Genomic DNA, 88,961 nt, shown 5'->3' with positions numbered 1-88,961 from the left:
CTCAATTTCTCCAATCGAATTTGCTCATCGAATAATCCTCTTGATTTTGACATCGAAAAAGTTTTAGTCCAGGACAATAATTCTTTGTAAAACATTGCATCGTACCTTAGGTTTTTAGAGATGCCCTACAAGGTAAAAAATCATAGTTTCAATTAATCTAACAATAGTAGATGACTGGGTTTATTCCCTTTTCTATTTGCTATATTTAGTTTTTAAAAATCTCGCCAGTCTCATGAAAACAAATTTGACTTTTCTTGCAATGGTAATAATAACCCTTAGTGGACTTGCTCAAAACACAGTCCCAATAGCTAAAGGAACGAAGTCGACAATTATTACCGGTGCTGAACAGACGGAGAAATATTTTGGCTATCTCAAAGGCAAGAGAGTGGCAATACTCGCCAATCCGACTACTATCATTGGTAAACGCCATCTCGTAGACAGTCTTATAGCAGCAGGAATAAAAGTGGTAAAAGTATTTGGCCCGGAACATGGCTTTAGAGGGAATGCCAGTAACGGCGATGAAGTGAGAGATGAAAAAGATGCTGCAACCGGATTAAAAATAATTTCTCTATACGGCGCTAAACGCAAGCCTTCCCGGGAAGACCTGGCCGACGTGGACATCATGCTATTTGACATCCAGGATGTCGGTTGCAGGTTTTATACCTATATCAATGTGCTGCGTGATGTAATGGAGTCCTGCGCTGAAAATAATAAAGACCTGCTCATTCTTGACAGACCAAATCCCAATGGCTATTTAGTAGATGGGCCCATTTTAAACATGGAACTAAAATCGGGCATCGGCCAGTTTCCCATTCCGATTGCACATGGAATGACGATCGCTGAGTTTGCACAAATGATCAATGGCGAGGGCTGGATTCCCGGTAGATTAAAATGCAAATTGAAAATTGTCAAAGTGGCCAATTACAACCACGACATGCCTTATACCCTTCCGGTCAAACCCTCTCCTAATCTTAACACACAACAAAGTATAATGCTGTACCCATCCACCTGCTTATTTGAAGGAACTATTTTGAATCATGGACGAGGCACTTATTTTCCTTTCACGATTTTTGGCAGCCCTAAACTGAAAGGAATCTATGATTTCTCTTTCACGCCTGTGAGCATATCAGGCATGAGTGAAACGCCGCTGCACATGAATGAAACCTGTTATGGCATCGACCTTCGAAATTATGATGTGGAACAATTAAGAAAAACAAAACGCATCAATATCCAATGGATGATTGATCTCTATAAGAGTTATCCTGAAAAAGAAAAATTTTTCGACCGGTCGTATAGTAACCAGATGGGGAGTATTGACAGACTGGCGGGCACCTATGATTTCAAAAAGCAAATCATGGAAGGAAAATCGGCAAAAGAAATCCGGGAATCGTGGGAACCGGGTTTAGTAAAATATAAAAACATGCGGAAAAAGTACCTGTTGTATCACTGATGATCATTAAAATAACCTTACTGAAAAAGCACCCTCTAAAATAATGTCTCCACCTCGCAAAGTCGTAATGACTTTGCCCCGCTCTTTGTTGAAGGGCGTGGCAATAGCTGAAGGGCATGGCAATAGTGGCAATAAATGAAAGGCTCCTGCTATTTTTTATATATTTCCACTACTTTCTTCCCTCCCTGTTTCAGATATCCCCTGTACATTCCTTCCGTACAAAAGGGCATGGCAATATTTCCATCTTTATCGACAGCGATCAAACCGCCATCGCCGCCGAGAGCCGGCAGGCGTTTCATGATCATTTCATCGGCCGCTGCTTTCAATTTTATTTTACCAAACTCCATCATATCACTAATGCTTTTGGCCATTACCAAGCGGATGAAATATTCACCCCAACCGGTACCACTTATCGCTACTGTCTTATTATTAGCATAGGTTCCGGCACCAATAATCGGCGCATCACCTACCCGGCCGAATTTTTTATTGGTCATTCCTCCGGTGCTGGTGGCTGCAGCCAAATTTCCATATTGATCCAATGCTACAGCCCCAACAGTGCCATATTTACCCACCAATCCGCCATATGGCGGAGAGTAGAAAAATTCACTAAAAGCATGAGTCTGTTTAATCGTATCCTTATTTGTTTTTTGTAATGAATCTTCCTGTTTAGCTTTTTGCAAGCTTTTCCACCGGCTTTCCGTATAGAAATAGGACGGGTCAACAATCTCCAATCCCTGCTGTTTCGCAAACTGCTCCGCACCTTTACCCACCATCATTACATGAGGGCTTTTTTCCATTACGGCCCTGGCAGCACTGATAGGGTTTTTTATCGTAGTTACCCCGGCTACAGAACCGGCTTCCAGTGTTTTCCCATTCATGATCGCAGCGTCCAACTCGTTCTTTCCTTCATTCGTAAAAACCGCACCCTTACCAGCATTGAATAGCGGATTATCCTCCAGCACCCGCACACTTGCCTCTACAGCATCCAGCGCAGAGCCGCCTTTGCTTAAAATAGCCGAACCTTTTTCCAGCGCCTCGTGTAAGGCATCTGTATAGGCTTTTTCTTTTTCGGGTGTCATCTGGCTTTTTAGAATCGTGCCGGCGCCGCCATGTATCACGAGAACAAATTTGCCTTTTGCCGGCGAAGTTGTTTGCGCAATTGCTTTTTCAAAAAAGAAAAGTGAAAAAAGTACGAACAGTTTCTTCATCTTGCGATTTTTAAGCAAATTACCGATTAAACCATTGGGTTATCCACGCATGGTGAAAGGATAATAACGAATATATAACTCATTGGCATTGAAGTTGCGTAAACAGTAATGCCTATTTTTACAAATTAAATCCCGGCACCTGAAGAGATTCAAGAAAATATTACTTTGGTTTATAGCTTCACTGCTGTTTCTTTTTATAGCACTTTGGTTATTTATTCAATCGCCCTGGGGTCAAAATTGGCTCATACATCAGGTGACCCAACGCCTCTCAAAAGACCTTCATACCCGCATCGAAATAAAGCATGTCGACTTTTCCCTCTTCAACAAAATGCATTTGCAGGGAGTGCTGATCGAGGATCAGAAAAAAGACACCATTCTGTCTGCAGGTGAAGTAAAAGTAAGAATCACAGACTGGTTTTTTTTCAAAAAAAATATCGTACTGAAATATATCGGCCTGGAGAATGCAGTGATAAAGATGCAAAGGGATGATGCCACCTGGAACCACCAGTTTTTGGTCGATTATTTTTCTTCCCCTTCTTCCGGAAAAAAAACAGAGGGTGGCACACAACTTAGCCTGGAGAAGGTGGATCTTAAAAACATTTCTTTTCTCAAACGTGATGCCTGGCTCGGACAGGATATGACCATTGCCGTTTCTTCATTAAATATCGATACCCGCAATATCAATTTTAATAGAAAGACCATTGACCTTGGTTCGTTGAAGATGATTGATCCCTATGTAAGCCTTTTCAATTATCAGAAATTAAAACCTGCACCTAATAAAGAGATTATAGCTGTCACGCCGTCCCCGCTCGACTCAGCATTGAACTGGAACGAAGGTGGCTGGGTTGTAAAAATCGCCAAACTGGAAATTGAAAATGGTACATTTAAAAACAATGCTTACAGCTACACCCCAACCGTTTCAACTTTTGATGGCAGGCATATTGAATTTGCAAAAATAAATGGAAGCTTTGCTAATACGCTTTGGGAAAAAGATACGGTAACCACTCACCTGGTACTGCAAACAAAAGAGCGCAGCGGATTCGAAGTAAAAAACATGAATGCGGATGTAAAATTAACGCCGCAGGAAATGGCCTTCAGCAACCTGGAGATCAAAACGAATAACAGCATTATCCGGGACTACTTCCGGATGAGCTATACAGATATCAGCAGCATGAACGACTTCATTCATGAAGTAAAAATGCAGGCTAACTTCAATGACTCCGAGATCGACAGCGATGATATCGCCTTCTTCGCTCCTGAGATGAGTGTATGGAAAAAGAATATCCAGCTAAAAGGCGCTGTGCGGGGAACAGTGGATGACATCGTGGGAAAAAACCTTGTAATACAGGCTGGCAACAACACATTGCTGAATGGCGATATCAGCATGACTGGGCTTCCCGACATCGATCAAACCTTTATTGATTTTAAGGCCAACGATTTTCGCACCACCTATGAAGATGCGGCTTCATTTGTGCCGGAAATGCGGCGTGTAACAATTCCGAATCTTCGCCGGTTGCAGTTCCTTCGTTTTAATGGAAGCTTCACCGGTTTCATCCGCGATTTCGTTACCTATGGTACGCTACAAACCAACCTCGGGATTGTAAAAAGTGACCTCAACATGAAGTTACCTGTGGGTAAACAACCCATTTATTCCGGTACGATTTCTACCGACTATTTTAAATTGGGTGATTTTATTGGGGACCCCAATATTGGTGCTGTCGCTTTAAATGGATCGCTGAAGGGAAAAGGATTCAGTGAGAAAAACCGGATGGCGACCATTGATGGAAAAATTTTGTTTGCCGACTATAAAGGTTACCGTTACGATAATATAACGCTGAATGGTGAGTTGGATAAAAAACGATTTGAAGGTGATGCATCAATCGATGATGAAGAAGCAGAATTGACATTGAATGGGGAGATCGATTTTAACAGCCCGATACCCTTGTTTAACTTCTTTGCGGATGTACAAAAAGCGAATTTAAAAAAGCTCAACCTGACCAGGGATGATATAAGCTTTGGGGGAAAATTCAACTTAAACTTCTCGGGCTCTACAATCGATAATTTTCTCGGCTCAGCGGTTATTTCAGAAGCATCCCTTACCCGAAATGGCAATCCGCTGCCGTTCGATTCTTTGATATTTACTTCTGAGTACGCAAACAATGTAAAAACATTAAGAGCCAGCTCAAACGAATTTGAAGCATCCGTTACGGGTGATTTTACTATTCGTGATCTGCCGGATGCTTTCAAACTATTTCTGAATAAATATTACCCGGCTTACATTAAACCCCCGCGGACGCAACCAGAAAATCAATCACTGAAATTTGATATTACCACTTTAAATGTGGATAGCTATATTAAGCTGCTCGACAGCAGTCTTGCTGGGTTTAATAACAGTCATATTTTTGGTAGTCTGGATACAAGAAACAGCCGGCTAAACCTTACAGCCAATGTTCCGCAATTCCAATACGGAAAATATATTTTCAATAACGTAGATCTCGAAGCAATCGGGAATCGTGACAGCCTGGTATTGGATGGCAGCGCCTCCAATATCAATGTAAGTGATAGCTTAAATATTCCTGTTGCTTTATTTCATATCAATGCGCACAACGATATTTCCAAAGTGCAAATTCATACGGGCGCCAACCAGGCCATTAACCAGGCTGATCTGAACGCACAGGTCCTTACCTATAATAACGGGGTAAAAATAGAATTTGACCCCTCCTCTTTTATTGTCAACGGAAAGACATGGACGATTGAAGAAAATGGCGAATTGGAATTTCGAAGAAATATTCCGGCCAGTGGGCAACTGGTACTAAGAGAAAGTAACCAGGAAGTGAGGATGAGAACAAGACCATCTGAAATTGGCGACTGGAATGATCTTGTCATAGAGTTGAAGAAGGTAAACGCAGGGGATTTTGCTCCATTCTTGTTGCCACAGAACAGGCTGGAAGGACTTTTGTCCGGAGATATTTTAATTGAGGATCCAATCAACAATCCATTTATCACAGCAGACAATCTTACCGGCGAGGGCATCCGGCTCGACAATGATTCGCTCGGTAATGTAAAAGCTAACCTGGTATATGATAATAAAACAAAACAGTTAAAAGCAAAAGGTACTACGGTGGACAATCCAAACAGTCTTGCCTTTGATATTAATTTGTTTTTGGCAAATGCTGAAGCGCAAAAAAATAACCTGATTGCACTTAAGGCAAATAATTTTCAGCTAAACATTCTTGAGCGATTCTTAGGCAATTTGTTTTCCGATATCCAGGGTTATGTCACCGGCGACTTTGATTTACGCGGGCCATTCAATCATCTAGATGTGACGGGCAAGGGAAGATTAAAAGATGCCGGCCTCAAAGTAAACTTCACGCAATGTTTTTATAAAATAAACGATACAGATATCGAATTGAAAAAGGGTGAGATCAATTTGGATGGTATTGTTTTAACTGATCCGGCGACGGGCAACCCGATCTACCTCGTCGGAAATATTCAACATGATGCTTTTAAAAAAATGTTCTTTGAACTTACGGCCTCAACACTGAAGCCCAATACAAGAGGGCCGGCGTTCAACAAACCTGTTTTATTACTTAATACAGGCTACAATGATAACAAGCAATTTTATGGCCGGGTAAAAGGAACGGGGTCTTTTTCATTATCAGGTTACCAATCTGACCTGTACATGAAAATTGATGGGATAGCTTCAGCTACTGACAGCAGCACGGTTACTATTCCTTCTTCAAAGAGCCGGGAATCAGGGATCGCTGATTTTTTGGTAGAAAGAAAGTATGGACGTGAAATGACAGACATGAGCCTGGCTAGCGGAGGTTCAAATATCACCTATGATGTTGACGTAACAGCTAATCCCATGGTGACCGTGCGGGTAGTATTAGATGATTTGACCGGTGATGAGATAAAAGGAAGAGGTACCGGCTCATTAAATATTCATTCGGGCACTGCCGAAAAACTAACCATGCGTGGCCGCTTTGATATCGAAGAAGGTAACTACCTGTTTACATTCCAGTCATTTTTCAAAAAACCTTTTGAAATAAGAAAAGGAACAGAGAACTATATATCCTGGACGGGTGACCCCTACGCCGCCAAGATAAAATTTGAAGCAGTATATACCGCCGAAAATGTAAGCTTCTCTCCTCTTGTTAATGCGCTGAACTTTGACCCGGCCTATAGCCGGTTGAGAGATAATGTGTATGTGGTCGCTTACTTATCCGGCGATCTGTTTAAGCCGGATTTTAAATTTAGTCTCGACTTCCCATCGAATAGCAAAGTGAAAAATGATTTTACAGTAGCCAAGAGTATTGAGTTAATGCAAAATAATACCAATGATCTTAATCGCCAGGTTACTTACCTGATCGTATTTAATAGTTTTGCACCACCTGAATCGGGGCCCACCAATGTCGGCTTTGGTTCTACTATTAATGAGCTTACTTATAACACCATTTCAAGTATCTCTGGTTTGTTTTTTAACGAGATCAATAAAAAGCTCAACAGCGAGTTATCAAAAATTTTGAAAACGGATAATATCAGCATCAATTTCAGCGGCTCTGTTTATAACCGAAACCTGCTTGACCAGCAAAGCAGCAACAACTTCAATATCAACCAGAGTAATTTTAATGTGAATGTACCAATCTCCATGTTTAAAGACCGCTTTGTGGTAACACTGGGAAGTACATTGGACGTGCCGCTGCAATCAACCATACAGCAAAACGTGCAGTTTTTACCGGATGTAACGGCGGAATGGCTCATTAACCAGAGCGGAACCATTCGAGCCAGCTTTTTTTACCGTCAAAACCTGGATTACCTTACTACGAGCACCACTGGCGCCGCCAGAACCAAACGTTCCGGTGCAAGCATTTCTTACCGCAAGGAATTTGAGTCGCTTCGTGAATTTTTCAGGAGCAGAAGAAAGAGAGAAGAATTATTAAGACAGAAGCCAACCGTTGAAGCCGTTAAGCCGGAAGAAGAGAATACCGCGGATACGGCTAAGGACAAGCAACCAAAATAATTATTCAACTGCATAATCCTTTAAGGCAGACAATTCATCCTGGATTCTTTTCTCCCATTCCTTTTGTTTTTCGACATCCGCTCCACCCATTGTTTCATGATCATATTGCAACCGGCGGCCGGCAAAATCGGACATAGCTTTTGCATTCAGGTCATTTACAAAATCGTTCCCGGCTTTAATTTTTCTTTTATTTTCTTTTAGCGCTTTTCGAAATTGCCTGGTATATATTTCACAGATATCGAAAAGAGTTTGCTGGTAACGTATTGATGAATTCGTATCGTAAGTTGTATCTATCCAGGAGGCAGACCGAATGAAATAATTGTGAACCTTTTTATTCAGGTTCTTTTTCATCCAGTCAAATCCATTTAGCTCAAATTGCATGGAAAACTGGGCGTAAGAAACCGATGAGGGTATATTACTTTTTCGAATCATGAAATCATCAGCGATCAATCTTCTGGTTGCACTCCATCATCATCAATAATACAGCAAAGGAATTCCGCAATGCGGTAACACAAAATCTGAATCTACTGCTCTCCTTCATGCAACTCATGCCCCAATTTATCTTTTTTAGTCTGCAGGTATTTTTTGTTGTGCTGATTGTGTTTGATCACAATGGGGATATTTTCTACAATTTCCAATCCATAACCTATCAGCCCCACTCTTTTCCTTGGGTTATTACTGATCAAACGGAGTTTACTGATGCCTAATGATCTTAATATCTGTGCGCCGACACCGTAGTCCCGCTGGTCCATTTGAAAACCAAGGTGAAGATTGGCTTCCACGGTGTCCATACCATTTTCTTGTAAACGATAAGCTTTTAGCTTATTCATCAATCCTATACCCCGTCCCTCCTGGTTCATATATATAATAGCACCTTTGCCTTCTTTTTCCACCAATTGCATGGCTTTATGCAATTGTTCACCACAATCGCAACGAAGTGATCCCAGGATATCCCCCGTAAAGCACGAAGAGTGCATTCTGACCATAACGGGCTCGTCTTTTTCCCATTCGCCTTTCAATAATGCCATATGCTCATTCGATGAATTCTTTTCTTTAAAAGCCACCAACTTAAAGTCGCCATATTTGGTTGGCATATCCACTCTTACGACTTCCTCGATCAGCGAATCTCTTTTGATACGGTATTCTATCAGGTCTTTTATTGAGATGATCTTAAAATCAAACTTTTTGGCCACTTCCCGTAATTCCGGCAAACGGGCCATGCTGCCATCATCATTCATGATTTCCACCAGCACGCCGCCATAAGGAGCGGGAAAGCCGGCCAATCTCACCAGGTCGATCGTTGCTTCGGTATGTCCTGCTCTTCTCAACACCCCACCCTTTTTTGCCCTTAATGGGAAAATATGACCGGGCCTGCCTAATTCAGCCGGGTTTAAAAAAGGATCAATCAACGCTTTGATTGTCTTTGACCGGTCATGTGCAGAAATACCGGTTGTACAATCATGACCAAGCAAATCCACTGACACGGTAAATGCCGTCTCATGAAGTGCAGTATTATTGCTAACCATCAGTTCGAGGCCCAGTTCGTCGCAACGTTCTTCCGGCAGGGGCACACAAATCAACCCCCGTCCGTTCTTGGTCATAAAATTCACTATTTCAGGAGTTATGGTGGCTGCGGCGGCAATAAAATCGCCCTCGTTTTCACGATCCTCGTCATCCACCGCAATGACTATTTTTCCTTCCCTTATATCCTTAATCGCTTCCTCTATTGTGTGAAACATGCTTGAAAGTTTACGCAAAGGTAACAACAATACATCTCGCCAAAAGCAGCACCTTGGGCAAAATCAAACTCTTACTAGTCATGGGATTAAACAACAAGGGGGCAGCAATTTGTTAATATTTGCCTAACGACCGAATGTTATTATTCCCTTTCTTTGTAAACTAGAAAACAAACAAACAATCATGCTTAAGAGAATCTTATTCGTGGCTATTATTTCACTAATAGCCACCTCGGCCATCATGGCTCAGGTTACTACCAGTAATATCAGTGGTTTTGCTAAAGCTGACAACGGAGATGCGCTGACCGGGGCAACGGTGACAGCAACTCATGAACCGACAGGTACCGTTTACCGAACGGTAAGTCGTTCCGGCGGCCGATTTGACATTCAGAATGTTGCTCCTGGCGGCCCATATATTATCAAAGTAAGTTATGTTGGTTATGCCGAATTTAGCAGGTCGGATATTTATATTCCCCTGGGGGAAACGTATGATCTGCAGGCCGCTTTGGCCGGATCAGGTCAACAATTGAGTGAATTAGTGATCACCGCCAGAAAAGGAGGATCTGAAAAAACCGGAGCATCTACTAACTTTTCGAGAAGACAAATCCAAAATTCACCCAATATAGCCCGTAGCATTGACGGTTTGACCAGGAATACCCCACAAGCAAATGGGAATAGCTTTGCCGGTGCTAATTATCGATATAACAATATCACCATTGATGGCGCTTTATTCAATAATAACTTTGGCCGCTCAGGTGATGGACAAATTCCCGGCGGAGGTGCGTCAGCAATTTCGATTGATGCCCTTGATCAAATACAGGTAAATATTGCACCTTATGATGTAAGACAAGCCGGATTTGTCGGTGCGGGAATTAACGCCGTCACCAGAAGAGGTACCAACACATTAGCGGGAACCGTATATGGTTTTTACAGAAACCAGGACTTCAACGGTGACAAGGTAAGAGACGTGAAAGTAGCCAACGCCAAAAGATCAACAAAAGTTTTTGGTGCCAGTGTTGGCGGTCCCATTATAAAAAACAAGCTTTTCTTCTTTGGTAATATAGAAATGGAGAAAAGAACACTACCCGGTCAAACATCTGTTGCTAAAAAAAGCCCTACAGATACAGACCCTAACGCAACTTCAGCTCTGGCAAGTGATCTTGATAACCTGGCCGCCTATTTGAAAAGTACTTACAAATTTGATCCCGGTGCTTATGAAGGTTATGATTTCGCTACTGAAAATTTGAAATTCGTAGCCCGTCTTGACTGGAACATTAATGATCGTCATCGTCTTACTTTGCGATACAATCAATCAGAAACGGACGACGATGATAGAGTAAATACCAATAGCGGACCTAATCCACGTTTCAGCAATAGCAGAAGGGGCGGCAGCTCAACAGGTGGATTGAACTTTGCAAGTTCAAACTTTAAGAATAATACAAAAGTAAAGTCAGCAGTCGCTGAATTGAACTCAACTTTCACCTCTAAATTCTCCAATCAATTAATTGGTTCGTATACACGTACTCAGCCTATCCGGGTTCCGAATAGCGTGTTTCCTTTTGTGGATATTATGAATGGCACCAGTGTGTATACTTCTTTTGGCACTGACCTTTTCTCTTATGAAAACAAAATAGACGATCAGGCTTTTAACATCGCTAACAATGCCACATTTAACCTGGGTAAGCACACTGTTACTGCCGGCGCCAGCTATGATTATTTGAAATTCGAAAATTTCTTTTCAGATTTTGGCGGACCGAGTTACTATCGTTTTTCATCACTGCAAAGCTTTTTAAACAATGAAGCTCCCAGTTTTTTTGCCCTGACTTATAGTTATGATTCAAAAGATCCGGGTAATATTCCGCCAGCAGCCGCAAATTTTGCACAATTGGGATTTTATCTTCAGGACGCATGGGCTGCCAATAGCAAGTTTAAATTAACTTACGGATTAAGGGTCGATAAACCTTTGTATACTTATGATGCCCCAAGGAATCCAGCGTTGGAAAAAATTATTTTCAAAGATGAAAATGGAACAGATGAAAGTTTTGATGTAAGCAAATGGCCCAAGTCAAAATTACTATTCTCTCCCCGGGTTGGATTTACTTATGACGTGGAAGGCAACCGGAAACTAATTGTAAGAGGTGGTAGTGGTATTTTCACCGGTCGCATCCCCTTTATCTGGCTTGTTAACCAGGTAGCAGACAATGGAGTGCTGAGATCCATCTACCAGGTTTCTGATGCCGCTGCTTTGGCCGATTATAAATTCAATCCGGATAGGACGGCCTACCTAAGCAAAATAACAATTCCACAACCTGGCACAGCTATTCCTTCAGGAAGACCAGGCTATAGTGCTGCGGCTTCTGATTTCAAAATGCCACAGGTCTGGAGAACCAATATCGCTTTTGATAAAAAGATTGGAAACGATTACACTGCAACCCTTGAGGGTATTTTCACGAAGTCCATTAACAATGTATATTTTAGAAATGCAAATCTTGGTGCGGAGAATGGCGTATTGAACAACACTGGCAACAACAGGCCTTACTTTAACACCAGGTTGAATAGCGATATCAGTACCATGATCGTAATGGATAATGTCAGCAAAGGTTTTAGTGCATCATTGACAGCTCAACTTCAAAAAGCTTTTTCCAAAAACTGGGAAGGGTTTATTGCTTACACCTATACTTTTGCACAAGACCTTAACATTGGAACGAGCGACCGTGCAGCCAGTAGTTACTCAACCAATAATATCGCCGAAAACTCCAACAAACCCGAGCTAAGTTTTTCTAACTTCTCAGTTCCGCACAGGATTGTTGCTAATTTCTCATACAAATTTAATTACCTGAAGAACAAACTGGCAACAACAGTTGGATTGTATTACAGTGCTTCTTCACAGGAAAGATATCATTTCCGGTATGCCAGTGATGTTAATGGTGATGGCCAAACCAATGACCTGATGTACATTCCTGCTGATCCATCTCAAATTACTTTTGTAGAAGGCTTTAAGGTCGGCAGCAAAGTTTATACTGCTCAGGAACAGAAAGATGCGTTCTTTGCTTTTATTGAGAATGATCCTTACCTGAGAAAGCACAAAGGACAAGTAATGGAAAGAAATGGAGCTACTCTGCCATGGAGTCACGATCTAAACCTGCGTGTTTTACAAGATTTTTCCTTCAACGCGTTGGACAGGAAACATACATTCCAGTTTACTGTTGATGTTGTGAACTTCCTGAACCTGTTAGATAATAGTTGGGGGACACGATATTCTTATAATTTTGGTGGCTTTAGCGACCAGGGATTATTGGGTCTTCCAACCTCAGGAACATCAAGTAACAATACAGGAAACGAATCTTTCAACAGAGCAACCCCAAAATATACCTTTAACCCTGGCGGTCCGGCTAGTGTATACAGAACTGACTTTTCAACATTCAGTACCTGGGGCATTCAGTTAGGTTTGCGTTATATTTTTTAATAAAAGACTTACACATACTAAGCCGGGTCGATAACGACCCGGTTTTTTTATTTATCCAATATCCAATCTTTTTCTGCTTGGATTGACCATTTACCATTGACAAGTTTGAGAAGCGTTACAGTTTTTGTCGTAAGATTTTCACCCAATTTAAGCAGTTTAAAATGCTCCCAAGCCTTTTCAAAATGTGACGGCTTCATGTCCCGGTTGGCTATTGTAATGTGTGGATGAAACGGTCTTGTATCTTTTTTAATGGCTGGAAAAAATTTTGCAAAATGATCTTCTGCTTCCTTCTTTAATTGCTCCAGTTCGGGAGAAGCTTCCACATCTACAAACAAAACCCTTTTTTTAAAATGCGAGAAACTGTTTAGCCGGATAGTTAGTTCATCAATGGTGCTGGCAAAAGATTGGAGTACCTCCAACAACTTCTCCTCCTCTGAGTCTGCCAGCCAAAACGGCGGAACCAACGTAATGTGGGCGGGTGATTTCATTGCCACTACGCAACCAAACTGGTCCCTCATCCAGGTCTTATACCGGAAAATTTTTTCGTTCAGCGGTGGCGGACAAACCAAGGCCACAAAATACATATGATCTGCGGCTTTTTGCAACTTCTCATTTTTAAACTAAATGATAAAGTTACCGAAGCAAACAATTTTGTCCATAATGGCTAATTCATATTTTGAGATGCTGAAAAATACTGATCCGTGAGCCCTCCATTGTTGTGGCGATTTAAAAAAACGCAGTCAATTCACTATTGAGCAAACCTTAGTGGGAAAAACTACCTTCTGATTTAACTTTATTACCTTATTGGACGAAAGAGAAGGATGAATTTGCATAATCCAGAGAGTAGCTTAGATTAAAATAATGTAATAAGGTTGGCTGTTTATGAATCTTATTCTACTAAGGTTTGCTGGTTTTGCCTGCTCTCAAAATATGAATTAGACCTCATAACGGTTCTACAATAGAATAATTATATTTATTCTTTCTAATCCCGAACCTCATTCATCATGCGATATCTTTTCTTGTTTCCTCTTGTTTTTCTTTTTCACAATGCTGCAACAGCCCAGGCAAAAAATGATGCGCTGTTAAAAGAGATACTAGCCGGGCAATCCGACAGTTTACTGGAAGCAGTACTGAGCCGTCCTGAAATCTATCGCTACCAGATAATTTATACGCAAATAGACAGGGACAAAAACAATTCGCCGTCTTTTAAAAACTATTATTACAATGTAGACGATGGCCGGTATTTCAACCCTGCATCAGTAGTTAAAATGCCACTGGCTTTTCTTTCGTTGGAAAAACTGAATGATATCAAAATTCCCGGCGTGAACAAATTCACCGCCATGCAATTTGACAGCGGCTGGTCGGGACAAACAAAAGCATATACCGACAGCACTGCAGAAAACAACCTGCCGTCAATAGCTCACTATATCAAAAAGGCTTTCCTGATAAGCGATAATGATGCGTATAACCGGATGTACGAATTTATCGGGCAGCAAAGCATCAACAGGAGATTGCATAGCATGGGTTATCCTGGCATCCGTATCACCCGCCGTTTTATGCGAATGAATGCGGACGAAAACAGGCATACCAACCCTATCCGGTTTATTGACAAAAATGCAAAAGTCATTTACAGTCAGCCAATGGAAGTAAATAAAGACTCGTTTGACTTCAGCCAGGTTTATAAGATGGGAAATGCTCATTATAATTCCCAGGACAGTTTAATCCATGAACCGATCGATTTTACTACCGCTAATAATCTCCCGTTGGAAGATATGCAACAACTGCTGCAATCAGTCATATTTCCCAATTCGATCCCGGCATCAAAAAGATTCCGGCTCACAACCGATGACCTGAATTTTCTATACAGGTTTTTATCTCAATATCCGTCTGAAACAAATTTTCCCAAGTATGATACCAACCAGTATTATGACAGCTATGTAAAATTCTTTTTCCGCTCGCCACAACACAGCATGCCCGGGTATGTCCGGGTCTTTAATAAAGTTGGCTGGGCCTACGGCTGCTTGACCGATGTATCTTATGTAGCCGATTTCAAAAACAAAGTGGAATTTATGCTGGCTCTTACTATCTATGTCAATAGCGATGGCATTTTGAACGATGACAAATATGACTATGAAACTATCGGCTGGCCTTTTTTATACAAAGCAGGACAAACTATTTATCAATATGAGCTGAAACGACCAAGAACCTACAAACCGGACCTTTCCAGGTTTAAGATGAAATACAGCTTACGAAAAGAAGACGGCCGCCCTGCAATCAGGGATGCTGATAATTAACAACTGTCACTCTTGTTGTATTCCCTCTGCCACGCGGATATAATAACCGTTAATGTCTATAAAAGCAAATTCACGCAAATCGTAAGGATAGGTTTTAAGTTCACTGGCGATTGCAATCCCCCGCTCCCGGAATTCCGTATAGATTGAATCAATATCATCAACAAACCAAAGCAGACTCAACCGGTTTTTATCATTATTGATCGCTGCCGTATGCGCCGGGTCTTCTCCAAAAAGCAAACGCATATCATCCCGGCTGATTCCGCCATCTTTATCGCCCCATGTCCATTCATTGGAAAATCCGAGTGTATCGCGGTAATAAGTCAGCGTTTGCTGCAAGTTTGTAACAGGCAGGTGAGCACCAGCCCGGTGAAACTTTATTGCTTTCATGGCTTTATGTCGTTGAATAAAATTTTGCTTCAGGCTACAGATCGGAGTATTCAGCGGGCCGCAAAAATGTAATGTCGATATGGGATACATTATGCTGGTACTCGGGCATCGCAGAAATTTTTTTCCATTCAGCATCGTTTGAAAAACTTTTCCAGTGCGCATCCCTGTCCGCCCTATTTTCAAAGCTTGTCATATACATGAGGTTTGGCATTTTGCTTCCGGCTATTACTTCACTGTAAAAAATAGCGTTGAAGCCAAGCCTCTTGAACAAAGCAATCTCACCTCCTTCATTAAACATCTGCACTTTGTTTTTAAATATTTTCTCCGATGGGCTCTCATAGCTTCTCAATTCATAAACCCGGTCTTTTTTTGCGGCTTTCAATTGTGGCACCTGCAATTGCGGCGCCAATGGAAATGCTTTAGCAAGAATCGTTTCTATTCTTGTAAAAAAGGGATCAGCGTATACTGCATTGATGTACTCACTGCCTTTTGCCTGGTAATCTTTATCAGCCTGTAAGCCGGTTTCAATCTTACTGATCATATCAAGCGAGGGCAATGGCAATAAAACATACAACGACTTAGCAACTGATGTGTCATTACTGATCGCTTTAAAGACGCCGACATGTTTGATCTTCATCCGGTGTAAGGCGGGCACCAGGGCATTCTCAAGATAGGCATCTAGTTTCTTTTCCTGGTCGTCCCTTGTATAGTGATAAATAGTAAGCTGGTAAAACTCACGGCCATCCTTACGTGTCTGTGACCAGCACAATTGTTGCAATAGGAAAAAGCCAATCAAAAGAAGAGATATTTTTTTCATATGTTTATTTGTTATTGTTTTTTGGCCATATGGAATCTTGCCTGTCGGCAGACAGGTTCGCCAAATAATCATCCCGGTTGGTGATCCGCCGCGGCGGATCATGGCTCATTTCATAAAAATTGATTGAATAGAGTATTATTTATTTTTCTCCAGTTTTTTTAATTCTGCATTAATATATTCTTTGTTCATCCAAAGATTTCCCATCATCACCCCTTCAATATTTTTTGAATGGTCAATATTCTCCAGCGGATTATTATTTAGCAGCAACATCTCAGCCACGGCTCCTACTTTAATCACCCCAATATTATCACGGCCTAAAAATTTACCGACGTTTACCGTTCCTGTTTTCAGCGCTTCGTATGGAGTAAGACCTGCGTCAACCAGGTAACGCAACTCATGATGTACCGAAAATCCCGGCACATCAAAAACCTGTGGTGCATCAGAGCCAAGTAATAAGCCAACACCGTTTTTATTGCAGGCGGCTATCAATTTTCTTCTCACGTCGATCAGGCGGTTTGCAGTTGCAGTATTGTAATTAGGATTATTGAGTAAATTCTTTTTTGTCGTAATCCAGTTTTTTATCGTGCCGGCATCCATGTATTTCATTTCTTCTTCCTTAGCCAGTGCATCGGCATCGCGGATGGGATGAAACCAGCGTTCTGCCAATGCCTGTGTCGGCACCACCCAAATATGATGATTGCGTAAGGAGTCAGTAAGCTTTTGAATCCTGGCTTCATCAACTTTGTCAGCAATAAAAAGTCCAAACAAACCGGTTTCTTCTGCTTTCATGTTTTCTATTCCCGGTACAAGGCTTTCCACAAAGCCGTCAAGATGGTCGATGGTAGCATAACCTGCATCAATGGCACGCCATACGCCTACATCAAATGACACATGTCCAGCAAATGGAATATTCACTTCTTTAGCTGTGATAGCGATAGCAGCAAAGTTTTCTTTGGTAATACCGGGATGCAATTTTAAAAAATCGTACCCCGCTTGTTTTTGCTCTCTCACCATCGCTGAGGCCGCTTCCGGTGTTTTCACACTGTTGCCGTTAAAGGAAGGACCCGACGTAATAAATCGCGGCCCGATTATTTCGCCACTCTGAAGTTTGGCTCTTAATTCCAGGTGTCGCGGATGACCCAGCATCCCCCTGATAGTGGTCACTCCTTTCAGTGCAAACAGCATCACCACATCCTTCATGGGTGCCAGGTCATCAACCGGTGGCACATGCGCATGCATTTCTGCGAGGCCGGGTAATAAATATTTTCCTTTAGCGTCCACGACTACTGCATCCTTACTGTAGCTTGATTTGCCAGACGGGTTAATGGCAGTTATCACACCATCCTTTACAACAACATCACGATTTTTCAATACTTCGTTCTTATCCATCGGGATAACATTCACTTCTTTAAATACAACTTCTCTTTGCTTGTTATCAACCGGGGATTGAGCCACGCAGGAAACAAGGGAGAATATTGCAAAAAGCAGGATTAAACTTTTCATGGCAAAAATTTAAGATGCAAAAAATTGGCGTCGTTAAATGTACTTCATTTTATACTTTTGACTGCTGTGGTTATTTGATTACTGCAAAACAATATTGAATAAAACTTCTATTAGCATTGTGAAAAAAAGACAAGATTATATTTCGTGGGATGAGTATTTTATGGGTGTGGCCCTTCTCTCAGCCAAGCGAAGCAAAGATCCCAGCACCCAGGTAGGTGCCTGCATTGTCAATGATAAAAATAAGATTGTAGGAGCGGGATACAATGGCCTGCCCATTGGTTGTAGTGACGATGAATTCCCCTGGGACAAGCGGGGTGATTTTTTGGACACCAAATATCCGTATGTCTGTCATGCAGAACTAAATGCCATCCTTAACAATATCGGCATGGATTTAAAGGGCTGCAGAATTTATACGGCTCTTTTCCCCTGCAATGAATGTTCAAAGGCAATTATTCAATCAGGCATTAGTGAAGTGATTTATCTTTCCGATAAATATGCTGACACCGACACGGCAAAAGCTTCCAGGCTGATGTTGGAGAGATCGGGTATCCAGTATAGGAAGGTAAAGGCGAATATCCAGGATTTACTTTTATCATTCAAAGAGGAAGACGTCTAGGTTTCTGTATTTTGTCATGCCGTCTGCAATAAAAGCTGATGAAACTTTACTGCCTTCCTGATTTGGCTCAGCCCTCACCGATAGTAAAAACATAACTTTAACAATTAAAAAATCGGTTAACTATGTCATCCACATTTAAAGAAACATTTACCGTAAAAGGCGAACAGTTACTAAAGAAAATAAAAGAATTGATTGAGGAAGGCAATGTGAGAAAAATTACCATTCACGATAAGAACGATAAAGAGATCATGTCCTTCCCACTTACGATAGGGGTTGTTGGTGCGGTATTAGCTCCCGTGCTGGCGGCAGTGGGTGCACTGGCCGCCTTAATTGGCGAATGCACCATTGCGGTAGAAAGAGAAGAAAAAATCTAAAGCAACTATATGCTAACCGGGTGAAGCCCTTAGCGAATAAGGTTCGATTCACCATAGCAAGCCGGCGTCTATATTGGCGATTTGTCGTAACTTCTGTCCCGCCTTTAAACCAAACCAATGAACCGGTTGCTTCTTTCACTGACAGGAATGATCGTCATTTCCACTCAACCGTTTTGTCAATTAACACCATCTCAAACAGAAAAACTGGACAGCTTTATCACGAAAGCAATGAACGACTGGCATCTCATGGGTCTTGCCATCAGTATTGTAAAGAAAGATTCCGTGCTGTTGGCAAAAGGATATGGCTACCGGGATTATATGAATAAATTATCCGTGAATGAAAACACGGTTTTCCCGATAGCATCCTGTTCCAAAACTTTTACGGCGGCTCTTATGGGAATTGCTGAAAAGGATGGTAAAATTCAATTGAATAAACCGGTGCATCAATATTTCCCCGAATTTCAACTTTACACTGATCAATTGACCACGCAGGTAACAGCTGAAGATATGCTCAGTCACAGTACAGGATCAGCAGGACACGATTGGGCATGGACATTTAATACCAACTTCCCGAAAGAAGTGTACTTAAAAAGAATAAAATACCAGGAGCCATTTGCTCCTTTGCGGACGCAATTTCAGTACAGCAATTTTATGTTCTTCGCATTAAGTGTGTTAAGCGGTAAATTATATAACACAACATGGAATGATCTTGCCGGTAAAAAAATATTTCAGCCGCTGGAAATGAATAATACGTATACCGACTACGCCTCACGAAATAATAATTATACCAATGCAGCACTCACCTATGAATTCAACGATTCCTTCCAGTTAAAAAGCACGAACCAGATGGATGATCTGCTCGGAGCAGGCTCGGTTAATTCAACTGCCGCTGACCTGGCTCATTGGTTACAAATGTGGATCAACGGGGGAACGTATAAAAACAAACAGGTACTCACCCGGGATTTTGTAAAAAAATCGATGGAATCGCATTTTGTGGTTCATAGCGGAATAAATGATCAATTTCCCGATGAGCATTTTACCAATATGGGACTGTGCTGGTTTTTGTCTTCCTACCGGGGGCATTACAAGGCCCATCATAACGGAAATATAGACGGCTTTTCTTCCAGTATCAGTTTTTTCCCTTACGATAGTTTGGGAATAGTGGTGCTTACTAACCAGAATAATTCCCCGCTGATAAGTCTTGTTCCGGGTTTCGTTGCGGATTTGGTATTTAATCTTCCCGTTCGTGATAAAAATTCCGCTTTTATTGCGGCCCGAAAAAAGTATGAAGGCAACGCACCAAAACCTGGATTGGTAAATGTGGATACCATCAGCACCAGGCCGCTCTTTTCAATTGAAAAATATACCGGGCTATTTGGTAACGCCGGTTATGGAGAAATAAAGATCGAACAGTATAAAAAAGCGCTTTTGCTAACTTATTATAACCTGAAACTGTTATTGATCCCCAAAGGCGGACATCGCTTTTCCAGTCACTATTGGTGGGAAGAAGGCATTTTCCCGAATGGCGTTGGAGATGTCGTATTCAAATTTGATAAGAACGGTGCTCTCCAATCATTTCAAATTCCTTTTGAGCCAACCGTGAAGGATATTGTGTTCAGAAAATTTAACCTACCCAAATAGTCGCACTTATTTTATTAACCACGAAGCTCACAGAGATTTACACAGAGGCCAAGAAGTGTTTCTCTGTGTGCCCGTGCCTTCTTTGTTTATTCTCTGTGGTTATATTTTTCCTTGTTTATATGGCGACAATTTAGACTGCTCCCATCGCAGCAGACATAGCTTTCAAACTCTTATTTTTATGCTATGGAAAATGTCAGCCTTATTATCCTTCTTTTATTTGGTATTACTTTTTTGGGTCTTTTAAGCTTCCGGTACAATTTCCCTTTCCCCATTGTATTGGTATTATCCGGTATCGCCATTAGTCTCATTCCGGGTTTGCCGGTTATTTCCCTTAATCCTGAAATTGTCTTTGTTATTTTCCTGCCCCCTATTTTATATGCCGCCGCCTGGAATACGAGCTGGCATAATTTCAAAGCTGCGATAAGCCCGATCACAAGGGCTGCTGTTGGGCTCGTATTGTTTACTACGCTGCTGGTGGCTGTTGCCGCACACCTGCTTATTCCCGGGTTGAGCTGGCCGCTGGCTTTTTTGATCGGCGCCATCGTATCGCCGCCCGACGCCGTGGCCGCCACTGCCGTCACAAAAGGATTGGGACTTCATCCCAGGCTGATTACCGTATTGGAAGGCGAAAGCCTGGTAAACGATGCCAGTGGGTTGATCGCTTACAAATATGCGCTGGCGGCTGTTCTGGCGGGCAACTTTGTATTCTGGCAGGCAGGACTGAATTTTCTTTTAGTCGTAGCAGCTGGTGTTGCCATTGGTCTTGCCATCGGTTACCTGCTTTATTTTATTCACAAAAAATTTGTTTGTAATGCTGTTATTGAAGTCACCCTTACTTTTCTTACGCCATTCGCTTCTTACCTGCTGGCAGAGCACTTTCATTTTTCAGGTGTCATCGCTGTAGTCACTACAGGTTTGTACCTCTCCTACCACTCCGGCCATATACTCAGCCATGACAGCAGGATCATGGCCTATTCCGTTTGGGAGGTTGTCATCTTTATTTTAAACAGTCTCATTTTTATTTTGCTTGGCCTGCAATTGCGCAGCGTCATCCAGGGCATCAGTGATTATCCTGCCGGCGCATTAGCGCTGTATGGCGTAGTCATCAGTGCAGTGGTTATACTTGTCCGGTTTGTCTGGATATTGCCCCGTATTGCCGTACCGGCTTTGCATCGACAGTTGATAAAAGATAAAATTGATCCACGCAATATCGTAGTATTTAGCTGGGCCGGTATGCGTGGCGTGGTATCGATGGCCGCCGCCTTGGCGCTACCCCTGACTTTAAGCAACAACACCCCCTTTCCTTTCCGGCATTTGATCATCTACATCACGTTTTGCGTGATTGTATCCACCCTTGTATTATTGGGTTTTACGTTGCCATGGATCATCAAAAAATTAAAGCTGCCAAAATATTCAATAGAAGCCGAAGAATACGAGGTGCGTAATCATGTGGTCACTGAAACCATCACGCATATCGAAGAAAATCTTTCCCGGGTACAGGACACTTTGCTGAACAACATCAAAAGCAAATACGAAGTAAAATACAACCGGTTGCAGCGAACTGAACTTCCTGCCAATTATTTTGGCGATGGCAAAACATTAGGCGCAAATGTTTTTAATGAATACACGCAACTGCAGCTCGACATGATTGCTGTGGAAAGAAAAACGGTAGAACGATTGCACCGGGAAGGCAGATCAAGTGATGAAATTCTACGAAAGATCGAAAAGGAACTGGACCTGGAAGAAACAAGATTAAAGCTGGAGATGTACCAGTAATGACTTATGCCGGGTAACAGCCGGCCATGTTTGCCGATCAAGACCTCACCCCCACCCCCCTCTCCAAAGGAGATGGGGCTTAGAACCCTAAACCAGAAAGAGTTTCAAAGGATTCGATAAAATCCACCCAGACAATAATGAAAAAATATGAGTGATAAAGAGCAACTGATCAATGAATCGTTCGAAATATCCGAACACATCCGGTATATAGCTGTATACGACGATGATGGCCTTGTCATGAAACAGCGAAGTAATATCACGAATGTCAGCTCCAATGAGTCAGATAAATATGAAGAACTTTTAGTCAACCCGACATTAATCAAACTTGCTTCGCAACGGGGCAATATAGACTGCGGCGGGCTTGAATATTTTATTATCCGCTATGGTAATTTTTTTGTTTTGCTGATCCCTTGTAAAAAGGGACATGTAAATTTTGGGATAGAGCCTGACGCCAATCCTCTTTTGCTTGTTGAACCTGTTTATGCGTTATTGAGAAAGTACAATCTGAAATAGGAAAATCGCCTGTCATCACGCATCCTGCTACCCCACCGTCTTAAAATAGTTGTGAAGTTGCCGTTTATAAATATTAAACCCCTTGGGCGAAGAAATTAAACCATTCACAGCGATGCAAAGGTGTGACCAGTTTTTTAGAAGACTGTCACTTCATCCAATTTACATTCAAATAAAAGTTTCATATAAAACTTATCTGGCCTTTTTGTCTTTAAGGAATAGTCCAAGTTGAAATGATTTTAAACTGTCCATTTATTTTTTGAATGTCAAAAAAGTGTTGCCTTCCTGGATGTTGTGCATTTTCTTCTCTGGCGACATAACCGAAGCTATAAGAGCATTTTTTGTCAATTGTGTTATAATAAAGCCGAAAAATAAAAATATCCTGTGGCAGGTTATATTTATTCACTTCTTTCAAAAGCCTTTCTGTGAAGAATATCTTGTATTGTGATTTATCAAACTCTGTTTTTGTCACTTTAACATATAGCTTATCGCTTTGTTTAACAGAATCAAGAATACAATAGTCACAATTAAAAGGAAAATGGCAAAGGCTCGTAAGTTTATTCTTGTCCTTTTTATTTACGGCGTGTTTAAATTCCATCCAGAACTTCTGCAATAAATCCATATCAGTTTGCGAAATAGAAGTGCTGTCACACTTTTGCTGACTGAATACATTAAGACAAATTAAAAGTCCTACTATTGTCAGAGAGTAACGTACCATAATAAATAGCCTACAGCACGTAAATTTATGCCGTACGTTCTGGCAAATCAAGAAAAATAGTTATTGATTTGCAAAATTGCCGATTGTACTTCCGTCAAGCCCAACTTGCTCAGACTCCTTATTGTATGCTGTGCTATTGTCTTGTCGACATGTAAAAGCTATTATTTCTTTTCTCCAATCTTTCGAAAAAATAAACTTGTGTCGCTTCAGCTTTCAGCTTTCAACACTACCCACCAAAACACTCACCACTTCCCTTTCCTTAAAATACCCTATCGGGGCAAGATGTTTTTCCAGGTCATATTCCTTCAGCAATGATTCCACTTCATTGGCGGCTTTTGGATCAACAGCAATCAACAACCCACCACTGGTTTGCGGATCAGCTAAAATATTTTTTATGATTTCGATTTTTGCCGCTTCGGCATTGATAGCAATCTTATCTCCATAACTATCCCAATTGCGTTTGGTGCCACCGGGCACACATTGATGACTTATATAATACTCAAGATCGTTATTGATAAGTGGCACAATGCTGGTATCAGGAATGACGGCTGTCAGGTTACTTCCTTCAGCCATTTCGGTTAAGTGGCCCAACAAGCCAAAACCCGTTACATCGGTCATAGCCGATACACCTTTTATCTTCCCCAGCGCCTCTCCTGCTTTATTTAATTGCATCATTTGTTTGGCGGCAGTGCCGAAATGTTCTTGTTTTAGTAATCCCTTTTTTTCAGCCGTAGTTAAGATGCCAACGCCCAATGGTTTGGTGAGATAAAATGAATCACCTGCTTTTGCGGTATTGTTTTGTTTGATGTGGCTGGTAGCAACGATTCCATTTACGGCCAGTCCGAAAATCGGTTCCGGCGAATCAATACTATGCCCGCCGGCAAGGGGGATGCCCGCTTCGGCACAAATACTTTTTCCACCTTCAATCACATGTTTGGCAATATGGGGAGAAAGTTTATTGACGGGCCAGCCCAGGATAGCTATCGCCAGCAGCGGCGTGCCACCCATCGCATATACATCGCTAATGGCATTCGCCGCCGCTATCCGCCCGAATTCAAACGGATCATCCACCACCGGCATAAAAAAATCAGTAGTGGATATTAACGCTGTACCGTTACCCATATCATACACCGCGGCATCATCTTTACTATGATTGCCGACCAATAAATTTTTATTATCGGGTAAAGCCAAACTGCCTGACAATATTTCTTCCAGCACTTTTGGTGAGAGTTTGCATCCACAGCCGGCGCCATGTGAGTATTGGGTAAGCTTTACTATTTCTTCTGTTGTCATCATTTTACCAGCAATTCATGTGTTGTTATCTTATCCGCAATCAACGGAGCGTTGACGTTACGGCAATCCAGGTTGGTTAGCGGCGCCTTCGATTGATTGCGTTTGTCCAGCGCTTTATTATATAATTTATCGTAGTACTTCAGCAAAATGCGGAAGCAGGATTCAATATCTCCTGCGGCCAGGCTTTGCAGGGCGGTTTTCGTTTCCAGCCCGCCCAGCCTTTTTTTTATCCGCGTTATAGCATTGATCATTTTTTCCTGGTCCAGTTGTCCGTATTCCTCTACTATGTGCTTCAACCGCTCTTCAAAAGGAATGGTAATAAAAAGAAGCGGTGATTGCCACATGCTGTTCCATAAGGTATGGGGAATATTCAGGTCGCCTATCCGCTGGCTCTCATCTTCCAGCCAAATATGATCCTGCTGGTTCAGTGATAACGACGCAGTATGAAACCTGCCGTTACCATCCGATACCACATCCCTTTCTATACAAGCTCTTAATTCATGGCCCAACAGGTTTTCAAACATTTCCTGTGTAGGTTGTTTAGGCATCCCGATATTACCAAAGGCCGAACCTTTATGACAAGCCAGTTTTTCCAGATTAATAACAGCCTCTCCTTTTTTCTTCAACTCCTCCAATACATGTGTTTTACCGGATCCAGTATAACCACCGAGTATACGGAAAGAAAAAGGAAAAGAAAATGTTTCGATGATCCAGTGGCGATAACTCTTGTAACCGCCGGCCAGTGTATACACTTTAAACCCATACAGATCCAGCAACCAGGCAACACCGGCACTGCGCATGCCACCCCGCCAGCAATGCACCAATACGGGCTTTGCCCCAGGAGCCGCTGACAGCGAAGCAGTCAATGATTCAACATATTCCACTATTGGCCGCATTTTAGGGCCAAAGAAATCGAGGCCCAACTTGATAGCTACTTCCCTGCTTTGTTGCTTGTAGGCGGTACCTACTATTTTTCTTTCCTCATCACTAAACAGGGGGAGATTATAAGCACCGGGTATATGTGCATGATTATATTCTCCCGGCGAACGAACATCGAGGACAGGAAATGTTTTTGCGAGCTCCAGGAAACGGTCAATATGTAATTTTTCAATTGCCAGATTACGAAGTTAGGTATTAAAAAAGCCGGATAAAATGGATGCTGGTATTGTTTCAGCGAACACGGCTTTTATTTACGCCACTATGAGGCATCACTTGCTCTTTTGAATTTTTAAATCAGAAAAGAAACCTTCTGTCCCGACATCCACCCATAGCCCAATCGTTCCCGGAGACATTGCTCCATGTTTCAAATCATTTACGATAAGAGACGGCTGCTTACTATCGTTAATAAAAAGTTTTGCCTGGCTGTCCAGTACCACAATTTTCAATTTAATCCATTCATCTAATCCCATATCAGCATACGATTCATATTCGCCGGGAGCTTCCTTTCTAAGTCGGTCAAATTTATAATCCGGGTAAGAAAAATATTGAATGGAATGGTTTCTTCGTAGCTGATTGTTGGCTCTTCCATTCGTCGGGCGGATATAGATGCTTTCAAATTTTGAGTTACTGTCATTTACCCTAAAAGCAATTCCAATAAACCCTCTTGCCTGGGCCGGGGCATTGGGAAGAAGCCGGCTGAGTACCTTTACTTCAATAGTGCCACTGTTGAAGTCGATGTCTTTTAGTTTGGCGAAAGTGGGTTCATCAAAATCTGTCACCGTAGAATCTTTTACAACCTTTATTACCTCTTTGCCCTTTAGCTTTTCAATTGATAGAAATACATTAACTGCCTCCAATTTGTTTTTATCCAATTTGAACTGTGCATACAAGCTCATTGAGCCGGTCATTAATACACTGCATGCTACCAATAGCAATCTTTTCATATTGCAGATTTTTGCGTAAGATAAGAATGGAAACTAAAACTATCCAACCGGCCTTTTAAGATGACCTGTTTGTTCGAATATGAAAGAAACTACTCATTGCCAAATGTAACGTGGATTAAGCAAGAAGGATACAGCATTTGTATCCTCTGCCGTTTTTCACTTATTGCAGTCCTATTTGTTTTGCATAGGTCTGATTGTCCCAGAACAGGTGCTCTTCTTTCATAACGCCATTTTCCCAAATACCCACTGTTGCCATTGGCATTTTAAAAGTCTTGCCGGTGGGTTGAATAAATTTTCCATCTCCAATCGGCATGGGTTTAGTGAAAGTGCCTTCAAATACTCCTGTTACTAATGTATAATTGCCCGAACCAAATTTGATGGGATGTTCTTTGATCCTCGTATCTGGTGCATGTATAAAAAGTTTTTTCAGATCCTCAATGTGAACACTGATGCCTTCCGTTACATGTCCGTCGGGCCAATACACTTTTATATCCTGTGCATGACTTTCCTTTAACCTGTCCCACTTCTGATTGCTGAATACGTCAAAATCCAGTTCATCAAATATCTTTAAATGCCTTGCGATACTGTCGTTAGATGCGACCAGTTGCATTGCAACTTGTTTTAAGCTATCAATATTGTCTGTTGAAACATCTGAAGAAGTGGGCTGTTGACAGCTTTGGAGAATGCCTAAAGTGGCTATAAGTCCAAAAGCGGTTAGCAGTGATTTTAAGTTTTTCTGTTTCATTTAATTATTGTTTAATTGTGATGAGATGTGCTTTTAAGCTGTAGGGGCTGCACCAATCTGATAGAACAATCCAAGCATATCAGGCTGACCATATTCTTCAACAATTTGCCCATTGGAAAAGCGATAGAAATTTATGGCTTGAACTTTAATTGACTTTCCTGTTGGTGAAACGCCGAAAAAAGGACCTTTATGTGTCCCACGCATACTGAAACGTGCAGCAACTTTGTCGCCGTCGGCCACACTATCTTCAATTGTCCATTGAATATCAGGGAAACCGCTTCGCATCATTTCAATAATGGCGAGATAACCAGCCGGACCACGCATCGGCTCAGGTTGCCCGGGTACATGAAATACTGCATCCGGGCTGATAAGTTCACCGGCAAGTTGTTCACTAGCAGTATTGATAAACTCTACAAAACGGTTGATTAGTTGTTTGTTGTTTTCTGTTGCCATAATAATTTCGTGTTTAGGTATCAAATGTTGCTGCGTTATAACTTTTCCTTCGCTTCAGACAGCGTAACCGTTTTGCCAAGTGCACCAAATTCATGCAGGTCCCCAAAAACTTCGATGCGAATAGATTGATCAAGACCACCAATACGAACAGGCTCAAACCCATTATCACGGATCAATGCTTCAATTTCTTCATTAATACTGGTATCATCTGTCGCATAGAAGAGAACGGCGTGTTCAGGTTTTTGGAAAGCCGCACTTGCGAGGGAAGCAACACCTAGTGCTCCCAGCGCTTTAACAAGTTTTGCATCCTTAGGAACAAGAGCAGAAAGAACCTGACCGGCCGATTCCTTTTCACCAATTATTTTTTTGAATCCTCCATTTTCATCAGGTGCTATGGGGTTAGAAGGATCAACGATAATTTTTCCCTCAAGCCCGGAAGCATATTGTTTCAGCACTTCTTTGACGGCAGCGAACCAAATGGCCAGTATAATGATATCTGCTTCTTTGATGGCCGCAGGAATTTCCATTGGCAGAGCTAAGCTCCCCAATTTTTGTGAAAACTCTTTTGCTTTTTCCAGCTTACGATCAGCGATGATAACAGCACGATTGCCTTTTACCAGGTTGGCTGCAACAGTCTTGCCAATATTACCCAGTCCTATAACTGCAACTTTCGATTTGTTTGAATTTACCTGTGACATAACTATTTCTTTTAATTGTAATGATTGATTTGTGAGTACAAATCTCCGATAACAAGTAAGAGTGGTCCAATGACCTTGTTTAAGAAATAGTCTTGATGTAGTTTAAGATTTTGAAGGCTTTGACGCCTTAGTCCTCCTGTTTCTCAGGCGGCTCAAAAACTCCGGCGTAATGACCAGGAAAGAGGCAATTTGTACCTGTGAAAGACGATTCGCCAAATGAGGATAGAGATCAAGAAATGATTGGTACCGCTCCTCAGCAGTCGAGCTGATGTTTTGCAACAATCGTTCCTGTAAGCGGACAAAACTGTTTTCGAGCAGCACCCGAAAAATCCGGTCAAACTTTGGCGCTGCCAGGTAAAGGGAGATTAAGTCGTCACGGCTAATCTGTAATACAACGGTATCTTCCAATGCGTCAATATTCAGCGCTGAAGGTTTTAGGCTATGAAAACTTCCCAGATCATTGATCCAATAATTTTCAGCCGCAAATTGCAGGATATGTATGTTTCCCTGCTCATCTATCTTATACATTTTTAAACAGCCCCGAACCACGAAATAAAATTGAGTGCAGACGTCTCCCTCCTGTAATACGTACTGACGTTTACGATAAAGTCGTGGTTGAAATTTTGTAGCAACCAGTTCTTTTTCCTCTTTGTCCAGTGGTATCAAGTGGTCAAAGTAACTCAGCAACGATTCAACGGTAGCCTGTGAAAGAGTAGGTTTCATTTAATAAAAAATATCAAATAACAAATATCTCTAAAAACTCTCCATTGAACGGAAATAATTATCTCCGAAAAATGAAATAAAAGGTCATGGAAAAATATATCCTTCTATCCATAACCCGGGGTGCAGGTCAATTGTTTGAAAATCGTAGTGATCTCTTTGAACTTCGTTATAATGGGCCGGCCGGATACGGTTCCTTTGCATGTTGCAAGGATAACCAGCCAGGCCGCCAGAGAATACAGGTTGATTGCTTTTATCGGTTTATTGTTTACTTATTCTTTTTGCTGTCAGCGTCCTGGAATTCATTTACTCTGTTCATTCAAAAGAAAATATGTCATAATATACAAGTACTATGAAATCTGTAAGTTTGTGGGAGATGAGAAAAGTGGAAACAATAGAAGATTTCTATAAACAAAAATTCGACTGGATACCCGACAATCTGCGTCATGAGATCGGGCATTTCAACATTTTTAAGCTGGAACCTTTTGTGGAAGGCAAACCACTGTCTTTACCATACAAGCGACGTGATTTTTATAAGATCATGCTGGTGATGGGTAGCAGCCACGTACACTATGCCGATAAAGTTTTTGAGGTACAAAAACAGGCCCTATCATTTTCCAATCCACAGATACCGTATAAATGGGAACACCTGGATACTATCCGGAGCGGTGTGTATTGTATTTTCAACCACCACTTTTTTCATCAATTTGGAAACTTAAATCAATACGAAGTGTTTCAACCCAACGGCACACATGTATTTGAATTAATGGATGAACAGGTGGACCCCGTGAATAATATATTTCAGCGAATGTTTGAAGAGATCAATTCGGATTACATCCATAAATATGATGTATTACGATCCCTGGTATTTGAGCTCATTCATTTTGCTATGAAAATGCAGCCTACGGCAAAATTTGATAAGCAGCCCGTGAATGCTTCGCAAAGAATTTCCACTTTATTTCTTGAATTGCTTGAACGACAGTTCCCCATTGATGAGAACCACCAGCAGGTATATCTTCGTTCGCCATCTGATTATGCGCAGCAGTTGAATGTACATGTAAATCATTTGAACAGGGCCGTTAAGGAAACAACGGAGAAAACAACATCACAGATCGTTGCTGAACGTATATTACAGGAGGCAAAGATTCTCCTGAAGCATAGTCCATGGAATGTGACTGAAATTGCTTATGCATTAGGATTTGCAGAAGTCACCCATTTCAATAACTTCTTTAAAAAGCATGTACAGCTAAGTCCGCTAAAGTTCAGAGCTGTGTAATTTTCCTGATTAATTGAGTGCCCGGTATTCATTGGGAGATTGGCCGACCCGTTGTTTGAAGAGACGGGTGAAGTGCTGTGGATATTTAAACCCCAGCTCATACGCAACCTGGCTTACGGATTTATCCGGATCAGATATTTTCTCCTTAGCTACATCAATTAATTTAGTCTGAATATATTCCTGCGCTGTTTTGCCTGTTTCTTTTTTTATCAGGTCACCGAAATAGTTAGGCGATAAATTCAATTCACTGGCACACCAGGCCACAGAAGGCAAACCAATCGTCTGTGGCTTGTCTGTGTGAAAATACCCGTTCAATAAATACTCAAACCTTTCCAAAATGCCTTTATGTACATTATCACGGGTAATAAATTGTCGGTCGTAAAACCGAATACAGTAGTTCAAAAGCAGTTCAATATTATCTACAATAAGTTTTTTACTATGCTTATCAATTGCATGTTCCAATTCATATTCAATTTTTGAAAAACAATCCAAAACAATTTTTCTTTCACGTTCCGACAAATGAAGTGCTTCATTTGATTGATAGCCGAAGAAAGTATAATCCTGAATATGCCGTCCAAGGGCGGTGCCATGTATTAAATCAGGATGAAAGACAAGAGCATAACCTTTCGGTTGATAAGTCTCTCCACTGTTGTCAACGCTAACCACTTGTCCGGGTGCAATGAATACCAGCGTTCCTTCCTGGTAGTCATAAGTGTGACGACCGTACCGAAGATCACCGCACTTGACCTCTTTTAAAAAGACGGTGTAAAAACCAAAATACATATTGGAGGCTTGTCTTGGACTTGCCTTCGACAAGTCAACCACACTCACCAAAGGATGGAGTGTTTCATTATTGTTGAATGCGTTGTAATCGCTGATTGTTTCAAAGCGTCGCAGGTTATCCATATCACTGTCGTTTTAGCTGTTCAAAATTACCACTTTATTCATCCCTTCATTAGTAAGCATCCTCAAATCAGTAATCTTGGTAGATAAATCCGTAATCTGTATACCACTCAGGCAGGTTATTACCAGGACCTTTGCACAACAAAAGAGTTAAAAAATGCAAAATGTAAAACTGAATAACGGCGTTGAAATGCCCATCCTTGGATTTGGCGTTTTCCAGGTAACGGATTTAGAAAAATGTGAAAGAAGCGTATTAGATGCTATTAACACAGGCTATCGTTTGATTGATACTGCTGCTTCTTATGGAAACGAAGAGGCTGTAGGAAAAGCTATCAAACGAAGTGGCGTAGCAAGAGAAGAATTGTTTATCACAACAAAAGTTTGGATACAATCAAATGGATATGAAGGAACAAAAAAGGCTTTTGAAAATTCACTAAAACAATTGCAATTAGATTACCTCGATTTATATCTGATGCATCAACCGCTCGGTGATGTGTATGGTGAATGGAGAGCTATGCAAGACTTGTACAAAGAAGGAAGGGTTAGGGCAATTGGCGTAAGCAACTTTCAACCTGACAGGCTTATTGACTTAATTGTTCACAACGAAATTGTTCCGGCAGTCAACCAGATTGAAACCCATCCGTTCCATCAGCAAATTGAAGCGCAGAAATTCTTACAGGGAAACAATGTACAAATAGAATCGTGGGGGCCGTTTGCAGAAGGCAAAAACGGCATCTTCCAAAACGAATTACTGGCTTCAATTGGTAAAAAGCATAACAAATCAATTGCGCAGGTTATTCTACGCTGGCTTACACAAAGAGGAGTAGTTGCAATCCCAAAATCAGTCCGCCGAAGGCGGATGGAAGAGAACTTCAATAGCCTCGATTTTGAGTTAAGTGCTGAAGAGATGGAAGCTATCAAAACACTGGACACCAGGACAAGTAGCTTCTTTGACCACCGTGACCCTGCCATGGTAAAGTGGCTGGGTGAAAGAAAACTTGCTGTTTAACTCACTAATAAAAATATATGAAACGTCCATGATAAAATTTTCATTATAACACGCAGGGCAATGAAAATTTTATCATGGTAAGTTCCATCTGGCCAAATCAAATAAAAAATATACAGATGAAACAAGTATTGTACTTCACAATTTTATTATCTGCTGCGCTGTCTACCACGGCGGTGGCGCAAGATGCGTCCATTTTTCCAAAAGGTGAAAAAGCTGCCAATGTTCATCACACAGGAAATGTGTGGCTATATGAGTTGGTAAAAGCAGATAATATACTAGACTGCCATGTATCTGTTGCAACATTTGATGCCAATGCAAGATTAAATTGGCATACTCATCCCGGTGGTCAAATTCTGCTTATTACGGAAGGCACTGGCTATTACCAGGAAAAAGGCAAGCCGAAACAAATTGTTAGTAAAGGAAGTGTTATTAAATGTCTGCCAGGCGTGGAGCATTGGCACGGTGCATCGTCGGAAAGCGGCTTTACCTACATTGCTGTAAATACAAATAATGAGAAAGGAAAAACGATATGGGGGCAAAAAGTAAGCGATGAGCAATACTATGGCGCAAATTCTCCTGCTAAGAGCAGCACAAATATTGAACAGGAAATTATTAATCTCTCTAAAGAGAAATGGCGCTGGATGTCAGATCGCAAGGTAGATAGACTGGCCGCACTCTTCCATGAAAAGGCTGTCTTTGTTCATATGGGCGGAACGATAACCAAAGATCAGGAACTCAATGTTATCAAAAGCGGAGGGATTCACTACAAGCAAGCGGAAATCCAGGAAACATCAGTGCAGTTCATTGGCAATACTGCTATTCTTTTGAACAAAATTCGCCTGATAGCTGTGGTAGGCGGCAACGAAGTTATCAATCCCTTCGTGGTTACAGAGGTGTACGTGCAGGAAAGCGGTAAATGGACGTTAGGCTCAATGTCATTCACCAGGCTATTAGTTCAGTAGCGATAAAAAAAAGAAGTTAACGTTACATAATAAGAGTAATGAAAATATCCACTTTCATGGCGCATACACTTTTAGCATTTTGTCTTTTGATTTCAGCTTGTTCTACCTCTCAAACGAAAGATGTCAATGCAAGAATGAAATCTGGTTTAAACTCCGGCAAAATATTGATTGTGTATTTGTCACGGACAAACAACACCAAGGCAATAGCGGAAATCATTCACAAAAATGTAGGTGGAACATTGGTGGCGCTTGAATTAGAGAAGCCATATCCCGGGAATTACCAGGCTACAGTACAACAGATAGTAAAGGAAAATGAAACAGGCTATTTGCCACCGTTAAAAACAAAAATTGATAGCATTGAAAAATACGATGTCGTATTTCTTGGATTTCCCACCTGGGACATGAAGATGCCGCCACCGATGAAGAGCTTTTTACACCAGTATAGCCTTAGCGGAAAAACAGTAATTCCTTTCAATACAAATGCGAGCTACGGCGTAGGAAGTGGTTTCCGGACGGTAAAGGAACTATGCCCGGATAGTAAAGTACTGGAAGGTTTTGAAATGAAAGGCGGAGTGGAAAGAGATGGTCAATATCTTGTTATCAAAGATGAAAAGGCAAAAGAGGCAGAAACTAAAGTGAAGAAATGGTTACAAAAAATTAAGATGATTAAATAATCACATCAAATAAAAGACAATGAATTTACCTCAAGATAAAAGGATCAGGCAAAACAAAAGTTTTAAAACCAAAGCTCCTAAAGCACTTATTTCTTTTTTAATCTTAGTATTTATGATGGTTAGTTACCATAAGGCTTCGGCGCAGCAAAAAGAATTGATGGTGCGTATTTCAGAAATTGAAATAGAGCTGGCTTATCTGGAAGAATATAAAGCCATACTGGAAGAAGAAGCGGCTGCATCTGTAAAACTGGAGCCGGGTGTAATTGCCATCTTTCCGATGTATCAAAAAGAAAATCCTGCACAGGTAAGAATTCTGGAAATGTATGCCAGCAAAGCAGCTTACGAGCAACACTTAAAAACGCCACACTTCCAAAAGTACAAAACCACTACGCTTAAAATGGTAAAGTCATTAATGTTGGTAGATATGCAAGCGATAGATGTTGCAACAATGCCCCTGGTATTTAGAAAATTAAAAGGGTTAGAATGATTTGATTTAAAAAATAAAAGCTATTCGTATGATGCTAGTAAAGTGTTTTTTGATACTGGGACTTTTTGTTTCCTGCTTAACCAAAGACTTAAATGCACAACAAACGATGAATACAAATCAGCCTTTGGATAGGAAACATCAAAGTATCATTACCATCTCAGCTTTCACTGCAAAGGGGGATTTAACACAGTTACAAAATGCATTGAGCGATGGCCTGGATGCTGGATTAACAGTTAATGAAATCAAAGAAGTGTTGGTTCACCTGTATGCCTATTGCGGCTTTCCACGGAGTCTTCAGGGAATAAACACATTCATGGCAGTGTTAGAAGCAAGAAAAACCAAAGGCATAATAGATCGGGACGGGAAGCAAGCTACTCCTGTAAAAAATAGTCTCAGTAAATACGAGCGGGGAAAGAATGCATTGGAAACACTCACTGATCAAACTGAAAGAGAGCCGAAAACAGGTTATGCAGCTTTTAGCCCAGTGATAGATACATTTTTAAAGGAACACTTATTTGCAGACATTTTTGGCCGTGATATTCTTTCTTATTCAGAGAGGGAAATTGCTACTATATCTGCGCTTGTCAGTCTCGGCGGAGTAGAACCTATGATGCAGGGACATATGCGGATTGCCTTAAATCTTGGCATAACTGAATCTGAGCTTCAGGAAATGCTTTCCCTAATTGAGGCAAAGGTTGGAAAAGAGGAAGCCGATGCCGGCCGGCGGGTTCTATCCACAGTAACAAATTCAAAGGCTGGGCACAACGGTACAGACAGCAGTAGTAACATTTTTACAAGAGGAGTAAGAGCTCCTGCTAATCATTTCACCGGAATTGTTTGGGTTAATATGGTAGTGCAAGCACAAGACCAACTCGATTGTTTGATAGGAGTTGTAACATTTGAACCAGGGGCGAGAACAAATTGGCATAGCCATCCGGGTGGCCAGGTTTTACTTGTTACCAAAGGTAAAGGCTATTACCAGGAAAGAGGCCAACCAATAAAGGTCATCAAAAAAGACGATGCATTGAAATGCCCTCCGGGAATAGAGCATTGGCATGGGGCTTCGCCTGATATGCAACTTGCCCATATTGCCATTGCCACTAATGCAGAGAAAGGAAATGCCGTTTGGTTACAAAGAGTAACAGAAGAAGAATACAATAGTTTGAAATAGGTTTCCCGCAACAAGACTCGGTTCAATGCGCTTTGAGTTAAGCAATGTTTAAAATTAGGGCCTGTTTTTTGTGGCTTTAATAGAAGTATTTCAGAGGAACTTTTATTTTTCAACGATGATTTTTCGAATATCGGTTTGAAATTCGTAATAATCTGTTTGAAATTCATAATAACAGGGAGTATGGCTAAAATACCTTTGAAAGAAGCACTGAGAGTTAGACCTAAACATACAAGCTCACCTGGTTTAAACAAGGACGGAAAAAATATTTATCATTTCTTAATGTTTCGTTAGCGTATGATCTCATTAAATGTCAATCAGAAAACATACCAGGTGGATGTAAGCCCTGATATGCCGTTATTGTGGGTGTTAAGAGATTTCGTTGGTCTTACCGGAACGAAATATGGATGTGGGGTAGCACAATGTGGTGCCTGCGTAGTACACCTGAACGGTGAAGCTGTTCGCTCCTGCATTACCAAAGTCAGCCGCGCCGAAGGGCAAAAAGTTATGACGATTGAAGGCTTGTCAGAAAAGAATGATCATCCGTTGCAAAAGGCCTGGCAGGAAATTGATGTACCACAATGTGGCTATTGTCATTCAGGTCAGCTGATGTCAGCGGCAGTTCTTCTCAGGGAGAATCCGAATCCAACTGACCAGGATATTGACGATGCAATGGCAGGTAATATTTGCCGTTGCGGCACTTACCCACGTATTCGCAAAGCCATTCATTTAGCAGCGGAGATGCAGAAAAAAGGATTCTAGTGTGGTTAACTATTTTATCTAATAAAGTTTTTGTTTCCAGTTACCGGTTTCATGTTACCGGGTAACTGGAAACCGGTAACCAGCAACAGTTGACAATTTATTCCTTAAACTCATTTCACTTTATGAAACAGCATTCAGAAATTAAGGTAAGTCATTTTTTTCCGGTGAAGACGATTACCGTCATGGCGATTATTGTTTCAGTAATCATAGTGACAACTTCGGCTTTTAAGAACAAGAACGATTTCGCAGGTCGTGATGCAAAACATGATAACATTAATAAGGATAGTGTTGAATCAGTTAAAGCCTTTATGAAGGTGTATAAAGTTTTGATGAGTCCCCGTTGTATGAACTGTCATCCTTCGGGAGATATCCCACTACAGGGAGACGATAACCATTTGCACACCATGTTTCCCAAAAGAGGCAAAGAAGGTAAAGGTGTGTATGCGATGAAATGTTCTAACTGTCATCAGCCCGCCAACACGGCAGGTCTTAATACACCTCCTGGAAATCCAAACTGGCATTTACCACCGGCTGACATGAAAATGGTTTTCCAGGGCAGGACGGCTCATCAATTAGCCAAACAAATAATGGATCCGAAACAAAACGGTCATAAGAATAAAGAACAGTTAATTAAACATGCAGATGATGGTTTGGTTTTAGCAGCCTGGAATCCCGGCGAGGGCCGTACGCTTCCACCAATCAGTCACGCAGAATTTAAAAAAGCATGGATCACCTGGATCGAAAAAGGGGCGTATGCTCCAAAAGCTAAATAACTTTTCATAGATGAGAAAGAAAGACAGTCGTAATGAAGAAAATCTGTAAAAACATTTATCAAGTTAGAAATTGTTTGATTGAATAAGATTTATTATGACTTTAAAAGATGCCATGAAAACCGGACGTACAAGAGTGTGACACAACAGGTGATGCCATGAAAATATATCGCTGGTATCAAAAAATAAATAACTCAAACAGCTTCTTTAATTAAGCAATAATAACAACATTCAGCTATGTCACAAACTATAAATACTAAGACGATATCCAGGAGAAATTTTCTGAAAGCATCCGGTTTAACAGGAACAGGACTCTTCTTGGGTTTCTATTTTCCGGCTATCGCCAGGGAAGTAAAGATTTTAAATGGCGTAGACGAAGCAACCAATATTGAGCTTAATGCGTGGATACATATTGATACTTCCGGGAAAGTCACCATTTTTAGTCACCGCGCCGAAATGGGACAAGGGGTTTACCAGGCCATACCGCAGATCGTTGCCGAAGAACTGGAAGTGAATTTAAACGAAGTGAATATTGTTTTTGCGCAAGGCGACAATAAGAAATATGGTAACCAGATAACGGGAGGCAGTTCCACAGTACGAGGTTCCTATAAAAATTTATTGAACCTCGGCGCAACAGCCCGTGAAATGTTGATAACAGCGGCAGCTACAAAATGGAATGTTCCAAATGCAGAATGCTATGCTGAAGCTGGTCATGTATTTCATAAGCCTTCAGGAAAAAAGTTTCATTACGGAGAGCTTGTAGTTGATGCATCAAAACTGGAAGCTCCAAAGAATGTGAAACTTAAAAGCCGTTCAGAGTATAAAATAATTGGTAAGCCACTGCATCGCCAGGATACTGCTTTGAAAATAAATGGTACTGCTATATTCGGGCTGGATAAAAAAATTCCAGGTATGCTTTATGCCGCGGTGGAGCGTAATCCCCGGTTGCGTGGTATAGTAAAAAGCTTCGACGATTCCGCTGCAAGAAAAATACCTGGTGTCACAAATGTTTTCAAAGTGAGAATGGGAGTTTTTAGTACTTATCGTGAAGGTGTTGCTGTCGTGGCCGATTCAACATGGGCCGCTATAGAAGGAAAAAAAGCATTGAAAGTTGAATGGGACGATAGCGGGTTTGAGCATTTAAATACAGCAGATATCTTTAAGCGACAGGAAGAAGACCTGAAAACAAAAGAAGGACTTTCTTTCCGCAAGGTGGGAGATCCGGACAGCATTATACAAAAGGCCGGAAAGAAGATTGATGTGGTTTATCAAACACCCTATCAATCGCACAGTTGTATGGAACCTGTGAATTGTGTTGCACATTACCAGGGCGACAAACTGGAGATCTGGGGTCCGATACAGGCACCCGAGTGGGTCCAGGATTATATCAGCAAAGAGATGGGTTTGGCGAGAGAAAATGTAATTGTGAACTTAACTTTTTTGGGTGGAGGTTTCGGAAGAAAAGCATTTATGGATTATCCGCATGAGGCCTCGGTTATTTCAAAGGAAATAGGCGCCCCGGTGCAAGTGGTATGGACCAGGGAAGATGATATGACGCAAGGGCCTTACCGACCTGGCGTCTCTTACAGGTGCGAAGGAGTGATTGCGAATGGTGAGATCAGTGCTTTTAAAGTAAAACTTGCCGGCCAAAACAATAATCATTGGCGCGGAGGAAAAAAGGATGAACCCAATCGAAGTGCTTCGGAAGGACTTCTTAAGCCTTATTTCGAAACCATAAAAAATATCAGCATCCAGGATATTCCTTTTGAAACTCCGATACCGACGATGTGGTGGCGCTCTGTTTATGCTTCAACCAACGGGTTTGCGTATGAAAGTTTCATGGATGAGTTGGCCATTGCAGCAGGTAAAGATCCTTTTGAATTCAGAAGACAACATCTGAAGGATGAACGCTTACATCGCCAACTTGACAAAATGGAGGAAGTATCGGGTTGGAAAAGCAGGAAAAAAAATGAAGGCTTTGGCGTAGCGATCACGGAGTGTTTTGAAACTCCTGTGGGCCAGGTAGTAAAAGTATCAAGACATGCCAATGGTAAAATAAAGATCGATCATGTGTGGGCCGTGGTAGATTGCGGCTGGTATGTCAATCCTGATACTATCAAAGCCCAGGTGGAAGGATCTATTGTGATGGCTCTCGGTGCAGCCACAACACATGAAATAACATTTAAAGACGGAATGACGCAACAACGGAATTTTTATGCCTACAATATGCCACGCATAAACGATATCCCCCCCATAGAAGTGCATATCATGGACAATGATGCGGATGCAGGTGGTGTTGGAGAACCAGGTTTACCTGCATTCACTCCGGCGCTCACCAATGCCATTTATGATTTAACGGGTAAACGAATAAGAAAACTGCCTTTTAGTTTGGACACAGTTTGATCAATTATTAGCAAGTAAATATCCTGCTCTGCATGTAAAATTGCTTGTGCACAGATCATGCTATCGTATCAATCTATCGTTGGAAGTCAAACGGTATCGAAGGGATTTAAGTAACTGGTCAGCTAAAAGAATTAATAGCTTTACAATGCGGGAAGAAACCGCAACTCCGGCTACAATTAATATTTAAAGCTATGCCAGGGCCCAAACCAAAAACAGTTGATGAATACATCAATGCTGCTCAGGATGAAGCACAAGAAAAGTTAATGGAAATCCGGTCAATCCTGAAACAAGTTGCCCCAAAAGCAATAAAAGCGGTAAAATGGGACTCCCCTGTATTTGAATTTAGAAAATTGTACATCGGTGCAATACGACTATTAAATTGCCGCCGGGGACAGGTTTTAATTGTTATCGCATTCATGCTGACGTTATTTTCTTACAGAAGCGCTTCTGCTCAACAGAAAACCCAAATGGTGCGGTTGGCAAAACTTGTGATCGATTCAACCCAGCTGGAAAGTTATAAAGCCTTACTCAAAGAGGAAATAGAAACTTCTGTACGGGTCGAACCCGGAGTGCTGACATTATATGCAGTTGCTGAAAAGAATAATCCCACTCATATCACAATCCTGGAAATATATGCTGATACAGCTGCATACAAATCACATTTGCAAACGCCACATTTTATAAAATACAAAACCGGTACGCAGCATATGGTCAAGTCACTGGAACTTGTCGAGACTGTTCCTCTTGTGCCAGGCATGAAGATAAAGTGACGAGGAAAAACTGTTACTCATAAATTATTCGGATAGTTAGCAACTAAGCATTGTTTGATTTTCGTAGCACATTGTTTCATTTTCGTTGTTTTAGCATTCATAGAGGAAGGAGCTTTGCTTCCTATTCAGAGCCTATCAATACGAAGAATGTATCTGCATAGAAATCCAGGCGGAGTTTAATTTACTCGCCCAACCTGTTCGATGGTGGCTTAGTGTTTGTACATCTAAAAAAATATTCATGATGAAAAAAAGAAAACTTGGAAAGTCTGGTTTGGAAGTCTCAGCAATCGGACTTGGTTGTATGGGAATGAGCTTTGGCTACGGACCGGCTGCGGATAAAAAAGAAATGATTGCCCTCATACATAAAGCGGTAGAGCAGGGTGTTATTTTTTTTGATACAGCAGAAGTATATGGTCCCTTCATCAACGAAGAACTGGTAGGTGAAGCGTTAGCCCCTTTTCGGAAAGAGGTGGTAATTGCTACAAAGTTTGGTTTCCGGATACAGGAAGGAAAACAAGCAGGCGTTGACAGTCGTCCGGAACATATCAAAGAAGTGGCTGAAGCGTCATTGAAGAGATTGAAGATAGAAGTCATCGATCTTTTCTACCAGCATCGTGTTGATCCGAATGTTCCCATTGAAGAAGTGGCTGGTGCTGTTAAGAATTTAATTAAAGAAGGTAAGGTGAAACATTTCGGTCTTTCTGAAGCGGGTGCAGGAACCATTCGCCGGGCACATGCCGTACAACCTGTTACTGCATTGCAAAGTGAATATTCTTTATGGACAAGAAAACCTGAAGAAGAAATAGTACCCACCCTCGAAGAACTAGGGATTGGCTTTGTTCCATTCAGTCCGCTGGGCAAAGGATTTCTTACTGGCAAAATGAATGAGAATACCACTTTCGATAGCGGAGACTTTCGCAACATTCTTCCACGGTTTACACCTGAAGCACTTAAAGCAAACCAGGCATTAATTGATCTGCTTGCAAAAATTGCAGCTAAGAAGAATGCGACAACTGCTCAAATTGCTCTTGCCTGGTTGCTGGCACAAAAACCATGGATCGTTCCTATACCCGGTACTACCAAACTTCACCGGCTCACAGAGAATAATGGAGCTGCATTGATTGAATTGACAACTGATGATCTTCATGAAATCGAAATCGCTTCATCAGCAATCAAAGTGCAGGGAGCCCGTTATCCTGAGCATATTGAGAAGATGACAGGTCTGTAGATGCATTAAAGAATTTAAACAAAAATCATTGAATCACCAGACAAATACGTTTGTGAAAACCTGGGTATACAAACCGAATTCTTAGTTAGTATGCTGGCCAAATACTTTTGTAGCTTTATCAGATATGAGTAACAAGAGCACCAATAAAAAAATTTACCTCATTCTAATACTTGGTATGCTCTCAGCAATAGGGCCATTTTCCATTGATATGTACCTGCCGGCATTTCCGGATATTGCAAAAAGCCTGAATACCACCGTCGCGCAGGTTACGCTATCGCTATCCAGCTTTTTCATCGGCATTTCTGCCGGGCAATTATTGTATGGTCCGCTGCTGGAACGTTTTGGCAGGAAGAAGCCTTTATATGTCGGGCTTTGCATATACCTGTTGGCTTCACTGGGTTGTTCTATGGCTGCGTCGGTCAATGCATTAATAGTTCTCCGGCTTTTGCAGGCATTAGGTGGTTGTGTAGGCATGGTAGCCGCACGGGCCATGGTACGTGACTTATTTGAAGTAAAAGAAAATGCCAAAATATTTTCCCTGCTGATGCTGGTAGTGGCTGTATCACCTATCATAGCACCGACATTAGGTGGCTATGTCACTTCGGTGCTGGGTTGGCGCTTTGTATTCGTAATGCTTATCGTTGTTGGCATCATCATTCTTACCGGTATCTATTTTTTACTACCGGAAAGCAAGAAGCCAGATCCAAATTTTTCATTGAAGCCGTTGCCTATCATCAATAATTTTGTGGCTGTCATCCGGCATCCCCAATTTTATACCTATGCCTTAACAGCCGCTATCTCTGCAGCAGGGCTCTATGCTTATATCGGTGGTTCACCCTATGTGTTTATGGAAATCTATAAAGTGTCTGAGAAACAATACGGATGGATATTTGCCCTGATAGCGATGGGGCTTATCGGCTCCAGCCAGATCAACAGTGTGTTACTGAAAAACTATACCAGCGAACAGATCATCAGGATCGCCTTATGTTGTCAAACGGTTATTGGTGCTACGTTGGTTCTAATCACATTTTTGGGCTGGAACGACCTGTTCGTCACCATCTTTCTCCTATTTATTTTTTTGTGTTGCCAGGGTTTTGTTTTTCCGAATGCATCAGCACTTTCGTTGGCCTCATTTGGGCACAATGCAGGCAGTGCTTCGGCGCTAATGGGTGCTATTCAAATGGGTATTGGAGCATGCACCTCGGCATTGGTTAGTGTTTTGCAAAACCACACTGCTTTGCCGATGACCGGTGTAATGGCCTGTTGTGCCATCACTGCATTTCTTGTTTTCTCTTTGGGAAGAAAGATCATTATACAGCGGGCAAGCATCGATGCGGTGGAGGAAGAAGATGTGGAGATGATAAGTACACTATAACCGGTAGCTGTGAAAGTAACTGAATGAAAGCTCCAACCTGGGCTTTCGTTATTTTTATACTCAATAGTCACTTCATGCAAAGCCATTTTATCGAATACGTATACCTGATTTTAATTATCCTGGCGTTGGTCATGATTGCCAATAGGCTTCGGCTGGCATATCCGATTGTGCTTGTTTTAGGTGGATTGCTACTCAGTTTTACCCGGTTGTTCTCCAACATTACCATCGACCCGGAACTGATCTTTTTTATTTTTCTTCCTCCTTTACTTTATGAAGCTGCCTGGCAAACATCATGGAAAGAATTCTGGAAGTGGAGAAGGGCGATAATGAGTTTTGCTTTTCCGATTGTAATCCTTACTTCCTGTGTGATTGCATTCGTATCCAATGCACTTATTCCGGGATTTACTTTAGCATTGGGTTTTTTGTTGGGTGGAATCATCTCGCCGCCCGATGCAATTTCAGCAACTACTATTATGCGCAGCATAGATGTTCCAAAATCGCTGGTGAGTCTTATTGAAGGTGAAAGTTTGCTTAACGACGCTTCATCTCTGATTGTATTCCGTTTTGCATTAGCAGCGGTGATTACCGGGCAATTTCATTTTCAGGAGGCAGCCACCAGCTTTTTTGTCGTTATCACAATGGGGATACTTATTGGTCTTTTGGTGGGAGTTATTTTTTATGCCATTCATCGCTGGCTGCCTACCACGCCAAGCATTGATATCGTTTTAACATTCGTCACTCCTTACTGTATGTATTATTTCGCAGAGCATTTTCATTTTTCGGGTGTGCTTGCGGTAGTAAGTGGCGGCCTTTTTTTATCAAGCCAGCGCAATAACATGCTGAGCTACGAAAGCCGGCTACAAGGAGTAAATGTGTGGACCAATATTGTCTTTGTACTGAATGGCCTGATCTTTTTATTAATCGGGCTTCAATTGCCTTTCATTACACAACAACTCGGTGATATCAGTTTGACCACGGCCATCTGGTATGGATTGGCAATTTCTGCTGTGCTCATTCTTACACGATTGCTTTGCACATTTGGCGCTTCTCTTTTTACAAAGGCAGTGAGTGGTTTTATTACAGTCGCAGATGCCGATCCGGGATGGAAAGGACCGCTGATCTTTGGCTGGGCCGGAATGCGTGGTGTAGTTTCTTTAGCAGCAGCGCTTTCGATACCGTTGCTAATAGAGGGCAAGCCTTTCCCCTATCGCAACCTGATCCTGTTTATTACGTTTATTGTCATCATCGTTACGCTTGTTTTACAGGGATTGACATTGCCATGGCTGATCAGGAGAATAAAGCCGGAAGATAAACACACTCCAATATCCGGAGATAAACAGGAATTAATTATTCAAATGAAATTAGCACAGACTTCCCTGCAAACACTCGAAAAAAAATATAGTGAAGATTGTCGCTTAAATATGCATGTAAATAATTTGCATGCAAGGCTGAAACTTAATTCGAATTTTTTTGAGCAGGTAGCTGACAAATTAAATCATACAGCCGATAATTCTTTAAAAAGCTATCAAACCATTTATATTGACTTGCTGGAACAACAGCGACTTTTACTCAATAAATTGAACCGTTCCGAGGAGTTCGATGAAGAACTGATCAGAAAATATCTTTCACTGATCGATCTTGAAGAATTTAAGATCCGGGAAAAAACATTACGGGAACCGTACTCTGACTAAAAGTCTCGAACCAAGCTTAACTTATCGGAAGTGACACCTCGACTCCGCTCAGTGTGACAACCCCCTTCCCTATCTTTGCCGCATAACGGTTTCGTATGAATATTGAATTCAACAGGCAGGAGGACGCAATGAAATGTTCGCTGAGCTCGATGCGTCAAAAGCTGGAAAAGATCTATGAAGGCGGTGGCAAAAAAGCCATGGCCAAACAAAAAGAAAAAAATAAACTCACTCCCCGTGAACGAATCAGTTATTTAACGGATAGCGATAAACCTTTTATCGAGATCGGCGCCTTCGCCGGTTTTGATATGTATGAGGAGCAAGGTGGCTGTCCGGCCGGTGGCACAGTAGCCGGCATTGGCTATGTAAGCGGCCGGCAATGTGTCATTGTTGCCAATGATCAAACCGTGAAAGCTGGAGCCTGGTTTCCTATCACCGGTAAAAAGAACCTGCGATTACAGGAAATCGCTATGGAAAATCATTTGCCCGTTATTTACCTGGTTGATAGTGCCGGGGTCTTTTTACCCATGCAGGATGAAATCTTTCCTGATAAAGAACATTTCGGCCGCATCTTTCGCAATAATGCCCGCATGAGTGGGATGGGTATTACGCAAATAGCTGCTGTGATGGGAGCCTGCGTGGCTGGCGGTGCTTATTTACCTATCATGAGTGATGAAACATTGATGGTGGAAGGAAATGGTTCTATATTTCTTGCAGGACCTTATTTGGTAAAAGCAGCCATTGGTGAAGACATCGATACTGAAACATTGGGCGGAGCTATAACACATACTGAAATATCTGGCATTGCAGATTATAAATTCAAAACAGAACAGGAATGCATGGATCATATCAAAAAAATGATCTCTATGCTGGGCTCAAAAGAAAAAGCAGGATTTGACCGGATTGCTTCCATTAATCCCGCAAAAAATCCACAAGAGTTGTATGGCATTTTCCCAAGTGATGGAAAGCCTTATGATATACTTGAAGTGATCGACCGGATAGTGGATGCTTTGCCGGACGACACTAATAGCTCTTCTTTTGAGCAGTTCAAAGAAGATTATGGCAAGACCATTGTTTGTGGTTATGGCCGCATCGATGGCTGGGCGGTAGGCATTGTGGCCAATCAACGAAAAATTGTAAAAAGCAAAAAAGGAGAAATGCAGATGGGCGGTGTCATCTATAACGACAGTGCCGATAAGGCTGCCCGTTTTATGCTAAACTGTAACCAGAAAAAGATACCGTTGGTCTTCTTACAGGACGTTACGGGTTTTATGGTGGGCAGCCGAAGCGAACATGCGGGTATCATCAAGGATGGAGCAAAGATGGTTAACGCCGTGGCTAATTCTGTTGTGCCCAAGATTACCATTGTTATCGGCAACTCGTATGGCGCAGGCAACTATGCCATGTGCGGCAAAGCTTACGATCCCCGTTTTATTTATGCGTGGCCCACAGCCAAAATTGCCGTGATGGGCGGCGACCAGGCGGCAAAAACCCTGTTACAAATTGAAGTGGCATCCAAAAAAGCCAAAGGAGAAACCCTGAATGCAGAAGATGAGCAAAAATTGCTCGATAAAATAAAAGGCCGGTATGATAAACAGACATCACCCTATTATGCAGCGGCACGGCTTTGGGTGGATGACATTATTGATCCTCTTAAAACCAGAATGCTGATATCAGAGGGAATCCATGCGGCTAATCACAACAAAGAAATCAATGAGCTGCAAACAGGTGTCTTCCAGGTATAAAAAAATTTGAAAACCCGGACAAATGGCCGTACATTGTGGACAAGTTTCAATAGAGGGTATGGCAAGCAAACAACAACGCATCAAATCGTACAAAAAGCAGGGCACTGCCAACTACGAGTCAATAGTGGAAGAAGCAGCGGCTGCTTATAATGTACTGCCGTTAATCCCGGTACATAGCACAAGGCAGGCCAGCAACTACGTAAAACGATCGTTGGCACTGATGGGCGTTGCCAATATTGCACCTTTTAACACGGTAGAAAACGTTGCCGATTTTATTGTTTGTATTCGTGAAGGAGTTCCCAAAAAAGCATTGGATAATTTGATAGAAGTAACAGGTATTACCACCCTCGAAATGGCCGATATTGTCAGAACCTCAGACCGTACATTGCGAAGATATTCTTCCAGGCAAAAGCTAAATGCGGAACAATCGGAAAGAGTAATAGAGCTTGCAAAAGTATATAGTCGCGGCGAAGAAGTGTTTGGCACCCTCAATGCTTTTAAAGAATGGATGAATAGTACAGTTATGGCATTAGGCAATAAAAAACCCAAAGAATTTTTAGACACTTCCATGGGTATTGAAATGTTGATGGATGAATTAGGAAGAATTGAACATGGAATCTTCGCCTGATGAATGTCTACCGGATCAGCAAATGCGAATATATTACTGACCTGCAAGGATCGGGTGCGGCCATGTTCCCCGGACGATGGCATAGTAAAGGCACCTACATTCTTTATACGGCAGCAACGCCTTCGCTGGCTTTATTGGAAAGCGTGGTGCATATCTCCAACATTGCCGTTTCTTCTTATTGCATGATCTGTTTAGCTATTCCGGAAGATAAAATACAAACAATGCAGGCAAATGAACTCCCGGCAAACTGGTTTGTAAATCCTGCGCCAGATCAGCTTAAGTCAATCGGGGATAATTTTATTACGGAAAATAAATGGCTGGCATTAAAAATCCCTTCGGCCATCATGCCGGAGGAAAATAATTTTTTACTGAATCCCAATCACCCTGGTTTTAAAAAGGTGAAGATTATATACACGAGGAATATTCCTATCGATGAACGCTTTTTAAAAAAATAAAAATGGTAGCTGCAAGTGGCATCACGATATATACAGATGGCTCTTCAAGAGGTAACCCTGGGCCGGGAGGCTATGGAACCATACTAATGTATGGCGATAAAAGAAAAGAACTTTCCCAGGGGTTTCGGTTGACTACAAACAATCGCATGGAACTAATGGCCGTCATTGCAGGACTGGAAGCTTTGAAGAAAGATGGTATTCCTATAACGATCTTCTCCGATAGCCAATACGTTGTAAAAGCCATTGAACAGGGCTGGCTGAAAAATTGGATTGCTACCGACTTCAAAGGCGGAAAAAAAAATAAGGACCTTTGGATGAGGTATCACCATTTATCACAAAACAAGAGCATACGATTTGTATGGGTCAGAGGTCATGCCGATAATCCTTACAACAACCGGTGTGACGAACTGGCGACCACCGCGGCTGATGGCAAGAACCTGTTAACTGATGAAGGTTATGAACAGGATAAGAATTCACTTTTTAAATAATTATAAAAAGAAAACCCATCCTTTGTTGAAGATGGGTTTTAAAATATTCCCTAAAAAAATATTACGCCACAGTGAGTATTGCTTTTTTCCTTGTAAGATAATTATACAATAACAGAATACCAGGAAGAAACAACAACGTTGCGATCAATGCGTTTTTATAAAACGGCAAGCCGGCAGCATAGCAGGTCATTAGCCCGCTGAAATCCCTGGAATATGTTACTTCGGCACTCAACCAAACATTGAAATTGGAAATCAGGAAAAACACTGTAGGTGCTGCAATTGCTCCAACCAGCAGGTTGGAATAGTTTTTTCCTTTAAGCAGCCAGCCAATCAATGTTGCGGATAAGAGAATAAGATAATTCTTCCATTGATCGCCATAAAAACCTGCGTAAGGAAAAAGATCCTGCATATACAAAAACTGAATCACCACATCGCTTATAAACAAAGCCAGCAGTGGCAATAAGAATGATGCATTTTTTTGCCTAACGATGAAACCGGAGAAAAGAGCGATAGCGATAACGGGTGAAAATCCCGACCAATCAAGATTGGGGCCGAAGAAATATTTACAAACCGCGGCCAGTACAATTAACAACAGGGTGAAAACAATTAATCTTGCGTTGATCTTCATAATAAGTAATTAAAAAAACTTTAAAGTGTATTTTAATCCCACCACAAAAATAGTTGAATTGAGCTGAATTTTTGATTTAAGCTTAGTTAACAGGAACGGTTGCCTTAAAAAGCCATGAAGGCTCATTAGCAGTTACTTTTATTTCATGACCGGGAAATACGATGGCAGATGGCTGACCTTTCTCTAAAATAACCTTACTATCCTTGTTTGAAATTTCTGTCTGACCGTCTATCAGCAATATCACCTCGGCTGTATGTGGTATGAAAGAAATACTGTCGCCCTTATGCAACGTAAAACTGCTTAATTCAAAATCTGGCGCCGGTGTTTTATAGGTAAGTTCAAGCCCGTTTTTGACTCCCTTCAATATTTCCGGATGTGTTGCTTCACATTTTACATGTTTCAATAATTCAGGTACATCAATATGCTTATTGGTCAACCCGCCCCGTAATACATTATCCGAACTGGCCATGATCTCTACATTCTGTCCTTCGAGATAAGCATGCGGCACACCGGCATCCTGAAAGATGGCTTCTCCCCTATGCAATACAACCAGGTTAAAAAGATAAACAGAGAAGATACCCCTGTCAATTTTTCCAGGTTGCGAAAAGCTAAGAGATCCTTTCGCGGCCCAGTAATCAGCCTGCGATCTGTTCAATTTACCTTCCTGGTATAAGGGAATGATGCGATCCAGCAAAGGTTGCAATTGAGCATTCACTTGTTCCTGCGGTAACTCCATCAGCTTTCTATAAAGACCTTTATAACCTGATTGCTCAAAGACCGGCAATAGCGAACCCAATTCAGGAACGCTCTTTAATGTCTTCTTTATTTTATCTTCTGGTTTGAAGCCATGCAGCAGCCAAAAATCTCCCATGGCAACCATCAATTCAGGTTTGTGATTTTCATCTTTGTAATTGCGCTTCGGAGAATCCAGTGGAATTCCTTTCAAGGTTTCCTCTTTATAATCCCTTTCAGCATCAGCTTTGGATGGATGTACCTGGATAGAAAGCATATCTTTTACATCCAATGCTTTCAACAAATAGGGCATGGTACCGAAATGTCTCGCCACGTATTCACCCATTGCTGTTGGAGAGTCCGTAGTGAAATAATCATGCAGCATACGAACATCTCCATCCGGCAGTAATACTTTACATTCAGCCCCGGGATGAATACCCAGCCAATATTCTGCAAAGGGGAGTTTTTGATCATTTGACTGCTTCAGCAAAGAAGGAATAAAATTATATCCACCCCAATCATAATGCTTAACAGCTCCGGCTAATGGCGCAATAACGTACATAAAAAAATACTTATCTTATAGCAAATATAGATTGCATGGCTTCACATAACAAATTTGGCGCTGATGGCGAGAACCTGGCAGCTGAATGGCTGAAAGAAAGGGGCTATGAAATACTATATCGCAACTGGCGGCACAAGTATTATGAAATTGATATTATTGCCTTGAAAAACAAGATGCTCCATTTTATTGAAGTAAAATCCCGGAATAACACCACCATTGGCTTTCCCGAAGACAGCGTAACGAAAAAGAAATTTAAAAGTCTTCAAAAAGCGGCTGATGAGTTTCTTTTTTTAAATCCGGGACATAAATGGATACAATATGATGTATTATCCATTACCGTTTATAACAACAGGGAGCCAGATTTCTTCCTGCTCGAAGATGTGTTTCTGTGAGAGTCCATGGACCACGGTCAATAGACCATAGCCTTGAGCTTTCTGCGAATTATAGTTTATCGATTACCTGCTTGCTTCTATAGATTGCTTCATTTTTTCAACAAGCTTGTACGTAGCCGGGCAATATTCAATGTTTTGCTTATGCACATGTGAATATTCGTGAAACTTCTTTGTCATATGGGGAAAGCCGGCACAATCAGCCGGCCTTACTTCATAAATGCTGCATTTGTTATCCGTCAAATTTAAAAATTGACAGGGTTGTTTTTTATTCAACCAATCGCCATCTTTTTTTCGCTCCTTATAGAGCCATTTGGCCTTGAACTCTTCTACGGTTTCGCCAAAGTGGCCGGCGATCCTTTTCATATCAGCGTTGGTAAAAGTGGGCGTCATTGTTTTGCAGCAATTGGCGCAAGACAGGCAGTCAACTTCCTTCCACACTTCTTTCTCCAACGTAGCCGTGAGGGTGTTAATTTTTTTAGGCGGCTCATTTTCCAGCTTAGTCAGAAATCTCCTGAAGCTACGTTTATTATCGCCTGCTTTCTTTTTAAATGCCTTGAGATTTACCGGGATCATTTCACTCATGCGCCGAAGGTAAAATAATTTTAAACCCGAAAGTTTTTCATTGGCTATTTTTGTTTGATCACAAAACCAATAAATATGAGACTATTTATCATCCTGACTTTTTTTGCTGCATTAACCTCGCTGTTTGGATCATGCAAATCCGGGTCTTCTGTTGCACCTTCTTTTTGTGACACCAGTTGCCTGAAGGATTCAATTAAGTTTACCAAAGAAGAACACCCGTTAAAGCCATATGTATATATCAGTGCATCCAAATGCATAGCCGATACACTGACCTGGAGCTATATTGACATGGGAGCCAACCGTAAGATGGGCCTGCCTGATTTTTTGGGGACACCTGTTCATATCAATAAAGACAATATCACCTGTTTTATAAAAGATACCAGCTATGCCTGGGTACTATTCAACGACTGTAGTAACGGTCGCGGCTATTCACTAAAAATACCGTTCAACAAAAAAGATAATATTGGCAGAAAAAGCAGCGCCATCAATAAATTTGATCCTAAATTTTCAGTGGCTGATGGCCTGGTGGCTTATTCAGACCGCGGGAATCTTTTTGTCGAAGACATGGCAACCGGAAAAACAGCAATTATGACCTTTGGCGCCAAAGCCGATATTGATTACGATGCCATACATGAAACTGTTGATTCGGTAAACGTAACCCCTACCCGCATGTGGGCCAAAGTGAAGCTGGGCAATGAATGGAAAACATTTGAGAAAAATATTGAATTGAAGTGATTTCACTATTTTTCCGCCGTTAAATTTCATAGATCGGTAATTTCCGATTGCCTGTTTCCAACTCCAAAGTTCTCCTATGTGGGATAGTTATAAGAAAGGATATAAAGCCTATTTGCAACTGGAGAAATCCCTGTCTGATAATTCTGTTGAAGCCTACCTGCGGGACATTGATAAGTTGACACAATACCTGCAGGAGGCTTCCTCACTTAAAACACCGGCTGATGTTGAATTAAAAGACCTGCAGCATTTTATCAAATGGGTCGCGGAGTTAGGCATGACCGCCTCTTCGCAGGCAAGAATCATATCCGGCATCAAATCATTTTACAAATATTGCCTGCTGGAGAATATTTCCCGTGTTGATCCTACTGTATTGCTGGAAGCACCCAAACTGAAAAGATCATTGCCGGATGTATTGAGTTTTGATGAAATTGAAGCAATGATCTCGAAGATTGACCTGAGCAAACCAGATGGTGGCAGAAATAAAGCAATCATTGAAACCATGTATAGCTGTGGCCTTCGGGTCAGTGAAACCGTGAATCTAAAAATATCACAGCTCTACCTCGACGTTGGTTTTATCCGGGTAATCGGCAAAGGAGATAAGGAAAGGTTGGTGCCTATTGGCAGCAGCGCCATTCATTTTATTAACATTTATAAAAACGAAATTAGAGTTCACGCACAACCCAGGCATGGCAATGAGGATATTCTTTTTCTCAATAGCCGTGGCACCTTACTATCAAGGGTGATGATATTTTTGATCATTAAAGACCTCGCAAAAAAAGCTGGTATCAACAAAACAGTGTCACCTCACACACTGCGTCATTCCTTTGCCACACATCTTGTAGAAGGCGGGGCTGATCTCAGGGCGGTGCAGGAAATGCTGGGACATGAAAGCATTACGACTACAGAGATATATACTCATCTCGATCGTGAATTTTTAAGAAAAACACTGGAGCAGTTTCACCCGGCTTTTAAAGGGTGAACTACTGTACCACGATTTTTTCTGTAAATTCTTTGTCCGAATCTTTGCTTGTTACTTTCAACATATAAACACCAGCCGGCAAACCAGGGATTACTATGTTCGTTGGGCCGGAATACTTATCAAGCCTTCTTTGTTGTGTCAATATCAACTGGCCTGACATCGTATAAAGTTGAAATTGGTAGTCACCTTTTTTTTGATTTCGAAGATCGATAGTGATCGCATTGTTGCTCCTAACAGGATTGGGATATACCTTTGCTGATAATGGTGAAGGCAGGATTTTATTCAACAAGGTATCAAGGAAAAAAGTACATTTCGTCGTAACGTTAACAGCACCTGTATATCGAACAGCCCCTTTTGTCGATATGTTACCGACAACGACTACATCACCAACCAAAGCCGATTCATTCGTCAATACCACGTAGACGGAGTCAGTTTTCTGGTTCATATCGATCGCAGTCTCGTTGGACTCGAAGCCTACACATGAGCTAACCAGCACAACTTGCTTTTCAAAACCCGGATAAACAAGATTGAAACTTCCCGTACTGTCTGCCGCCGCACCAATCGTAGTTCCTTTAATAAAAACAGATGCATAGGGAATTCCATTGCCATCTCCATCAGTCACAACACCCCTTATTTCTGTAAATTTGGGTAAGTCTATTTCTTTAACGATAAGTCCCACTATTTCCCCTTGTGATGCAGGTACAATCACTGTAGTATTCTTAGTTTCTTTCACTTCTCCTTGTGCAGACGCCTTCAATGAAAGAAAAAAAGCAGGGAGGACAAACTGAAAAAAGTATTTTACCCATGGAATCCGCTTCTTTGGAATTTCGATAGGCCGGTCCAACTGCGCATTCATAAAACGTCCGCACACAGAACCCGTCATTTGTTTTCGAAAAAATTCAACAAGTTGTGTATCGCTCATACTGGTGAAGTCCATTACTTGCTTCTGACAGGAGCCGCAAAATTTTCCAGTATTAACGGGTTTCATTTGATCCCAGTTTTCATTACAGGGACTGGGAATATTCAGTTGTATATGTTTACTCATACAATGATTTTGGTTGTCTAATGAGGTATGTTTGTGAGATTCCTTTTTCTTCTTAATCCATAAAAATCCATCAGATCGTGGTTCTGTAAAGGGGCCGGTAGACACCAGCCCCGTCTGATGCTGATCAAAATTTCAGCACCGGCTGTTAAAGTTTAATTATAATACGGTCGCTGAAATCGATTGTTACACGTCCGGTTTTAATTCTCTTGCAAAACCTTCTTCATCGCAGTTTCTTCTTTGTCAACTTCACTTTTGCTCTCCTTCGTTAATAACTGTGCACTTTCTGCCAGGCGTATAAACTCAGAACGATAACCTTCCTCGTCATTTCCTTTTGCCTTTTTGGCAAGCTTTATCACATTATCAAATGACGCCTGCGATTTGAAAGCTGAGTTGCGCAGCAGCATTCCAAATTCAGCCACTGATGCAGCAAACCGGAAGTTATCCGAAGTGTTGGCAACTGACACCAGATGATCCTTCACAGCATGTTCGATCAATTTGCTTACATCGCCATCGGGAGCTTTGTAGCGAAACTTCACCGTGACCAGTTCATTAGTATGTGAGGCTTTTCTTATATCTTCATTTCCTTTTTGATATTTCAAAGGATCAACATCTTTCAGAAAGCTGGTTTTAACACCCGCAGGAATTACTTCGTACAACGCTGTTACCCTATGACCGCTTCCTAGTTCGCCGGCATCTTTTTTATCATCATTAAAATCTTCTTTAGCCAACAACCTGTTTTCATAACCGATCAAGCGGTAACCCTGCACTTTGGCCGGGTTGAATTCTATCTGCAGCTTTACATCTTTTGCAATAGTAAATAAGGTGCCGCCAAACTCATTTACCAATACTTTTTTAGCCTCGCTGATGCCATCGATATATGCATGGTTGCCATTTCCTTTATCAGCCAGCTTTTGCATTTTATTGTCCTTATAATTTCCCATACCATACCCCAACACCGTCAGGAATACACCGGTTTTTCTTTCCTGCTCTATTAACCGCTCCATGGCGTCGTCGCTGCTTTCACCAATGTTGAAATCACCATCGGTACAAAGTATCACCCGGTTGTTTCCGCCTTTTACAAAAAACTCGCTGGCAGTTTTATAAGCCAGTTTTATCCCCGCTCCGCCCGCAGTTGAGCCGCCTGCTTCCAGGTTATCGATCGCATCTTTAATAGTTGTCTTTTGATCACCATTGGTTGGTTTTAACACTAATCCCGCCGCACCAGCGTACACCACAATGGAAACCTTATCCTGTTCACGTAATTGATCGACTAACATTTTCATCGATGCTTTTACCAGTGGCAGCTTATTCGGCATATTCATAGAACCCGATACATCAATCAGGAACACAAGATTGGATGCAGGTAAATTGCCCATTGGAATTGTCTTGCCCTGCAGACCGATCAAAACCAGTTTATGGTCTTTATTCCAGGGCGCATCTGAAATCTCGGTGTTGATAGAGAAAGGATCATTGTTTTTTGGCTGCGGATAATCATAGTGGAAATAATTGATCATTTCCTCTATTCGTACAGCACCAGCCGGCGGTAATTGTCCCTGGTTTAAAAAGCGCCGGACATTGCTATAGGATGCGGCATCCACATCAATAGAAAAGGTTGACAAAGGATTATCCACTGACTTTAAAAAAGGGTTTTCAGTGATATAATCATAACCCTCCGTGTTGAAATCATCTATATTGGGGTCATGATATCCTCTCTTGTCTTCTTTTTTAAATGATGAATTGCCACGGATATGAACGCCTGCAACTCTTCCCTGCAAGCTATTGTTTAACGGCGCCCTTGAGCCATATAGCGACGAAGCATCGATTGTAGTCGACGCAGTCAGATCCATTTTTCTTTTTGTAGCATATCCCACAACCACTACTTCCTGTAATTGAGCTGTTGAACTACTCAGCGTTACGTTGACCGTTTTTCTACCAGCAACATTTACCTCTTTGGTTTGATATCCAACAGCAGAAAAAACCAGCACGGCATTTTTATCGCTTGTACTGATTTGATAAGTTCCATCCTGTGCTGATAGACTGTTTATTGAAGTTCCTTTAACTGTTACAGTCACAGAAGCCAAAGCAGTGCCCTGGGCATCGGTAATTTTTCCGCTTATCATGTGATAGCTAATGGGACGAAAGGCCAGGAATAGCCCAATCAGTGGTAAAAGCATAAAAAGTATTCTATTCATCTGTTTAGTTTTTATTGCCTGCCTGTTGGCAGACAGGTTTTTTGGTCAGTACTTGTTCCGAACTGGCTTCGGGATGGAACCTCGCAGATAACAATTCCCTGTCTGAAGAGAATTTATTTTGCCCGGTTTCATAAACTGTGTTTTCAAAATAGATGAGCTTTTTTTAGCAATTGCATAAATGCCTGTAAAATTTTTATTCGCTAATTTTAGCGCATTGGCGTTCCTGAAAAACATACCGGATAATGCGACCGACGACAAGCAGTTGGTTGAGCTGTATAAACAGTCAGGCGACCTGGCTGTGCTGGGTCAGTTATACCAGCGCTATATGGACCTGGTGTACGGGGTGTGCCTGAAATATTTGAAAGATCCGGAAACGGCTAAGGATGCCGTGATGCAGGTATTTGAAGAACTAGTCTTAAAATTGAAGAAACATGAAGTAGAAAACTTCCGGGGCTGGCTTTACCAGGTAGCTAAAAATCATTGCCTGATGCAATTGAGAACACCTAAAAATCTGAAGACCGTTGAACTTAAAACGGAACTTGTGCAAAGCGGAGAAAATGTGCATCATAATGGCATATTGGAAAAAGAAGAAAATTTTAAAAAACTGGAATATTGTATCGGCACCCTGACCAACGATCAGCAAGTGGCTATCCGGTTATTTTACCTGGAAGAAAAATGTTATAATGAAATAGTGGAAATAACCGGCCAGGACTGGAACCAGGTCAGGAGTTTTATCCAGAATGGAAGAAGAAACTTAAGGTTATGTATGGAAAAAAGCCAGGGGGTTAAAACAAAGTAAGGGCAACAAAGTGTTTTTAATTTTGTAAAGGGATGGCAAACGGGCACAACATATTATTTACTGCTGCTGATATTGAAAGATATCACCGTGGACTGATGTCTTCGAAAGAAAGGCATGCCATTGAAAAAGCGGCCCTGGATGATCCATTCCTGGCGGATGCGCTGGAAGGCTATGTCAATACTTCAACGTTTAACGAAGATCTTTCAGGATTGAAGCAACGACTCGCCGACAGAACCGGAGAAAAAAAGAAAGTTATTCCAATAGCTGTAAACAAACCCTCTTTTTCGTGGTGGAAAGTTGCCGCGATGATTGTGTTAATAGCCGGTGCGGGGTTAATGGTTTACCAACTTGCATTTAACACCCAAAAAGAAGATATAGCGCAGTCGCCGCAGCCGAAAGATTTAAACCAACAAAAAAATGAACCCGAAAAAACTATTCTCCCTTCAACAAGCGACAGTAGTAGCATAGCTACAGAATTTGCAAAGCCGGCCGATGAAAATAAAACCGGGGATGACCAGGCATCAGTAAAGATTAAAAAAAGAGAAGAGGTACTCCAAGCAACACCTTCCGCACCCCGCATAGCAACAAACTCCCTTGCAAAAGATTCAGTCAATCCTGACGATGTGGCTGGTATTGTAGCGGAAAAAACAATAGATGAATTAAAATCGGATAACACACAGTATAAGAAATCAGTCCTGGCAAAAGAACTACCTGCTGGCGCTGACCTACCAGTTGTTTCACCAAGCTACTCTCGGCAGGGAAGAAAAGTCGCTGCTGCCTCTCAAAACATAGATGTTGTTCAACGCAGGCAGACTTTTAACCAACCAAATGTTTTCCGGGGCAGAGTAACAGATATGAATAATAATGCCCTGCCCTTTTCCAATATCACCAATAAAGAAGATAATATCGGCACCTATAGTGATGCTAATGGATACTTTACACTTACTTCGCCTGATACAGTTTTAAACGTACAGATAAAGTCAATAGGCTTTGTGAGTGATGATGTCCGATTGAATAATAAAGTGGCCAGTAACCAGGTATATTTACAGGAAGACAGGAATAGTTTGGCAGAAATAGTATTGAGCAATAAAAAGGTTAATACTAACCGTTCGAGAAATGATCATCTGGTGCTGAACGAAGCCGAACCAGCCGACGGATGGAACAACTATGATCTTTATCTCGCCAATAACCTGAAGACTCCTGAAACTTTCAAGGACAAACAAGAGGGCTCGCAGGGAGAAGTTGAGCTTAGTTTCGAAGTCGGCAAATCTGGTGAACCTATAAACATTACTGTTAAAAAGTCTCTCTGCGAAAGTTGCGACAAAGAAGCGATACGTCTTTTGAAAGAAGGCCCCAAATGGAAACGCAAGGCAAAAAAAGGGAAAGCAACCGTCACGATTTCCTTCTAGCATTCCAGCCCTGGACAAATACGATTGAGTTGACCGTAACCTACTTCGTAGTTCTAATCCTTTACTTATCATCCCTTCCCCTAACTTTGCCATTCAAATAAATGTTTGCAATGAAGAAGATCATCCTATCAGCAATAGCTGCTTTCACACTTATTGTATCGAATGCTCAACTGAAAACCCCGGCGCCAAGCCCCGGCCAGACTGTCAAGCAGGATTTTGGATTGTCAACTATTGAACTTTCCTATTCCCGGCCCGGCGTTAAAGGAAGAAAAATTTTTGGCGATATAGTTCCTTACGGCAATGTTTGGCGGACCGGTGCCAACAACGCCACTACCCTCACCTTTGGTGACGAAGTGACCATAGGGGGCACTAAAATTCCCGCCGGCAAGTACGGTTTGCTGACCATTCCGGAAAAAAACACCTGGACCATAATCATCACTAAACAAACTGATGTAACAAGCCCTGCTGCCTACAAGCAGGATATGGATGTAGTAAGGGTGCCGGTTGCTGTATCCAAAACAAAAAAGGCTGCTGAATCATTTACCATGCAGTTTGCCAATGTAAAACCAACGAGCTGCGAATTGCAGATTATGTGGGATAAATCAGCTGTGACCTTGCCTATCGCCACTGATATCGACAGTAAAATCATGGCCAGTATTGAATCAGCCATGAAATCAGAAAAGCCACCCTACTTCCAGGCCGCCATGTATTATATGGAAAATGGTAAAGATTTGAACCAGGCACTTACTTGGTTTAATAAAGCTGTAGAAGCGCAACCCAATGCATTCTGGGTTCAGCACCAATGGGCAAATTGTCTTGCAAAATTGGGTCAGAAAAATGAAGCGAAGGCCGCGGCTTTGAAATCAAAGGAACTGGCTATCGCCGCCAAAAATGATGATTATGTAAAACTGAATGATAAGCTGCTGAAAGAGCTGGCAAAAAACTAAGTTTAAATTTTTTCCGGGAGCCCTGCTTGCAAAGCGGGGCTTTCTTTTTTTGCGAGAACCGACTGCAACAACAGGCTAAACAAAATCACTCCAAATGCACCAATTGGATTGAGCCAGAGAAAGCCCATTTTAAAAACACCAACCTTAGTAAGAATAAAAATAGTAAGCACTAATATTTCCGTTAACAAGGCCGCCCAAAATACCACATCACCACTTTTGATCTTTTTAATGAAAAAAGCCACCAGGAACACTCCGAGTATAACACCATAGAACAAAGATCCTAATACATTCACTGCCTCAATCAGGCTATTGCCAATATTATAAGTAAACATTGCTACTATAATACAGAATATACCCCAGCCCAGTGTATACCATTTCGACATCTTATACTCATCTTCGCCTGTTTGTTCCTTTTTCGTAAACCGCTTATGAAAGTCAACCATTGAACAAGATGCCAATGAATTAACAGCTGCAGCAATGCTACCCCAGGATGCAAGGAAAATAATGGCTATCAACAAACCCACCAACCCAACAGGAAGATAATCCACGACAAACCGAAGAAAAATATAATTGGTATCATTCGAATCGCCACCCACGGCTTTTTTCCCAAGCCAATGTTTTACCCTGCCCCGCAAACTATCAGAACCCAATTGCAAACTTTTGAGTTCTGCGATCTTTTGCTCTTTAATGGTCTCATTATTTACATCTGAAGCATGAGAATATTCAACAATCACTTTTTCTTTTTGTGATGCAATCGCATTGTACTGCTGTTGCACTACCGCAAATGAATCCTTATAAACTGAGTTTTCAAGCTTGTTTATCTGCACATCATTAAAAAAAACGGGGGCGCTGTTAAACTGGTAAAAGGTGAATACCAACGCACCTATCAGCAGGATCAGGAACTGCATAGGCACTTTTACCAGGCCATTCATCAACAAACCCATACGACTTTCTGTCAATGACCTTGCGGTAAGATAACGACCTACCTGTGACTGATCGGCGCCGAAATAAGAGAGGCCCAGAAAGAAGCCACCGATTATTCCACTTATTAAATTGTACTGATCACTCCAGTTAAATCTGCCGTTTTCAAAACCAGTAGTAATTACATTTAGCTTTCCCATTTTGCCGCTAATGCTCAATGCATCGGCAAAACTCACGTTCTCAGGCAGCATATTCACGACCATATAACCAGCCAGGAACATACCGATAAAAATGATGATCAATTGCAGTTGTTGAGTATAAGCCACCGCCTTGGCTCCTCCACTCATCGTATAGATGATCAGCAGTCCTCCCATTACGATATTCGTATAATAAATATTCCAGCCCAGTAACGATGAAAGAATGAGTGAAGGTGCAAATACACTAATACCGGTTGATAACCCTCTTTGTATCAGGAAAAGAAATGAAGTCAGCGTCCTCGTTTTATTGTCAAAGCGGTTTTCAAGATATTCATAAGCCGTATAAACTTTCAACTTGCGGAAAATTGGGACAAAAAAAATGCAGATTGCGATCATGGCAAGTGGCTGGCCAAAGTAATATTGCACAAACCGCATCCCATCGGTATAAGCCTGGCCAGGCGCCGACAAGAACGTAATAGCACTGGCCTGTGTACCCATAATGCTTAACAGTATCAATCCCCATGGCATGCTACGATTGGAAAGAAAATAACCATCCAGGTTGCGGGAAGTCCGGCTCTTGTACAAGCCGTAGGCAATGATAGCAAGCAAAGTAACAACTAGTACTATCCAGTCGAGTTGGTTCATACCCCTATCTCCGCCAACTGGCGGAGTATTTTTGAAATGATCAAATCAGGCATACTCATTTTAGCTAAACCTTTTTGTAAAAAGCGAAAACAAAACAATTAATAAAACGAGGAATAATATAACAAAAACATACCAGGCATTCCAGCTTCTAAATAAAGGGATCTTATCGTTGTCTTTCTGCTCCATTATTATCTTTTTGTAGCCCGGCTCCATCCCAACAATACAATACAAAAGCCGAGCACAAGACCGATCAATATTCCTATCCGCACTCTTTTTATCAGAATGCCGACAATGAGGCCAAGAATGATCGCAAAAATGAATGCCATCTCACCTCTTCTTATACTTGGTTTATGATGTTCTCTCATGTTATCTTGTTCAAATTATCGTCTTCGCAAAACACCCACCTCTTGTGCCAGTGAGTTTTAAAAAGCTTTTTTCTTATTCAAAGCAATAATGTTCGCCAACAACCTGTATGCGCCGGGCACACCGGCCGGCAACTCCCTGAAAAACACAATGCCTGTGTAAGTAAAATAGCCTTTACCATATTTTGAAATAATCAGGCTTCCATCATCGGCCTTTTCACCAGGGTCATTCATAGAGAGGATGGATTCAAAATTTTTATCCCAATTAGCGGCATGATAAACACTCCGCTCCTGCACCCACCCTTTGAAATCGTCGGCAGTTATCTTGTTCGGAAAATTCAAAACAGGGTGTTCGGGTTTTAAAAAGGTTACCGCGGCATTTTCATCCGTTATTCTTGCCCGGGAAATGTCAAACTTATAAGGCCCGATGCTGCTTTTTACATTGCTGATAAAATTGTTGGTGTTGTATTGAACAATATAATTACCCCCATCATTTACATATTTCATCAGCTTATCATAGTACTTAGCCAGCCATTCATTGGTATTATAAGCTCTGACGCCGCTGATAATGGCATCAAACTGTTGCAGGTTATTTCGGGCAAGTTCTTTATCAGTCAGCAATGTAACATCATAACCCATTTGTTCGAGAGCGTCAGGCACTTTGTCGCCGGCACCGATGATGTAGCCTATTTTTTGCCCGGTAGTTCTCAAGTCGATAAAAATTGCCTTTACTGCATCGGGGAAAAAGTATTTTATGGATGGGATATGATCATAATTGATGGCCCTTACTGAAAGGTAATAGCCTACTGAATCATTTTGCTGCGCATAAGGATAAATAAAGTCCTTACTATTTGATTTCGCATAATATTTGGAAATTTCATTTTTTTGGGCGGCCGTGATAGCTTTCCTTTTCACCAGCGAGTCTAATTGAATCATCGACTTTCGTTTTGACTTCGTTTCGGCAACCTGGCTACTGTTATTCACATTAAATACTACTTTCCTCGTTTGATATTTTCCCAAAGAGGTCGTATCCGTCACCGATTGCAAATCATCTCCCGTACGTATAAAGAAACTGATATTGCCCGGCAGGCTTGTATTAGCATTTAACTGTACTTCTATTTCCTTCTCCTGTGCGACATTATTTCTGAACAATAATAAAGAGGGAGAACTCATGATTGTGGCCCCGGGGATCACAAAGGTTGGCTTGTACAGTTCTCCTTTAACGGGATCGGTAGATTTATACTTTACTGGTCTCGAAAAACTGAAAATCTCATCAAAGATCTTTACATCGACGATCGCAGTATAAGCAGCATCCACATCCGGCTGACCTATTTTCAACGGATCGCTCACGTTAAAAGAACCTTCTTCCATTTTATCCTTTAGCCAATAGGGTTGGGTAATCGGTTTTGATGCAGGAACATAAATTGTTTTCGAAAAATTTATATTCTTATTCTTCACCAATGGCTGAGACAATGTTGTATCAAAATCCTCCACGTCTATTTTTTGTAAAATGGCATTAACGCCAAGACGGTTATTGAAGGAGAAATTAATTTTAAGCGAATCCGTTTCTACCGCAAACTGTTCAGTAGTCGTCGCATCGACAAACAATCCACTGCATTGCGCTATAAGTTCCTTTACTTCTTTTAATTTTTGTTCTTTCCAATAACCCTGTGGCAAGCGTTCAAGGGTTTTATATAAGCTTACCAATCCCGGTACTGAATTTTCGGGATGTAAGAGGTCGAAATTTTTGATCAGCTCATTTATCTTTTGCTGAATTGCCTCTCCTCCGGCAATCTTGTTCCAGCCAAGCTCAACGCCATCCATCAGGTCATTTACCGGTTCAGCTCCACCCGTGGTTTTAAAGCTTTCAAACGATTCACCTCGCGATGCTGGCACGCCAAATCCCTGGCTCTTATGCTGGCTACGGCTTTCCGCCGCAATCTCACCGTAACTTTTACCGAGTAATGGATTATAGCCGCCAACGTCAACCTTGAACTGATCAGGTGTAATGGTATTCGTATTACCGAAGTTGAATGTATTCCATAATATTCTTTTGGCTTGCCAGGGTTGTACATATTGCAGTTGTTCAGGAAAACGTTTGGGATCAGCCGCAGCCGTAAATGCTTCATTGGCTAAAATGGCGGAGCCAGTGTGATGACCGTGACCCCCTTCGCCCGTTGTCGGAAACCTGGTAATAATAATATCGGGTTGAAACTTGCGGATCACCCATACTACATCGCTCAAAATTTTTTCTTTATTCCACTTGGAAAAAGTCTCTTCAGGCGTTTTGGAATAACCAAAATCAAAAGCCCTGGAGAAAAATTGCTCGCCACCATCAATGCGACGGGCGGCAAGTAATTCCTGTGTACGAATCAGGCCCAGTTCCACCCCTTGTTCATCACCGATCAGGTTCTGACCGCCATCGCCTCTTGTAAGCGATAGATAACCGGTACGATATAATTTGTCTTTTGAAAAATAAGTGATCAACCGGGTGTTCTCATCGTCGGGGTGAGCGGCCACATATAAAACAGAACCCAATACATTTAATTTGCGCAGGGCAAGAAACATATCGGCTGAGGACCAGTTTTGCGGAGCCTGTGAAAAAGCAACTACTAATTGCCAGCAAGCAATTAACAAGAGTAAAAATTTCTTCATCTAAGCAAATTATTCGGCGAATATAACTGATGTTAGCAAAGTACCCGTTTCCGGTGGTGTAAAGTCCGGACAATAAAAAAACTATCACAAGTTTTTGCGATAGTTTTTAGAAAGTTTTAACGGTAACTAATAACTGAATTCACACTTCAACGCCTGAACTACGAAAATGGTGACAGAAGTTTATAAGTTCAACTCAATTCTTCCAAAAAGATAGCGGCCATTGAACCCGATCTGTGTAACCCTTCGTGAATAAATGAATTGATTTCCACCTGTCGTAGGCACATCCGTTGTTTTTTCAGGATATATGTCCAACAAATTATTCGCACCAATTGTCAGTCGTAAATTCTTTGTAAACTTATACCCTACGGAAAGGTCGGTGATTACCTTTGAGTCGTACACCTGCTGGGTAGCAGCAATATTAGTGGCTTCCGTTACTTCACCAAAATACACGTTGCGCAGGAAGAAATTGAACTTGCTAATCGCATAAGTTAAGGTAAGTCCTGCCTTCTGACGGGGTACTGACTCTTCCAGGAATATGCGGTTGGATTCACTAAAATATATATTTTCCTTACCTGCTAATTTTGGGGATGCTTTTATTGCTCCCACTTGTTGTGTTTTGGATAATGTGCCTGTCAGATCAGCCCGGAAATTACCCCGGCCAAATTTTTGGTTATAAGAAACCACCAGGTCAATACCTTTTGTTTCAGTATTTATAGCGTTTGCAAAGAAGGACGCCCTGTTGGCATTTGCCAGAGCCAGCAGTCTTGCAATTTCTATGTCAACTGCATTCCCGGTACCGCCCTGAAACTGATCGGTAATAACAATGCGATCATTAATCCTGATAAAATATCCATCCAGCGTTACTTTAAACCTACCCAGGTTACCTGTAAACCCAACACTAACATTCCTTGATTTCTCGGGCCGCAACTTAGGAATGCCCAATAGTTCAGCCGGACGGCTATCATTAGTAAAAGTGCCCACTTCATAAGGAACACCCGCTACAAATAAAGTAGAGGTAACAGACAGATAGCGCTGGTGGAGCGAAGGCGCTCTGAAGCCGGTGCTTCCGGAAGCCCGAATGGCAAATTTATTACCAACCTTATACCGCATGGCTATCTTACCATTAAAGGTTGAACCAAAATCATTATAATTCTCAAAACGTGCGGCTGTATTTACCAGGAAAGCAGAAGACAAATTAAACTCTCCATCTGCATATGCCGCAATAGCACTGCGGGTGGCGTTAACAGCATTTTCCGGTCTATAGCCGGGGAATACTTGTGCACCACCCCCTCTTGCAGAACTATCGGCGCCTCCAAACCGGGTACTAATAGTACCGCGGGGATCGGGAACTAAAATCGGCTTGCCGCTTGCATCCACGCCCACCTGTCTGGCTTTACCATAATCTGTATAAGAAGATTCTTCTCCCGCAATCAATTGATATCTTTCGAACCTGTGTTCCGCACCAAAGGCTACATTAATTCCATCCAATTCATCAAACTGCCTTGAAAAGTCCAAATTGGTTGTGTTTTGGGTAAATATTGGTCCACCTGCATTAAAACGTGTTGGCGAGGTTCTTTCCATAGAGGCATTTAAGGAATTTGCTACCCTGAATAAAAACTGGTTTTGCCCGTAGGTATTACTGAAATCTACATGCCAGTCTTTTAACCTACCTCTTATACCCATGGCAAGTGACTTATCATAAATATCAGAATGTATTTCCGGCAAAAAACCCAATGGATAAATCTCTATTACATTATTGGCAATATGTGGCAACCTTCGGTTACCTGCAGCTTGCCCGTTTCTATATCCAATGCCACCAAATAAATAATATTCCGTTCCATTATCATTTACAGGAAAATTGGCATTAAACATGAATTGTCCGCTTCGAATGCGTGATTGCCCAACGCGTTGTTTGAAATCGCCTCTTGTCAGATTATTTGCAAGCAAAAAAGAATCAGTGCGATCAACTACCTGAACAGCCCCTGCAGCATTGCGTCCATCATACCGGTTGTAAATAGTTCCCGTTCTATCCCCCGCACGATTGGTATAATTTCTAAAGTCATAAGATCCGGAAAAATTAATAAAGCCCCCTCTTTCGCCGAAAGGAATACCAAAGTTTAAAGCGGCCTGAACTGTTTCGCCATCGGTTACGGATTTATCTAAAAATTTGGTGACGTTAGCCCCGGATGTTACGGAAGCTGTGACGGCGTTTACACTATTTTTTAAAATGATATTAATAACTCCGGCGATGGCATCGCTGCCATATTGCGCAGCCGCGCCATCACGCAAGATTTCAATGCGATCAATAGCAGAAACAGGTATTGCATTTAAATCTGTTCCTATAGCCCCCCGTCCAAATGTGCCATTCAAATTCACCAGGGCTGTAGTGTACCTTCTTTTACCGTTTATTAAAACAAGTACCTGGTCGGGACCCAAACCCCTCAATGAGGCGGGATCGATATGATCCGTCCCGTCTGCCACAGTTTGTGTAGCTGAGTTAAAAGAAGGGGCAACATAATTTAAAATCTGATTTACATAAACCTGTGGAGCATCAGCAGCCACTTTCTTTAAATCGATCAGGTCCACCGGTGCAGTAGACGCTAGCTGAGTACGGGGCAATGCCCGTGTTCCTGTTACCACTACTTCAGCCTCGTCACCTGATTCCAGTAAAACAAAGTCTAATGCTGTGTTTGTGTTACCCGCCACGTCTACAGCTTTTTTATCGGCACCATAGCCTACAAAACTGGCTGTTATTGTGTATTTGCCGACATTTAACGAAAGACTAAATGCTCCTTCTGCGTTGGTAGTAGTTCCTCTGGCAGAACCCAACACCGTAATGGACGCACCTGATAATGGAACGCCATTGCCGTCCTTTACGGTACCGCTTACAGTACCGGTTTGCGCAGCAACAGCCGAAGCAAGAAAAATAAATGCAAGCAAAAAAATGGTCGGATATACGAGTGTACGATTAGCTCTCATCATAGCAGTATTGTTTTATATTAATAAAAAAAGTCTGTCTCTGGATGGAAGCGACGTTAGCAGGATGATCTCAACACTTCTCTAAATTTAATGATTAAATTGCACAATTGATTAAACTACCGACCATAGATTTCCATTCACGACTTTGATTATATTACCTGTTATGAAAAAAAACCTGTTACTTCTTGTTTCCTTTCCCCTTCTCTTAATAGCCTGTCATGTAACAAAAAAAATTGATCCCACTTCCACGGGATTTAATCCTTACCAGTATTCCATTCAAAAAAAAGTAGTTGCAGATAATGGCGCTGTTGTATCGGCACATCCATTAGCCAGCCAGGCTGGTCTTGAAATTTTAAAAAAAGGTGGCAATGCCGTGGATGCAGCTATAGCCACTCAATTAGCATTAGCAGTGGTGTACCCAAATGCGGGCAACCTGGGTGGTGGTGGATTTATGGTAGCAAAGTTGAGTGACGGAAAAGAAATTTCTATTGACTATAGAGAAATGGCTCCGGGTAAAGCTCACCGCGACATGTATATCGACTCAGCCGGTAATGCAAGAACGGATAAAAGCCAGGAAGGACATTTATCCAGCGGTGTTCCGGGTACGGTAGCAGGGTTGTTTGCTTCAGCCAAATATGCAAAACTGTCTTTTGATAAGTTGATTGAACCGGCGATACAGTTAGCAGAAAAAGGATTTGTGATCAGTACAAGAGAAGCCAATTCATTGAACGGACTCCAGGATGATTTGAAAAAAAATAATACGGTGATGCCTGTGTTTATAAAAGATAATGGCTGGAAGGAAGGCGATACACTTATCCAAACCGATCTTGCCAACACATTAAAAAGAATAAAGCAAAACGGAGCCGCAGGATTCTACGAAGGGGAAACAGCAAGGCTCATCGTGGAAGAAATGAAACGAGGTAATGGCATCATGACTCCTGATGACCTGAAAAACTATGTAGCCAAAACAAGAGAACCGCATGTTTTTCATTACAAGGATTACAAAGTAATAGGCATGCCAATGCCAAGCAGCGGTGGTGTGTTGCTGCATCAAATGATGAAGATGATCGAAAGCCGCAACATTGCATCAATGGGATTTCATTCTCCTGCAGCCGTACAATTAATGATTGAGGCAGAAAGAAGGGCTTATGCCGACCGGGCGGAGTATATGGGAGATGCCGATTATTATAAAGTTCCCGTCAAAATGTTGACGAACGATATATATATACAACAGCGCATGAAGGATTATGACTCTACAAAAGCTACGCCCAGCAGTTTGATCAAACCGGGATCATTGCCGGTGGCTGAAAGCGAAGAAACAACACACCTGAGTGTTATTGATAAGGAAGGTAATGCGGTTGCCGTCACTACCACGCTTAACAATTCTTATGGCAGCTATACGGTCGTAGGCGGCGCAGGTTTTTTTCTCAATGACGAAATGGATGATTTTAGCATTAAACCAGGTGTTCCCAATATGTATGGTGCCGTGGGTGGTGAAGCCAATGCCATTCAGCCCGGTAAAAGAATGTTGAGTTCAATGACGCCAACTATTGTTTTGAAGAATGACAAACCTTTTTTAGTGGTGGGCACTCCAGGTGGTACAACAATCCCGACTTCCGTTTTTCAAACACTGGTAAACATCATCGAGTTTAATATGAGCACGGAAGATGCGGTGTACAAACCAAAGTTTCATCATCAATGGCTGCCTGACTCGGTTGATGTAGAAAAAACTTTTCCGATAGAGGTTATAACAGCTCTTCAAAAGATGGGCTACCATATAGTACAGCGTGGAGGCATTGGCAGAACAGAGGTAATAAAGGCTTTACCCGACGGAAAATTTGAAGCCGTAGCCGACAACCGTGGAGACGATGATGCAAGAGGTTGGTAACCCCAAACCCCTAAAGGGGCTTATCAATGCACAGCCCCGGCTTTTCGGGAACTACTAAACTTTTCTGCTATTCTTTTATAAGATTAAACTGAAAAATTATGGACGAGGTGATTTTTCTTAAAAGCGCAATTCAGCAGTTCAAAGATTATAAGTTGCTAGCGGAAAAAACTTTCGATCAAATCAATGATAGAGATTTTCACTACCAGCCAAATGAGCAAACAAATAGCATCGCCATCAACATCACGCATATGCATGGCAATATGCTAAGCCGATGGACCAATTTCTTAACAGAGGATGGTGAAAAAAACTGGCGGCAACGTGATGATGAATTTGAAGTTCACTCTTATTCCAAAGAAAAACTATTACAACTTTGGAAAGAGGGCTGGCAATGCGTTTTTAGTGCACTTGAATCGTTGACTGCCGGCGATCTTGCAAAAACTATTTACATACGAACAAAACCATTGCTGGTAATTGAAGCCATTCATCGGCAGCTTACCCATTACGCCTATCACGTAGGACAGATTGTAATGCTCGGAAAAATCATAAAAGCTGGTGATTGGCAATGCCTTTCTATTGGCAAAGGCGAGTCGCTGAACTATAACGCCGAATCAAAGAAAAGCTAGGCGGGGTTTGCTTTCCTGAAATTAATTTCTATTTTTACCCCTATATAATCCAACCCTCCCACTCACGTGGATGGCCTGTAATCCTAATGTAAAGGCCGCAAGTTTCACTTAATTAATTAACTGCACCCGAACCCTGGAGACTTTTTATGAGAAAAACTGTAGTAGCCGCTGTGCTTGTGATGTCCACCCTTGTATGTAAAGCACAGGTAAAAACCGCAATTTTTGGCGGTCCTCATATCAGCACTGCGAAATATTCGATTAATGGGCAAAAACAATCCACTTCCGGCAAGTGTGGCTTCCAGCTTGGCACAACGCTGAAAGTTCCGTTTGAAAACAAATTGTATTTCGCCCCCGCTTTTTTTTATAGCTTAAAAGGATACGAAGTAGTATTTACGCAAAAAGCATCCCCTCCCGATAGCATGGCCCTCGATAACAACACTACCATTCATACATTCGAATTAGGAGCGTTGGTCCAATATGATTTTACTACACAGCCCGGTCACTTTTTCGTAAAGGCCGGTCCTTCAGTTGACCTGCAATTATCCGGCAAAGAAAAGTTTAATAAGAAAAATAATACAACCGTAGAGCAGAATATGACATTTAGTTTCACGAAATACGGAAGAGTTGCCGCTAACCTTGTTATGCAATTCGGTTACGAAACAAAAAACGGTTTTCAATTCTTTGCGCAATACAATTATGGCATTGGCGACATGAACAATGCGGATTTTGGCCCTTCTATTTATCACCGGGTGTATGGTATTTCTATTGGAAAATACCTGGGGAAGAAATAACCGGTGAAACGTCCATGATAAAAATTTTCGTTATATCACACAAGGGAATGAAAATTTTTATCATGGTAAGCTCCATCCGCCCAAAATCAAATAAAAAATATGCGAATGAAACAATAATTTTTTATTAACCTGTTCGACGTTTTCTTCGTTCTATCTTTGCCACATGGCAGAAGATTTATCCATCATTACAGGCAGCAAGGAAGAACAATACCAATCGCTGCTACCACAAATCAAAGGTATATTAGGAGGAGAAACTGACCTTATTGCCAATTTAGCCAATACAGTCGCAGCATTAAAGGAACAGTTTAAATGGTTGTGGGTTGGTTTTTATATTGTAAAAGGAGACGAACTTGTGTTGGGCCCATTCCAGGGGCCTGTAGCTTGTACACGCATTAAAAAAAATAGAGGTGTTTGTGGCGCCAGCTGGGCGCAGGCAACCACACTCATTGTCCCGGATGTAGAAAAATTTCCCGGCCACATTGCCTGTAGTAGCCTATCGAAATCAGAGATAGTCGTGCCCGTTATTCGTAATGGCGAGGTAATTGCAGTGTTGGATGTCGACAGTGAAGAAGCTGATCAGTTTGATACAACTGACCAGCTTTTTCTTGAACAAATCATTCAGCAGATCAAGTTTTAAGTATGTTACAAAGCGTATCCATTATTGTAGAAGGATTAGTACAGGGAGTATTTTATCGACAAACTACAAAAGCCAAAGCCATTGAAACAGGCATCACCGGTACGATCAAAAATAAACGTGATGGCTCAGTTCAAATAATCGCTACCGGCACTGAAGCACAATTAGAGCAATTGATTCAATGGTGCAACCAGGGCCCTGAAAGAGCCATAGTCACCGGCGTAAAAGTTGAAAAGATCCCCTTACAAACGTTCAAGGATTTTGATATCCTACGGGATTCGAGATAGAACTACGATGTAAAGGATTTTGATGGATTTTAAGGACACACGCAAGTTTTATTTCCCTACCAGAGTTATCACCAGCGCTATAACATCATCCTAATAATCCTTAATAATCATCTAACCGTGGTTCTGTAAATTATTCAACATGTCCTTTGTCATGGCGGACAAATCATATTCTTCCTTCCATCCCCAATCGGCCCTTGCCACACTATCATCTATACTTTGAGGCCAGCTATCAGCAATCGCCTGGCGATAATCTGGTTTATAGTCGATCGAGAACTCGGGTATATGTTTTTTTATCTCCGCTGAGATGTCTTTGGGAGAAAAACTCATCGAAGAAATATTATAGGATGTACGAATACCAATTTTTGCAGCCGGGGCTTCCATCAATTCGATAGTAGCCCGTATAGCGTCGGGCATGTACATCATTGGCAGGTAAGTATCTTCTTTTAAAAAGCATTCGTATTTATTTTCTTCCAATGCTTCGAGAAAAATTTCAACAGCATAATCTGTAGTACCACCACCCGGCGCCGATTTATAAGAAATAAGACCAGGATAACGAAGACTTCTTACATCAACTCCAAAACGCTGATAGTAATAGTTACACCAAAACTCACCGGCATATTTACTGATACCATATACAGTGATTGGTTCAATGATCGTTTGCTGCGGGCAATTTTGCCTGGGAGATGTTGGTCCAAAAACTGCGATAGATGATGGCCAATAAATTTTGTGTAGCTTTTCTTCGCGGGCTATATCCAATACATTCAAAAGACCCTGCATATTCAGGTGCCAGGCCAGCCCCGGGTTCTTCTCCCCGGTTGCTGAAAGAATAGCAGCTAAAAGATAGATCTGTGTAATGTTCTGCCTGATCACCTGCACATGCAACATCTCTTTGTTCATTACATCCAGGCTTACGTAAGGACCTGTTCCCTCGAGCAATGGATTTTGCTCCCGTAAATCAGATGCAATCACATTGCTGTTACCATATATTTTACGCAACGCCAGTGTTAACTCCACTCCTATTTGTCCACTGGCACCAATCACCAGTATCTTTTCTTTTACCATAGATATTTTTAAGGCCTCAAAAGTAAAAGCTAAACTTCAAAAACCAACCGGCACAACTGCAAACTATCAACTATTTTTGCGCCATGGAAAAAATGTTCAATGACCTGTTCGCTGCTCAATCGTTTGATCAAAAAAATTTCTTTCTGATAGCTGGCCCCTGCGTGGTGGAAAGTGAGGAACTGATCATGGAAGTAGCGGACAAAGTATCTGCGATATGCAAAAGACTGGGAATACCCTATATTTTTAAAGCCTCCTATAGAAAAGCAAACAGAACCAGTGCTTCCTCCTTTACCGGTATTGGTGATGAGACGGCATTAGCCCTGGTACAAAAAGTGGGTGAAAAATTTAAACTGCCAACGACCTCCGATATTCATGCACATGAAGAAGCGGCGATCGCTGCAAAATATATTGACATTTTACAGATACCTGCATTCCTGTGCCGGCAAACCGATTTGCTGATTGCAGCTGGTGAAACAGGAAAAGTAGTTAATGTGAAGAAGGGCCAATTTCTCAGCGGACCATCCATGAAATTCGCGGTTGAAAAAATTAAAAATACCGGGAACGACAAAATCATTTTGACTGAAAGAGGAACGACTTTTGGCTACCAGGACCTGGTAGTTGATTATCGAAATATTCCCTGGATGCAGGAACACAAAGTACCGGTGGTGATGGACGTTACTCACTCACTCCAACAACCCAATCAAACCTCGGGTGTGACTGGTGGTAATCCACAGTTGATCGGCACTATTGCAAAAGCTGCTATTGCTACCGGGGCAGACGGTTTGTTTATTGAAACACACCCCAATCCTGCTGTTGCAAAAAGTGATGGAGCGAATATGCTGAAGCTTGATTTGTTGGAAGGTTTGTTGGAGCAATTGGTAAAAATCAGGAAGGCAATTTTCTGAACCTGGATTTTGGTGGATTATAAAGATTTAGCAGAAATAAAAAAGGTCGTTTTCAGCGACCTTTTTATTATACTGTTCTTTTTTATACTGTTTTTTACCAAATTGTCAGATGCGCTTTGTAAATGATAACTTTTTCAAATTTCCTCATAGTCCATTTAGATCCACCCAAATCATGGTTCAGACGACTATCTTAAATCCACTACTTCCACACCAGGATACTTACTCTTATCAAACACAAACTGGTTGTCTGCTATCGGAGCATTTGTTTTCATAGTGCTTACGGTGTACGTATACCGGTTACCGCCATTCTCCAGCACTTTAGTGCTATAGATTGTTTTTGCTGCTTTGTCTACCTGCAGGTACACTTTATGAAAAGCCTTGCTTTTATCAGTAGGCGTCATCTCAATTTCCTGCAACGTTTTGCTACCAACTTTTTTCTCACCGTTTAAGAGATAAAGAAAATCTTTATCATAAAAGTTAGTGAACAGCTTTTGCGGGGTCAGGGTACTGCCTGAAGCATCTATATTATTAATGGTTACTTCGTTACTGTTTTTATCATAATTCCACACCGTTTTACCGTCGCTGAAAATATCCTGGCCCCCAAAACTTACTTTGTATTTATTTCCTTTCATCCACACGGTTCCGTTTTTGTTAGAAAGAGCTTTACCGGTGGCATTTTCTACCTTGTAAACAAATCCCGCCTGCACGGATGAAAAGGTTTTGAATTTAGCACTCACTGCATCCAGCACCTGCTTGGCTGCAGGATCATTTTTTTGGGCAATGACAACTGAACTGCTGATCAATAAAACCATGGCTATGTATAACTTCCGCATGATTGTTAATTTTAAATTAAAGAATACTTTGTTTTCAAAGGGGTGCAAAAATAAGTAATTACGTCTATAGACTGGCAATGACCGTACCGGGTTGCAAAGGGTGAATTTTTCTTAACAGGTTAATAACCTAATGTATCTAAATGTTGCTGAAGATCCATTTCGGTTTTGATCAGTACTTCTCTTGCTTTACTTCCCTGGTTGGCTCCTACTATACCGGCTGCTTCGAGCTGATCCATTAAACGACCAGCCCGGTTATAACCCAGTTTCATCCGGCGTTGCAATAGTGAAGTAGAACCAACTTGATTTTGAACAATAAGGCGGGCTGCATCTTCAAATAAAGAATCCCGGTCGGAAAGGTCAAACTCTTTACCCTCCAGGTCTTTTTCGTCAATATATTCCGGCAACAGGAATGCTTGTGGATAACCTTCCTGGTAGCCGATAAAGTCGGCAATTTTATCCACCTCAGGTGTATCGACAAATGCACACTGCAGACGAACAATTTCACCATTATAACTGATCAGCATATCGCCTTTACCAATCAACTGTTCGGCTCCACCCGCATCTAAAATTGTCCGACTGTCGATCTTACTACTCACTTTAAAAGCGATACGTGCCGGGAAGTTAGCTTTGATGGTACCGGTGATGATATTTACCGATGGTCTTTGTGTGGCGATGATCAAATGTATTCCTACAGCACGGGCCAGCTGGGCAAGCCTGGCTATCGGCATTTCTACTTCTTTACCCGCTGTCATGATCAGGTCAGCGAATTCATCCACCACTAAAACAATAAACGGTAAAAATTGGTGACCCTTCTGCGGATTTAGCTTTCTTGCAATGAACTTGGTGTTATATTCTTTGATATTACGGCAACCGGCTTCCTTCAACAGGTCATAGCGATTATCCATTTCAATACACAAAGCATTCAGCGTATTGATCACTTTTTTTGTATCGGTGATAATAGCATCTTCTTCGTTGGGAAGCTTGGCCAAAAAATGATTGGAAATTGTGCTATACACACTCAGCTCTACTTTTTTCGGATCCACCAGCACAAACTTCAACTGGGATGGATGTTTGCAATACAACAGCGAAACCAGAATAGCATTCAATCCAACCGATTTACCCTGGCCGGTAGCACCTGCCATCAGCAAGTGGGGCATACTTGCCAGGTCAACGATAAAGTTTTCGTTATTGATTTTTTTACCAATGGCGATCGGCAACGAGAAATTATTTTGCTTGAATTTATCAGAGTCAAGCAGTGTCCGCATACTTACAATGGTCTTCTTAGCATTTGGCACTTCAATACCAATCGTTCCTTTACCAGGTATCGGTGCAATGATACGTATGCCCAACGCAGCAAGGCTCAGTGCTATGTCATCTTCCAGGTTTTTGATACGGGATATCCGAACGCCGGCAGCAGGAACTATTTCATATAAAGTAACAGTAGGGCCTACTGTGGCACTGATCTTTTGAATTTCGATAGCATAATTTCGAAGAGTAGCGATGATCTGGTTCTTGTTATTCTCCAATTCTGCAGGATCCTGTATTATTTTTTCACTGCCATGTGTTTCGAGCAAGTCAAGGCTCGGGTACTTATAATTCTTTAGATCCAATGTAGGTTCATATGGAGCCAGTTTTTCGGGCTCAGCTTCTATCACGTCTTCCTCTTCTAGTGCTGGTTGAGGATCTGTATTTATTTCAAGCTCCAGGTTACTGACCGGTATTTCCTTTTTAGGTTTTTGCGATGGTGGCGGGACGTCGAAGTCTTTTTTCAATTCCTGGACGGGTTCCGTCGGATAATCTTCATACTTGTGCAGGATATCCGACACCATTTCTTTCTCAATTAGCTGATCATCCATCAGGAGGTCCTCACCTGCATCGTCTTTTTCAACCATCTGCATTTCATGTTTGCCAAGGCTGTCGTTGATGGTGAGGTCAAGCATACCGGCATTATTCTTCAAGCTATTGCCTTTTTGGTCCGATGCCGTTGCTTCCGCATACTTGTCATTGATGGTTTTTGCGCCGGGTATCACCGGTATTTCTTCTTCCTCTCCTTCCTCTTTCAGATTTTCAATCACCTCATCTGCAATCGTAACCGGCTTTTGTTTGCGTATCGGCACATTAAAACTTGGATTGAATTGCCAGATGATATAGGCAAAGGCAACAACGAACAGCAAAGCTGCCGTACCGAAATTGCCGAAAATTCCAATCAGCCAATTGCTGATAAGGTTACCCACACCGCCACCAAAACGAAACTCGCTATTGGATAAAATAAATGCCAGGGAAACTGATAGCACCAATAAACCAATGGTTACATATTTAAGGTTGCGCCAAATGGAAAATACTTTGCGGTTTACCAACAGGTTGGTACCTACTACAAAAAAGAAAGTACCGATGAGTAGCGAGGCAACACCGAACCCCTTATAAATAAAAAAATGCGAAACAATGGCGCCGAGGCGTCCCAGCAGGTTGGAGACTTTAATATCATTATTGAACAAAAGGCCATCCCTGAAAACTTTGTCCTGGTCCTCTTTCCACGTAAAAAAATAAGAGATAAAAGCAATGAAAAGGAAAATGGCGATTAATAAGAAAACGGCGCCGGTGATTTTCCAGGTCCGTTCGTCGCGGGCAAGCTCTTTCCAGTCAATTTTTTCTTCTGTATCCGGTTTAAAAGGTTTTGCCTCAGCTTTCTTCGGGTCGGCTTTCACTTTTTTGGCGGTGGTCTTTTTCTGCTTATTGGCCATGGCGGCAAAGATAATGTAGTTTGCAATTTTCATCGGGCCATGAAAGCGATGCGAATGTTTCCTTTAGCCCATTGGATAACGATAAATAATAATCAAAATTACCTGAAAGTGGTAGCTGTTAAACTATTAAAACAAATCATCAAGCATTAAATTTGACTATTCTTTACCAATGAACTGCAATATGGGCAACTATCGGTTTTTTCCAATATTCTTTTTATTACTACTTGTGGAAAACCTGGTTGCCCAACCCGGACCTGTCATAAACCCGGACACGGCTCAAATTCCATATATCGATATCAGTAAAATAACGCTATCGCAGGAAATAGCAGCGAAAATTGAATTCACTTATATCGATCCCACTAAAACAGTAGCAGAGGAATATAGCCAACTCGCCTTTAGCCGTATGACACGAAAAGACAGGTTTGTTCCTGAAAGCAACGTCACCAAAAAGGCGATCCTGCGGTTCAAAATTTCCAACACCTCAGATACGACGCATTCCTGCTGGTTTTTTCCATGGCTCTATTTTTGGGATATACAATTGTACCGATTGGTGGGAAACCAGTTACAAAGACTCCCTTCTATTCTTCCCGAAAAGCCAAAAGAGATCAGTTACCGCCTCATCACTCTCCCGGCCCATGACTCTGCCACGCTGATTATTGAATTAACACCTGTCAGAACTCACCTGAACGTCCTCCGGCCAAGCCTCATGAGCCCTGAATTTTTGAGCTCCTATGTGAAAGCCCTTGACGCCACCCAAATGGAGTCAAAGATCATCACTTATCTTTTCTGCGGCCTGCTGATGATGATGATCTTGTTTTCGCTGGCTACTTATTCACAGGGCGGCAACCAGGAGTTTCTTTATTATTCCGGTTATGCTTTCTTCCTGGGATTGATGCTTTTTATAAAGGCGATTCACAGCTATCATACCAGCTGGTTTAGTTTTTTCCAGGAGACCTATCTTGATCTTATCATGCAAAATACGGGCATCCTGATGTACATGCTGTTTATGCAGAAATTCCTTGCTACACGTACACGTCACCCCTTTCTCCACAAGATTTATAATGTAGGCATTTTGCTGCTGGTCGTTTCCACCTTGCTTTATACTTACGTGCACTACTTCACCTATAATTTCCCGTTGGAAAATAAAATTGAAAATACTACCAAGCTGCTGCTACTGGCCATGATAGTAATCTTTCTTGTCTACTCTACCCGGCATTGGCAGGACAAGTTGCTGGTCTACCTGTTTTGGGGTAATCTCTTCCTCCTGTTGTTCTCACTTTTCTCTCTGCTAATGTTAACAGGCAATATTGTCCCCAGAAATCTGCCCGCCATTTTCGGATCTTCTTTGTTCTATTATGAAATTGGGCTATTGCTGGAACTGATATTCTTTTTGCTGGGTCTTAATCACAAAAACAAACGCCGGCTGATTGCGCAGACAAGAGAAAGAGAGCAATTGAAAGCTAAGAACCAGCTCAATGAATATGAAAAAGAAATTGCCATCTACAAAGCACAGCAACAGGAAAGGGAACGCATTTCCGCAGATATGCATGACGAACTGGGGTCGGGCATGACAGCCATCAGGCTGATGAGTGAAATAGCCCGCAATAAGATGAAAGAAAATACCCCAATTGAAATTGAAAAAATATCCACCTCGGCGGATGAAGTACTCAATAAAATGAATGCGATTATCTGGAGTATGAATAGTGGCAATGACACGATTGACAACCTTGTTTCTTATATCCGGTCTTATGCGATTGAATATTTTGAAAACACTCCTATCATTTGCAAGATCTCAACCCCGGATCAAATAGAACCTACCGAACTTACCGGCGATAAGCGGCGCAATCTCTTTCTGTGCGTCAAAGAAACACTGAACAATGTGTTGAAGCATTCCAGGGCTTCGGAATTAAAAATTGATTTCACCATTGACAGGGACTTAATCATCCGGATAATGGACAATGGCATTGGTATCGACCTGCAAAAGATCAGGCAATTTGGAAATGGATTGAAGAATATTGCGAAAAGGATGGAAAGCATCGGTGGTTCTTACCAGATTGAAAATACTGTAGGCACAACTACGATCTTAACGCTACCACTATAGACTGCTTTTCATTACACCCACAAATAATAAGACCCAGCCAACAATGAAGAACAGGCCGCCAAAGGGTGTGATGATACCTAGTCCTTCCAATCCTACTTTGCCTGTTGCCTTTAAAATTGTAAGCAGGTAGAGTGATCCTGAAAAAAGCAGCATGCCTATACCGAAACAGGCGCCTGCCCATGTCATGAACTTATTGGGGAATCGTTCAAAAGCAATGCCCACGGCGATCAGCGCCAGGGCATGATACATCTGGTATTGCACTCCTGTTTGAAATGTATTGACGGTTTCAGGAGGCACGATCTTTTTTAAACCATGTGCGCCGAAAGCGCCAAGAGCCACTGCTACACCTCCCAATAAAGCACCAACCGATAAAAATAATTTATGCATGAAAAACTTTTTCAATAAACTTATCTAATGTAATATTCTCGTCATCTATAATGGTATCGGCTTGTTCGTAATAGATCCGGCGATCCGCATATTTTTTTTTAATAAACGACATCATCTGGTCATCCGATAATGCCTTCAACAAGGGCCGTTGTTCTTTCTCTTTTAATAAACGTTTGAATAGCGTATCGCAGGATGTATTGAGCCAAACCGTAGTGCCGGAGCGGTTCATATATTCAATATTGTTATAGTAGCAAGGGGCGCCTCCGCCGCATGACATCACAAAAGTCGCATGACTTTCGGTAATAATATGCAAGACCTCTTTTTCTTTTTGCCGGAAATATTCTTCGCCGTTTTGCCCGAAAATGTCATTAATAGATTTATTCTCGGCATTCACTACTTGTTCATCGAGATCAAAAAAAGGCAAACCGAGTTTCTGGCTCAATAGCCGTCCCCAGTGTGTTTTGCCCGAACCCATAAAGCCGATAAGAAATATCTTCATGCCCCTATCCCCTAAAGGGGTATTTTGAAACACTCCGATAAAATCGGAGCATTATGATAAAAGCTGATTAAAACTACTGTTGTTGAAGTGTGCGACGCAAGGGACGATGCCATGAAAAACGAAAGCTTGGCTACACCCAATCAACTACAACTTTAAAGAACTTACAAAAACAAAAGCGGGTACTACAACCTAAGTTCCCTCTTTAGGGAGACAGGGGGTCTTTCTTACTTAAACGCATTGATCCCCGTCACATCCATTCCTGTTATCAACAAGTGAATATCGTGTGTTCCCTCATAGGTGATCACACTTTCAAGATTCATCATATGGCGCATCACGGAATACTCGCCGGTGATCCCCATAGCACCGAGCATTTGTCTTGCATCCCGGCATATATCCGCGGCGACCTCGCAGCCATTTCTTTTTGCCATACTTACCTGTTGTGGTGTTGCCTTTTCTTCATTCATCAATACGCCAAGCCGCCAGTTTAATAACTGCGCCTTGGTGATTTCGGTAATCATCTCCGCCAGTTTTTTTTGCTGCAATTGAAACCCGCCAATTGGTTTATCAAACTGCACCCGTTCTTTTGAATAGCGCAATGCCGTGTCGTAGCAATCCATGGCGGCGCCGATCACACCCCAGGCTATTCCATAACGGGCTTTTGTCAAACAGCCCAGCGGCCCCTTTAATCCCTTTATACCAGGAAAAATATTTTCCTTCGGCACTTTCACATTATCAAAAACCAATTCACCGGTGGCACTGGCCCGCAAACTCCATTTTCCATGAGTAGTCGGTGTAGTAAATCCTTCCATGCCTCTTTCAACAATCAAACCCCTGATCACATTCTCCTCATCCCTTGCCCACACCACGGCTACCTGTGAAAAAGGCGCATTGCTGATCCACATCTTAGCGCCATTCAAAATAACATGATCACCGGCATCCTTTATATTGGTCAGCATACTGGATGGATCGCTCCCATGATTGGGCTCTGTCAATCCAAAACAGCCCAGCCATTCACCGCTTGCCAGTTTGGGTAAATATTTTTTGCGTTGCTCTTCGCTTCCATAGGCATATATAGGAAACATCACCAATGATCCCTGCACAGATGCGGTGGAACGAATACCGCTATCTCCACGTTCCAATTCCTGCATCATCAATCCGTAGCTGATATAATCCAAACCGCCGCCGCCATACTCTACCGGTATGGTAGGCCCGAAGCAACCGAGATCACCCAACTGCTTTACAATTTGTTGAGGAAATTCAGCTTTTTGCGCATAATCCTCAATAACCGGAGAAATCTCTTTCTTCACATATCCACGAACGGCTTCACGGACATGTTTATGTTCTTCGGTAAGCAAGTCATCTATATTAAAATAATCCGGGCTTTGAAAAAGATCTGTACGGGCAGCCATAGAGCAATCATTTTATTTGGCGCAAAGTTAAGGGTTTGGGCCTGCCTTAGAAAGACGGCAAATCGGCATTGCACTTTTCCATCAATTTTCAATTAAAGTAGCACAGTCTCAACAGGGGTATCCAGTGGCACTCTCTCAAATGTTTTATCAGCTAAGAAAATTACCATATTACTCCATCTTTACTAAACTGAATTACAACAAGTGAGTCTGCATCATTTTTTAAAACAATTTCCCGCCCCTGGTACAATGTCTGGGTTGTATCTCCGCAATATTGCTGACGAGTTATTGGCGAATATGTAAACTGGCCATTGGGTTTGTAAGCACTTTTTTTGCGACTATACCAAAACTGGCAATAATTACAATCAACTTTAACCGCGGTTGAAGTGAAATTGAAACATTTTCGTAAGTGAGCCATTTTAGTTTCAGTTGCTTTTATCATATAACTGCTGTCGATAAACCAACAATATTCCTCTCCTTCTGCTTTATAATAAAAGCAATTAGTAAGGCTTGTGGTAAGATAGATACCGCATGTGTGGTTATTGACGCATTCCAAAAGCTCCGCTTCTGTCTTGTCACAAACAATACCCATGTCATTACCCACGCCATCTATAATTTGCCAGCAATATTTTGTGCCTGATTCTTTTTTACAGGTAAAATTGAACAAACAGAAAATCAATAAAAGAGTCATTGATACAAAAAGCCGCATGAATAACAATTTGGAAATTACTTGTGATTCGAAAATATAAAAAAGATATAGTAGCCCCAAATGGACAATTGAACCGAAAAATCCAATTCCAGATTTACAATTTTCTGTAGTTATGGGGCGTCAGTGCGTGTAGACTCCAGAAAGAATTTAAAATCGCAAATAACCTTTCATTTCTCTTTGATAACCTTCTGCAACACTTCGTGCTCTTTCCCCAAAATCTTTCTCATCCGACGCATAAATAACAGCCCGGCTGGCATTTACCAACAAACCGCAATCTTTATTCATTGCTTTTTCAGAAATATCTTTTAAACTTCCGCCTTGCGCACCTACACCTGGCACCAAATAAAAATGATCGGGTGTAAGTTTTCTTATGTTGATAAATTCATCGGCTTGCGTGGCGCCTACCACAAACATTAAACTGTCAGGCGAGCCCCAGGCCGAAACTGTTTTTAATACTTTTTCATATAACAACTCGCCGCCTTGGTTCGTGCCTGCCTGGCCGGTGGGCAGGTCCTCACGAACCAATCGTTTTAATTCAAAATCCTTTGCACCAGCATTCGAAGTAAGTCCTAATACGATTGCCCATTTACCGGGATATTGCAAAAAAGGTTTTACACTATCCTCACCCATATATGGCGCTACTGTCACGGAATCAAATGGCAGCGTTTCAAAAAAAGCTTTGGCATACTGATCAGATGTGTTTCCAATATCACCTCTTTTTGCATCGGCAATTTTAAAATGCTCATCACCGATATAATGGACCGTTTTCTCCATTGCCTCCCATCCTTTCAAACCCCATGCTTCATAAAAAGCGGTATTGATCTTGTAGGCCACGCACAAGTCCCTTGTCGCATCAATGATGGCTTTATTAAATTCAAAAATTGGATCTGCTGCAGCTAAAAGGTGCTTAGGAATTTTTGTGATATCTGTATCCAACCCCACACAGAGATAAGACTTCGTTTGCCGGATCTGTCCAATTAATTGCTGTCTTGTCATGGCTGCGAAGGTAAGGGAGAACGCAGATTTTTAGGATGGTGATGAGCAATTATGATTTACGCGTAATCTTAATAATCATGATTATCTGCCTTCCAGTTTTTGTAAAACCAGGTTTTCGATTTCTGAAGATTGCCACTTAGCTTCAATTCCAGGTATTGCCATTACCTCCTGCATAATTGCTTCCTGTCGCATTGAATTTTGAAAGGCATCGCTATATCTTATCTGCGGACTGAAAGTTACTTGTGAATACGCCGGGATCCATTTATCGGGATATTTTTCGTGCAGCCTTGCTTCGATCTTTTTTTGTAATAAAAAAAGGGGATCCGCAACTCTATCCCGCATCTCAATAAAATTGTTCAACGCCAGCTCAGCAATAGCATCTCCATCAGGCTTTCGCAGTTGCTGGTATTCTTTTAAAATAGTGGTCCAATCATCCTCGTATTTTTCTATTAATTGATTCAATACCGAGCAATCTTCGAAACCGCAATTCATTCCCTGCCCGAAAAAAGGAACAATGGCATGGGCCGCATCACCAATCAGCGCAAATTTATCTTCTCTTATCCAGGGAAAGCATTTCACGGTGACGAGTGAAGAGGGAGGATTATTAAAAAAATCATCTTCCAGCGTTGGCATCAACGGGACCGCATCAGCAAATGTTGTTGCAAAAAAAGCTTTCACTTTTTCCTTTGTATTTAGCGACCCGAACGAAGGCTCTCCTTCAAATGGAAAGAATAAAGTGCAGGTGAAACTTCCATCGCTGTTAGGTAAAGCAATCAACATATAGTTACCCCTCGGCCAGATATGCAAGGCATTTTTTTCGAGTTGGAAAGTCCCATTGCTGCCCGCTGGTATCGTCAATTCTTTATAGCCAAAATCAATGTAATGCTGCTGGTATTGAAACCTGTCCTGCTGCAACTGATGCTGTAATCTTGTTGCTGAATAAGCACCATCAGCACCGAACAGCAGGTCAAAGTTGACAGTTGACACTGAGCCTGCCGACGTGTGGCCGTTTACAGTTTCTTCAAAAGTTATTTTCTTTTTTTCCCAATCGATATCCGTGCATTTATGATTGAAGATAATTTTCACATTATGTTCTTCTGCAAAATCCATCAATTTCTTATTCAACTCTGCCCGTGATACCGAGTTGATAAACTGTCCTTGTTTCCCGTATGGCTGATAAGCGGCTTTACCATCTGCATTATGAATGTATCGCCCATGCATCGGGATAGCGATCTCCCGGATAGACTCCATAATTCCCACTTCTTCCAATGCCCTGATACCCCTATCGCTTAGTGCTAAATTGATAGAACGACCTGCAGACATTTTTTCTTTTCGCATATCCGGCCTGCGTTCATAGATGCTGACCTTATATCCTCTTTTTGACAAATAAATAGAAAGCAATGAACCGACCAAACCTGCACCAATAATAGCTACATCTTTTTTCATACCCCAACCCCTAAAGGGGCTTTTTTAGAAAATGTACAATTGCTTAACAGCATTTCCTCAAAATCCATTTAAATCCTGTCAATCGTGGTTCTCATAATCTCTCCAAACTTCCACACATCTTCAAACGTATTGTATAAGGGCACCGGCGCTATGCGAATCACATTGGGTTCCCGCCAGTCAGCGACAACACCCTTTTCAGTTAATTCGCTAAAAATTTCCTTCCCTTTCTTCAACATCAGCATGGATGACTGGCAACCTCTTTCCGTTTCCTTAGCTGGTGTGATCACTTCAATCCATTTCTCTTTTTGTTGTTTATTGATGTCGTCTAAAATAAAATGCAGGTAGCCCGAAAGAAGTTTTGCTTTAGTGATCAGCCGGTCCATACCCGCTTCGTCAAAAATAGCGAGTGAGGCTTTATGTGCCGCCATACTCAACACCGGTGCATTGCTTATCTGCCAGCCTTCAGCCGATGGAATTGGTTCAAACCCTTTTTCCATTTTAAACCTGGTGGCCTTGGTATAGCCCCACCAACCGGCAAAACGTGGCAGCTCTTTATTCGTTACATGCTTTTCATGAATATAAATACCGGACACACTCCCCGGTCCCGAGTTCAAATACTTGTAAGAACACCAGCTTGCAAAATCAACGTTCCACTCATGCAACTTAAGCTCAACATTGCCTGCCGCATGCGCCAGGTCAAATCCTGCGTAGGCGCCAGCAGCGTGTGCTGCATCAGTTATTTTTTTTATGTCGAATAGCTGGCCCGTATAATAATTAACAGCACCGAATAAAACCAATGCTGTTTCGTCTGCATGCTGCCGGATTGCGGAAAGAATATCTTCGGTGCGGATAGTATGCTCACCTTCCCGTGGACTAACTTCTATAATCGCATCAGCAGGATCGAAACCATGATAACGAACCTGTGACTCAAAAGCATATTGATCGGAAGGAAAAGCCTTTGCTTCGCAGATAATTTTGTATCGCTTTGCTGCAGGCCGGTAGAAACTTACCATCAACAAGTGAAGGTTCACGGTAAGTTGATTCATCACCACCACTTCGTTGGGTTGACAGCCTATGATCTTTGTTAGTAATGGCGGAAAAATTTCATGATAAGACAACCACGGATTTTTTGCGTGAAAGTGCCCTTCCACACCCAACTTTGCCCAATCATCCAGTTCCTGCTGAATATAAGATGAAACAGATTTAGGTTGCAACCCAAGTGAATTGCCAGTGAAGTAAATAGTATCTGTTCCGTTATGTTGTGGGATGTAAAACCGCTCCCTGAAATTCTTAAGCATGTCTTTTGCATCAAGGCTTTGCGCAAAAGCTAGTGTGTTTTCAAAATTCATACAATTCATTTCCTGGTAATCTGTAAATCCTGGTTCAGACAGTTGCAATCACTTTCAATTCAATCGCAATAGGGGTTGGCAAACTTTTTACTTCAACGGTTGTACGGCAGGCCTGCACAGAAGTAAAATAATCAGCATATATCTTATTATAAGTTGGGAAGTCTTTTTTCATATTTGTCAGGAAGACAGTTACATCAATGATCTTATTCCAACTACTACCACTAGCCTCCAAAACAGCTTTTACGTTTGCAAAGACTGAGTGACATTCTGCTTCGATATCATACTTCACAATATTTCCCTCCGCATCCAACTCCAAACCCGGAATGGAATTGTCTTTGTGATTTCTCGGCCCAATCCCGGAAAGAAAAAGGAGATTTCCCACTTTTCTCGCATGCGGGTAAGAGCCAAGTGGAGTTGATGCCTTATCGGTATGAATAATTTCTGCCATAATAATTATAAGTAATGAATTTTGATTTGACTTGAATTATTCATAATTCTTACCTCTAAATTTTATAATTGGATGCACACATTTTTCGCCTCCGTAAAAAACCGCAATGCTTCCCACCCGCCTTCCCTCCCAACACCACTATTCTTCATACCACCAAAAGGTGTCCGCAGATCACGCAGCAGCCAGCAGTTTATCCAAATGATACCGCTTTCTACCTTTGCAGCTAGCCGGTTTGCTTTGGAAATATCCTGTGTCCAGATGGTGGCAGCCAGGCCATAACTTGTTGCATTGGCCAATCGCAAAGCCTCTTCTTCCGTTTTAAATGGCTGCAACGTTACTACCGGGCCAAAGATTTCCTGTTGATTAGTTTCACATTCAGACCCCAACCCTTCGATGACGGTTGGTTCAACAAAATAACCTTCCGCACATTCACCACGAAGTTTTACCACATGCCCGCCGCAGAGTATCCTCCCACCTTCCTGCCTAGCCGTATCGATACAACGCATGATCTTTGCCAGGTGAGCTTTACTTACCACCGCTCCCTGCTTTGTATTTTCATCCATCGGATCTCCAACGATTAATTGCTTTGTCCTTTCAACAAATGTTGTCTTGAATTTTTCATAGATCGACTGCTCAACTAATATCCGGCTGCCACACAAACATATTTGTCCCTGGTTGCTAAATGAAGATTCAATGCTTGTCTTCATCATTCTTTCCCAATCGCAATCAGCAAAAATGATGTTCGGATTTTTTCCGCCGAGTTCCAGTGAAAGCTTTTTGAACTTAGGAGCGGCAAGCGATGCAATCCGTTCTCCCGTCTTTGTACTGCCAGTGAAAGAAATGGCTTTCACTTCCGGGTGTTTAACAATGGCTTCACCGGCTATGGTACCGGTGCCATGTATAATATTCAAAACGCCGTCCGGCAAACCTGCTTCTTTACAGATTCGTGAAAGAAGATAAGCTGTAACCGGTGTTATTTCGGATGGTTTGCCGATGACACAATTGCCAGCTGCTAATGCCGGGGCAATTTTCCAGGTAAATAAATACAAGGGAAGATTCCACGGAGAAATGCATGCAACAATACCTATTGGTTGTCGCAACGTATAATTAACCGCCTTGTCTTCCATACTGTGGCTATCGGTTGCAAAATGCATAATACCGGTAGCAAAAAATCTGAAATTGGCAGAAGCTCTTGGAATATCCACTTTCTTACTTAACCAAAGTGGTTTGCCGTTATCAATTGTTTCTGCCATTGCCAATGTATCGATATTGGCGTCAATCAACTCGGCTATCCTGTTCAAAATAATGAACCTTTTCTCAACAGGTGTAACGGACCATTGCGGAAATGCTTTTCTTGCCGCAGCTACGGCTTCGGTAATATCCTTCTCATTACTATCAGGTATTCTTCCAATTACTTTACCAGTCGCCGGGTTGATATTATCGATATAGTTCCTCGAAACAGGGGCATAAAATCCACCATCGATAAAATTTTCAAGATTGTATGGTATTTCTAAGTTAATCGGTTAATTAGTTTACTGGTTACTTAGTTAATCGGGATCGCCTTTACTTAGGATTATGCTTTATGGATTTAGAGACAAATTTAATATAGGCATTCAACTTGATGAGAATCATTTCAGCCTTTTGAAGTAATTCATCACACTTATCCTCTTTTACGACCTTTCTTCTTCTGCACTTTCCAAGCCACTCTTTGGTTTCCTGTATTGAACCTCTGGAATAAAAATAAAATTGCTTGCTTTCTTTGTAATAATATCTCCCGTACCCTTCAGCAATGTTGGCAGAAATGGAGTCGCCGGCCCTGACTATTTGTTTACCAATCGTATCTTTTAAAAAGAATTTCCATTCATCAACAATATTCCAGATTTCATCAGAAAATTCCTCCGCCATATTGTAGACTTCCAGCTTTTCCAAAGTATAATCCATAACAAGTGATTTATAGGAAACTAAAAAACGTTGCCAAGGAGAATTGCCTGATTAACTAATAAACCGATTAACTAATTAACCGATTAACTAAATACTTCCCGTTCTGCCGCCATCCACCGGGATGCTTACACCATTGACATACGACGCTGCCGGCGATGCCAAAAAAGCTGCTACCGATGCAATTTCAACAGACTCGCCAAATCGTTTCATGGGAACTTCATCCATCATATTTTTAGCAACAACATCTACCAATACATTTCCTTTTTTAGCGATATTATCAATCAATGTCGATAATCGTTGGGTATTGGTAAAGCCGGGCAATACATTATTGACTGTAATATTAAACTGGCCTAATTCATTTGCCATCGTTTTTGCCCATGAGGCAACGGCGCCACGAATGGTATTGGAAACACCCAAATTTCTTAAAGGAATCTTTACCGACGTAGAAATGATATTAATGATCCGGCCAAACTTTTCTTTTTTCATCGAGGGTATTACCGCCCTGGCCAGAATATGATTGCAGACAAGGTGCTGGTTAAATGTATTTACAAATGCTTCTTCTGTTGCTTCCGTGATCGGTCCGCCGGGAGGGCCACCCGTGTTGTTGATAAGAATATGCGCCGGGTATTTTTCCATGTGTGAGCCGATGATCTTTCGCAATTCGTCGGGTTGTGTAAAGTCTGCTACAAGGTAATTGTGTTGCTGACGCAAGGCAATGTCCAAACTTTGAACAGCGGATTTCAATGCTTCTTCATTTCTTGCGATTAATGTACAATTGGCGCCCATCAATGCAAGTTCTTCAGCAATAGCCAAACCGATACCCTGGGTACTGCCACAAACAATCGCATATTTGCCTTCCAATGACAGATTCATAAAGTCAAACCTACGGTAAAAAGTTGTAATTTTTCGCCGTGACGAAACGCTGTTAATTAACCCAAGTTGCTAGTTATAGAGAAAAAGGGATGAGCATCAATAAAAGATAATTTTGAGTTACCACACACAAAACTCAATTATCGATGCTCAACGAGGATAAAATTATAAGGATTTACTGT

77 protein-coding genes and 1 pseudogene are annotated in these 88,961 nt (G+C 41.7%); 39 read left to right on the top strand and 39 right to left on the bottom strand.

Going from position 1 to position 88,961, the window contains the following annotated elements; translation table 11 throughout:
• Window positions 1–232: 232 nt before the first annotated feature.
• On the top strand, window positions 233–1,450 hold the full coding sequence (locus tag P2W73_RS23620) for an exo-beta-N-acetylmuramidase NamZ family protein (protein ID WP_276504569.1): 1,218 nt from the start codon (window positions 233–235) through the stop codon (window positions 1,448–1,450).
• 149 nt (window positions 1,451–1,599) lie between these two features.
• Here P2W73_RS23620 and P2W73_RS23615 read toward each other — a convergent pair whose 3' ends face one another.
• Window positions 1,600–2,658 carry an isoaspartyl peptidase/L-asparaginase family protein gene (locus P2W73_RS23615; protein ID WP_276504568.1) on the bottom strand — a complete coding sequence of 353 codons (1,059 nt, stop codon included), beginning with the start codon at window positions 2,656–2,658 and terminating at the stop codon, window positions 1,600–1,602.
• A 253-nt stretch (window positions 2,659–2,911) separates the two neighbouring features.
• Here P2W73_RS23615 and P2W73_RS23610 point away from each other — a divergent pair, with 253 nt between their 5' ends.
• Window positions 2,912–7,681 carry a translocation/assembly module TamB domain-containing protein gene (locus P2W73_RS23610; protein ID WP_276504567.1) on the top strand — a complete coding sequence of 1,590 codons (4,770 nt, stop codon included), beginning with the start codon at window positions 2,912–2,914 and terminating at the stop codon, window positions 7,679–7,681.
• Here P2W73_RS23610 and P2W73_RS23605 read toward each other — a convergent pair whose 3' ends face one another.
• The gene (locus P2W73_RS23605) at window positions 7,682–8,062 is read right to left on the bottom strand and encodes a hypothetical protein (protein WP_276504566.1); all 381 of its coding nucleotides are present in this window, start codon (window positions 8,060–8,062) and stop codon (window positions 7,682–7,684) included.
• Window positions 8,063–8,205: 143 nt separating this feature from the next.
• On the bottom strand, window positions 8,206–9,420 hold the full coding sequence (locus tag P2W73_RS23600; RefSeq protein ID WP_276504565.1) for a bifunctional 3,4-dihydroxy-2-butanone-4-phosphate synthase/GTP cyclohydrolase II: 1,215 nt from the start codon (window positions 9,418–9,420) through the stop codon (window positions 8,206–8,208).
• Window positions 9,421–9,601: 181 nt separating this feature from the next.
• On the opposite strand from P2W73_RS23600, the gene P2W73_RS23595 reads away from it, so the two are divergent.
• Complete coding sequence (locus P2W73_RS23595) at window positions 9,602–12,883, top strand: TonB-dependent receptor (RefSeq protein ID WP_276504564.1); 3,282 nt, start codon at window positions 9,602–9,604, stop codon at window positions 12,881–12,883.
• Window positions 12,884–12,930: 47 nt separating this feature from the next.
• On the opposite strand, the gene P2W73_RS23590 is transcribed toward P2W73_RS23595, so the two are convergent.
• A complete protein-coding gene (locus P2W73_RS23590) occupies window positions 12,931–13,488 on the bottom strand; it encodes a 2'-5' RNA ligase family protein (RefSeq protein ID WP_276504563.1) in 558 nt (185 codons plus the stop codon).
• A 399-nt stretch (window positions 13,489–13,887) separates the two neighbouring features.
• Here P2W73_RS23590 and P2W73_RS23585 point away from each other — a divergent pair, with 399 nt between their 5' ends.
• Window positions 13,888–15,177 (top strand): serine hydrolase, encoded by a 1,290-nt coding sequence (locus tag P2W73_RS23585; RefSeq protein WP_276504562.1) that lies wholly within the window; start codon window positions 13,888–13,890, stop codon window positions 15,175–15,177.
• Between the two features lie 6 nt (window positions 15,178–15,183).
• Here the strand turns inward: P2W73_RS23585 and P2W73_RS23580 are convergent, their stop codons facing one another.
• The 3 genes from P2W73_RS23580 to P2W73_RS23570 all read right to left on the bottom strand — a co-directional run bounded on the left by P2W73_RS23580 (window position 15,184) and on the right by P2W73_RS23570 (window position 17,884).
• A complete protein-coding gene (locus P2W73_RS23580; protein WP_276504561.1) occupies window positions 15,184–15,564 on the bottom strand; it encodes a VOC family protein in 381 nt (126 codons plus the stop codon).
• A gap of 34 nt (window positions 15,565–15,598) precedes the next feature.
• The gene (locus P2W73_RS23575) at window positions 15,599–16,381 is read right to left on the bottom strand and encodes an NIPSNAP family protein (protein WP_276504560.1); all 783 of its coding nucleotides are present in this window, start codon (window positions 16,379–16,381) and stop codon (window positions 15,599–15,601) included.
• 135 nt (window positions 16,382–16,516) lie between these two features.
• Window positions 16,517–17,884, bottom strand: coding sequence for an amidohydrolase family protein (locus P2W73_RS23570; protein ID WP_276504559.1), 1,368 nt, complete (start codon window positions 17,882–17,884; stop codon window positions 16,517–16,519).
• A 118-nt stretch (window positions 17,885–18,002) separates the two neighbouring features.
• Between P2W73_RS23570 and P2W73_RS23565 the strand changes: the two genes are divergently transcribed.
• The 5 genes from P2W73_RS23565 to P2W73_RS23545 all read left to right on the top strand — a co-directional run bounded on the left by P2W73_RS23565 (window position 18,003) and on the right by P2W73_RS23545 (window position 22,804).
• On the top strand, window positions 18,003–18,500 hold the full coding sequence (locus P2W73_RS23565; RefSeq protein ID WP_276504558.1) for a deoxycytidylate deaminase: 498 nt from the start codon (window positions 18,003–18,005) through the stop codon (window positions 18,498–18,500).
• A gap of 122 nt (window positions 18,501–18,622) precedes the next feature.
• Window positions 18,623–18,874: a DUF4342 domain-containing protein gene (locus P2W73_RS23560; RefSeq protein ID WP_276504557.1), complete on the top strand. Its 252-nt coding sequence runs from the start codon at window positions 18,623–18,625 to the stop codon at window positions 18,872–18,874.
• A gap of 117 nt (window positions 18,875–18,991) precedes the next feature.
• Window positions 18,992–20,515, top strand: coding sequence for a serine hydrolase (locus tag P2W73_RS23555; protein WP_276504556.1), 1,524 nt, complete (start codon window positions 18,992–18,994; stop codon window positions 20,513–20,515).
• Between the two features lie 183 nt (window positions 20,516–20,698).
• Window positions 20,699–22,291, top strand: a complete 1,593-nt coding sequence (locus P2W73_RS23550) for a Na+/H+ antiporter (protein WP_276504555.1) — start codon at window positions 20,699–20,701, stop codon at window positions 22,289–22,291.
• 147 nt (window positions 22,292–22,438) lie between these two features.
• Window positions 22,439–22,804: a hypothetical protein gene (locus tag P2W73_RS23545; RefSeq protein WP_276504554.1), complete on the top strand. Its 366-nt coding sequence runs from the start codon at window positions 22,439–22,441 to the stop codon at window positions 22,802–22,804.
• 208 nt (window positions 22,805–23,012) lie between these two features.
• Here the strand turns inward: P2W73_RS23545 and P2W73_RS23540 are convergent, their stop codons facing one another.
• From P2W73_RS23540 to P2W73_RS23505, 8 genes and pseudogenes are all read right to left on the bottom strand, one after another.
• The gene (locus tag P2W73_RS23540) at window positions 23,013–23,423 is read right to left on the bottom strand and encodes a hypothetical protein (protein ID WP_276504553.1); all 411 of its coding nucleotides are present in this window, start codon (window positions 23,421–23,423) and stop codon (window positions 23,013–23,015) included.
• A 309-nt stretch (window positions 23,424–23,732) separates the two neighbouring features.
• On the bottom strand, window positions 23,733–24,812 hold the full coding sequence (gene selD / locus P2W73_RS23535) for a selenide, water dikinase SelD (RefSeq protein ID WP_276504552.1): 1,080 nt from the start codon (window positions 24,810–24,812) through the stop codon (window positions 23,733–23,735).
• On the bottom strand, window positions 24,812–25,897 hold the full coding sequence (gene mnmH / locus P2W73_RS23530) for a tRNA 2-selenouridine(34) synthase MnmH (RefSeq protein WP_276504571.1): 1,086 nt from the start codon (window positions 25,895–25,897) through the stop codon (window positions 24,812–24,814). The genes selD and mnmH overlap by 1 nt, the downstream gene beginning before the upstream one ends.
• Before the next feature lie 123 nt (window positions 25,898–26,020).
• Window positions 26,021–26,695, bottom strand: a complete 675-nt coding sequence (locus tag P2W73_RS23525) for a hypothetical protein (RefSeq protein ID WP_276504551.1) — start codon at window positions 26,693–26,695, stop codon at window positions 26,021–26,023.
• A gap of 160 nt (window positions 26,696–26,855) precedes the next feature.
• The gene (locus P2W73_RS23520; protein ID WP_276504550.1) at window positions 26,856–27,440 is read right to left on the bottom strand and encodes a nuclear transport factor 2 family protein; all 585 of its coding nucleotides are present in this window, start codon (window positions 27,438–27,440) and stop codon (window positions 26,856–26,858) included.
• Between the two features lie 33 nt (window positions 27,441–27,473).
• Complete coding sequence (locus P2W73_RS23515; protein ID WP_276504549.1) at window positions 27,474–27,893, bottom strand: ester cyclase; 420 nt, start codon at window positions 27,891–27,893, stop codon at window positions 27,474–27,476.
• Window positions 27,894–27,928: 35 nt separating this feature from the next.
• A pseudogene (locus P2W73_RS23510) lies at window positions 27,929–28,642 on the bottom strand (NADPH-dependent F420 reductase); the annotation flags it as partial.
• Between the two features lie 51 nt (window positions 28,643–28,693).
• On the bottom strand, window positions 28,694–29,314 hold the full coding sequence (locus tag P2W73_RS23505; protein WP_276504548.1) for a Crp/Fnr family transcriptional regulator: 621 nt from the start codon (window positions 29,312–29,314) through the stop codon (window positions 28,694–28,696).
• Window positions 29,315–29,663: 349 nt separating this feature from the next.
• On the opposite strand from P2W73_RS23505, the gene P2W73_RS23500 reads away from it, so the two are divergent.
• Window positions 29,664–30,587 (top strand): helix-turn-helix domain-containing protein, encoded by a 924-nt coding sequence (locus P2W73_RS23500; protein ID WP_276504547.1) that lies wholly within the window; start codon window positions 29,664–29,666, stop codon window positions 30,585–30,587.
• A 9-nt stretch (window positions 30,588–30,596) separates the two neighbouring features.
• Here the strand turns inward: P2W73_RS23500 and P2W73_RS23495 are convergent, their stop codons facing one another.
• Window positions 30,597–31,493 (bottom strand): helix-turn-helix domain-containing protein, encoded by an 897-nt coding sequence (locus P2W73_RS23495; RefSeq protein ID WP_276504546.1) that lies wholly within the window; start codon window positions 31,491–31,493, stop codon window positions 30,597–30,599.
• Window positions 31,494–31,647: 154 nt separating this feature from the next.
• On the opposite strand from P2W73_RS23495, the gene P2W73_RS23490 reads away from it, so the two are divergent.
• From P2W73_RS23490 to rnhA, 16 genes are all read left to right on the top strand, one after another.
• Entirely contained in the window at window positions 31,648–32,499 is an 852-nt protein-coding gene (locus P2W73_RS23490) for an aldo/keto reductase (protein ID WP_276504545.1), read from the top strand.
• Between the two features lie 116 nt (window positions 32,500–32,615).
• Window positions 32,616–33,461, top strand: a complete 846-nt coding sequence (locus tag P2W73_RS23485; RefSeq protein ID WP_276504544.1) for a DUF4440 domain-containing protein — start codon at window positions 32,616–32,618, stop codon at window positions 33,459–33,461.
• Window positions 33,462–33,499: 38 nt separating this feature from the next.
• Window positions 33,500–34,135, top strand: coding sequence for a flavodoxin family protein (locus tag P2W73_RS23480; RefSeq protein ID WP_276504543.1), 636 nt, complete (start codon window positions 33,500–33,502; stop codon window positions 34,133–34,135).
• 19 nt (window positions 34,136–34,154) lie between these two features.
• A complete protein-coding gene (locus P2W73_RS23475) occupies window positions 34,155–34,622 on the top strand; it encodes a putative quinol monooxygenase (RefSeq protein ID WP_276504542.1) in 468 nt (155 codons plus the stop codon).
• Window positions 34,623–34,650: 28 nt separating this feature from the next.
• Complete coding sequence (locus P2W73_RS23470; protein ID WP_276504541.1) at window positions 34,651–35,793, top strand: carboxymuconolactone decarboxylase family protein; 1,143 nt, start codon at window positions 34,651–34,653, stop codon at window positions 35,791–35,793.
• Window positions 35,794–36,087: 294 nt separating this feature from the next.
• Window positions 36,088–36,552 (top strand): (2Fe-2S)-binding protein, encoded by a 465-nt coding sequence (locus tag P2W73_RS23465; RefSeq protein WP_276504540.1) that lies wholly within the window; start codon window positions 36,088–36,090, stop codon window positions 36,550–36,552.
• A gap of 122 nt (window positions 36,553–36,674) precedes the next feature.
• Window positions 36,675–37,325, top strand: coding sequence for a hypothetical protein (locus tag P2W73_RS23460; RefSeq protein ID WP_276504539.1), 651 nt, complete (start codon window positions 36,675–36,677; stop codon window positions 37,323–37,325).
• 234 nt (window positions 37,326–37,559) lie between these two features.
• Window positions 37,560–39,725 (top strand): molybdopterin cofactor-binding domain-containing protein, encoded by a 2,166-nt coding sequence (locus tag P2W73_RS23455; RefSeq protein ID WP_276504538.1) that lies wholly within the window; start codon window positions 37,560–37,562, stop codon window positions 39,723–39,725.
• A 191-nt stretch (window positions 39,726–39,916) separates the two neighbouring features.
• On the top strand, window positions 39,917–40,495 hold the full coding sequence (locus tag P2W73_RS23450; protein ID WP_276504537.1) for an antibiotic biosynthesis monooxygenase: 579 nt from the start codon (window positions 39,917–39,919) through the stop codon (window positions 40,493–40,495).
• Between the two features lie 241 nt (window positions 40,496–40,736).
• On the top strand, window positions 40,737–41,723 hold the full coding sequence (locus tag P2W73_RS23445; RefSeq protein ID WP_276504536.1) for an aldo/keto reductase: 987 nt from the start codon (window positions 40,737–40,739) through the stop codon (window positions 41,721–41,723).
• A 124-nt stretch (window positions 41,724–41,847) separates the two neighbouring features.
• The gene (locus P2W73_RS23440) at window positions 41,848–43,098 is read left to right on the top strand and encodes a multidrug effflux MFS transporter (protein WP_276504535.1); all 1,251 of its coding nucleotides are present in this window, start codon (window positions 41,848–41,850) and stop codon (window positions 43,096–43,098) included.
• Between the two features lie 74 nt (window positions 43,099–43,172).
• Window positions 43,173–44,789, top strand: a complete 1,617-nt coding sequence (locus tag P2W73_RS23435) for a Na+/H+ antiporter (protein ID WP_276504534.1) — start codon at window positions 43,173–43,175, stop codon at window positions 44,787–44,789.
• Window positions 44,790–44,884: 95 nt separating this feature from the next.
• Complete coding sequence (locus tag P2W73_RS23430) at window positions 44,885–46,531, top strand: acyl-CoA carboxylase subunit beta (protein WP_276504533.1); 1,647 nt, start codon at window positions 44,885–44,887, stop codon at window positions 46,529–46,531.
• A 22-nt stretch (window positions 46,532–46,553) separates the two neighbouring features.
• Window positions 46,554–47,159, top strand: a complete 606-nt coding sequence (locus P2W73_RS23425; RefSeq protein WP_276504532.1) for an Xre family toxin-antitoxin system antitoxin — start codon at window positions 46,554–46,556, stop codon at window positions 47,157–47,159.
• Complete coding sequence (locus P2W73_RS23420; protein ID WP_276504531.1) at window positions 47,159–47,614, top strand: RES family NAD+ phosphorylase; 456 nt, start codon at window positions 47,159–47,161, stop codon at window positions 47,612–47,614. The genes P2W73_RS23425 and P2W73_RS23420 overlap by 1 nt, the downstream gene beginning before the upstream one ends.
• A 2-nt stretch (window positions 47,615–47,616) precedes the next feature.
• Window positions 47,617–48,102 carry a ribonuclease HI gene (gene rnhA, locus P2W73_RS23415; protein ID WP_276504530.1) on the top strand — a complete coding sequence of 162 codons (486 nt, stop codon included), beginning with the start codon at window positions 47,617–47,619 and terminating at the stop codon, window positions 48,100–48,102.
• A gap of 61 nt (window positions 48,103–48,163) precedes the next feature.
• Here the strand turns inward: rnhA and P2W73_RS23410 are convergent, their stop codons facing one another.
• The gene (locus P2W73_RS23410) at window positions 48,164–48,730 is read right to left on the bottom strand and encodes a DUF6580 family putative transport protein (RefSeq protein WP_276504529.1); all 567 of its coding nucleotides are present in this window, start codon (window positions 48,728–48,730) and stop codon (window positions 48,164–48,166) included.
• 82 nt (window positions 48,731–48,812) lie between these two features.
• Entirely contained in the window at window positions 48,813–50,024 is a 1,212-nt protein-coding gene (manA, locus tag P2W73_RS23405) for a mannose-6-phosphate isomerase, class I (RefSeq protein ID WP_276504528.1), read from the bottom strand.
• Between the two features lie 35 nt (window positions 50,025–50,059).
• Between manA and P2W73_RS23400 the strand changes: the two genes are divergently transcribed.
• Complete coding sequence (locus tag P2W73_RS23400; RefSeq protein WP_276504527.1) at window positions 50,060–50,416, top strand: YraN family protein; 357 nt, start codon at window positions 50,060–50,062, stop codon at window positions 50,414–50,416.
• A 63-nt stretch (window positions 50,417–50,479) separates the two neighbouring features.
• On the opposite strand, the gene P2W73_RS23395 is transcribed toward P2W73_RS23400, so the two are convergent.
• On the bottom strand, window positions 50,480–50,998 hold the full coding sequence (locus P2W73_RS23395) for a YkgJ family cysteine cluster protein (RefSeq protein ID WP_276504526.1): 519 nt from the start codon (window positions 50,996–50,998) through the stop codon (window positions 50,480–50,482).
• Window positions 50,999–51,073: 75 nt separating this feature from the next.
• On the opposite strand from P2W73_RS23395, the gene P2W73_RS23390 reads away from it, so the two are divergent.
• Both P2W73_RS23390 and xerD read left to right on the top strand, forming a co-directional pair.
• Window positions 51,074–51,733 carry a hypothetical protein gene (locus P2W73_RS23390; protein WP_276504525.1) on the top strand — a complete coding sequence of 220 codons (660 nt, stop codon included), beginning with the start codon at window positions 51,074–51,076 and terminating at the stop codon, window positions 51,731–51,733.
• A gap of 76 nt (window positions 51,734–51,809) precedes the next feature.
• Entirely contained in the window at window positions 51,810–52,712 is a 903-nt protein-coding gene (gene xerD / locus P2W73_RS23385; RefSeq protein WP_276504524.1) for a site-specific tyrosine recombinase XerD, read from the top strand.
• Window position 52,713: 1 nt separating this feature from the next.
• Here the strand turns inward: xerD and P2W73_RS23380 are convergent, their stop codons facing one another.
• Together P2W73_RS23380 and P2W73_RS23375 are read right to left on the bottom strand one after the other, a co-directional pair.
• Window positions 52,714–53,757 (bottom strand): carboxypeptidase-like regulatory domain-containing protein, encoded by a 1,044-nt coding sequence (locus tag P2W73_RS23380; protein WP_276504523.1) that lies wholly within the window; start codon window positions 53,755–53,757, stop codon window positions 52,714–52,716.
• A gap of 197 nt (window positions 53,758–53,954) precedes the next feature.
• Window positions 53,955–55,949, bottom strand: coding sequence for a vWA domain-containing protein (locus P2W73_RS23375; RefSeq protein WP_276504522.1), 1,995 nt, complete (start codon window positions 55,947–55,949; stop codon window positions 53,955–53,957).
• Between the two features lie 178 nt (window positions 55,950–56,127).
• Here P2W73_RS23375 and P2W73_RS23370 point away from each other — a divergent pair, with 178 nt between their 5' ends.
• From P2W73_RS23370 to P2W73_RS23360, 3 genes are all read left to right on the top strand, one after another.
• Complete coding sequence (locus P2W73_RS23370; RefSeq protein WP_276504521.1) at window positions 56,128–56,748, top strand: RNA polymerase sigma factor; 621 nt, start codon at window positions 56,128–56,130, stop codon at window positions 56,746–56,748.
• A 32-nt stretch (window positions 56,749–56,780) separates the two neighbouring features.
• Entirely contained in the window at window positions 56,781–58,157 is a 1,377-nt protein-coding gene (locus P2W73_RS23365; protein WP_276504520.1) for a carboxypeptidase-like regulatory domain-containing protein, read from the top strand.
• A gap of 110 nt (window positions 58,158–58,267) precedes the next feature.
• A complete protein-coding gene (locus P2W73_RS23360; protein WP_276504519.1) occupies window positions 58,268–59,104 on the top strand; it encodes a DUF2911 domain-containing protein in 837 nt (278 codons plus the stop codon).
• 2 nt (window positions 59,105–59,106) lie between these two features.
• Here the strand turns inward: P2W73_RS23360 and P2W73_RS23355 are convergent, their stop codons facing one another.
• The 4 genes from P2W73_RS23355 to P2W73_RS23340 all read right to left on the bottom strand — a co-directional run bounded on the left by P2W73_RS23355 (window position 59,107) and on the right by P2W73_RS23340 (window position 66,866).
• Window positions 59,107–60,867, bottom strand: a complete 1,761-nt coding sequence (locus P2W73_RS23355) for a sodium:solute symporter family protein (protein WP_276504518.1) — start codon at window positions 60,865–60,867, stop codon at window positions 59,107–59,109.
• A gap of 188 nt (window positions 60,868–61,055) precedes the next feature.
• Window positions 61,056–61,232 (bottom strand): hypothetical protein, encoded by a 177-nt coding sequence (locus P2W73_RS23350; RefSeq protein ID WP_276504517.1) that lies wholly within the window; start codon window positions 61,230–61,232, stop codon window positions 61,056–61,058.
• A 57-nt stretch (window positions 61,233–61,289) separates the two neighbouring features.
• Window positions 61,290–63,884 (bottom strand): PIG-L family deacetylase, encoded by a 2,595-nt coding sequence (locus P2W73_RS23345; RefSeq protein WP_276504516.1) that lies wholly within the window; start codon window positions 63,882–63,884, stop codon window positions 61,290–61,292.
• A gap of 180 nt (window positions 63,885–64,064) precedes the next feature.
• Window positions 64,065–66,866, bottom strand: coding sequence for a TonB-dependent receptor (locus tag P2W73_RS23340; RefSeq protein ID WP_276504515.1), 2,802 nt, complete (start codon window positions 66,864–66,866; stop codon window positions 64,065–64,067).
• Between the two features lie 160 nt (window positions 66,867–67,026).
• Here P2W73_RS23340 and ggt point away from each other — a divergent pair, with 160 nt between their 5' ends.
• The 5 genes from ggt to P2W73_RS23315 all read left to right on the top strand — a co-directional run bounded on the left by ggt (window position 67,027) and on the right by P2W73_RS23315 (window position 71,086).
• Window positions 67,027–68,751 carry a gamma-glutamyltransferase gene (gene ggt, locus P2W73_RS23335; protein WP_276504514.1) on the top strand — a complete coding sequence of 575 codons (1,725 nt, stop codon included), beginning with the start codon at window positions 67,027–67,029 and terminating at the stop codon, window positions 68,749–68,751.
• 98 nt (window positions 68,752–68,849) lie between these two features.
• Window positions 68,850–69,374, top strand: coding sequence for a DUF1572 family protein (locus P2W73_RS23330; RefSeq protein ID WP_276504513.1), 525 nt, complete (start codon window positions 68,850–68,852; stop codon window positions 69,372–69,374).
• A gap of 146 nt (window positions 69,375–69,520) precedes the next feature.
• Window positions 69,521–70,165, top strand: a complete 645-nt coding sequence (locus P2W73_RS23325) for a porin family protein (protein ID WP_276504512.1) — start codon at window positions 69,521–69,523, stop codon at window positions 70,163–70,165.
• A 163-nt stretch (window positions 70,166–70,328) separates the two neighbouring features.
• Complete coding sequence (locus P2W73_RS23320; protein ID WP_276504511.1) at window positions 70,329–70,802, top strand: free L-methionine (R)-S-oxide reductase MsrC; 474 nt, start codon at window positions 70,329–70,331, stop codon at window positions 70,800–70,802.
• 2 nt (window positions 70,803–70,804) lie between these two features.
• Window positions 70,805–71,086, top strand: a complete 282-nt coding sequence (locus tag P2W73_RS23315) for an acylphosphatase (RefSeq protein WP_276504510.1) — start codon at window positions 70,805–70,807, stop codon at window positions 71,084–71,086.
• A gap of 111 nt (window positions 71,087–71,197) precedes the next feature.
• Here the strand turns inward: P2W73_RS23315 and P2W73_RS23310 are convergent, their stop codons facing one another.
• Window positions 71,198–72,148, bottom strand: coding sequence for an NAD-dependent epimerase/dehydratase family protein (locus P2W73_RS23310; RefSeq protein WP_276504509.1), 951 nt, complete (start codon window positions 72,146–72,148; stop codon window positions 71,198–71,200).
• Window positions 72,149–72,231: 83 nt separating this feature from the next.
• Between P2W73_RS23310 and kdsA the strand changes: the two genes are divergently transcribed.
• Window positions 72,232–73,053: a 3-deoxy-8-phosphooctulonate synthase gene (kdsA, locus tag P2W73_RS23305; RefSeq protein WP_276504508.1), complete on the top strand. Its 822-nt coding sequence runs from the start codon at window positions 72,232–72,234 to the stop codon at window positions 73,051–73,053.
• Window positions 73,054–73,238: 185 nt separating this feature from the next.
• Here kdsA and lolA1 read toward each other — a convergent pair whose 3' ends face one another.
• Complete coding sequence (gene lolA1, locus P2W73_RS23300) at window positions 73,239–73,886, bottom strand: outer membrane lipoprotein periplasmic chaperone LolA1 (protein ID WP_276504507.1); 648 nt, start codon at window positions 73,884–73,886, stop codon at window positions 73,239–73,241.
• Window positions 73,887–74,005: 119 nt separating this feature from the next.
• A complete protein-coding gene (locus tag P2W73_RS23295) occupies window positions 74,006–76,660 on the bottom strand; it encodes an FtsK/SpoIIIE family DNA translocase (RefSeq protein ID WP_276504506.1) in 2,655 nt (884 codons plus the stop codon).
• 136 nt (window positions 76,661–76,796) lie between these two features.
• Here P2W73_RS23295 and P2W73_RS23290 point away from each other — a divergent pair, with 136 nt between their 5' ends.
• Window positions 76,797–78,728: a sensor histidine kinase gene (locus P2W73_RS23290; protein ID WP_276504505.1), complete on the top strand. Its 1,932-nt coding sequence runs from the start codon at window positions 76,797–76,799 to the stop codon at window positions 78,726–78,728.
• Here P2W73_RS23290 and P2W73_RS23285 read toward each other — a convergent pair.
• The 11 genes from P2W73_RS23285 to P2W73_RS23235 all read right to left on the bottom strand — a co-directional run bounded on the left by P2W73_RS23285 (window position 78,723) and on the right by P2W73_RS23235 (window position 88,782).
• Window positions 78,723–79,115 carry a DUF423 domain-containing protein gene (locus P2W73_RS23285; RefSeq protein ID WP_276504504.1) on the bottom strand — a complete coding sequence of 131 codons (393 nt, stop codon included), beginning with the start codon at window positions 79,113–79,115 and terminating at the stop codon, window positions 78,723–78,725. The genes P2W73_RS23290 and P2W73_RS23285 overlap by 6 nt on opposite strands.
• The gene (locus P2W73_RS23280) at window positions 79,108–79,614 is read right to left on the bottom strand and encodes a shikimate kinase (protein ID WP_276504503.1); all 507 of its coding nucleotides are present in this window, start codon (window positions 79,612–79,614) and stop codon (window positions 79,108–79,110) included. The genes P2W73_RS23285 and P2W73_RS23280 overlap by 8 nt, the downstream gene beginning before the upstream one ends.
• Before the next feature lie 224 nt (window positions 79,615–79,838).
• A complete protein-coding gene (locus P2W73_RS23275; RefSeq protein ID WP_276504502.1) occupies window positions 79,839–81,023 on the bottom strand; it encodes an acyl-CoA dehydrogenase family protein in 1,185 nt (394 codons plus the stop codon).
• 160 nt (window positions 81,024–81,183) lie between these two features.
• The gene (locus P2W73_RS23270; protein WP_276504501.1) at window positions 81,184–81,729 is read right to left on the bottom strand and encodes a hypothetical protein; all 546 of its coding nucleotides are present in this window, start codon (window positions 81,727–81,729) and stop codon (window positions 81,184–81,186) included.
• A 147-nt stretch (window positions 81,730–81,876) separates the two neighbouring features.
• A complete protein-coding gene (gene pyrF / locus P2W73_RS23265) occupies window positions 81,877–82,725 on the bottom strand; it encodes an orotidine-5'-phosphate decarboxylase (protein WP_276504500.1) in 849 nt (282 codons plus the stop codon).
• 81 nt (window positions 82,726–82,806) lie between these two features.
• A complete protein-coding gene (locus P2W73_RS23260) occupies window positions 82,807–84,171 on the bottom strand; it encodes an FAD-dependent oxidoreductase (protein WP_276504499.1) in 1,365 nt (454 codons plus the stop codon).
• Between the two features lie 68 nt (window positions 84,172–84,239).
• Window positions 84,240–85,520, bottom strand: coding sequence for a kynureninase (gene kynU, locus P2W73_RS23255; RefSeq protein ID WP_276504498.1), 1,281 nt, complete (start codon window positions 85,518–85,520; stop codon window positions 84,240–84,242).
• 34 nt (window positions 85,521–85,554) lie between these two features.
• The gene (locus P2W73_RS23250) at window positions 85,555–85,968 is read right to left on the bottom strand and encodes a RidA family protein (protein ID WP_276504497.1); all 414 of its coding nucleotides are present in this window, start codon (window positions 85,966–85,968) and stop codon (window positions 85,555–85,557) included.
• Between the two features lie 62 nt (window positions 85,969–86,030).
• The gene (locus P2W73_RS23245; RefSeq protein ID WP_276504570.1) at window positions 86,031–87,413 is read right to left on the bottom strand and encodes an aldehyde dehydrogenase; all 1,383 of its coding nucleotides are present in this window, start codon (window positions 87,411–87,413) and stop codon (window positions 86,031–86,033) included.
• A gap of 118 nt (window positions 87,414–87,531) precedes the next feature.
• Window positions 87,532–87,909, bottom strand: coding sequence for a four helix bundle protein (locus P2W73_RS23240; protein ID WP_276504496.1), 378 nt, complete (start codon window positions 87,907–87,909; stop codon window positions 87,532–87,534).
• An 87-nt stretch (window positions 87,910–87,996) separates the two neighbouring features.
• Window positions 87,997–88,782 (bottom strand): SDR family oxidoreductase, encoded by a 786-nt coding sequence (locus P2W73_RS23235; RefSeq protein WP_276504495.1) that lies wholly within the window; start codon window positions 88,780–88,782, stop codon window positions 87,997–87,999.
• Window positions 88,783–88,961: the final 179 nt, after the last annotated feature.

The sequence above is a fragment of the Terrimonas pollutisoli genome (genome assembly GCF_029360765.1).
Taxonomy (GTDB): domain Bacteria; phylum Bacteroidota; class Bacteroidia; order Chitinophagales; family Chitinophagaceae; genus Terrimonas_B; species Terrimonas_B pollutisoli.
This window is presented reverse-complemented; position numbering and strand designations above follow the sequence as displayed.

Excerpts from the sequence above, each read along its gene's own strand:
- P2W73_RS23620 (WP_276504569.1), top strand. The coding sequence starts at position 233 with ATGAAAACAAATTTGACTTTTCTTGCAATGGTAATAATAACCCTTAGT.
- P2W73_RS23615 (WP_276504568.1), bottom strand. The coding sequence starts at position 2,658 with ATGAAGAAACTGTTCGTACTTTTTTCACTTTTCTTTTTTGAAAAAGCA.
- P2W73_RS23605 (WP_276504566.1), bottom strand. The coding sequence starts at position 8,062 with ATGCAATTTGAGCTAAATGGATTTGACTGGATGAAAAAGAACCTGAAT.
- P2W73_RS23600 (WP_276504565.1), bottom strand. The coding sequence starts at position 9,420 with ATGTTTCACACAATAGAGGAAGCGATTAAGGATATAAGGGAAGGAAAA.
- P2W73_RS23595 (WP_276504564.1), top strand. The coding sequence starts at position 9,602 with ATGCTTAAGAGAATCTTATTCGTGGCTATTATTTCACTAATAGCCACC.
- P2W73_RS23585 (WP_276504562.1), top strand. The coding sequence starts at position 13,888 with ATGCGATATCTTTTCTTGTTTCCTCTTGTTTTTCTTTTTCACAATGCT.
- P2W73_RS23580 (WP_276504561.1), bottom strand. The coding sequence starts at position 15,564 with ATGAAAGCAATAAAGTTTCACCGGGCTGGTGCTCACCTGCCTGTTACA.
- P2W73_RS23575 (WP_276504560.1), bottom strand. The coding sequence starts at position 16,381 with ATGAAAAAAATATCTCTTCTTTTGATTGGCTTTTTCCTATTGCAACAA.
- P2W73_RS23570 (WP_276504559.1), bottom strand. The coding sequence starts at position 17,884 with ATGAAAAGTTTAATCCTGCTTTTTGCAATATTCTCCCTTGTTTCCTGC.
- P2W73_RS23560 (WP_276504557.1), top strand. The coding sequence starts at position 18,623 with ATGTCATCCACATTTAAAGAAACATTTACCGTAAAAGGCGAACAGTTA.
- P2W73_RS23555 (WP_276504556.1), top strand. The coding sequence starts at position 18,992 with ATGAACCGGTTGCTTCTTTCACTGACAGGAATGATCGTCATTTCCACT.
- P2W73_RS23550 (WP_276504555.1), top strand. The coding sequence starts at position 20,699 with ATGGAAAATGTCAGCCTTATTATCCTTCTTTTATTTGGTATTACTTTT.
- P2W73_RS23545 (WP_276504554.1), top strand. The coding sequence starts at position 22,439 with ATGAGTGATAAAGAGCAACTGATCAATGAATCGTTCGAAATATCCGAA.
- P2W73_RS23540 (WP_276504553.1), bottom strand. The coding sequence starts at position 23,423 with ATGGATTTATTGCAGAAGTTCTGGATGGAATTTAAACACGCCGTAAAT.
- selD (WP_276504552.1), bottom strand. The coding sequence starts at position 24,812 with ATGACAACAGAAGAAATAGTAAAGCTTACCCAATACTCACATGGCGCC.
- P2W73_RS23525 (WP_276504551.1), bottom strand. The coding sequence starts at position 26,695 with ATGAAAAGATTGCTATTGGTAGCATGCAGTGTATTAATGACCGGCTCA.
- P2W73_RS23520 (WP_276504550.1), bottom strand. The coding sequence starts at position 27,440 with ATGAAACAGAAAAACTTAAAATCACTGCTAACCGCTTTTGGACTTATA.
- P2W73_RS23515 (WP_276504549.1), bottom strand. The coding sequence starts at position 27,893 with ATGGCAACAGAAAACAACAAACAACTAATCAACCGTTTTGTAGAGTTT.
- P2W73_RS23505 (WP_276504548.1), bottom strand. The coding sequence starts at position 29,314 with ATGAAACCTACTCTTTCACAGGCTACCGTTGAATCGTTGCTGAGTTAC.
- P2W73_RS23500 (WP_276504547.1), top strand. The coding sequence starts at position 29,664 with ATGAAATCTGTAAGTTTGTGGGAGATGAGAAAAGTGGAAACAATAGAA.
- P2W73_RS23495 (WP_276504546.1), bottom strand. The coding sequence starts at position 31,493 with ATGGATAACCTGCGACGCTTTGAAACAATCAGCGATTACAACGCATTC.
- P2W73_RS23490 (WP_276504545.1), top strand. The coding sequence starts at position 31,648 with ATGCAAAATGTAAAACTGAATAACGGCGTTGAAATGCCCATCCTTGGA.
- P2W73_RS23485 (WP_276504544.1), top strand. The coding sequence starts at position 32,616 with ATGAAACAAGTATTGTACTTCACAATTTTATTATCTGCTGCGCTGTCT.
- P2W73_RS23480 (WP_276504543.1), top strand. The coding sequence starts at position 33,500 with ATGAAAATATCCACTTTCATGGCGCATACACTTTTAGCATTTTGTCTT.
- P2W73_RS23475 (WP_276504542.1), top strand. The coding sequence starts at position 34,155 with ATGAATTTACCTCAAGATAAAAGGATCAGGCAAAACAAAAGTTTTAAA.
- P2W73_RS23470 (WP_276504541.1), top strand. The coding sequence starts at position 34,651 with ATGATGCTAGTAAAGTGTTTTTTGATACTGGGACTTTTTGTTTCCTGC.
- P2W73_RS23465 (WP_276504540.1), top strand. The coding sequence starts at position 36,088 with ATGATCTCATTAAATGTCAATCAGAAAACATACCAGGTGGATGTAAGC.
- P2W73_RS23460 (WP_276504539.1), top strand. The coding sequence starts at position 36,675 with ATGAAACAGCATTCAGAAATTAAGGTAAGTCATTTTTTTCCGGTGAAG.
- P2W73_RS23455 (WP_276504538.1), top strand. The coding sequence starts at position 37,560 with ATGTCACAAACTATAAATACTAAGACGATATCCAGGAGAAATTTTCTG.
- P2W73_RS23450 (WP_276504537.1), top strand. The coding sequence starts at position 39,917 with ATGCCAGGGCCCAAACCAAAAACAGTTGATGAATACATCAATGCTGCT.
- P2W73_RS23445 (WP_276504536.1), top strand. The coding sequence starts at position 40,737 with ATGAAAAAAAGAAAACTTGGAAAGTCTGGTTTGGAAGTCTCAGCAATC.
- P2W73_RS23440 (WP_276504535.1), top strand. The coding sequence starts at position 41,848 with ATGAGTAACAAGAGCACCAATAAAAAAATTTACCTCATTCTAATACTT.
- P2W73_RS23435 (WP_276504534.1), top strand. The coding sequence starts at position 43,173 with ATGCAAAGCCATTTTATCGAATACGTATACCTGATTTTAATTATCCTG.
- P2W73_RS23430 (WP_276504533.1), top strand. The coding sequence starts at position 44,885 with ATGAATATTGAATTCAACAGGCAGGAGGACGCAATGAAATGTTCGCTG.
- P2W73_RS23425 (WP_276504532.1), top strand. The coding sequence starts at position 46,554 with ATGGCCGTACATTGTGGACAAGTTTCAATAGAGGGTATGGCAAGCAAA.
- P2W73_RS23420 (WP_276504531.1), top strand. The coding sequence starts at position 47,159 with ATGAATGTCTACCGGATCAGCAAATGCGAATATATTACTGACCTGCAA.
- rnhA (WP_276504530.1), top strand. The coding sequence starts at position 47,617 with ATGGTAGCTGCAAGTGGCATCACGATATATACAGATGGCTCTTCAAGA.
- P2W73_RS23410 (WP_276504529.1), bottom strand. The coding sequence starts at position 48,730 with ATGAAGATCAACGCAAGATTAATTGTTTTCACCCTGTTGTTAATTGTA.
- manA (WP_276504528.1), bottom strand. The coding sequence starts at position 50,024 with ATGTACGTTATTGCGCCATTAGCCGGAGCTGTTAAGCATTATGATTGG.
- P2W73_RS23400 (WP_276504527.1), top strand. The coding sequence starts at position 50,060 with ATGGCTTCACATAACAAATTTGGCGCTGATGGCGAGAACCTGGCAGCT.
- P2W73_RS23395 (WP_276504526.1), bottom strand. The coding sequence starts at position 50,998 with ATGAGTGAAATGATCCCGGTAAATCTCAAGGCATTTAAAAAGAAAGCA.
- P2W73_RS23390 (WP_276504525.1), top strand. The coding sequence starts at position 51,074 with ATGAGACTATTTATCATCCTGACTTTTTTTGCTGCATTAACCTCGCTG.
- xerD (WP_276504524.1), top strand. The coding sequence starts at position 51,810 with ATGTGGGATAGTTATAAGAAAGGATATAAAGCCTATTTGCAACTGGAG.
- P2W73_RS23380 (WP_276504523.1), bottom strand. The coding sequence starts at position 53,757 with ATGAGTAAACATATACAACTGAATATTCCCAGTCCCTGTAATGAAAAC.
- P2W73_RS23375 (WP_276504522.1), bottom strand. The coding sequence starts at position 55,949 with ATGAATAGAATACTTTTTATGCTTTTACCACTGATTGGGCTATTCCTG.
- P2W73_RS23370 (WP_276504521.1), top strand. The coding sequence starts at position 56,128 with ATGCCTGTAAAATTTTTATTCGCTAATTTTAGCGCATTGGCGTTCCTG.
- P2W73_RS23365 (WP_276504520.1), top strand. The coding sequence starts at position 56,781 with ATGGCAAACGGGCACAACATATTATTTACTGCTGCTGATATTGAAAGA.
- P2W73_RS23360 (WP_276504519.1), top strand. The coding sequence starts at position 58,268 with ATGAAGAAGATCATCCTATCAGCAATAGCTGCTTTCACACTTATTGTA.
- P2W73_RS23355 (WP_276504518.1), bottom strand. The coding sequence starts at position 60,867 with ATGAACCAACTCGACTGGATAGTACTAGTTGTTACTTTGCTTGCTATC.
- P2W73_RS23350 (WP_276504517.1), bottom strand. The coding sequence starts at position 61,232 with ATGAGAGAACATCATAAACCAAGTATAAGAAGAGGTGAGATGGCATTC.
- P2W73_RS23345 (WP_276504516.1), bottom strand. The coding sequence starts at position 63,884 with ATGAAGAAATTTTTACTCTTGTTAATTGCTTGCTGGCAATTAGTAGTT.
- P2W73_RS23340 (WP_276504515.1), bottom strand. The coding sequence starts at position 66,866 with ATGATGAGAGCTAATCGTACACTCGTATATCCGACCATTTTTTTGCTT.
- ggt (WP_276504514.1), top strand. The coding sequence starts at position 67,027 with ATGAAAAAAAACCTGTTACTTCTTGTTTCCTTTCCCCTTCTCTTAATA.
- P2W73_RS23330 (WP_276504513.1), top strand. The coding sequence starts at position 68,850 with ATGGACGAGGTGATTTTTCTTAAAAGCGCAATTCAGCAGTTCAAAGAT.
- P2W73_RS23325 (WP_276504512.1), top strand. The coding sequence starts at position 69,521 with ATGAGAAAAACTGTAGTAGCCGCTGTGCTTGTGATGTCCACCCTTGTA.
- P2W73_RS23320 (WP_276504511.1), top strand. The coding sequence starts at position 70,329 with ATGGCAGAAGATTTATCCATCATTACAGGCAGCAAGGAAGAACAATAC.
- P2W73_RS23315 (WP_276504510.1), top strand. The coding sequence starts at position 70,805 with ATGTTACAAAGCGTATCCATTATTGTAGAAGGATTAGTACAGGGAGTA.
- P2W73_RS23310 (WP_276504509.1), bottom strand. The coding sequence starts at position 72,148 with ATGGTAAAAGAAAAGATACTGGTGATTGGTGCCAGTGGACAAATAGGA.
- kdsA (WP_276504508.1), top strand. The coding sequence starts at position 72,232 with ATGGAAAAAATGTTCAATGACCTGTTCGCTGCTCAATCGTTTGATCAA.
- lolA1 (WP_276504507.1), bottom strand. The coding sequence starts at position 73,886 with ATGCGGAAGTTATACATAGCCATGGTTTTATTGATCAGCAGTTCAGTT.
- P2W73_RS23295 (WP_276504506.1), bottom strand. The coding sequence starts at position 76,660 with ATGAAAATTGCAAACTACATTATCTTTGCCGCCATGGCCAATAAGCAG.
- P2W73_RS23290 (WP_276504505.1), top strand. The coding sequence starts at position 76,797 with ATGAACTGCAATATGGGCAACTATCGGTTTTTTCCAATATTCTTTTTA.
- P2W73_RS23285 (WP_276504504.1), bottom strand. The coding sequence starts at position 79,115 with ATGCATAAATTATTTTTATCGGTTGGTGCTTTATTGGGAGGTGTAGCA.
- P2W73_RS23280 (WP_276504503.1), bottom strand. The coding sequence starts at position 79,614 with ATGAAGATATTTCTTATCGGCTTTATGGGTTCGGGCAAAACACACTGG.
- P2W73_RS23275 (WP_276504502.1), bottom strand. The coding sequence starts at position 81,023 with ATGGCTGCCCGTACAGATCTTTTTCAAAGCCCGGATTATTTTAATATA.
- P2W73_RS23270 (WP_276504501.1), bottom strand. The coding sequence starts at position 81,729 with ATGCGGCTTTTTGTATCAATGACTCTTTTATTGATTTTCTGTTTGTTC.
- pyrF (WP_276504500.1), bottom strand. The coding sequence starts at position 82,725 with ATGACAAGACAGCAATTAATTGGACAGATCCGGCAAACGAAGTCTTAT.
- P2W73_RS23260 (WP_276504499.1), bottom strand. The coding sequence starts at position 84,171 with ATGAAAAAAGATGTAGCTATTATTGGTGCAGGTTTGGTCGGTTCATTG.
- kynU (WP_276504498.1), bottom strand. The coding sequence starts at position 85,520 with ATGAATTTTGAAAACACACTAGCTTTTGCGCAAAGCCTTGATGCAAAA.
- P2W73_RS23250 (WP_276504497.1), bottom strand. The coding sequence starts at position 85,968 with ATGGCAGAAATTATTCATACCGATAAGGCATCAACTCCACTTGGCTCT.
- P2W73_RS23240 (WP_276504496.1), bottom strand. The coding sequence starts at position 87,909 with ATGGATTATACTTTGGAAAAGCTGGAAGTCTACAATATGGCGGAGGAA.
- P2W73_RS23235 (WP_276504495.1), bottom strand. The coding sequence starts at position 88,782 with ATGAATCTGTCATTGGAAGGCAAATATGCGATTGTTTGTGGCAGTACC.